This is a genomic window from Curtobacterium sp. PhB25 (genome assembly GCF_004365375.1).
Classification (GTDB): domain Bacteria; phylum Actinomycetota; class Actinomycetes; order Actinomycetales; family Microbacteriaceae; genus Curtobacterium.
Map to the genome: position 1 here is coordinate 1 of NZ_SODR01000002.1, position 115059 is coordinate 115059.

Annotated in this window: 108 protein-coding genes, 1 tRNA gene and 1 riboswitch (1 of these 110 only partly in view); of the genes, 68 read left to right on the plus strand and 41 right to left on the minus strand. The window is 69.9% G+C overall.

Annotated features, from left to right (window positions below; genetic code table 11):
* The 5 genes from EDF51_RS04590 to EDF51_RS04610 all read left to right on the plus strand — a co-directional run.
* On the plus strand, nt 1-1317 hold a 1317-nt coding region (locus tag EDF51_RS04590; protein ID WP_208321818.1), incomplete at its 5' end, for a GH-E family nuclease.
* Between the two features lie 9 nt (nt 1318-1326).
* Nucleotides 1327-2097, plus strand: coding sequence for an ankyrin repeat domain-containing protein (locus tag EDF51_RS04595; RefSeq protein WP_123939001.1), 771 nt, complete (start codon nt 1327-1329; stop codon nt 2095-2097).
* The gene (locus EDF51_RS04600) at nt 2094-2642 is read left to right on the plus strand and encodes a suppressor of fused domain protein (protein WP_123939000.1); all 549 of its coding nucleotides are present in this window, start codon (nt 2094-2096) and stop codon (nt 2640-2642) included. Before EDF51_RS04595 ends, EDF51_RS04600 begins: the two co-directional genes overlap by 4 nt.
* A gap of 160 nt (nt 2643-2802) precedes the next feature.
* On the plus strand, nt 2803-3168 hold the full coding sequence (locus EDF51_RS04605) for an SMI1/KNR4 family protein (RefSeq protein ID WP_123938999.1): 366 nt from the start codon (nt 2803-2805) through the stop codon (nt 3166-3168).
* Between the two features lie 3 nt (nt 3169-3171).
* On the plus strand, nt 3172-3720 hold the full coding sequence (locus EDF51_RS04610) for an RNA 2'-phosphotransferase (protein ID WP_134194045.1): 549 nt from the start codon (nt 3172-3174) through the stop codon (nt 3718-3720).
* 15 nt (nt 3721-3735) lie between these two features.
* On the opposite strand, the gene rmuC is transcribed toward EDF51_RS04610, so the two are convergent.
* Nucleotides 3736-4998, minus strand: coding sequence for a DNA recombination protein RmuC (rmuC, locus tag EDF51_RS04615; RefSeq protein WP_132099566.1), 1263 nt, complete (start codon nt 4996-4998; stop codon nt 3736-3738).
* Between the two features lie 189 nt (nt 4999-5187).
* On the opposite strand from rmuC, the gene iolC reads away from it, so the two are divergent.
* From iolC to EDF51_RS04670, 11 genes are all read left to right on the plus strand, one after another.
* Nucleotides 5188-6219: a 5-dehydro-2-deoxygluconokinase gene (iolC, locus tag EDF51_RS04620; protein WP_134194047.1), complete on the plus strand. Its 1032-nt coding sequence runs from the start codon at nt 5188-5190 to the stop codon at nt 6217-6219.
* A complete protein-coding gene (locus tag EDF51_RS04625; RefSeq protein WP_200849152.1) occupies nt 6212-7168 on the plus strand; it encodes a deoxyribose-phosphate aldolase in 957 nt (318 codons plus the stop codon). The genes iolC and EDF51_RS04625 overlap by 8 nt, the downstream gene beginning before the upstream one ends.
* Complete coding sequence (locus EDF51_RS04630) at nt 7165-8676, plus strand: CoA-acylating methylmalonate-semialdehyde dehydrogenase (protein ID WP_200849151.1); 1512 nt, start codon at nt 7165-7167, stop codon at nt 8674-8676. Before EDF51_RS04625 ends, EDF51_RS04630 begins: the two co-directional genes overlap by 4 nt.
* 8 nt (nt 8677-8684) lie before the next feature.
* Nucleotides 8685-9617, plus strand: a complete 933-nt coding sequence (gene iolB / locus EDF51_RS04635; RefSeq protein ID WP_131878256.1) for a 5-deoxy-glucuronate isomerase — start codon at nt 8685-8687, stop codon at nt 9615-9617.
* A gap of 17 nt (nt 9618-9634) precedes the next feature.
* On the plus strand, nt 9635-11542 hold the full coding sequence (gene iolD, locus EDF51_RS04640; protein ID WP_208321824.1) for a 3D-(3,5/4)-trihydroxycyclohexane-1,2-dione acylhydrolase (decyclizing): 1908 nt from the start codon (nt 9635-9637) through the stop codon (nt 11540-11542).
* 50 nt (nt 11543-11592) lie between these two features.
* Nucleotides 11593-12519 (plus strand): sugar phosphate isomerase/epimerase, encoded by a 927-nt coding sequence (locus EDF51_RS04645; protein WP_131878260.1) that lies wholly within the window; start codon nt 11593-11595, stop codon nt 12517-12519.
* Between the two features lie 50 nt (nt 12520-12569).
* A complete protein-coding gene (locus EDF51_RS04650) occupies nt 12570-13601 on the plus strand; it encodes a Gfo/Idh/MocA family oxidoreductase (RefSeq protein WP_131878262.1) in 1032 nt (343 codons plus the stop codon).
* 3 nt (nt 13602-13604) lie between these two features.
* Nucleotides 13605-14474 carry a sugar phosphate isomerase/epimerase family protein gene (locus tag EDF51_RS04655; protein ID WP_134194051.1) on the plus strand — a complete coding sequence of 290 codons (870 nt, stop codon included), beginning with the start codon at nt 13605-13607 and terminating at the stop codon, nt 14472-14474.
* A complete protein-coding gene (locus EDF51_RS04660) occupies nt 14471-15583 on the plus strand; it encodes a transaldolase family protein (RefSeq protein ID WP_123340670.1) in 1113 nt (370 codons plus the stop codon). The genes EDF51_RS04655 and EDF51_RS04660 overlap by 4 nt, the downstream gene beginning before the upstream one ends.
* A 146-nt stretch (nt 15584-15729) precedes the next feature.
* Nucleotides 15730-16923, plus strand: coding sequence for a Gfo/Idh/MocA family oxidoreductase (locus tag EDF51_RS04665; RefSeq protein ID WP_131878264.1), 1194 nt, complete (start codon nt 15730-15732; stop codon nt 16921-16923).
* 123 nt (nt 16924-17046) lie between these two features.
* The gene (locus EDF51_RS04670) at nt 17047-17454 is read left to right on the plus strand and encodes a tautomerase family protein (RefSeq protein WP_131878266.1); all 408 of its coding nucleotides are present in this window, start codon (nt 17047-17049) and stop codon (nt 17452-17454) included.
* Between the two features lie 167 nt (nt 17455-17621).
* Here EDF51_RS04670 and EDF51_RS04675 read toward each other — a convergent pair whose 3' ends face one another.
* The 4 genes from EDF51_RS04675 to EDF51_RS04690 all read right to left on the minus strand — a co-directional run bounded on the left by EDF51_RS04675 (nt 17622) and on the right by EDF51_RS04690 (nt 20185).
* Nucleotides 17622-18380 (minus strand): GntR family transcriptional regulator, encoded by a 759-nt coding sequence (locus tag EDF51_RS04675; protein WP_123294141.1) that lies wholly within the window; start codon nt 18378-18380, stop codon nt 17622-17624.
* A 95-nt stretch (nt 18381-18475) separates the two neighbouring features.
* Entirely contained in the window at nt 18476-18934 is a 459-nt protein-coding gene (locus tag EDF51_RS04680; protein ID WP_131878268.1) for an SRPBCC family protein, read from the minus strand.
* A gap of 83 nt (nt 18935-19017) precedes the next feature.
* Nucleotides 19018-19656, minus strand: coding sequence for an exonuclease domain-containing protein (locus EDF51_RS04685; RefSeq protein WP_123294211.1), 639 nt, complete (start codon nt 19654-19656; stop codon nt 19018-19020).
* A gap of 64 nt (nt 19657-19720) precedes the next feature.
* Nucleotides 19721-20185: a hypothetical protein gene (locus tag EDF51_RS04690; protein ID WP_132099571.1), complete on the minus strand. Its 465-nt coding sequence runs from the start codon at nt 20183-20185 to the stop codon at nt 19721-19723.
* Between the two features lie 91 nt (nt 20186-20276).
* Between EDF51_RS04690 and EDF51_RS04695 the strand changes: the two genes are divergently transcribed.
* The 4 genes from EDF51_RS04695 to EDF51_RS04710 all read left to right on the plus strand — a co-directional run bounded on the left by EDF51_RS04695 (nt 20277) and on the right by EDF51_RS04710 (nt 24706).
* Nucleotides 20277-20834, plus strand: coding sequence for a hypothetical protein (locus EDF51_RS04695; protein ID WP_132099572.1), 558 nt, complete (start codon nt 20277-20279; stop codon nt 20832-20834).
* A gap of 74 nt (nt 20835-20908) precedes the next feature.
* Nucleotides 20909-21982 (plus strand): redox-regulated ATPase YchF, encoded by a 1074-nt coding sequence (ychF, locus tag EDF51_RS04700; protein WP_132099573.1) that lies wholly within the window; start codon nt 20909-20911, stop codon nt 21980-21982.
* Between the two features lie 63 nt (nt 21983-22045).
* Nucleotides 22046-23452, plus strand: a complete 1407-nt coding sequence (locus EDF51_RS04705; protein ID WP_165918730.1) for a hypothetical protein — start codon at nt 22046-22048, stop codon at nt 23450-23452.
* 3 nt (nt 23453-23455) lie between these two features.
* Nucleotides 23456-24706 carry a hypothetical protein gene (locus EDF51_RS04710; protein WP_207906637.1) on the plus strand — a complete coding sequence of 417 codons (1251 nt, stop codon included), beginning with the start codon at nt 23456-23458 and terminating at the stop codon, nt 24704-24706.
* Between the two features lie 229 nt (nt 24707-24935).
* Here EDF51_RS04710 and EDF51_RS04715 read toward each other — a convergent pair whose 3' ends face one another.
* Both EDF51_RS04715 and EDF51_RS04720 read right to left on the minus strand, forming a co-directional pair.
* Nucleotides 24936-25319, minus strand: coding sequence for a HepT-like ribonuclease domain-containing protein (locus EDF51_RS04715; RefSeq protein WP_132099575.1), 384 nt, complete (start codon nt 25317-25319; stop codon nt 24936-24938).
* Complete coding sequence (locus EDF51_RS04720; RefSeq protein WP_123938985.1) at nt 25316-25780, minus strand: XRE family transcriptional regulator; 465 nt, start codon at nt 25778-25780, stop codon at nt 25316-25318. The genes EDF51_RS04715 and EDF51_RS04720 overlap by 4 nt, the downstream gene beginning before the upstream one ends.
* 103 nt (nt 25781-25883) lie before the next feature.
* Here EDF51_RS04720 and EDF51_RS04725 point away from each other — a divergent pair, with 103 nt between their 5' ends.
* On the plus strand, nt 25884-26348 hold the full coding sequence (locus EDF51_RS04725) for a phage tail protein (RefSeq protein WP_132099576.1): 465 nt from the start codon (nt 25884-25886) through the stop codon (nt 26346-26348).
* A gap of 170 nt (nt 26349-26518) precedes the next feature.
* Here EDF51_RS04725 and EDF51_RS04730 read toward each other — a convergent pair whose 3' ends face one another.
* Together EDF51_RS04730 and EDF51_RS04735 are read right to left on the minus strand one after the other, a co-directional pair.
* On the minus strand, nt 26519-26806 hold the full coding sequence (locus tag EDF51_RS04730) for a hypothetical protein (RefSeq protein WP_111084949.1): 288 nt from the start codon (nt 26804-26806) through the stop codon (nt 26519-26521).
* A 271-nt stretch (nt 26807-27077) separates the two neighbouring features.
* On the minus strand, nt 27078-27689 hold the full coding sequence (locus tag EDF51_RS04735; protein ID WP_132099577.1) for an HD domain-containing protein: 612 nt from the start codon (nt 27687-27689) through the stop codon (nt 27078-27080).
* Nucleotides 27690-27826: 137 nt separating this feature from the next.
* Between EDF51_RS04735 and EDF51_RS04740 the strand changes: the two genes are divergently transcribed.
* Nucleotides 27827-28654 (plus strand): hypothetical protein, encoded by an 828-nt coding sequence (locus EDF51_RS04740; RefSeq protein ID WP_132099578.1) that lies wholly within the window; start codon nt 27827-27829, stop codon nt 28652-28654.
* Entirely contained in the window at nt 28651-30495 is a 1845-nt protein-coding gene (locus tag EDF51_RS04745) for an amidase family protein (RefSeq protein WP_134194053.1), read from the plus strand. The genes EDF51_RS04740 and EDF51_RS04745 overlap by 4 nt, the downstream gene beginning before the upstream one ends.
* 78 nt (nt 30496-30573) lie before the next feature.
* Here EDF51_RS04745 and EDF51_RS04750 read toward each other — a convergent pair whose 3' ends face one another.
* A complete protein-coding gene (locus EDF51_RS04750) occupies nt 30574-31350 on the minus strand; it encodes an isocitrate lyase/phosphoenolpyruvate mutase family protein (RefSeq protein WP_132099580.1) in 777 nt (258 codons plus the stop codon).
* A gap of 161 nt (nt 31351-31511) precedes the next feature.
* Between EDF51_RS04750 and EDF51_RS04755 the strand changes: the two genes are divergently transcribed.
* The 3 genes from EDF51_RS04755 (at nt 31512) to EDF51_RS04765 (ending at nt 35464) form a co-directional block, all read left to right on the plus strand.
* Complete coding sequence (locus EDF51_RS04755) at nt 31512-32780, plus strand: hypothetical protein (RefSeq protein WP_243698027.1); 1269 nt, start codon at nt 31512-31514, stop codon at nt 32778-32780.
* A 116-nt stretch (nt 32781-32896) separates the two neighbouring features.
* Complete coding sequence (locus tag EDF51_RS04760) at nt 32897-34147, plus strand: DUF4041 domain-containing protein (protein ID WP_243692371.1); 1251 nt, start codon at nt 32897-32899, stop codon at nt 34145-34147.
* Nucleotides 34148-34276: 129 nt separating this feature from the next.
* Nucleotides 34277-35464 carry an aminotransferase class I/II-fold pyridoxal phosphate-dependent enzyme gene (locus tag EDF51_RS04765; protein ID WP_243648879.1) on the plus strand — a complete coding sequence of 396 codons (1188 nt, stop codon included), beginning with the start codon at nt 34277-34279 and terminating at the stop codon, nt 35462-35464.
* 38 nt (nt 35465-35502) lie between these two features.
* Here EDF51_RS04765 and EDF51_RS04770 read toward each other — a convergent pair whose 3' ends face one another.
* The gene (locus tag EDF51_RS04770; RefSeq protein ID WP_131878304.1) at nt 35503-36276 is read right to left on the minus strand and encodes a methyltransferase domain-containing protein; all 774 of its coding nucleotides are present in this window, start codon (nt 36274-36276) and stop codon (nt 35503-35505) included.
* A 405-nt stretch (nt 36277-36681) separates the two neighbouring features.
* Here EDF51_RS04770 and EDF51_RS04780 point away from each other — a divergent pair, with 405 nt between their 5' ends.
* Nucleotides 36682-37062: a hypothetical protein gene (locus EDF51_RS04780; RefSeq protein WP_134194055.1), complete on the plus strand. Its 381-nt coding sequence runs from the start codon at nt 36682-36684 to the stop codon at nt 37060-37062.
* Nucleotides 37063-37067: 5 nt separating this feature from the next.
* Here EDF51_RS04780 and EDF51_RS04785 read toward each other — a convergent pair whose 3' ends face one another.
* Together EDF51_RS04785 and EDF51_RS04790 are read right to left on the minus strand one after the other, a co-directional pair.
* A complete protein-coding gene (locus EDF51_RS04785; RefSeq protein WP_131878308.1) occupies nt 37068-37253 on the minus strand; it encodes a hypothetical protein in 186 nt (61 codons plus the stop codon).
* An 83-nt stretch (nt 37254-37336) separates the two neighbouring features.
* Nucleotides 37337-37825, minus strand: coding sequence for a GNAT family N-acetyltransferase (locus tag EDF51_RS04790; RefSeq protein ID WP_131878310.1), 489 nt, complete (start codon nt 37823-37825; stop codon nt 37337-37339).
* Between the two features lie 68 nt (nt 37826-37893).
* On the opposite strand from EDF51_RS04790, the gene EDF51_RS04795 reads away from it, so the two are divergent.
* Nucleotides 37894-38778 carry a LysR substrate-binding domain-containing protein gene (locus EDF51_RS04795; RefSeq protein WP_131878312.1) on the plus strand — a complete coding sequence of 295 codons (885 nt, stop codon included), beginning with the start codon at nt 37894-37896 and terminating at the stop codon, nt 38776-38778.
* Nucleotides 38779-38818: 40 nt separating this feature from the next.
* Here the strand turns inward: EDF51_RS04795 and EDF51_RS04800 are convergent, their stop codons facing one another.
* Genes EDF51_RS04800 through EDF51_RS04815 form a run of 4 tightly spaced genes read right to left on the minus strand, consistent with a single transcriptional unit; the run spans nt 38819 to nt 40718 of the window.
* A complete protein-coding gene (locus tag EDF51_RS04800; RefSeq protein WP_111084959.1) occupies nt 38819-39073 on the minus strand; it encodes a hypothetical protein in 255 nt (84 codons plus the stop codon).
* The gene (locus EDF51_RS04805; protein WP_166673494.1) at nt 39070-39552 is read right to left on the minus strand and encodes an FBP domain-containing protein; all 483 of its coding nucleotides are present in this window, start codon (nt 39550-39552) and stop codon (nt 39070-39072) included. Before EDF51_RS04805 ends, EDF51_RS04800 begins: the two co-directional genes overlap by 4 nt.
* A 40-nt stretch (nt 39553-39592) precedes the next feature.
* The gene (locus EDF51_RS04810; RefSeq protein ID WP_111084961.1) at nt 39593-40330 is read right to left on the minus strand and encodes a M48 family metalloprotease; all 738 of its coding nucleotides are present in this window, start codon (nt 40328-40330) and stop codon (nt 39593-39595) included.
* Between the two features lie 13 nt (nt 40331-40343).
* Nucleotides 40344-40718 carry a BlaI/MecI/CopY family transcriptional regulator gene (locus EDF51_RS04815; RefSeq protein ID WP_111084962.1) on the minus strand — a complete coding sequence of 125 codons (375 nt, stop codon included), beginning with the start codon at nt 40716-40718 and terminating at the stop codon, nt 40344-40346.
* A gap of 196 nt (nt 40719-40914) precedes the next feature.
* Nucleotides 40915-41020: riboswitch (glycine riboswitch) on the plus strand.
* Between the two features lie 49 nt (nt 41021-41069).
* Here EDF51_RS04815 and gcvT point away from each other — a divergent pair.
* From gcvT to gcvP, 3 genes are read left to right on the plus strand one after another with little or no spacing between them, the layout of a single operon-like run.
* Entirely contained in the window at nt 41070-42188 is a 1119-nt protein-coding gene (gene gcvT / locus EDF51_RS04820; RefSeq protein WP_131878316.1) for a glycine cleavage system aminomethyltransferase GcvT, read from the plus strand.
* A 4-nt stretch (nt 42189-42192) separates the two neighbouring features.
* The gene (gene gcvH / locus EDF51_RS04825; protein ID WP_123294121.1) at nt 42193-42570 is read left to right on the plus strand and encodes a glycine cleavage system protein GcvH; all 378 of its coding nucleotides are present in this window, start codon (nt 42193-42195) and stop codon (nt 42568-42570) included.
* On the plus strand, nt 42567-45506 hold the full coding sequence (gene gcvP, locus EDF51_RS04830; RefSeq protein WP_131878318.1) for an aminomethyl-transferring glycine dehydrogenase: 2940 nt from the start codon (nt 42567-42569) through the stop codon (nt 45504-45506). The genes gcvH and gcvP overlap by 4 nt, the downstream gene beginning before the upstream one ends.
* On the opposite strand, the gene EDF51_RS04835 is transcribed toward gcvP, so the two are convergent.
* Entirely contained in the window at nt 45503-47500 is a 1998-nt protein-coding gene (locus EDF51_RS04835; protein ID WP_131878320.1) for a S9 family peptidase, read from the minus strand. The two genes, gcvP and EDF51_RS04835, sit on opposite strands and share 4 nt — an antisense overlap.
* A 306-nt stretch (nt 47501-47806) precedes the next feature.
* Between EDF51_RS04835 and EDF51_RS04840 the strand changes: the two genes are divergently transcribed.
* From EDF51_RS04840 to EDF51_RS04860, 5 genes are all read left to right on the plus strand, one after another.
* On the plus strand, nt 47807-49432 hold the full coding sequence (locus tag EDF51_RS04840) for an ABC transporter substrate-binding protein (RefSeq protein WP_123938971.1): 1626 nt from the start codon (nt 47807-47809) through the stop codon (nt 49430-49432).
* A 228-nt stretch (nt 49433-49660) separates the two neighbouring features.
* A complete protein-coding gene (locus tag EDF51_RS04845) occupies nt 49661-50590 on the plus strand; it encodes an ABC transporter permease (RefSeq protein ID WP_123938970.1) in 930 nt (309 codons plus the stop codon).
* The gene (locus EDF51_RS04850) at nt 50580-51530 is read left to right on the plus strand and encodes an ABC transporter permease (RefSeq protein ID WP_123938969.1); all 951 of its coding nucleotides are present in this window, start codon (nt 50580-50582) and stop codon (nt 51528-51530) included. Before EDF51_RS04845 ends, EDF51_RS04850 begins: the two co-directional genes overlap by 11 nt.
* Entirely contained in the window at nt 51527-53269 is a 1743-nt protein-coding gene (locus tag EDF51_RS04855; protein ID WP_131878322.1) for an ABC transporter ATP-binding protein, read from the plus strand. Before EDF51_RS04850 ends, EDF51_RS04855 begins: the two co-directional genes overlap by 4 nt.
* 62 nt (nt 53270-53331) lie before the next feature.
* Nucleotides 53332-53838, plus strand: a complete 507-nt coding sequence (locus EDF51_RS04860) for a PH domain-containing protein (protein WP_133936894.1) — start codon at nt 53332-53334, stop codon at nt 53836-53838.
* A 105-nt stretch (nt 53839-53943) separates the two neighbouring features.
* Here EDF51_RS04860 and EDF51_RS04865 read toward each other — a convergent pair whose 3' ends face one another.
* From EDF51_RS04865 to EDF51_RS04875, 3 genes are read right to left on the minus strand one after another with little or no spacing between them, the layout of a single operon-like run.
* Nucleotides 53944-56088 (minus strand): dipeptide ABC transporter ATP-binding protein, encoded by a 2145-nt coding sequence (locus EDF51_RS04865; protein WP_123294114.1) that lies wholly within the window; start codon nt 56086-56088, stop codon nt 53944-53946.
* Nucleotides 56081-57019 (minus strand): ABC transporter permease, encoded by a 939-nt coding sequence (locus tag EDF51_RS04870; RefSeq protein ID WP_123340697.1) that lies wholly within the window; start codon nt 57017-57019, stop codon nt 56081-56083. The genes EDF51_RS04865 and EDF51_RS04870 overlap by 8 nt, the downstream gene beginning before the upstream one ends.
* 3 nt (nt 57020-57022) lie before the next feature.
* The gene (locus EDF51_RS04875) at nt 57023-58003 is read right to left on the minus strand and encodes an ABC transporter permease (protein ID WP_123938965.1); all 981 of its coding nucleotides are present in this window, start codon (nt 58001-58003) and stop codon (nt 57023-57025) included.
* A 256-nt stretch (nt 58004-58259) separates the two neighbouring features.
* Here EDF51_RS04875 and EDF51_RS04880 point away from each other — a divergent pair, with 256 nt between their 5' ends.
* The 6 genes from EDF51_RS04880 to EDF51_RS20400 all read left to right on the plus strand — a co-directional run bounded on the left by EDF51_RS04880 (nt 58260) and on the right by EDF51_RS20400 (nt 64210).
* Nucleotides 58260-59978 carry an ABC transporter family substrate-binding protein gene (locus tag EDF51_RS04880; RefSeq protein ID WP_131878326.1) on the plus strand — a complete coding sequence of 573 codons (1719 nt, stop codon included), beginning with the start codon at nt 58260-58262 and terminating at the stop codon, nt 59976-59978.
* 595 nt (nt 59979-60573) lie between these two features.
* Nucleotides 60574-61119, plus strand: coding sequence for a MauE/DoxX family redox-associated membrane protein (locus EDF51_RS04885; protein WP_131878328.1), 546 nt, complete (start codon nt 60574-60576; stop codon nt 61117-61119).
* Nucleotides 61120-61295: 176 nt separating this feature from the next.
* Nucleotides 61296-61664: a hypothetical protein gene (locus tag EDF51_RS04890; RefSeq protein WP_134194059.1), complete on the plus strand. Its 369-nt coding sequence runs from the start codon at nt 61296-61298 to the stop codon at nt 61662-61664.
* Complete coding sequence (locus EDF51_RS04895; RefSeq protein WP_133936890.1) at nt 61657-63507, plus strand: ABC transporter ATP-binding protein; 1851 nt, start codon at nt 61657-61659, stop codon at nt 63505-63507. Before EDF51_RS04890 ends, EDF51_RS04895 begins: the two co-directional genes overlap by 8 nt.
* Nucleotides 63504-63938, plus strand: a complete 435-nt coding sequence (locus tag EDF51_RS04900) for a S26 family signal peptidase (protein ID WP_131878332.1) — start codon at nt 63504-63506, stop codon at nt 63936-63938. Before EDF51_RS04895 ends, EDF51_RS04900 begins: the two co-directional genes overlap by 4 nt.
* Nucleotides 63939-64075: 137 nt before the next feature.
* On the plus strand, nt 64076-64210 hold the full coding sequence (locus tag EDF51_RS20400; RefSeq protein WP_279387357.1) for a hypothetical protein: 135 nt from the start codon (nt 64076-64078) through the stop codon (nt 64208-64210).
* Nucleotides 64211-64282: 72 nt separating this feature from the next.
* Here the strand turns inward: EDF51_RS20400 and EDF51_RS04905 are convergent, their stop codons facing one another.
* The 3 genes from EDF51_RS04905 to EDF51_RS04915 all read right to left on the minus strand — a co-directional run bounded on the left by EDF51_RS04905 (nt 64283) and on the right by EDF51_RS04915 (nt 66289).
* Nucleotides 64283-64834, minus strand: coding sequence for a PH domain-containing protein (locus EDF51_RS04905; protein WP_131878334.1), 552 nt, complete (start codon nt 64832-64834; stop codon nt 64283-64285).
* A 216-nt stretch (nt 64835-65050) separates the two neighbouring features.
* Entirely contained in the window at nt 65051-65530 is a 480-nt protein-coding gene (locus EDF51_RS04910) for a peroxiredoxin (protein ID WP_131878336.1), read from the minus strand.
* A 9-nt stretch (nt 65531-65539) separates the two neighbouring features.
* Nucleotides 65540-66289: a CPBP family intramembrane glutamic endopeptidase gene (locus EDF51_RS04915; RefSeq protein WP_131878338.1), complete on the minus strand. Its 750-nt coding sequence runs from the start codon at nt 66287-66289 to the stop codon at nt 65540-65542.
* Nucleotides 66290-66410: 121 nt separating this feature from the next.
* On the opposite strand from EDF51_RS04915, the gene typA reads away from it, so the two are divergent.
* The 7 genes from typA (at nt 66411) to EDF51_RS04950 (ending at nt 74426) form a co-directional block, all read left to right on the plus strand.
* Nucleotides 66411-68333 carry a translational GTPase TypA gene (gene typA, locus EDF51_RS04920; RefSeq protein ID WP_111084979.1) on the plus strand — a complete coding sequence of 641 codons (1923 nt, stop codon included), beginning with the start codon at nt 66411-66413 and terminating at the stop codon, nt 68331-68333.
* Between the two features lie 66 nt (nt 68334-68399).
* Nucleotides 68400-69593, plus strand: coding sequence for an amidohydrolase (locus EDF51_RS04925; protein ID WP_165918732.1), 1194 nt, complete (start codon nt 68400-68402; stop codon nt 69591-69593).
* 112 nt (nt 69594-69705) lie between these two features.
* Complete coding sequence (locus tag EDF51_RS04930; protein ID WP_131878342.1) at nt 69706-70248, plus strand: hypothetical protein; 543 nt, start codon at nt 69706-69708, stop codon at nt 70246-70248.
* Between the two features lie 19 nt (nt 70249-70267).
* On the plus strand, nt 70268-71458 hold the full coding sequence (locus EDF51_RS04935; RefSeq protein ID WP_131878344.1) for a PIG-L family deacetylase: 1191 nt from the start codon (nt 70268-70270) through the stop codon (nt 71456-71458).
* Nucleotides 71459-71493: 35 nt separating this feature from the next.
* A complete protein-coding gene (fdxA, locus tag EDF51_RS04940) occupies nt 71494-71811 on the plus strand; it encodes a ferredoxin (protein ID WP_069711637.1) in 318 nt (105 codons plus the stop codon).
* A gap of 13 nt (nt 71812-71824) precedes the next feature.
* The gene (dapC, locus tag EDF51_RS04945; RefSeq protein ID WP_132099585.1) at nt 71825-72943 is read left to right on the plus strand and encodes a succinyldiaminopimelate transaminase; all 1119 of its coding nucleotides are present in this window, start codon (nt 71825-71827) and stop codon (nt 72941-72943) included.
* Between the two features lie 184 nt (nt 72944-73127).
* Nucleotides 73128-74426 carry a citrate synthase gene (locus EDF51_RS04950; protein ID WP_123340789.1) on the plus strand — a complete coding sequence of 433 codons (1299 nt, stop codon included), beginning with the start codon at nt 73128-73130 and terminating at the stop codon, nt 74424-74426.
* 76 nt (nt 74427-74502) lie between these two features.
* Here EDF51_RS04950 and dapD read toward each other — a convergent pair whose 3' ends face one another.
* Nucleotides 74503-75489: a 2,3,4,5-tetrahydropyridine-2,6-dicarboxylate N-succinyltransferase gene (dapD, locus tag EDF51_RS04955; RefSeq protein ID WP_131878347.1), complete on the minus strand. Its 987-nt coding sequence runs from the start codon at nt 75487-75489 to the stop codon at nt 74503-74505.
* A 131-nt stretch (nt 75490-75620) separates the two neighbouring features.
* Here dapD and dapE point away from each other — a divergent pair, with 131 nt between their 5' ends.
* The gene (dapE, locus tag EDF51_RS04960) at nt 75621-76703 is read left to right on the plus strand and encodes a succinyl-diaminopimelate desuccinylase (protein ID WP_123294103.1); all 1083 of its coding nucleotides are present in this window, start codon (nt 75621-75623) and stop codon (nt 76701-76703) included.
* Nucleotides 76688-77932, plus strand: a complete 1245-nt coding sequence (locus EDF51_RS04965) for a hypothetical protein (RefSeq protein ID WP_132099586.1) — start codon at nt 76688-76690, stop codon at nt 77930-77932. Before dapE ends, EDF51_RS04965 begins: the two co-directional genes overlap by 16 nt.
* Here EDF51_RS04965 and EDF51_RS04970 read toward each other — a convergent pair.
* Nucleotides 77911-79146: an AI-2E family transporter gene (locus EDF51_RS04970; protein ID WP_243692372.1), complete on the minus strand. Its 1236-nt coding sequence runs from the start codon at nt 79144-79146 to the stop codon at nt 77911-77913. The genes EDF51_RS04965 and EDF51_RS04970 overlap by 22 nt on opposite strands.
* Nucleotides 79147-79273: 127 nt before the next feature.
* Here EDF51_RS04970 and EDF51_RS04975 point away from each other — a divergent pair, with 127 nt between their 5' ends.
* The 4 genes from EDF51_RS04975 to EDF51_RS04990 all read left to right on the plus strand — a co-directional run bounded on the left by EDF51_RS04975 (nt 79274) and on the right by EDF51_RS04990 (nt 81394).
* Nucleotides 79274-79447 carry a DUF3117 domain-containing protein gene (locus EDF51_RS04975; RefSeq protein ID WP_123673120.1) on the plus strand — a complete coding sequence of 58 codons (174 nt, stop codon included), beginning with the start codon at nt 79274-79276 and terminating at the stop codon, nt 79445-79447.
* Nucleotides 79448-79571: 124 nt separating this feature from the next.
* Nucleotides 79572-80300: an AAA family ATPase gene (locus EDF51_RS04980; protein ID WP_131878351.1), complete on the plus strand. Its 729-nt coding sequence runs from the start codon at nt 79572-79574 to the stop codon at nt 80298-80300.
* Between the two features lie 42 nt (nt 80301-80342).
* Entirely contained in the window at nt 80343-80843 is a 501-nt protein-coding gene (locus EDF51_RS04985; RefSeq protein ID WP_123340709.1) for a helix-turn-helix domain-containing protein, read from the plus strand.
* Nucleotides 80844-80845: 2 nt separating this feature from the next.
* Nucleotides 80846-81394, plus strand: coding sequence for a PIN domain-containing protein (locus EDF51_RS04990; protein ID WP_131878353.1), 549 nt, complete (start codon nt 80846-80848; stop codon nt 81392-81394).
* A 2-nt stretch (nt 81395-81396) separates the two neighbouring features.
* On the opposite strand, the gene EDF51_RS04995 is transcribed toward EDF51_RS04990, so the two are convergent.
* Nucleotides 81397-82029 (minus strand): class I SAM-dependent methyltransferase, encoded by a 633-nt coding sequence (locus tag EDF51_RS04995; protein ID WP_123294100.1) that lies wholly within the window; start codon nt 82027-82029, stop codon nt 81397-81399.
* A gap of 64 nt (nt 82030-82093) precedes the next feature.
* Between EDF51_RS04995 and EDF51_RS05000 the strand changes: the two genes are divergently transcribed.
* On the plus strand, nt 82094-82468 hold the full coding sequence (locus EDF51_RS05000; RefSeq protein ID WP_123340711.1) for a twin-arginine translocase TatA/TatE family subunit: 375 nt from the start codon (nt 82094-82096) through the stop codon (nt 82466-82468).
* Between the two features lie 94 nt (nt 82469-82562).
* Here EDF51_RS05000 and EDF51_RS05005 read toward each other — a convergent pair whose 3' ends face one another.
* The 5 genes from EDF51_RS05005 to EDF51_RS05025 all read right to left on the minus strand — a co-directional run bounded on the left by EDF51_RS05005 (nt 82563) and on the right by EDF51_RS05025 (nt 87901).
* Complete coding sequence (locus tag EDF51_RS05005; RefSeq protein ID WP_165932310.1) at nt 82563-83849, minus strand: carbohydrate-binding protein; 1287 nt, start codon at nt 83847-83849, stop codon at nt 82563-82565.
* Between the two features lie 167 nt (nt 83850-84016).
* Nucleotides 84017-84865 carry a methyltransferase gene (locus EDF51_RS05010; RefSeq protein WP_132099589.1) on the minus strand — a complete coding sequence of 283 codons (849 nt, stop codon included), beginning with the start codon at nt 84863-84865 and terminating at the stop codon, nt 84017-84019.
* A 10-nt stretch (nt 84866-84875) separates the two neighbouring features.
* Nucleotides 84876-86036 (minus strand): Mrp/NBP35 family ATP-binding protein, encoded by a 1161-nt coding sequence (locus tag EDF51_RS05015; RefSeq protein WP_123294097.1) that lies wholly within the window; start codon nt 86034-86036, stop codon nt 84876-84878.
* Nucleotides 86029-86529 carry a DUF1003 domain-containing protein gene (locus EDF51_RS05020; RefSeq protein WP_111085044.1) on the minus strand — a complete coding sequence of 167 codons (501 nt, stop codon included), beginning with the start codon at nt 86527-86529 and terminating at the stop codon, nt 86029-86031. The genes EDF51_RS05015 and EDF51_RS05020 overlap by 8 nt, the downstream gene beginning before the upstream one ends.
* A gap of 52 nt (nt 86530-86581) precedes the next feature.
* On the minus strand, nt 86582-87901 hold the full coding sequence (locus EDF51_RS05025; RefSeq protein WP_111084991.1) for a CBS domain-containing protein: 1320 nt from the start codon (nt 87899-87901) through the stop codon (nt 86582-86584).
* Between the two features lie 83 nt (nt 87902-87984).
* Here EDF51_RS05025 and EDF51_RS05030 point away from each other — a divergent pair, with 83 nt between their 5' ends.
* On the plus strand, nt 87985-88902 hold the full coding sequence (locus tag EDF51_RS05030; protein WP_123938950.1) for a general stress protein: 918 nt from the start codon (nt 87985-87987) through the stop codon (nt 88900-88902).
* Between the two features lie 31 nt (nt 88903-88933).
* Here EDF51_RS05030 and EDF51_RS05035 read toward each other — a convergent pair whose 3' ends face one another.
* Together EDF51_RS05035 and EDF51_RS05040 are read right to left on the minus strand one after the other, a co-directional pair.
* Nucleotides 88934-89422: a GNAT family N-acetyltransferase gene (locus tag EDF51_RS05035; RefSeq protein WP_123294095.1), complete on the minus strand. Its 489-nt coding sequence runs from the start codon at nt 89420-89422 to the stop codon at nt 88934-88936.
* A gap of 9 nt (nt 89423-89431) precedes the next feature.
* The gene (locus EDF51_RS05040) at nt 89432-90916 is read right to left on the minus strand and encodes an aminopeptidase P family protein (RefSeq protein WP_131878359.1); all 1485 of its coding nucleotides are present in this window, start codon (nt 90914-90916) and stop codon (nt 89432-89434) included.
* A 69-nt stretch (nt 90917-90985) separates the two neighbouring features.
* Between EDF51_RS05040 and EDF51_RS05045 the strand changes: the two genes are divergently transcribed.
* Nucleotides 90986-91858 (plus strand): PHP domain-containing protein, encoded by an 873-nt coding sequence (locus EDF51_RS05045; protein WP_133936886.1) that lies wholly within the window; start codon nt 90986-90988, stop codon nt 91856-91858.
* A 189-nt stretch (nt 91859-92047) separates the two neighbouring features.
* On the opposite strand, the gene EDF51_RS05050 is transcribed toward EDF51_RS05045, so the two are convergent.
* Nucleotides 92048-93550 carry a DEAD/DEAH box helicase gene (locus EDF51_RS05050; RefSeq protein WP_131878363.1) on the minus strand — a complete coding sequence of 501 codons (1503 nt, stop codon included), beginning with the start codon at nt 93548-93550 and terminating at the stop codon, nt 92048-92050.
* Nucleotides 93551-93640: 90 nt separating this feature from the next.
* Here EDF51_RS05050 and EDF51_RS05055 point away from each other — a divergent pair, with 90 nt between their 5' ends.
* Entirely contained in the window at nt 93641-94357 is a 717-nt protein-coding gene (locus EDF51_RS05055) for a ferritin-like fold-containing protein (protein ID WP_235035842.1), read from the plus strand.
* On the opposite strand, the gene EDF51_RS05060 is transcribed toward EDF51_RS05055, so the two are convergent.
* Nucleotides 94354-94650 (minus strand): hypothetical protein, encoded by a 297-nt coding sequence (locus EDF51_RS05060; protein ID WP_131878365.1) that lies wholly within the window; start codon nt 94648-94650, stop codon nt 94354-94356. The two genes, EDF51_RS05055 and EDF51_RS05060, sit on opposite strands and share 4 nt — an antisense overlap.
* A gap of 4 nt (nt 94651-94654) precedes the next feature.
* The gene (locus tag EDF51_RS05065) at nt 94655-94879 is read right to left on the minus strand and encodes a DUF3107 domain-containing protein (RefSeq protein WP_111084998.1); all 225 of its coding nucleotides are present in this window, start codon (nt 94877-94879) and stop codon (nt 94655-94657) included.
* Nucleotides 94880-95006: 127 nt separating this feature from the next.
* On the opposite strand from EDF51_RS05065, the gene EDF51_RS05070 reads away from it, so the two are divergent.
* Nucleotides 95007-98162: a UrvD/REP family ATP-dependent DNA helicase gene (locus EDF51_RS05070; protein WP_165932311.1), complete on the plus strand. Its 3156-nt coding sequence runs from the start codon at nt 95007-95009 to the stop codon at nt 98160-98162.
* On the plus strand, nt 98159-101398 hold the full coding sequence (locus EDF51_RS05075; RefSeq protein ID WP_131878369.1) for an ATP-dependent DNA helicase: 3240 nt from the start codon (nt 98159-98161) through the stop codon (nt 101396-101398). Before EDF51_RS05070 ends, EDF51_RS05075 begins: the two co-directional genes overlap by 4 nt.
* Nucleotides 101399-101775: 377 nt before the next feature.
* Here the strand turns inward: EDF51_RS05075 and EDF51_RS05080 are convergent, their stop codons facing one another.
* Complete coding sequence (locus tag EDF51_RS05080) at nt 101776-102774, minus strand: phosphotransferase (RefSeq protein ID WP_123938945.1); 999 nt, start codon at nt 102772-102774, stop codon at nt 101776-101778.
* A gap of 129 nt (nt 102775-102903) precedes the next feature.
* On the opposite strand from EDF51_RS05080, the gene nudC reads away from it, so the two are divergent.
* Entirely contained in the window at nt 102904-103839 is a 936-nt protein-coding gene (gene nudC / locus EDF51_RS05085; protein ID WP_131878371.1) for an NAD(+) diphosphatase, read from the plus strand.
* Nucleotides 103836-105650: an ATP-dependent helicase gene (locus EDF51_RS05090; RefSeq protein WP_243834025.1), complete on the plus strand. Its 1815-nt coding sequence runs from the start codon at nt 103836-103838 to the stop codon at nt 105648-105650. Before nudC ends, EDF51_RS05090 begins: the two co-directional genes overlap by 4 nt.
* Here the strand turns inward: EDF51_RS05090 and EDF51_RS05095 are convergent.
* Nucleotides 105541-106398 (minus strand): hypothetical protein, encoded by an 858-nt coding sequence (locus EDF51_RS05095; RefSeq protein ID WP_131878373.1) that lies wholly within the window; start codon nt 106396-106398, stop codon nt 105541-105543. The genes EDF51_RS05090 and EDF51_RS05095 overlap by 110 nt on opposite strands.
* A gap of 75 nt (nt 106399-106473) precedes the next feature.
* Nucleotides 106474-107940 (minus strand): zinc-dependent metalloprotease, encoded by a 1467-nt coding sequence (locus tag EDF51_RS05100; RefSeq protein ID WP_243649851.1) that lies wholly within the window; start codon nt 107938-107940, stop codon nt 106474-106476.
* A 152-nt stretch (nt 107941-108092) separates the two neighbouring features.
* Between EDF51_RS05100 and EDF51_RS05105 the strand changes: the two genes are divergently transcribed.
* The 4 genes from EDF51_RS05105 (at nt 108093) to EDF51_RS05120 (ending at nt 113447) form a co-directional block, all read left to right on the plus strand.
* Nucleotides 108093-109202: a S16 family serine protease gene (locus EDF51_RS05105; protein WP_243649853.1), complete on the plus strand. Its 1110-nt coding sequence runs from the start codon at nt 108093-108095 to the stop codon at nt 109200-109202.
* Between the two features lie 165 nt (nt 109203-109367).
* A complete protein-coding gene (locus EDF51_RS05110; protein WP_207913217.1) occupies nt 109368-112337 on the plus strand; it encodes a UPF0182 family protein in 2970 nt (989 codons plus the stop codon).
* Nucleotides 112338-112400: 63 nt separating this feature from the next.
* Nucleotides 112401-112477, plus strand: a tRNA-Met gene (locus tag EDF51_RS05115).
* Between the two features lie 100 nt (nt 112478-112577).
* On the plus strand, nt 112578-113447 hold the full coding sequence (locus EDF51_RS05120) for a carbon-nitrogen hydrolase family protein (RefSeq protein ID WP_131878375.1): 870 nt from the start codon (nt 112578-112580) through the stop codon (nt 113445-113447).
* Nucleotides 113448-113501: 54 nt separating this feature from the next.
* Here the strand turns inward: EDF51_RS05120 and EDF51_RS05125 are convergent, their stop codons facing one another.
* On the minus strand, nt 113502-114704 hold the full coding sequence (locus EDF51_RS05125) for an aminotransferase class I/II-fold pyridoxal phosphate-dependent enzyme (protein WP_131878376.1): 1203 nt from the start codon (nt 114702-114704) through the stop codon (nt 113502-113504).
* Between the two features lie 191 nt (nt 114705-114895).
* Here EDF51_RS05125 and EDF51_RS05130 point away from each other — a divergent pair, with 191 nt between their 5' ends.
* Nucleotides 114896-115059, plus strand: partial view of a trypsin-like peptidase domain-containing protein gene (locus tag EDF51_RS05130; RefSeq protein WP_243698029.1) — the start only. It continues 1888 nt past the right edge of the window; the window shows 164 of its 2052 coding nt (coding positions 1-164); its start codon is at nt 114896-114898; the stop codon falls past the right edge of the window.

Genomic DNA, 115059 nt, shown 5'->3' on the forward strand with positions numbered 1-115059 from the left:
ACCGACTGGGAGGGTGAAGCGGCCGATGTGTTCATCGACGCGATCGAGGACACCCCGTCGGACCTGACCAAGCTCGTCGACTCGTACGAACTCGCTGCGACGGCGTTGTCGGGGTGGGCGGACACGGTCGATGACACCCAGTACCGGGCTGATGGTGCGCTCGCGGACGCGAAGGACGCGTCCGGGGACCTCGCCGCGGCGCAGGACCGGCTCTCCGATGCGCAGTCGAACCTGTCGCACTACCAGTCGGCGTCGAAGGACCTGTCGAAGGTCGCGGACGAGTACCCGGCCGGGTCCGACGTGCCCGACGGGGTGGACGTGCCGTCGCCGGCGCAGTTGCGGGCGGCGTCCGACAACGCTTCCGTCGCGCAGGGGTCCGTGTCGTCCGCGCAGGGCGACATCGCGGCGGCGCAGTCCCGGATCGACGCAGCGAAGCGGCTCGTGGCGGATGCGAAGGGTGACTGGCAGGACGCGGAGCAGCGGACCGCGACGAAGATCGGTGAAGCGGCTGACGCGGGGCTGGGGAAGCAGTCCACGTGGGACAAGATCTTCGGGTCCGAGGCATGGGAGACCATCGTCTCCATCGCGAAGGTCGTCGTCGCGGTCGGCGGGATCATCGCGATGATCATCCCGGGGCCGTGGACGTTGATCATCGCGGCGATCGCGCTCGTGGTGTTGGCGGACACGTTGTACAAGATGAGCAAGGGCGAAGCCGACGGGTGGGACCTCGCGTTCTCCCTGCTCGACTGCGTCCCGTTGGCCAGCGGTCTGGGACGAACCGCGGCGATCGCGCGGGTAGCTGGCAAGCTCGCAAGCGCTCCGAAGGTGGTCGCCGCCTCGACGAAGGCTGTCGAGACAGGCACGAAGATCAGGAGAACGCTGCGGGACGTCTCCCCAGAACTAGCCGCGCGTGTGCGCGCCAACCCAGCCGTCCGGAGCAGAGTTCAGCTGCGGAAAGACACCAAGTTGGCGATCATCCGGGACGCAGAGCGGACCCCCGACGGTGACATCCTTTCCGGTACCGGTACCGGTACCGTCATCCCGATCAAACGGACGCCGGAGGGGCACCCTGTGCTGCATCATCCGAAGACGGGTCGTCCGTCTGACACCGGCATGACTGTGCCGGAGGCCGGAGCGGTGCATTACGGGCACCGCCCTGGCCACGAGTGGAGCGAGACCCGCATTCACGCCACGGAGAATGGATGGAGTCGACGGCGCGTCATCGAACACGAGAACGATCCGAAGAAGTTCCGACTCGAGGATCCTGACGAGAACATGTCACATGCGCACGAGGCCGGACGCGGAAGCGCTGGATAGAATCAACCGATGAGCACTGCAACCGACAGTTCTGCTTTCTGGGACGCGATCACGGCCGACGATCCGAGGGCGATCGCGAGGACAGCAGCTGAAGGTTTCGAAGCGTCGGCAGCGTCACGAGTGAACCCGGATGCCATCACGCCGCTCCACTTCGCCGCTCAGAACGGTGCGGTGCAAGCGATGCGAGCGCTCTTGGACCTCGGGGTGGAGGTAGACGCGCGGGATCGATGGGGGTCGACGGCTCTCCAGCTCGCAGTAGCCAACTCGGGTGACGGCGGAATCGATCCGGTGACCCTCTTGCTCGCTGCCGGAGCCGATCCCTGCTCCGTCAACGACCTTGGCGCGACCCCGCTGAGCTACGCTCGAATCTTTGCGGACGCGCCCGCCGGGATCATCACCGCGCTGCACGGAGACCGGGCGGTCGATGACGACGAGGGGGATGGATCAGTCGTGTTTGAGGCCGCTGCGCGCGGGTCACTCGCCGATATTCAAGCGGCAGTTCGAGGCGATCCGGCCGTGCTCAACTCGACGGTAGATGGGGAGACCCCGCTTCGTCTCCTCGTCCGACGTGCTCTTCCTGTGCGACCAAATCGACCAAACCCGCACCCGCTCGCTGTGGGCGACGCGGTGTCGGGTGCAAATGCGATGTTGAGAGCCGGAGCCAAAGCCCGCAAAGTTGGTGCAGACGGCTTCACCGCTCAAGGGTTCGCGCGAGCATTCCTGGCGCCGAAGCCCCTGATCAAGACCCTTGACGCAGCGGCCAAGAAGGAGCGTGCATGACCCTGCCACGTGTTGTGCAAGACGTAGGATGGATTGCCTCATTCCTCGGAGCCGACGTCGGTACTGCGCAGCAGGTAGGCGAGGTCGATGGAATCGACCTTCTGGCGATCTCCGGCCCCAAGGAACCGTTCGTCGTGGTGATGTCCGCGGGACTGGCTGAGCGTCCGATCGCAAGCATGTTTCCCCAAGAACTCCTCGTGACAGTGCAAGCTGACCACTGGGAGGGCGCGCTCATTCTGCTGCAGACAGCATTGGAAGTCGCCCTTGAACGCGGGCGCGGGTTCACCTACGGGGATCTGGTCGGGAACAGCGAACCGCTTCTCATCGGAACGCGCATCTCGGGCTTGATCGCCGATGTGAACCCGTGGCTCCCGGCCGAGTCAGCGACCCGTCGTGATGGCCGTGAAGTGCAGACCACGTTCGTCTCGATGCTCCCGCTGACGGACGAAGAGCTCGAGACGCTCACGCGCACACCAGAGGCTGAGCGCGATTCGGCGCTCGGGAAACTCGATGATCAAGATCTCTTGAACCTCAAGCGGCGATGAACCTCGGAAGCCGAAGCGGCTGAGGTTCGGATAAGTCGCAAGGCACGAATTGGTCGAAAGCGAATCCAGCTGGGTCTCACGACCTCCCGAAGCTCACCGGAGCACCACAGTGAGGGAACGTCGACTAACAACCGTCGAGGAACGGCAAGTCGAGGCGCGCTTGATCGCACCCGAGGGATTCCAGTACCCCGAGCGCTTCCAACGTGCCCTTGCACAAGACCCGCTTCCCGCCATCGATCCCTTCATGTGGACGTCTGAGTACGAGAGCCAGACAAAGAACTGGGCTGACATCGTTGCGGAGCAGTATCCGACCCGTTCCCTCGTGCCCTTCGCGAAGCACCAGGACACGGACGACGTGTTCTGTTTCGACGGTGGCGACCGTTCGGGCAACCCTCCTGTCCTGATCATCCACACGTTCGCTTCGCCCCGGACGGAGTACCGGGGTCAGTGGACGTCGTTCGACGTCTGGTGGGAGGAAATGGAGGAGCACCGAGCAGTGTGGCTCGCGGAGCAGGAAGAGGACTGAGGCATGCCCCGAAAGGACACGTCGATCAGCGAGGCGATGTCGCACGCGTTGCGGCACGAACCGGGTGCGTACGGGCTGGAGCTCGGCGCCGACGGGAGCGTCCCGCTCGCAGATCTCGCCGGAGCCTTGGCGCGGTCGGGCGTGGACGCAACGGTGGAGGACTTGCGCCGCATCGTCGCCGAGTCTGACAAGCAGCGCTTCGCGGTGGAGGGCGACCGGATCCGCGCACAGTACGGCCACTCGACCGACGAGCGCATCGTGAAGCCAATGATCGTGCCGCGACCGGTGCTCTGGCACGCGACTTCTGCCGCGGCGGCTGAGTCGATCCTGCGCGATGGTCTCTTGCCCATGGGGCGCCAGTACGCGCATCTGACGACTGATCGAGAGCTGGCGATGCAAGCGGGTCGACGCAAGTCTCCCGCTCCCGTCCTGCTGCGGGTCGATGCGGATCGCGCGCACCGGGAAGGCGTCGAGTTCTCGGAAGGCCACGACCGCGTCACGCTGGCGTTGGTCATCCCGCCGCGCTACATCACCGCAGCTGACGAGGCCTGATCCACGGGGTGACGGTCAGTCCTCGTCGACCGCCCCCACCAGCTCCGGCGCCGTGAGCAACCGCGGCTCGTCCTCGATCGACGCCGGGTCGGCGATCACCTTCGACTCGTCGAGCAGCGACAACCGCCGTGCACTCGGCAGCACCTGCCGCTCGAGCGACCCCACGAACCGGTTGTAGTCGACGACGGAGCCCCGAATGGAACGCCCGAGCTTGTCGACGTGCCCCGCCATCGTGGACAGTCGGCCGTAGAGTTCGCGCGAGACCCGGAAGAGCTCGTGCGCCTCTTGCGAGACGACGTCCTGCTGCCACGAGAACGCCACGGTCTTCAGCACGGACCACAGGGTCACGGGCGAGGCGAGCGCGATGCGCTTGCGGAAGGCGTGGTCGAGCAGCCCGGGGTCGGCGGCGAGGGCGCTCGAGATGAGTGACTCGGACGGGATGAAGGCGACAGTGAGCTCGGGGGAGGCGTCGTACCCGGTCCAGTACTCGCGCGCGGCAAGGGCGTCGACGTGCGCGCGGAGCGCCTTGACGTGCTGCCCGATGAGCGCGTCGCGCCGAGCCCCCTCGGCACCGGTGGCGGTCGCCGGGATCTCGACGGCCTGCAGGTACGCACTGAACGGCACCTTGGCGTCGACTGCGATGGTCTTGCCCCCGGGCAGGTGCACGACCATGTCGGGGCGGGCGGTGCCGGCCGAGGTGGTGACCGAGGACTGCACGTCGAAGTCGACCCGTTCGAGCAACCCGGCCGCCTCGACCACGTTGCGCAGCTGCGTCTCGCCCCACACGCCGCGGGTGCTGTTCGACGACAGGGCGCTGGCCAGGGTGTCGGCCGTGGCGCGCAGGCGTTCCTCGGACTCGGCGGCCGACCGGAGCTGGGCGGACAGGGCGCCGTACTGCTCGCTGCGGGACTGCTCGAGCTCGGCGATCTTCGTGCGCATGACGTCGAGGGTCTGAGCGACGGGGCTGAGGGCGGAGAGCACCTTCGACTCGTTCTGGTTCCGGGCCGAGTCCGCGCCGTGCATGCGCTGCACGAGGTGCTCGAGCTCGGCCGAGCGCCGTTCGAGAGAGTCGACCTGTCGGCGGTACTGGGCGTCCTGCGCGTCGAGGCGTTCCTCGGCGTCGCGGCGGACCTCGTCGAGCCGTGTGCGGAGTGCCTCGGCGCTCGCGCGCGACGCGGCGGCGTCGACGCCGGCGCGCGACCGCGCGAGCGACCAGGCGACGACCGCACCGACGGCGATGCCGATCACGAGACCGATGACCAGGGCGAGGATCTGCATGTCGTGACCTTGGCAGGACCCACCGACACCGGGCCTCCCGGCACACCGACGCCGGGCGTCCCGGCACACCGACGCGGCCACGCGCCCGGCGGGACCAGCCCCGAAAACCATGTCATGACATTAGGGCAAACACGGTGTACAGTCGTGAACGTCCGCCGATGAAGCCGCACGGAAGGTCCACCACGTCGCATGACGAACCCCGCTCCCCACGCCTACGACGTGATCACGATGGGACGCGTCAGCGTCGACATCTACCCGCAGCAGACCGGCCCAATCGAAGACGTCACGACGTTCTCGAAGTCCGTCGGCGGCAGCGCGACCAACGTCGCCATCGCCGCAGCGCGCCACGGTGCCGACGCCGCGGTCATCACCCGCACCGGCAACGACCCCTTCGGCCGGTACATCGCCCGCACCCTGCCGGAGTTCGGCGTCGCGAACGCCTTCGTCGAGACGGTCGAGGGGCTGAACACCCCCGTCGCGTTCTGCGAGATCTTCCCGCCGGACGACTTCCCGCTGTACTTCTACCGTGCCCCGAAGGCGCCGGACCTGATGATCACGGCGAAGTCGCTGCCGCTGCACGAGATCGAGCGGGCGAAGATCTTCTGGACCACGGTGACCGGCCTGAGCGAAGAGCCGAGTCGGCAGGCACACCACGTCGCGTACGAAGCGCGCACAGCCGCGCAGAACAGCACGAAGAACCACACCGTCTTGGACCTGGACTACCGCTCGATGTTCTGGTCGAGCCCCGAGGCCGCGACGCGCGAGGTCGCCGTCGCCCTCGAACACGCCACGGTCGCCGTCGGCAACCGCGAGGAGTGCGAGGTCGCCGTCGGTGAGACCGATCCGGTCCGTGCCGCCGACGCCCTGCTCGAGCGCGGCGTCGAGATCGCCATCGTCAAGCAGGGCCCCAAGGGCGTGCTGGCGAAGACCCGCGACGAGTTCGTCGAGTTCCGCCCGCACCACATCGAGGTCGTCAACGGGCTCGGTTCGGGCGACGGCTTCGGCGGCGCGCTGACCCACGGCCTGCTGCAGGGCTGGGGTCTCGAGCGGATCCTCGCCTTCTGCAACGCCGCCGGCGCCATCGTCGCGACCCGGTTCGAGTGCTCGACGGCGATGCCCACGAGCGACGAGATCGAGTCGTTCATCGCCAGCAACCCCGCCGACGGCACCAACCACACGAGCACGGGTGCGACCAACACCGAGGAGAAGACCCATGCCTGAGATCAGCCCCGCTGACTTCCAGCGCCTCCGGGACATCCGCGCCGGACAGCCCGAACTGGTGCGGTCCGTGCTCGACGCTCGGCACAAGCGCTCCCTGCTCGCCGACGACGGAAAGCTCTTCATCGTCGCCGCCGACCACCCGGCACGCGGCGCCCTGGCGGTCCGGAACGACGAGTCCGCCATGGCCGACCGCTACGACCTGCTCGAGCGGCTCGTCACGGCGCTCGGTCGCCCCGGGGTCGACGGGGTGCTCGGGACGCCCGACATCCTCGAGGACCTGGCACTGCTCGGCGCCCTCGACGGCAAGGTCGTCGTCGGGTCGATGAACCGCGGCGGGCTGCGCGGCGCGACGTTCGAGATGGACGATCGCTACACCGCGTACTCGGCGCAGGCCATCAAGGACTCCGGGCTCGACTTCGCCAAGCTCCTGGTGCGCATCGCGCTCGAGGACGCGGGCACGGCCCCGACGCTCGAGGCCACGGCGCGCGCCGTCAGCGAGGCCGCCGCACTCCAGCTGCCGATCATGCTCGAGCCGTTCATGTCCGCGTGGCAGGACGGCCGGGTCGTGAACGACCTGACCGCCGACGCCGTCATCACCTCGATGGCGATCGCCGCGGGCCTGGGGGAGTCCAGCGCCTACAGCTGGCTCAAGATCCCGGTCGTCGACGACATGGAGCGGGTGATGGCGGCGACGACGCTGCCGACGCTCCTGCTCGGTGGCGACCCGTCGAGCAAGCCGCTCGAGACGTACGCCAAGTGGGCCGATGCCCTGGCCCTGCCCGGCGTGCGCGGCCTGGTCGTCGGCCGGACCCTGCTCTACCCGCCGGACGGCGACGTCGCCACCGCGGTCGACGTGGCCGCCGGCCTCGTCCACACCGGGAGCGCCGGCACCGCGAACGCCGGCACCACGCACGAACAAGCCACCACACTCGAAGGAAGCAACGCATGACCACCACGGAGACCGCCACCACCACCGTCGGCCACTGGATCGGCGGCAAGCACGTCGAGTCCGCGTCGGGCAACAGCGCCCCCGTGTACGACCCGGCCCTGGGCGTCGCGACGAAGCAGGTCGCCCTGGCGAACGAGGACGAGATCCAGACCGCCATCGCGAGCGCCAAGGCGGCGTTCCCGGCGTGGAGCAACCTGTCGCTCACCAAGCGCCAGCAGATCCTGTTCTCGTTCCGCGAGATCCTGAACCGCGACAAGGGCGAGCTCGCCGAGATCATCACGAGCGAGCACGGCAAGGTCATCGACGACGCGCTGGGTGAGATCGCTCGTGGGCAGGAGGTCGTGGAGCTCGCGACGAACATCCCGAGCCTGCTCAAGGGCGAGTTCTCCGACCAGGTCTCGACCGGCATCGACGTGTACTCGATCCGGCAGCCGCTCGGCGTCGTGGGCATCATCAGCCCCTTCAACTTCCCGGCGATGGTGCCGCTGTGGTTCCTGCCGATCGCGATCGCCGCGGGCAACACCGTCGTGCTGAAGCCGTCCGAGAAGGACCCGAGCGCCGCCATCTGGCTCGCTGAGAAGTTCTCCGAGGCCGGTCTCCCCGACGGTGTCTTCAACGTCCTCAACGGCGACAAGCTGAGCGTCGACGGCCTGCTCACGAGCCCCGACGTCGAGTCGATCTCGTTCGTCGGTTCGACGCCGATCGCGCAGTACGTCTACGAGACCGGCACGAAGCACGGCAAGCGCGTGCAGGCCCTGGGCGGCGCGAAGAACCACATGCTGGTGCTGCCGGACGCCGACCTCGACCTGGTCGCGGACAACGCCATCAACGCGGGCTTCGGCTCCGCCGGTGAGCGCTGCATGGCGATCTCGGTCGTCGTCGCCGTCGAGCCGGTGGCCGACGAGCTCATCCAGAAGATCAAGGACCGCGCGGCCACCCTGCGCATCGGCGACGGTCGTCGCGGATGCGACATGGGCCCGCTCGTCACGAAGCAGCACCGTGACAAGGTCGCCTCGTACATCGAGGTCGCAGAGCAGGACGGTGCGGTGGTTGTGGTGGACGGCCGCACCGTCCGACCCGACGGCGACGAGAACGGCTTCTGGCTGGGCCCGACGCTGATCGACCAGGTCCCCACCACGAGCCGCGTCTACACCGAGGAGATCTTCGGCCCGGTGCTGAGCGTCGTCCGCGTCGCCACGTACGAAGAGGGCCTCGAGCTCATCAACAGCGGTGCGTACGGCAACGGGACCGCCATCTTCACCAACGACGGCGGCGCTGCCCGTCGATTCCAGCGCGACGTGCAGGTCGGCATGATCGGCATCAACGTCCCGATCCCCGTGCCGGTCGCGTACTTCTCGTTCGGCGGCTGGAAGAACTCGCTGTTCGGTGACCACAAGGCGTACGGCGCCGACGGCGTGAGCTTCTTCACCCGCCAGAAGGCGATCACGAGCCGCTGGCTCGACCCGTCGCACGGCGGCATCAACCTCGGCTTCCCGTCGAACAACTGAGCCGCAGCATGGCGAACGAACAGCACGAGCACGACCAGTGGTTCATCCCGAAGGGGAGCCGGCCGGAGGCCGGCTGGACCGACGTCGTCGACGGCCGCATCGCAGGATGGGCGCACACCGGGCTCCGGACCGGCACCCTGACGGACGGTGACCCGACCGGCGCGCGCGAGTTGCGCCTCCCGGCCGACGCCGTGGAGCGCATCGTCGTGCCGCTCGCCGGGTCGTTCCACGTGACCTACGCGGGCGCCGCCGGGGACGGCGAGCAGACCCTGCAGGGGCGCGCGAACGTCTTCGAGGGCCCCACCGACGTCCTGTACCTCGGGTCCGGCACCGCAGCGACGATCACCGGCGCGGGCCGGTTCGCGGTCGCCGAGGCGCCCACCGACACCGTCAAGGCGACCACGTACGTGGCCCGGCAGGACGTGCCGGTGGAGCTCCGCGGTGCCGGGCAGTCCAGCCGCCAGGTGCACAACTTCGGCACCCCGGCGGCCCTCGACGCGGACAAGTTCATCGTGTGCGAGGTGATCACGCCGGCCGGCAACTGGTCGTCGTACCCGCCGCACAAGCACGACACGAACGTGCCGGGCGAGGAGTCGAACCTCGAGGAGATCTACTACTACGAGTCCGCGGTCGCACGCGGCCTCTCCGCTCCGGCCACCGCCGACCCGTTCGCACTGCACCGCACGTACGCATCGGACGACCGTCCGATCGACGAGTTCCGCGAAGTGCGCACCGGCGACGTCGCGCTGGTGCCGCACGGTTGGCACGGTCCCGCCGTCGCCGCCCCCGGCTACGACATGTACTACCTCAACGTGATGGCCGGGCCCGACCCGGAGCGCGTCTGGAACATCACCGACGACCCGGCCCACGGCTGGGTCCGCCAGGCCTGGGCGAGCGAGCAGCTCGACCCGCGCCTGCCCTACGAAAGGAAGCACGCGTGACCACCAACACGCGCCGGATGACCGTCGGCCAGGCACTCGTCGAGTTCCTGGCCAACCAGTGGACCGTCGACGGCGACGTCCGCGAACGCACCATCCCGGGGATCTTCGGCATCTTCGGGCACGGCAACGTCGCCGGCGTCGGACAGGCCATCAAGCAGCTCCACGTCGAACAGCCCGGCCTGCTGCCGTACCACCAGGCGCGCAACGAGCAGGCGATGGTGCACGAGGCCGTCGGCTTCGCCCGCATGCACCGCCGCCGTGCGACCTTCGCCGCGACGGCGTCGGTCGGCCCGGGCGCCGCGAACATGCTCACCGCCGCTGCGCTCGCGACGACGAACCGCCTGCCCGCTCTGCTGCTGCCGTCGGACACGTTCGCGACGCGGACCACCGACCCGGTGCTCCAGCAGATCGAGCTGCAGCACGACACCTCGATCCAGGTGACGGACGCGTTCCGTCCGCTGTCGCGCTACTTCGACCGCGTCGAGCGCCCCGAGCAGCTGTTCTCGATCGCCCTCGCCGCGATGCGCGTGCTCACCGACCCGGCCGAGACCGGTGCCGTGACCATCGCCCTGCCCGAGGACGTGCAGGCCGAGGAGTTCGACGTCCCCGTCGCGTTCCTGCAGCCGCGCGAGTGGCACATCCGTCGTCCGCTGCCCGAGCACGGGCCGCTGGCGCGTGCGGTCGCCGCGATCCGGGGCGCGCAGCGCCCGGTGATCGTCGCGGGCGGCGGCGTGCTGTACTCCGGCGCGGAGCACGAGCTCGCGGCCTTCGTCGAGGCCACCGGCATCCCGGTCGGTACCTCGCAGGCCGGCGGCGGCTCGCTCGTCTGGGACCACCCGCAGTACCTCGGTGGCATCGGCGCGACCGGCACGGCCGCCGCGAACGCGGTCGCCGCGCAGGCGGACGTCGTGATCGGGATCGGCACGCGCTACAGCGACTTCACGACCGCCTCGCGGACCGCGTTCCAGAACCCGGACGTCACGTTCGTGAACGTCAACGTGGCCGCGTTCGACGCGTACAAGCACGGTTCGCAGCTGCCGCTGATCGCGGATGCCCGGGAGGCCCTGGTCGCGTTGACCGCGGCGCTCGCGTCGTCCGGGTCGTCACCCGCAGAGCCCGCGTTCGTCGTCGACGCCGCCTACGCTGCGGAGATCGCGTCGCTGAAGGCGGCGTGGGACGCAGCCGTCGACGGCGCGTTCGCGCCGTCCGGCGCCGACCTGCCCGGTCAGCCGGAGATCATCGGCGCCGTGCAGTCGGTGTCCGACCCGCGCGACGTCGTCATCCAGGCGGCCGGATCGCTGCCCGGCGACCTGCACAAGCTCTGGCGCGTGCAGGACGCCCTCGGTTACCACGTCGAGTACGCGTTCTCGTGCATGGGCTACGAGATCGCCGGCGGCATCGGCGTCCGTCGTGGCGCCCCGGACCGCGACGCGATCGTCATGGTCGGCGACGGCAGCTACCTCATGCTGCACACCGAGCTCGTCACCGCCGTGGCCGAGGGCATCAAGATCATCGTCGTGCTCATCCAGAACCACGGGTACGCGTCGATCGGGCACCTGTCCGAGACCGTCGGGTCCGAGCGCTACGGCACGAAGTACCGCTACCTGGACGAGACGCAGTCGTTCGACAACGGCGACCCGCTGCCGGTCGACCTCGCGGCGAACGCGCGGTCGTACGGCGTCGACGTGATCGAGGTCCAGCCCGGCCCGGACAGCATCGAGGACCTCAAGGCCGCGGTGCGCCAGGCGAAGGCGAACGACCACACCACCCTCGTGCACATCAACTCGGACCCGCTGGTCTACGCCCCCGAGGGCGACGGCTGGTGGGACGTGCCGGTGGCGCAGACCTCGACGCTGTCGAGCACGCAGACCGCCCGCGCCGAGTACGAGCAGCAGGTCGCCGCACAGCGCCCGCTGCTCGGCTGAGCACCACCGTCCACCACAGGCACCACACCCAGAAAGCAGACGACGACGTCATGACCGACACCGCCACCGCCACCGACGCCATCCGGATCGGCACCGCTCCCGACTCGTGGGGCGTCTGGTTCCCCGACGACCCCAACCAGGTGCCGTGGAAGCGCTTCCTCGACGAAGCGGCCGCCGCCGGGTACGAGTGGATCGAGCTCGGACCGTACGGCTACCTGCCGACCGACCCGTCGCAGCTGTCGGACGAGCTCGAGTCGCGCGGGCTGAAGCTGTCCGCCGGAACGGTGTTCACCGGGTTCCACAAGGGTGAGGACCAGTTCCAGCGTGCCTGGGACCAGGCCGTGGCGGTCGCGGGTCTGGCAGCGAAGCTCGGCGCCCAGCACCTCGTGACGATCCCGGACCTGTGGCGCTCGGACGCCACCGAGGAGGTCCTCGAGTCGCGCACCCTGACCGACGAGCAGTGGGACCGCCTCGGCAAGGGCCACGACCAGCTCGGCAAGGCGCTGCTCGAGGAGTACGGCGTCCACCAGCAGTTCCACACCCACGCGGACAGCCACGTCGGCACCTACAAGGAGACCGTGCGGTTCCTGTCGGAGACTGATCCGGCGTACACGAACCTCTGCCTCGACACCGGCCACTTCGCGTACTACGGCGGCGACAACCTCAAGCTCATCGCCGCGCACCCGGAGCGCATCGGGTACCTGCACCTCAAGCAGGTGGACACCGACCTGCTCTTCGACGTGCTGAAGAACGACGTCCCGTTCGCCACCGCCGTGTCGCAGGGGATCATGACCGAGCCGCCGCACGGCACCCCGGAGCTCGCCCCGATCATCGAGGCCGTCGCGAAGATCAACCCGGACGTCTTCGGCATCGTCGAGCAGGACATGTACGGCTGCTCGGTCGATGCCCCCGGCCCGATCGCCGAGCGCACCTTCCAGCACATCTTCGGTTCCACGTCCGCCGCCCGCGTGTCCTGACCGGCCCCGGCAGCCGTCCACGCAGCGTCATCTACCCCAGGAGCACCGCCATGAGCACCACTGACAACCTCCGCGTCGCCGTCGTCGGCGCGGGCGCCATGGGCAGCGACCACATCCGTCGCATCACCTCGACCATCGCCGGCGCCGACGTCGTCGCCATCGTCGACCCCGACTCCGGCCGTGCGACCGCCGCCGCGGCGAAGGCGCCCGGAGCGATCACCGCGGCATCGTTCGAGGAGGCGCTCGACGCCACCCCGATCGACGCCGTCATCGTCGCGACGCCCGGCTTCCTGCACGAGCCGGTCCTGGTGCCGGCGATCGAGCGCGGTCTCGCCGTCCTGTGCGAGAAGCCACTCACGACCTCGGCCGAGGACTCGTTGCGGATCGTCGAGCTCGAGCAGGCGACGTCCGACCGTCCGAAGATCCAGGTCGGCTTCATGCGCCGCTTCGACAAGGGCTACCAGGAGCTGCGCGCGCTGCGCGAGTCCGGGGCCAACGGCGCCCTGCTCGCGCTGCACCACGCGCACCGCAACCCGACCACGCCGCCGAACTTCAGCGAGTCGATGCTCATCCACGACTCGGTGATCCACGAGATCGACATCATCCCGTTCATCACGGGCGAGGCGATCACGAGCGTCGAGGTCAAGAAGCCCCGGAAGAACTCGCTCGCCCCGGCCGACCTGCCCGAGCCGCAGTTCGTGCTGTTCACCACCGAGTCCGGCACCATGGCGATCGTCGAGATCAACGTGAACGCCCAGTTCGGCTACCAGGTCACGACCGACGCGGTGTTCGAGTCCGGTGTCGCGTACATCGGTCGCGAGACCTCGCTCAACCTCGTGTCGCAGGGCGTCTCCGGCCAGGGCGTCACCCCGTCGTTCGTCGAGCGCTTCGGTGCTGCCTACGACGAAGAGGTGCAGCGTTGGGTCGACGCCGCGCGCACCGGTGGCATCGACGGTCCGAGCGCCTGGGACGGCTACACGGCGTCGGTCGTCGCCGAGGTCGCCGTGCGTGCGCAGCAGTCCGGTGCGCACGAGCCGATCACGTACGCCACCGCGAAGCCCGCGTTCTACGAGACGGCCTGATCGATGCCGAAGATCGCACTCGACCCCACGCCGTACCACCACGACCTGTCGCTGCTGGAGTTCCCGCAGAAGGTGGCCGACCTCGGCTACGAGTACCTGCAGCTCACCCCGCACAAGGACTTCATCCCGTTCTACCGGCACCCCACGGCCGACGACGACCTCGTCGACGCGTTCGCCGCGGCGTGCACGACGGCCGGGGTCCAGGTCGCGTCGGTCCTGCCCGTCCTGCGCTGGGCCGGCCCGGACAAGGAGGCCCGCGAGGCCGCCGTCAAGAAGTGGAAGCGGGTCATCGAGATCACGAAGCGCCTGGGCGTGGACACGATCAACACGGAGTTCTCCGGCCGACCCGAACGCGCTGAGGAGTCCGAGGACCAGTTCCACTGGGCGATGGAGGAGCTCCTGCCGGTCATCGAGGACTCCGGCATCCGGGTCCTCATCGACCCGCACCCCGACGACTTCGTCGAGGACGGGCTCGAGGCACTCCGGGTGATCCGCGGGCTGAACTCGAAGAGCATCGGCTTCGTCTACGTCGCCTGCCACACGTTCCACTACGGCGGCAACATGGACGAGATCATCGACGCCGCGGGCGACTCGCTGCAGCTCGTGCACGTCGCCGACGCCTACGGCCACCACCGGTCGCACGGCCTGCGCTACATCACCAACCCGCCCGGCAACCCGGTCCGCGTGCACCAGCACCTGCCGGTCGGCCAGGCGGACGTCGACTTCGACGCCTTCTGGGCCGCCCTCGACCGGGTCGGCTTCACGGCGCGCGAGGACACCGTCGCGGTGTCGAGCGTCTTCGCCGAGGACGAGAACGCCGACGAGGTCTCGCGCTTCCAGCTCGACACGATCAAGAAGGGACTCACACGATGACCGACACCCTCTCGTCACCGGCGACCACCGACGCCGACGTCCGACCCGTCACGCTGCAGGCCGCGTCGCAGACCGTGACCGCCCTGTGGAACGACTCCGCCGACCCGCGCGAACTGTCCACCGCGATCCACGAGTACGGCGCCGTCGGGGCGACCTGCAACCCGGTGATCGCGTACACCTGCATCAAGCAGGACCCGGAGACCTGGGTGCCGCGCATCCGCGAGATCGCCGCGGAGCACCCGACCGCGGGGGAGTCCTGGATCGGTTGGAAGGCCGTCGAGGAGCTCTCCATCGCGGCGGCCGAGCAGCTGCTGCCCGCGTTCGAGGCGTCCGGCGGCCGCAACGGTCGCCTGTCGATGCAGACCGACCCGCGGTTCCACCGCGACGCCGACGCCCTGGTCGAGCAGGCCGTGCGGTTCTCGCAGCTCGCCCCGAACATCATCGTGAAGATCCCCGCCACCAAGGTCGGCATCGCCGCGATCGAGGAGGCCGCCTACCGCGGGGTCTCGATCAACGCGACGGTGTCGTTCACGGTGCCGCAGGTCGTCGCCGTCGGTGAGGCCATCGAGCGTGCGCTCGACCGTCGTGCCGCCGACGGGCTGCCCGACCAGGAGTTCGGCCACGTCGTCACGCTGATGGCCGGCCGGTTCGACGACTGGCTGAAGACCGTCGTCAAGCGGGACCACGTCATGGTCGACCCCGGCATCCTCGAGTGGGCCGGCGTCGCCGCGGTGAAGAACGCCTACCGGGTGTTCCAGGAGCGTGGCTTTCGGTCGCGCGTGCTCGTCGCCGCCTTCCGGAACGCCTTGCAGTGGTCGGAGTTCCAGGGCGGGGACCTCGTCGTCTCGCCGCCGTTCCAGTGGACGAAGGACATCAACGCGAACGCGTTCCCGTTCCGTCCGGACGCCATCCACGACGAGGTGCCGGCCGACGTCATCGCGGCTCTGCGCGCTGCGACGCCCGAGTTCGCGCGCGGGTACGACGTCGACGGCATGACGATCGACGAGTTCGACCGGTTCGGCGCCACGGTGACGACGCTGCGCCAGTTCCTCGACGCCGACGCGCAGCTCGACGCCCTGGTGCGGGACATCATCTTCCCGCCGAACTGAGCCGAGCCACTTCGTGAGCAGAAGACGTCGGGTCGCCCCAGGTGACCCGACGTCTTCTGCTCACGGTCTTTGTACTGACAAACCACGAGCGATCCCGTACGATGGTTGGCGCGCTCCAATCGGCGCCCACGAACGAAGGAGTTCCCATGGACAGCATCGGTGTCGGCCTCATCTCGGTCGGCTGGATGGGGCGGCTGCACTCCCGCGCCTACCGCGCCCTGCCGGACCACTTCCCGGAGCTCGGCGTGCAGCCCCGGCTCGTCGTCGCCGCGGACCCGATCGAGGCCGCACGTGACCAGGCCGTCACCCGCCTGGGCTACGAGCGGGCGGTCGCCGACTACCACGAGGTCCTCGCCGACCCGGCCGTCGACGTCGTGTCGATCTGCTCGCCGAACTTCCTGCACCGCGAGATGGCGGTCGCCGCTGCCGAGGCCGGCAAGCCGTTCTGGATCGAGAAGCCGATGGGCCGCTACGCCAGCGACTCGCGGCAGATCCACGAGGCCGTCCAGCGCGCGGGCGTCATCACGAGCGTCGGGTTCAACTACCGGCACGCCCCCGCGATCGAGCGGTCGCGCGAACTCGTCCGCAGCGGCCGCCTCGGTCGGATCACGAACGTGCGCGGGTCGCTGCTCGCCGACTACTCGTCCGACCCCGCGGCGCCGCTGACCTGGCGCTTCGAGCGTGAGCGTGCCGGTTCGGGTGTGCTCGGTGACCTGCTGTCGCACGGCCTCGACCTGGCGCAGTACGTCGTCGGTCGGATCGCCAGTGTGAGCGCGCTCGCCGAGACCTTCATCCAGGAGCGCCCGAAGCCAGCCGCGGGCATCGTCGACCGGAGCGCCGCCGCCACCGGCGACCTCGGCCGCGTCGAGAACGAGGACTACGCAGCCCTGCTCTTCCGCTTCGAGGACGGCGCCGTCGGCACCATGGACTCGAGCCGTGTCATGCGGGGGCCGCACGCCGAGTACACGCTCGAGATCTACGGCACCAGGGGTTCGGTGCGGTGGGACTTCCAGCGTCTCAACGAGCTCGAGGTGTACCTCGACGGGCAGGAGGTGGACGGCTACGCCACGCACTACGTCGCCTCGGGAGACGGCGAGTTCGCGCGCTTCCAGCCCGGCGCCGGCACGGCCATGGGCTACGACGACCTGAAGACGATCGAGGCCGCTCAGTTCATCGCGAGTGTCCGTCGCGGGGAGCAGCTCGCCCCGTCGGTCGCTGACGGGCTGGCTGCTGCGTCCATCGTCGAGGCGGCGGAGGCGTCCCTCGCCGACGGCGCGTGGCACGACGTCGCGCGCGTCGACGGACCGCTCACCTACGCGGCGGCGACCCCCGTGCTCTAGACGGTCGCGGACGACGGACGGGAGGCGCGGTGCCCAGCTGGCACCGCGCCTCCCGTCTCTCTGTTCTTGACTGTCAATCCATGTTAGTTTGTCAGGACATAGTCCCGAACTGCAGGAGGCAACATGCCGCTCGTCCGTATCGACCTCGCCACCGGCCGCACGCCGCAGGCGGTGCGCGCCATCGCCGACGCGATCCACCAGGCGATCGTCGACGTGTACGCGATCCCCGTGCGCGACCGGTTCCAGGTGATCACCGAGCACCCGGCGCAGCAGATCATCGCCGAGGACGCCGGCCTGGGGTTCGAGCGCACCGATGGCGTCGTCGTGATCCAGGTCTTCACGCAGCGCGGGCGCACCGACGAGGCGAAGACGACGCTGTACGCGGCCATCCACGACGTCCTGGCCGCGATCGGTGTCGCGTCCGAGGACGTCTTCATCGGCTACGTCGAGAACGGCCCGCAGGACTGGTCGTTCGGCTTCGGCCGTGCCCAGTACGTGACCGGCGAGCTCGGCGTGCCCGCGCTCGCCTGAGCGGGGGTCCGTCCGTCTGCCGGTCCTGCGCCCGCTTGCTCCGTCTGCCGGTCCCGAGGTTCCGAAATCTCGGCATCTCGAGGCGTCCAGCGGCCATCCGTGGAACCTCGGCGTCAAGCGTGCGGCAGTTCGTGGAACCTGGACGTCACGCGGTCAGCGCGAACTGCCTACTTGTCGACGAGGGTGACCTCGAACGAGTAGCGGTCGGGGCGGTAGCAGTGCACGCCGTACTCGACCGCGCGGCCCGAGGCGTCGTACGCGGTGCGGCTCATGGTGAGCACGGGGTCGCCGTCCTCGATCTCGAGCAGACCGGCCTCTTCGTCGGTCACTGCGCGGGCACCGATCCGCTGCTTCGCCACCCGCATCGTCACACCGCGACCGCGGAGCAGCTGGTAGAGCCCGTGGTCCTGCAGGTCCTGGTCGGTGATCTCGAGGAACTCCGGCGGCAGGTAGTTCTCGAGGATCGCCATCGGGACGTCCTCGGCGAACCGCACGCGGCGGATGTGCGCCACGATCGTGCCGGGCTCGATGCTGAGGGCTGCGGCGACCTCGTCCGAGGCAGGGACGTCGTTGCGCTCGAGGAGCTTCGTCGCCGGTGCCTGTGACCCCTGGGCCAGGTCGTCGTACAGGCTCGTGAGCTCGACCTTGCGGGTCACCGGGCCGTGCACGACCTGTGTGCCGATGCCGCGGCGGCGGACGAGCAGGCCCTTGTCGACGAGGTCCTGGATCGCCCGGCGGATCGTCGGGCGGGACAGCCCGAGGCGCTCGCCGAGCGCGATCTCGTTCTCGAGACGGGCGCCGGGAGGCATCACACCGGAGCGGATCGACTCCTCGATGCGCGAGGCCACCTGGAAGTAGAGGGGCATGGGACCCGACCGGTCCAGGTCCATGAACAGGTCGGACGGCAGCTGGCCTTCGTTGGTCATCGCGGTCCTTCGGGGAATTGCGGGTTCGGCAGCGATGCCGAGGGATTGTCGTGACAATACCACCGGGTACCCTGCTCCCCGGTGTGCCACTCCCGTCAGTGCTCGACCGCGGCCTTCAGCTTGGCGAGGCCCTTCTCGAAGTCGCCGCCGAGGAACTTGTCCATGTTGACGAACACCCCCATCACGCGCGACATCAGGTTCTGCGGGCTCGTCATCGACCAGACGACCCGCGTGCCGTCGGTCGCTTCGTGCAACCGGAACGCCACCGCGCTCGACGACTTGAACGGTGCGGTGAACTGCAGGTCGACGTCGACCTCGGTGGCATCGACCCGTGTGATCGCCATGGACCCGGCGCCGGCCTTGCGGTTGCCCTTCCAGGCGTACGTCGAGCCGACCGTCCCCGGTTGGCCGATGTACGTCCGCTGCAGCGCGGGATCCTGCCCCTCCCACGGCGACCACTCGACCCAGCGGTGCAGGTCTGCCAGGTACGGGGTGATGTCCGCGGCGCGAGCCGTGATGACGGTCTCGCGTTCGATCGTGGTGGGCGCAGCCATGCGCTGAGCGTAGTGCTGCTGTCGAGGCCGCGACAGGGACCTTCGGCTCGGCCGGCTCGGCCGGCTCGGCCAGCTCGGTCAGCTCAGTCGGCGAAGACCATCGGGCGGTTCGACAGCCGGGGCTGCGGCGTCGAGGCCTTGGGCTTCTCGGCTCGGGCCCGGACCGGGGCGATCGTCACACGGGTCGCTGCCCCCAGGGCCTCGACCGTGTCGGTGCCGTGGTGGCCGGCAGCGTGGATGACGATCGCGGCGCACGCCTCTGCATCGGCGGCGGCATCGTGGTGCTGGAAGCCCTCGAACCCGGCAGCCATCGCGGCGACCGGCAGTCGGTAGGAGTCGAGCGTGTAGGTCTTGCGGGCCACCGCGAGCGAGCACATCGAGTGGTGCTCGGCGAGGTCGATGCCCGTTGCCGAGCACCCACCGGCGATGACGCCCATGTCGAACCGGGCGTTGTGTGCGACCAGGACGTCACCCTCGGCGAAAGCCACGAGGTCGGGGTACTGCTGCTCCCACGTCTTCGCGCGGACGACGTCCTCGGCGACGATCCCGTGGATCCGGGTGTTCCACTCGAGGAACGCGTCGTGTCCGAACGGCGGGCGGATGAACCACGACGCCCGGTCGACGACCCGGCCCGCGCGGACCTTGACCAGTCCGACGGAGCACGCACTGGCGGGCGAGCTGTTCGCGGTCTCGAAGTCGATCGCGGTGAAGTTCAACGGCACGGTTCCGATCGTCGCACGGGGCGCCGACATCGCCGGAAGCCGCCTCGGCGTTGCGGCCGGACGCTCAGCGGCGGCGTGCCGACCGGGAACCGCTGCGCCGACGTCGCGCCGTTGCGCGCCAGGTCGCCGTCCGACGGGCTCGTTCGCGCTTCCAGTACGGCGCGAGCAGGGTCCCCACCATCTCGAACGCCACCGCGACGCCGTCCAGTCGCCAGCGCAGCGGCAGGCTCTCGACGTGTTCGGTGAGTCCGGCGGTCAGGTCGCCGGTGATGACCGGGAAGCCGGAGTCCCGGGGGAGGGGGATCCCGCGGAAGCGGTCCTCCTCGGCGTAGTCGATCGTGTCGTCCTCGGGGTCGTAGACGACCAGGACGTCCGCCTCGAGCTCGGCCATCGCGTCGTGCAGCTGCTCGAGCTCAGCGCGGGAGGCCTGCTCGAGGGCGGCGAGGGTCTCCGGTGCGAAGCGCTGCCGCAGCCCCGGTGCTCCCATGCCCACCGAGTGCACACCGCGCTCGTCGCGTTCGAACCACATCGACGTCCTCCTGTTCCGTCGCCCGGTCCGGACGACGGGGACCACGCTGCCAGAAGCCGTCGCGGTGCGTTCCGGGCGGTAGCGTGCCCGGATGGGGAACGACGGAGACGGTCGGCCGCTCGTGCTGGTGCTCGCCGGGGCGGGCTACGGACAACAGGCGCCGCTGCTGTGGTGGTCACAGGCCATCGCGTCGGCGGCCGGGTGCGAGGTCGTGGCTCCAGCCTGGACCATCGACGACGACGCCGGAGCCGACCCGGTGGCGTTCGTCGAGGCCGCGATCGGGGCTGCGCTGGGCGATCGCCTACCCGACCTGGTCATCGCGAAGTCGTTCGGGTGCTTCGCCCTGCCGTGGGCGATCCGGAACGACGTGCCCGGGGTCTGGCTCACGCCGGTCCTCACACACGACGACGTGGCCACGGCGCTCGCCGCCGCCACCGACGCGCACGACGCGATCGGGGGTGGAGACGACACCATGTGGCGGCCCGAGCGGGTCTCGGGGACTACTGCGCGCCTCCAGACCGTCGACCGTGCCGACCACTCGCTGCAGGTCGCCGGCGACTGGCGGCGCTCGCAGCGGCTGCAGGCCGACGTCTTCGACGTCGTCGAGCGCCGCGTCGCGGCCCTGGCCGCACACCAGACGGGCGGATAGCCTCCGCCGTTCTCAAGGACGGACTGGAGGCCCGGGTCGGCTCCGGCGGGCCGCCGCCGGTAGGCTCTTCTTCCGTGGCTCTCACCATCGGAATCGTCGGTCTCCCGAACGTCGGCAAGTCGACCCTGTTCAACGCCCTGACCAAGAACCAGGTCCTCGCCGCGAACTACCCGTTCGCGACGATCGAGCCGAACGTCGGGGTGGTGAACCTGCCCGACTCGCGGCTCGACCAGCTCGCCGAACTCTTCCACTCGGAGAAGACCGTGCCCGCGCCGGTGTCCTTCGTCGACATCGCCGGCATCGTCAAGGGTGCAAGCGAGGGTGAAGGGCTCGGCAACAAGTTCCTCGCCAACATCCGCGAGGCCGACGCCATCGCGCAGGTCGTCCGCGGCTTCACCGACGACGACGTCGTGCACGTCGCCAACAAGGTCTCCCCGAAGGACGACCTCGAGGTCATCAACACCGAGCTGATCCTCGCCGACATGGAGACGATCGACAGGGCGCTCCCGCGGTACGAGAAGACCGTGAAGCTGAAGCAGGCCGAGCCGATCGTGCTCGAGACCGCTCGCGAGGCCCGTGCCGCGCTCGAGCAGGGCACCCTGCTTTCGGCCACCAAGATCGACCTCGCACCGATCGCCGAGCTCGGACTGCTGTCGGCCAAGCCCTTCATCTTCGTGTTCAACGTCGACGAGGCGATCCTGACCGACGACGCCCGCAAGGCCGAGCTGGCCGCGCTCGTCGCCCCGGCCCAGGCCGTGTTCCTCGACGCCCAGGTCGAGTCAGAGCTCATCGACCTCGACCCGGCCGACGCTGCCGAACTGCTCGAGTCGACCGGCCAGACCGAATCCGGACTCGACCAGCTCGCACGGATCGGCTTCGACACACTCGGGCTGCAGACCTACCTGACGGCCGGTCCGAAGGAAGCCCGAGCGTGGACGATCGGCAAGGGGTGGAAGGCACCCCAGGCTGCCGGCGTCATCCACACCGACTTCGAGAAGGGCTTCATCAAGGCCGAGGTCATCTCGTTCGGTGACCTGGTCGAGACCGGCTCCATCGCCGAGGCCCGCGCTGCCGGCAAGGCCCGGATCGAGGGCAAGGACTACGTCATGCAGGACGGCGACGTGGTGGAGTTCCGCTTCAACAACTGACCTCAAGCTTGACTAGCGGTCGGTATGCTAAATTTCGATCAACGTTCCTTGGGGGGAAGATACGTGACCGCGAGCGTAGAGATCGATTACACGAACTGGGATTGGCTTCCCCGTGCGGCTTCGGAGTTCCAGGCGTACCTCGTTCGCCTGCTTGCTGAGCAGACGATAAAACCGCACGATGTGTCGGCACGGGCAAAGTCGATCGCCTCGTTCCAGCGGAAAGCTGCGAAGCCGTACGAGGATCCTGTCGGCGAGATCACGGACACCGTCGCAGTACGGGTCATCACGTTCTCGATCACCGATCGAGATCGGATTGCGGAGATCATCAAAGACCGCTTCGTCGTGAAGCCGGGCGAAGACCGCAACCCGGGTCTCGAGAAGAGCGAGCGTCGTCGCGGCTACGACTGCTGGCACATCGTCATCACGGGGGAGAAGCAGCCAGAGTCTGGCTGGCTGATCGAGCGGGGCGATCTGAGTCGGTACTTCAACACGTTCGGCGGTCTGGAAGTGCAGCTGCGAACGGTGGCTGCCCACGCCTGGGCGGAGTTCGAGCACGCTCGCCGCTACAAGGGACGTTCCTACGATGCCGTGACGGAACAGGATCGAGAGACCATCGATCAACTGTTCGGCGCGGCCTCCGATGCTCGGCGCGCCCTCGACGAAACCTTTGTTGCCATCGACAGGATTCTGGCGCATCCAACGTCCTCGGCTCCCCAACCGGAGCTCGACGAAGAGGTGAACCTCGACGAGGGCCGTGCAGAATCCGAGAACGCGCCACCTGGACCGGATGGTGTCTCCGACGCCGAGGTTGCTGATCTTCTTCATCGCCAATTCCCGGGCGACAAGGAGGCTTCCGAGAGCGGCATGCGTTTCGCCTGCGAGTTGCTATCCGCGGTGGGGTACACGAGCGTCCAAGCTCTCGAGGATGATCTGCTCTCGATCGACAGTGATCAGGTGCGCTCCCTGATGGACTACGAGGTGCCGGTCACCAGGGTGCGTCGGCTCGACGACGACCTCCTGTCGCTGCACGGAGAGAAGTACATCCGGCTCACCGCAGACCTTGGCAACGTCCGCTCTCGGGCGAAACAGCTCGAATGGCGCTTCGATCGGCTGCGCGGGAAGACGGGCTACTCCCGGTACTCGCTCGAGGGCTCGGATTGCCCTCCCGAGCTGCTCTCGAAACTCCTCCCTGGGGCAGCAGCGGTCCGGGCCGTGGTCGTAGCCGTGAGCCGGGTCGCGGGTCCCGGGGCGGCGGTCATGCCTGACATCGTCAGCCTTCGAGACGACCTGCCCAAGTGGACCCGTGCCAAGGCGGTCGATCTTGAGGACGGCGAGGTGCTCTACGTCGCCACGAACCTCAACAGGCAAGCGTCAGAGCGGATCATCTCGGACCTGTTGTCGTCCAACTCCGAGGTGGACCTGCGAGTCATCAAGGACGGACGCGCCCTGCTCAGTCCTTCGATTGCCTGACCGATGTCGTTCGGCCGCAGCGTCTTCGCTCCGAGCGCGAGTACCGAGCTGTCGAGCTGGTGGGCGCATCTCGCTGCGAAGTGGTCCTGGGATGATCCGACCCTGCTCCTGGGCCTCGTCACGATTGCTGTCACCGCACTCATTCCGATTTTCTTGTGGCGGCTCGGGTCGCGGCAAGCGGAGCGCGACGCTCTCCTGAACAAGTCCCAGGCTGCCACTCTCGAACGACAAGAGGGCATCCTTCGGCGACAGCGACGAGACTCGCTCCTCGAGATCGTCGGCCGCTCGTCGGACGCAGCGCACATCTCGCTCCTGTGGCGAGAGGTCGGTGAGTACGACGATGGAGACCGCGAACTCCTCCTCTCGGTATTCCGAACCAATCCTTGGCTCGCTCTTCCCGGTACGTCGTTCGGCGTTCGGGTGGAGGCCCGCCTCGACGACGTGATCGTGGAGCAGTACGTCAACGGGCTCGAACGTCGCTACTCGGAGGACGCCAGCGGGTATCGATCCTTTCCGGGACTCCTCGACTTTCTCGTGGCGGCGAGGGAACAAGGAACCCGAGTTGATGCATCTAGGATCACATCGCTCGTGACTGGTCAGGCTTCTGAGCATCAGCGTCCTGGGCACAGTTTCTTCCGCGCGTTGGTCGGAGTGTTCCCTGAGAGTGCGAGTGGATTGCTCAGGGCAGTGGAGGGCATCGACTCTCGCAGCGCGGGTGGCCTGCGACTGAACGTCCTCACGGGGACGCTGTTAGCGGTGAAGGACGCGGACCTAGGGCGACTTGGGCCTCGATCCGTCCCCCGCGACCGTGCCGTGGCGGAGCTACGTAGTTCACTGCCTGTTGCACTCGCTACCATGATTCATCGAGATAATTTGCGGTCCTTTGATCGCTGGTCGCTCAGCGGGTCGACAGAACCCGTCACAGCCACCGTCGCCTGGCTGATCAGGGCTGTTGGTTGGCTGAGTGACACTGACGATCACCTCGCCATGCGCATGACGCAGAACCTCGCCGATGCGATCCGCTCCGCGTCACGCGCCGCAGACACCCGCGGGTGGGGAATCGACGACGAAGACGTTCGAGTCGGCTTTGATCGGATCAAGCGCATCCAGCCGTACCTGTGGGCCGAATACGGTCCCGAACTTGAAGCCGCTGCCAGTTCCGTCGGCGCGTGGCGAGAACGTCCAACGAGTCGAGGGCTCCCTACCCAGCCGCCCCATTACCTGTCAGACGCTGCTGACCTCGGCGAAAAGTGAGCTAGCGGGTCCGTCCTCTCGAGCCTGGAATGGACTCAGCTTAGATGGACGGCCATTTGCACTGCAGGGATACTTTTCCGGAGCGGACGTCCCGTGATCCGACGATGCTCGTCAATCCCGGAGATCCGGCCGTTGTCGGCCTGAGTCTGCTGCTGGGCGTCGCAAGGATCAGCGAGAGCCTCGCCGAGGGCGAGCGCGACCGATGGGACGGCAACCGCCTTCGGCGCACTCAGTCCACCAGCGCGAGGATCACCGCTGGGACGCGGTGCTCGATCGCCTCCCAGATGATCTCCTTCCGCGCCTGCCGGTAGTCGTGCGAGAGGATGTTTCGCGTCTTCCTGACAGAGACGAGTGACAGGTCGGACGGAAGCCGGGCCTCCCTGTCGGCGGGAAGACGTCCAAGCAGGTCGTCGAAGTGGATGATGACGGCCTCAGCCGCTCGATACGTCAGGCTCCGAGTTGCGTCGAACTCGACGCGGCCGTGTTCGACGATCTGCGAACATTCGGCGAGCAAGTCGAGGAAGCTCGCCTGCAGCGACGGCCAGCGGTCTGCTGAGTCGGCTGAATCGCGATCGACGCGTTGCCGTGGGGTGAACCGGGGCGGTGGGGTCACAGCGGCACTGCTTCGTCGAGCACGTGCGCGAAGTGCTCGTCGTCCTCGAGGTCGTCGGTGAGGACGTCGACGTCGAAGCCGGTGATGGTCTCGACCTCGTGGGCGAAGCCGCCGAGGTCGAACAGTGATGCGGCTGGGGTCAGGTGTACGAGCAGGTCGATGTCGCTGTGCTCGGTGTCCTGCCCGCGGAGCGTTGAACCGAAGACGCGAACGTTCTCGAGGTGGAACCGCTTCGCCTCGTCGAGGATCGCGTCGGCGTAGACGGCAAGAGGGATGCTCGGGCGCGTGTGCGCAGCAGTGAGGATCCGCTGGAGCGACTCGAGCCGCGGCTGCTTGCGTCCGCTCTCGTACGCGGAGATGGTCGGCTGCTGCATCCCGGCGGCGGCGGCGAGGCTGGTCTGTGAGAGGCCCAGGTCTTCGCGGGCAGCGCGGATGAGTTCTGCTGCACGTTCGACTCGCATGGGCACCTCCATCTATAGCTCTCGACTATATATGTGTCGAGCTCGCTCGGGAAGGTGTGCGGTGGACTAGATTCGGCTCGTCCGAGCGCCTGAGGAGGCCCCCATGTCGTACGTCGTCGACTTCGTGAACGTGTCCACGGTGGGTCTGGAGTCCTCGCCGGTTGCCGATGCACTCGCCGGGCTCCGGGCCAACGAGGCGCGGTACTTCGCGAACAAGTACGACCACGTGTTCACCACGCACGCCGCAGCTGACGTGCCGGACCTCGTCGAGTACGTGCGGCGGGTGCTCGAGGAGGAGCGCGGGCTGGTCATCGCGTCACCACCGCTCGAAGCCACGGAAGCGCTCGTCGACGGTGTGCGATGGACGTACGTGTTCTACGAATCCGGTCTCGCGATCAACGTGCTCTACACGCTCGAGCCGGGTGGCAAGCGTGCAGTTGGCTTCAAGCTCTCCGACGGCATGGAGGTGCCCGAGGAGCTCGCCGACAAGTTCAAGTTCGCGCGGCAGAAGTCGAAGCTCGCCGGCACGATCCGCGGCTCGTTCTTCGTCGTGAAGGGCGAGTACTGACGTCGGTCCGCGCGAACGGTGCGAGGTTCCGTGCATGGTGCGACGGTCACGGCCCCGCACCATGCACGGAACCTCGCACCGAAGCGCGGCACGCGGCACGCGGCACGCGGCACGTACGACGAAGCGCCGCCGGGGAGCCCGGCGGCGCTTCGTGTTCGTCCTGGTGGAGCCTAGGCCGCGAGGGCCATGTCGCCTGCGTGCACGGACTGTGCCTGCAGCAGGGTCCGGCTGGCCTCGCCGGCCCAGGAGCGGCCCGGGACGGTCCAGCCGGCCTCGCCGACGGCATCCAGACGGGTGCCGCGGGTGACGAAGGTCTGCAGGTCGTCGGCCGCGATGCGGACGAGGTACTCGCGCTGCGAGCGGTCGTCACGCACGGGGAACTCGGCGATGCGGTCGGGGGTGATCGTCGGGGCCGCGAGTGCGGTCCCGAACACGGTGATTCGTTCGTTGCTGGTCATGGTGCTGTACTTCCTGGTCATTCGGCGCCAGGGCGACTCGGTGTCGGCGGACGTCTCAGTCCGGCGCGACGCATCGAGTGCGGGGCGCGCACGTCGAGTTTCAACGTGCTGCTGATCCGTTCGGATCAAGCGGTGGTCTCGGTTGGAATGCGACTCGGGTGAGTCGGTGTCGAGACGTTGGTGTGCGCGAGTCAGATGGGTTCGCTGCAGTGCACCAAAGAAACACTATACGGGCCCGATGCCGAGAAGTCCAGCGGACCGGCAGATCGACTCAGGAGGCCAGGAACGCGTCCCATCGCGAGCCACCTGCAGCCACGTTGCCGGAGCCGTCGAGCCGAGCAGCGGCCGAGGTCGGCTTGCGCGAAGCCTGCGCGTGGATGAGCTCGTCGAACGAGCCGGAGAATCCGAGGCGGGGCAGTGCGGTGGCGACCGCGTGCAGGTCCTCCGTGGACCACCTGGAGAACCCGGCACCGGAGACGTCGAGCGAGGTGGCGACCTCGAGCAGGTGCCCCTCCACGTCGACCGCGGGGTCGACGGAGGTCCACATGTGCCGCTCGATGACCTCGCCGACGCGTCGAGCGCGCGCTGCGTCCCACCCGGCGCCGAGGGCGAAGACGGAGCCCACGGCACCACCAGCGTCTTCGAACGGCACGTCGTGGGCATCGAACGACGGTGTGACGCCGAGGTCGTGCAGCATCGTCGCGACGAACAGCAGCTCGGGGTCGGGCTCGAGGTCGACGGTCGGGGCGAGCAGGACCGCCCACGCCCACGAGCGCAGGCAGTGGTTCACCAGCGCGGGGGAGGACCAGGTGCGGACGACGTCCAACGCCCGTGCGGCGACGGGGGAGGGCGGGGTGAGCAGAGCTTCGACGTCGAGCGACATGGCACGACAGTAGCGGTGCGACGGAGCCGTAACGGCGCGGAAACGTGCCGGGCCCGAGCCGGAAACAGCGCACCGTTAGCTTTCGGATCACTGAGTACCCGCTCAGCACCCGACCTCCTCCCGAAGGACCTGCACCCATGCAGCACCGCCTCCGGCTGCGCCCCCGCGCGACGATCGTGTCCTCGACACTCGTCGCCGCCGGGGCGATCGGCCTCGCCGCCCTGACCGCCTCGCCGGCCCAGGCAGCACCGACCGCGACGACCGCCACCATCGACGCCCCCACCACCGCGACCGTCGGCACCGCCTTCGACGTCGACCTGACGATCCCGGCGACGACCGACGTCTACGCCTACGAGATCACCCTCGACGCCGACGCGGACTCCGTGTCGTACGTGGAGGACAGCGTCACCGGTCCCGACGGCGGCTTCGACAGCGTCGAGCAGGACGGCGACGCCCTGACGATCGTGCACACCCGGCTCGGGACGTCCCCGGCGCTCGACGGCGACCTCGCTGCCTCGATCGGCCTGACGCCGACCGCACCGGGCAGCGTCGACCTGGCGGTCACGAGCATCACGCTCGTCGGCTCCGACGGCACCTCGACGACGCTCACCGACCCGGCGAGCATCTCGATCTCGATCGCTGCAGCAGCGACGGCCACCCCGACGCCCACCCCGACGGCCACGCCCACCCCGGGCGCCACCGCCACGGCCGACCCGGGCACCGGCGCGGGCGACCCCGAACCGACGACCACCGCCGGCCCGAGCGACCCCTCCGGCCCGACCAGCGGCGCCACCGCCGTGGCCGCAGCGGGTGGCGACCGTCCGACCGGCGGCGAACTCGCCTGGACCGGCGCCGACGTCGCCCCGTGGATCGCCGCGTCGCTGGCCCTCCTCGCCGCTGGCGGGACCCTGATCACCCTGCGTGCGCGCCGCGCCCGCCGCGAGCGCACCGGAGCAGCAGAATGACCGCCACCAGCCGGAAGCGCACGGCCGTCGCCGGCGCCTCGCTCATCGCCCTCGTCGGCACCGTCCTCGCCGCGACCCCCGCGATCACGGCCGCAGCAGCACCGGCAGCTGTGGACGCCAGCCCCGCCGCGATGCTCGCGCCGTACTACACGGACCTCGACCTGACCGGCGACGACCAGGTCACGAAGGCCGACCTCGCGGTGCTCACCGAGCACCTCGGGGCCACGAGTGCCAGCGGTGACTGGGCGACGGTCAGCGCCGCGGACACCGACGCCGACGGCACGATCACCGTCGCGGACCTCGCGGCGCTGTCCCAGCGGATGATCTACGACGACGGCCCGTTCACGCTCGTCGAGGCGTCCACCATCGACATGCAGGCTGCGATGAACGCCGGGGTCACCACCTCGGTCGCCATCACGCAGGACTACCTCGACCGCATCGCCGCGTACGACCGCACCAAGGTCGACTCCGCGTCGACCGGCCGCGCGCTCAACTCGATCGTCACGACGAACGCCGAGGCCCTCGCCGCCGCGAAGACGGCGGACACCGAGCGTGCCGAGCACGGCATGACGAGCATGCTGCTGGGCGTGCCGATCGCGGTGAAGGACAACTACGACACCAAGGACATGCCGACCACGGGCGGCTGCGGCTGCTGGGACGACAACCAGACCGACACCGACGCCACCATGGTCGCCGGACTGCGCGGTGCCGGTGCGGTGATCCTCGCCAAGGCCAGCCTCGACGAGTTCGCCTACGGCTTCGTCTCGGAGTTCTCGTCGAACCAGCCCGCCGGCTCGTCCCTGCTGGTCGCCAGCCCGTACAACACGGCGCAGACCGCCGGTGGCTCCAGCGGTGGGACCGGTGCGGCGATCGCGGCGAACCTCGCCGGCATCGGGTTCGGCACCGACACTGGGGGCTCGATCCGCATCCCGTCGACGTACAACCAGCTCGTCGGCATCCGCCCGACGGTCGGCCTGGCCAGCCGCGACGGCATCATCCCGCTCGCACTGTCGCAGGACACCGGCGGGCCCATCGCCCGCTCGGTGACCGACGCGGCCGTCGCGCTCGACGCCGTCACCGGCGTGGACGCGGCCGACCCCGTCACGAGCGCGCAGTCCGGCAAGGTGCCGACCTCGTACACGTCCTCGCTCGACGCGGACTCGCTCGACGGCGCCCGCATCGGCTACGTCACGAGCATGGTCGGCACGAACGCCACGGCCAAGCGACTGTTCGACGCGTCCGTCGCGAAGCTCGAGGCCGCTGGCGCGACCGTCGTCCCGATCACCGCGACGACGGCCTTCAACCGGGTCCTGTCCGAGGGCAGCGGCAGCACGAACGAGTTCAAGCACGACCTGGACGAGTACGTCGCGAAGCACCTCGACCCCGACGTGACCGCCCGGTCCCTGCAGGGCATCCTGGCCTCGGGCGAGTACGTGCCGAGCCGCAAGTCGACCTACGAGTCCCGCGACCTGATCACCGACGCGCAGTACCAGGCGTGGGCCGGGCCGACGGGGTCGCACACGACGCAGCTCGCCACCGGCAAGCAGCTCGTCACGCAGATGCTCGACGACCAGGACCTCGACTCGCTCATCTACCCGTCGGGCACGCCCTACGGCACGCAGTCGACGAACATGCGTCTGAGCCCGAACACCGGCATGCCGGCGATCACCGTCCCGATGGGGCAGGCGACCGCGGCCGACGGCACGATCACCGGCGCCGGCGTGAACCTCGAGTTCCTCGGCCGCTCGTTCGACGAGAGCACGCTGATCGGCCTCGGCTACGCCTTCGAGCAGGAGACGAAGGCGCGCACCACGCCCGCGCTGTACCCGGCGCTCGGCTGAGCTGAGCGGGTCGCGATCGCGACCACATGCAGACGGGAGGCCCGGTGCCAGCTGACACCGGGCCTCCCGTCCGCTCCGTCAGTTCAGGGTCGGGGTGTCCTCCGGCACGACGCCGTCGGCGTACAGGTCGGTCGCCAGGTCGCGGAGCGCGCGCAGCGCGACGCGCTGCGTGAGCGGACCGTAGGAGATGCGGGCGACGCCGAGCGCCTCGTACTCGGCGGCGGGCAGGGCACCCGGCAGGCCGATGACCGACAGCTTGCCGCGGCCGAGGCCTGCGACGAGCTGCTCCACGACGTCGCGCTGGATCGCGCCGGGCACGAAGACGAGCGCGGCGCCGTTGTCGAGGAACGCCTTGCCACGTGCGATGGCGTCCGCGATGCTCTCGTCGATCGAGCGGTCGCCGCCGCGGGCGATCGCGTCGGTGCGGGCGTTCAACTGGAAGTCGACGCCCTCGGCCTGGGCAGCGGCCGTGATCGCGGCGACCCGGGCGACGGCCTCGTCGAAGGGGCGCAGACGGTCCTCGACGTTGGCGCCGACGATGCCCGAGCCGATCGCGCGGCGGATGGTGTCGGCGGGGTCCTCGTAGCCGTCGTCGAGGTCCGCGGTGACCGGCAGGTCGGTCGCGGCGGCCACGACCGCGGCGCCCGACAGCGCGAGGTCGAGGGGCATCCCGCCGTCCTCGTACCCGTACGACGCAGCGATCGAGTGCCCGGCGGTGGCGATCGCCTTCGTGCCCGGCAGGTCCGTGACGACCTTCGCGGTGATCGCGTCCCACACGTTCACGACGCGGAGGATCTCCGGGGCTTCGTGCAGCTGTTTGAGGGTGGTGGCCTTGTCGGCGGTGCTCGTGCTCATGGGACCGACAGTAGGCCGACGGGGCGGGCAGCGCCGAGCGGTCAGCGAAGCTGGACCGATCAGCCGGACAACGCGGAGACCGAGAGGAGCTCGCGTCATGCCGTAGATGAAGTTTCAGTCATGGATAGGCTTCCGTTGTCAGCACCTTGGGAGGTCCACCAGTGGCACGGAAGCGCGGATTCTTCGCGGAGATCCAACACCAACAGCGGGTCGCGGAAGCAAACGCTGCTCGAGCGCAGCGACAGCAAGCGGCGGTAGTGCGCCAGCAAGCGGCGGCCGTCGCTGCGGTGGAGCGCGCTCGTGCGCAGGCGGAGCGTGCGAATGCTGCTGCCGCTCGCGCCACTGACGCGGAAAGAAAGCGCCTCGAACGCGAGGCGCAGGCTGCCTACGGTGAGGCGCGCAAGGCAGAGGCCGATGAGCTGAACGCAGAGGTCCAAGCGATCAACGAAGCCATTGCGAGCCTCCTCGCTGCAACGCTCGACGTTGACGACCACGTCGATCTCGAAGAGCTCAAGCGCACGGCAAACCACCCGCCGTTCCCGCACCCAGATCTCGAGATTCCGCGCCCCCGTCCGCTTCCCCTTGTTCTGCCGCCGCAGCCGGTGTGGCAGGAACCGCCGGCCCCGAAGGGGATGTTCGGAAAGAAGAAGAAGCACGATCAGCTGAAGCAAGAGTGGTGGGCCGGTTTCCAGGCCGCGTCTGCTGAGTGGGAGGCACTCCGTGCCTCCTTGCCTGAACGGCAGGCTCAAGCGGACCGGCAGCACAACGAGATCGAACAGCGTCGGGTGGAACTCCTCGGCGCTGAGCGAGAGCGCTACAACGCTGAATGCCGACTTGGCGAGGCTGAGGTTGCGGAGCACAACGGTGAGATCGACGCGCTGATCGCCGGACTCGGCTACGGCGTTACCGAGGCTGTCGAAGAGTACGTCGACATCGTGCTGGCCAACTCCGTGTACCCGGACGCCTTCGAAGTGACGCACCAGGCTGAGTTCGATGGAAGTACGTCCGAGGCGCTCATCCGGGCGGTGACTCCGGCGCCGGACGCGGTCCCGGCCGTCAAGAGTTATCGCTGGGTGAAGGCCAACGACGAGATCGTCGGCAGCCCCGCAACGAAGAAAGACATCAACGAGCGGTACGGCGACGCGTTGGCGCAGGTCGCACTGCGGACGCTGCACGAGGTGTTCGAAGCAGATCGCCGCGGCATCATCCAGACGGTGGCACTGCAGGTCGGACCGGCGACGAAAGACCCTGCGACCGGCCTGGATCGCTTCTTTCCGCTCGTCGCCGTGAGCGCCTCACGGGACCAGTTCACGGCGTTTGACCTCACGGGGGTTGTGCCGTCGGCGACACTGGAACTCCTCGGAGCAGCTACCTCGAAGAATCCTGCTGGACTCGTCGTCGTTGACCCCGGCGGGGTGCGCCGCTCGTGAACGTTGGACGTCGGTTCAACCCGCCTCCGGGCTGGCCTGCGGTGCCGGTGGGATGGACGCCGCCCCCGTCTTGGACCCCTCCCGCCGACTGGCCCACCCCTCCTGAGGGGTGGGAATTGTGGCTCGGAGAAGGTGATCCGGCTCCGTCGCCAGATGCTCATGCACCGTCCGGTCAACCCTCGCTTCCGAGTCCTGCAGAACCTGCGAGCACGGCTGTTGTCCGCGAGCGCCGCTCGGCACGCCTGAAAGCCGACGGGGACTCCCGCGACGAGAAGATCCATTCGCTCGAAGCCACGATTCGGGACCTCCGTGCTGCCCTCAACTCGGGCCCCGACGAACAAGTTGTGCCGCTTGATGATGAGCGGGTCCTCCAAGAGGTCGGTATCTACCGTTACCATCATCCCCTCGAAGATGCGGCCGCCTACAAAGAACGGTTGAAGGACATCGAGGCACGGATCGCCGGTCTCGTCCGCTCCGGTCGGGCGATCGAACGCTCGAACATGTTCACCTTCGACAACTCCCTCGCGAAGGGACGGAAGATGACCGATGATCTGTCAAAGCTGATGCTCCGCGCGTACAACGCCGAAGCTGACAACTCAATCCGATCACTTCGTGCGGGAAATGCGGAGACAGCGAAGCGTCGACTCGAGAAGTCACGCGATGCCATTGCGAAGCTCGGTTCGATGATGGAGATGCGGATCGCTCCCGCGTTCCACTTACTTCGCGAAGAAGAAATCGAACTCACGGCTGACTGGCTGATGAAGAAGCAGGAAGAGCGTGAACGGGAGCGCGACGAGCGAGCGCAGCTCCGTGAGGAGCGGCGCGTTCAGCAGGAGCTCGACGCCGAGCGTGAGCGACTCGACAAAGAACGCGCGCTCATTCAACAGACTCTCGCGCAGCTACACCGCAGTGGGCAGAGTGACGCGGACCTCGAACATCGCCTGCTCGCCATCGATGACGCCATCGCTCAGAACGACTTCCGTGCTGCCAACATCCGGGCGGGTTACGTCTACGTGATCTCGAACAGGGGCGCATTCGGTCCGGACGTCGTCAAGATCGGTTTGACTCGACGACTTGAGCCTCTGGATCGTGTGAGCGAACTGAGCGGAGCCTCAGTGCCGTTCCGATTCGACGTGCACACGATCTACTTCTCCGAGGACGCCGTCACCCTGGAGACACAGCTCCACCGGCACTTCGCGGCCCGGGCACTGAATCAGGCCAATTCCCGCAAGGAGTTCTTCTTCGCTACTCCAGCAGAGGTGCGCGAGGTCCTCTTGCAGAAGGTCGGGGCGCTCTTGGAATTCCGGGAGGATGCCGATGCCACGGAGTACTTGCAGTCAGTAGGCGCTTGGCCGTCTCGCCCCTGAACCCAGCCGGCTCGCATTAGGCGCTGGGGCCCGAGGCGGGGCGGCTCCCGGCCGCGAGCCCACCCGAAGACGACGTGGGATGACGTCGGGAGTCGCGCCGGGCCTCCCGGTCGGTGCATGCTGGGACGCATGGCGAGCGACGAGCAGGACCCGGTCGGCACGCTCCGCGGGGTCCGTACGAGCATCAAGTGGACGCGGTACGCGCCCGACGTGCTGCCCCTGTTCGTCGCCGAGATGGACCACGACGTCGCGCCGGAGATCCGGCAGGCCCTGATCGAGCGCGTGTCGCAGTCCGACCTCGGCTACCTCGACGGACCCGGGCCACTCGCGCCCGCGTTCGCGCAGTTCGCGCTCGACCGCTGGGGCTGGGAGATCGACCCGTCCCGCATCCACCTGGCCACCGACGTCAGCGTCGGCATCGTCGAGTCGCTGCGGCTCGCGCTGCCCGACGGCGGTCGCGTCGCGATCACGCCGCCGGTGTACCCGCCGTTCTTCGAGCTCGTCGACGAGGCCCGATGTCAGGTGGAAGAGGTCCCGCTGCTCGAGCAGTGGGGGCAGTACCGACTCGACCTCGAGGGACTCGAGCGGGCGTTCGCGAGCGGGGTCGGCGTCTTCCTGCTCTGCAACCCGCACAACCCCGTCGGGCTCGTGCACGACCGCGCCGACCTGCTCGCGATCGCCGAACTCGCGGCGAAGTACGACGTCCTCGTCATCAGCGACGAGATCCACGCACCCCTGACCCACCCCGGCGTGCAGTTCACCCCGTTCGCGGCCGTCGCCGAGCCCGTCGGAGCCCGCAGCGTCTGCGTGACCTCGGCGAGCAAGGGCTGGAACCTCGCGGGCGTGAAGTGCTCGATCATCGTCGCCGGTGACGACCGGACCGCCGCACTCCTCGACACCCTGTGGGAAGAGGTCGCCTGCCGCACGAGCATCCTCGGGCTGCACGCGAACCTCGCCGCGTTCACCGTCGGGACCACCTGGCTCGACGACGTGGTGTCCCGGATCGTGGCCAACGACCGGCTGCTCGCGAAGCTCCTCGCCGAGCACCTGCCCGGTGTCGTCTACACGCGGCCCCGAGCCGGGTACCTGGCCTGGCTCGACTTCCGCGGGATCGGGCTCGGCGACGACCCGGCCGTGCCGCTGCGTGAGAACGCCTACGTCGCGCTGAACTCCGGGCTCGGGTTCGGGAGCGAGGGGCGTGGGTTCGTCCGCCTCAACCTGGCGTGCTCACCGGAGACGCTGCGCGAAGCCGTGTTCCGCATCGCCTCGGCGTACCCGTCGAGTGCGCAGGAGGGGCTGGTCTGGCACGTCGCGTGAGCGCGTGACGGTGATGCGGCCAGGAGGCCCGGTTCGGCTCAGGCAGGTCGGCGCGCCTCGATGAGGTGGCGCGTCGAGTGCGCCACGAACGGTCCGTCCCGCTGGATCAGCTCGTGCAGGTCCAGCAGGCGGTCGCGGTACCGCTCGACGGTGAAGTCGGGCACCCACCAGATCACCTTCCGGAGCAGGTAGACGACCGCGGCGACGTCGTGGATCTCGATCCGGGTCCGCGCGGTCCGCAGCTCGACGACCTCGAGTCCGGCGGCACGTGCCGCGTCGGCTTCGTCGTCGTGGTGCCGGCCGCGCCGCTCGACGGGCTTCGGGCCGAGGAAGAACTCGATCAGCTCGAAGACGCTCGCCGGGCCGACGTGCTGGGCGAAGTACGTGCCACCGGGAGCAAGGACCCGGGCGATCTCGTCCCAGTGGATCGCAGCGGGGTGCCGGCTCGTCACGAGGTCGAAGGCGCCGTTGGCGAAGGGCAACGGCGGCTCGTCCGGATCGGCGACGACGACCACGCCGCGTGGGTGCAGGAGTCGCGTGGCGGTGGCGACGTTCGGCGCCCAGGACTCCGTCGCGACCGCGGCGGCCGGGAACGCCGGCGCCTCGGCGAGGACCTCACCACCGCCGGTCTGTACGTCGAGACTCGCGGTGCCGGAGACCCCGGCGAGGTGACCGAGTCGCTCGCCGAGCATCTTCGCGTAGCCCCACGGCGGGCGTTCCTCGATGGCGCGGCCGTCGAGCCACGAGAAGTCCCAGCCGGTGACGTCGGCGGCTTCGCCGATCGCGATCAGGTCGTCGAACGTGGTGCGCATGCCGTCCATGGTGGCGTCTCGCCGGTGCGAGTGCCAACCGCTGTTCCTCCACAGCATGCCCCGGCTGCAGCCCGTCCACAGATCACCACGGCGCTCCCGGATCGCACTCCGCGGGCCGCCACGGTCGGTGGATGCAGACATACGAGCCGTCCTTGTCCAGCCGCGATAGGCAGACTTGCCTAGTCCTGGTTGGCGAACTACGGTGAAGCGCACGGAGTTGCTTCGCCGGCTCGCGCGGAAGGCTGACGAGAACGATGTCGCGTTCGTGTTCCACCGTCACGGCGGGAGTCACGACCTGTTCCGCTTCGGTCGGAACACGATCGTCGTCCCGAGGCACCGAGAGGTGGAGGAGATGACGGCGCGCGGCATCCTCCGTGACTGCGACCGAGAAGGAGATGGGCGACGATGAGCCGACACACGGTGCGAGCTGAGCGCGGCAAGAAGTACTGGGTGATCTGGATCGACGGGGTCATCCGGACCCAGGCGAAGCGCGAGCGTGAGATCGAGTTCATGGCCCGCGACTGGCTCTCGTTGATGAACGACGACCGCGATCCGGAGTCCTTCGAGCTCGTCGTCGAGGTGGCGATGCCCGAAGCGGCACAGGCGCACCTGGACCGCGCGGTGGCGCTCCGCGAAGAATCCGAGCGAGCGCGCATCGAGGCAGCGAAGGAGACGGCCGCGGCGGCGCTGATCCTGCACGAGTCCGGACTCACGGTGCGTGAGATCGGACCGCTGCTCCACGTGTCGCACCAGCGAGCACAGCAGTTGGTCGCCGCCGCTCGCTGACAGGGTCAGTCGATGTACTGATCGCGCCCGACGACGCGGATCTGCAGGTCGTCGGTGCGGTCCATCGCCAGGATCTCGCGGGCGACGAAGCCGACGGCTGGCCAGCGGTCGACCTCGGTGACCATGAAGCCGTCGATGAACACCTGCCACACGCCGCGCTCACGGACCGCCTGCACTTCGTACGTCGCCATGCCGCGAGCGTACCGAAGCCTCCGGTCCGCCGTCAGTGCCGCTCGAACGTCAGTGCCGATCGAACGTCAGCGCAGCTCGAACGTCAGCGCAGCTCGAGCGTCATGTGCACGTCGGCGCGGACGTAGGGGCTCGGGACGAGCTCGTCCTCGCGCAGGTGCCGGAAGCCGAACGCCTCGTACAGGTGCACGGCGCTGGCCAGCTGTGCGTTGCTCTCGAGGTCGATCCGCTGCGCGCCGAGCTCCCGGGCGCGGTCGAGTGCAGCGGCGATGAGCTTCCGACCGGTGCCGTGCCCCTGATGACCGGGCGCGACGGCCATCTTCACGAGCTCGAACACCCCAGGGGTCGTCGGCGCGATGCCGATGCACCCGATCACCTGGTCGTCGAGTCGCGCGACGAAGACGGCGCCGCCGGGCTCGACGACGTGACCGACGGGGTCGCCGAGGAACTTGCGGTCCTCGTCCTCGAGCGCGAAGAACTGCGTGATCCAGGCCTCGTTGAGGACACGGAACGCCTCGGCGTCAGCGGGGGTGGCGAGGTCGGCGATGGTGACGGTGGAGGTCGCTTCGGGCATGTGTCCATCCTCCGACCCGGATGAGGTCACGTCCAATACTCGTTCGCTTCGATCGATAGGCTGCGTGCATGGATCGGGATCCGGACGTCGACCTCCGTCAGCTCCGCGCGTTCCTCGCCGTGGCCGACGAACTGCACTTCGGACGCGCTGCCGAGCGCCTCCGCATCGCGCAGCCCGCGCTGTCCCAGCAGATCCGCCGCACCGAGCGCGAACTCAGCGTCGACCTGTTCGTCCGGACGAGCCGCAGCGTCGCCCTCACCGCCGCCGGCCAGGTGCTGCAGGGGCGCGCGCGGTCGTTGCTCGGGCAGGTGCGCCGCGATCTCGACGAGACGGTGCGGGTCGGGCGGGGCGAGGCCGGCCGGCTCGACGTCGGGTTCGTCGTCTCCGCGCTGCCCCTCGGGCCGATCGAGCGCGTGCAGGCGTTCCGTGCGCGGTACCCGCTGGTCCGTGTGGACCTGACCGAGGGTTACTCGTCGACGCTCCTCGCCCGGATCGTGCGGGGCGAGCTGGACCTGGCCGTCGTGCGCGACCCGGACCCGGACCCCGCCGTGCGGCTGCTGCCGTTCCGGACCGAGGCGTTCGTCGCGGCGGTCCCACGCGGACACCGGCTCGCCGACCGGACGGCGATCCGAGGCACCGAACTCGTGGACGAGCCGTTCGTGTTCTTCCCCGCCGTGGCCGGTTCGCTCGCGACCGAGCGGAACCTCGCCCCGGTCACCGCCGGTGGCAGACGGCCCGTGGTCGTGCAGGAGGCCACGACCTGGGCCACCGTCCTGCACCTGGTGGGCGCGGGACTCGGCGTGACCGTCGCTCCGGAGAGTGCCGCACTCGCCGCACCGGACACCGTCGTGCTGCTGCCGCTCACCGACAGCGATCACCGCAGCGAGCTGTCGTGGGCGATGCGCGCCGACGACGACCGCGAGATCCTGCGGAACTTCGTCGAAGCCGACTGAGCGACGCCGACTGAGCGACGCCCGGCTGGAAGCGCTTCGCTCAGCCGAGCGCGAGCACGGGCGCCCGGTGGTCGCCGAGCTCGTCGACGTGCCACGGCCGTGCACCCCGCAGGGTCAGCCCGAGCTGCACGAGCACGAACCCGACGTGGGGTTCGACGTCCGGGTCCCACGGCCCTTCGACCCCGAGGCCGAACGCACCGAGTTCGTCATCGGCCTCGTCGCGGAGGGTGAGGCGCCAGCGGCCGTCGCCGAGTTCCTCGACCACGGCCCAGCGGGCGGTGCCGAAGCGGCTCACGTCGACTTCATGATGTCCGCGGTGAAGTTCTGCACGCGCTGCAGCAGCGAGGCACCGCGCATCGCGATCGTCGCCGGCGGGTTGAGGTGCGGAGGAGCGGTGCGGATGAGCATGGAGCACCCGAGGTCCTCGCAGATGTAGGTGCCGATCGTGTTGCCGTTGCGCCCGGCCTCGCCCGCACGGGGTGCCGAGAACAGCCGCACCTGCGTCGCCGGCTGGGGGGAGTGGCAGAACGAGCACATCGCGGCGATGCCGGCGCGCAGGGACCCGCCCGCGGACCGGACGATGATGCCCACGGGGCGGTCGTCGATCCAGGACACGATGTACCCGCGGCGGGCGGCCTGCGGGTCGCGCCAGCCCAGGAACTCGCGCTCGTCCCAGAGCATCTCGTGCAGGCCGGGGATCGGCAGCTGCTCGAGCTCGTCGGGGGTGGCGTTGACGAACGAGGATCGGATGTCGGCTTCGGTCAGTGGCTTCACGGTCCGATCACCATATGCCTCGCCTCCGACACGTGCTCGCTCAGGACAGACGGGAGGCCCGGATTGCCCCGAGCGCGCTGCTCTCGTCCGCCACCAGGACGGCCCGGCGCAGGGCGTCGCGTCCGACACGTCGGGCTGCGGCGTCGTCGGCGGCGAACTCCACGAGGACGCGCGTCGAGCGCGCCATAGCGCGCGCACCGGGCACCCACGGGACCGCACGTTCGATCGATTCGGCGACCGCGACCGCAGCCGCGTGGTGCTGGGTCAGGTGGGCGCGCTCGTGGGCGACCACCGCCTCCAGTTCGTCCGTCCGCAACCGGTCTGCCAAGCCGGTGCTGACCAGCACACCGCCGCTCCGCCCGGGCACGGCGCAGGCCAGGGCGTGGTCCGCGTCGACGACGGCCACCGGGGTGCCGTCGATCTCGCGGTGCGGCGCGACGCCGGAGCGCATGGCCTGGCGGACGGCCTCGTGCTCGGGCCCGGGCCGGACGCGGACGGCGACGACGAACGCGATGACCGCGAGCAGTGCAACGCCGACGTTGAAGCCGTGCGTGGGGGAGCCGTCACCGCCGAGGAGCTCGGTGAGCGGGCGGTCGGCGAGCACGACGAGGGCGATGCCGGCGACGAACCCGACGACGCCGAGCAGCACCGCGAGCGACCAGCAGACCAGGGCGGTGCGCGGGCGGTCGATGGTCCACGCGGATCGGGTCAGCACCCTCGGTGCGAACACGACCACCAGCAGGGCGAGGACGATGAGCGCGATGCCGGCGACGACCACGGAGCGACCCCGGTCAGGAACGTGCGCGGGCGTCGAGGGCGCGGCGCAGGGCCTCGAGGTCGTCGGAGGCGAGCGAGCCGGTGAACTGCAGCAACGCTGCTTCGCGGTCGGCCGAGGCGGCGAGCGCACTCGACATGAGGGACGCGGTCTGTTCGTCGCGACTGTGCACGGCACGGAAGCTCAGCGGGGCGTCGTCGTGCTCCTGCCGCTCCACCTGGCCCTTGCGGCCGAGCCGGTCGAGGACGGTGAGCACGGTGGTCAGCGCCGGCCGGGGCTCCGGGAAGGCATCGAGCACCTGTCGTGCGGTGAGGCCGTCGGTCACGGAGCGGAGCGCGTCGAGCACCGCTTGCTCGAGCTGCCCCCTGGGGCGTGATCGCTGTCCGGCCATCCCCGCATTCTACGAGATGTCGAAGGCCGGTACGCGACACACGTTCGTAACGCGGTCTCGGTATGCTCGGCGCGGACAACTGAACACACCGGCCGCTCATCCGTCGCGGGAGACGCCCTGCACGTGCCCTCGGGCGCACGCACGGCACCGAAGGAGCAATCCCCCCGTCAATCTCTCAGGTCCCACACCGCAGCGGACAGGCCACTCTGAAAAGCAGACGCTCAGTCGTCTCGCCCACGGTGAAAGCCGCCGGACCTCACGGGCCGCGGTGAAACTCTCAGGCCCATGACAGAGGGGGAGTTCCACCCGGCGATCGTCGCCGGGCCCTGCTGATGCCAGGAGAACTCCGCCATGAGTCCGACGCCACTGCGTTCGTCCCCGCTCGAACCCGCGCACGAAGCCGCCGGTGCGACCTTCACCGACTTCGCCGGGTACCGCATGCCCGTGCGCTACTCGTCCGACCTCGCCGAGCACCACGCCGTGCGTCAGTCGGCCGGGGTCTTCGACCTGTCGCACATGGCCGAGATCGGCGTCACCGGTCCGGACGCCGTCGTGTTCCTCGACCACGCGCTCGCCGGCTCCTTCGGCGCGATGCCGCTCGGCCGCGCGAAGTACTCGCTGCTGCTCGCCGAGGACGGCGGGATCCTCGACGACCTCGTCGTGTACCGCACCGACGACGACGTGTTCCTCGTCGTCGCGAATGCCTCGAACCGCGAGGTCGCCGTCGCCGCACTGTCCGCGCGCACCGACGGCTTCGACGTCGCGGTGTCGGACGACTCGGACAGCACCGCACTCGTCGCGATCCAGGGCCCCGCGGCCGCCGGCACGCTCGACGCCCTCGTCGTCGCCGACCGCCTGCAGCCGGAGAGCCCCCTCGACGACCTCGGCTACTACCGCGCCCTGCACGCCGTGTTCGACGGCTCCGAGGTGCTCGTCGCCCGCACCGGGTACACCGGCGAGGACGGCTTCGAGCTCTACAGCGCACCCGAGGTCGCCCCGGCGATCTGGGACGCGCTGCTCGAGGCCGGCGCCGACCGCGGTGTCGTCCCCGCAGGGCTCGCGGCACGCGACACCCTGCGGCTCGAGGCCGGCATGCCCCTGTACGGGCACGAGCTCGGCACCGACGTGCGCCCCGCCCAGGCAGGCCTCGGCCGCGTGGTCGCGAAGAGCGGTGACTTCGTCGGCGCTGCCGGTGTCGCGCCGTCGGACGACGCCCGCGTGCTCGTCGGGCTCGTCACCGAGGGGCGCCGCGCCCCGCGTGCCGGCTACGACGTGGTGCACGACGGCACGGTCGTCGGCACCGTCACCTCGGGTGCCCTCTCGCCGACGCTCGGCCACCCGGTCGCGATGGCCTTCGTGGACCCGGCGCTCGCCACCGAGGGACAAGTCCTGCACATCGACGTCCGCGGAACGGCCATCCCCAGCACCGTCACCGCGTTCCCCTTCTACCGCCGTCCTCAGAAAGGCTGATCCCGTGAGCGACCAGACCGCACTCCAGTACACCGCCGACCACGAGTGGCTCCTCGTCGAGGGCGACACCGTCACCGTCGGCATCACCGACCACGCCGCCGAGCAGCTCGGTGACGTCGTCTACGTCGAGCTCCCCGCCGTCGGCACCGCCACCACCGCGGGCGAGCAGATCGGCGAGATCGAGTCCACCAAGAGCGTCGGTGAACTCTTCGCGCCGATCGAGGGCGAGGTCGTTGCGGTCAACGACGCCGTGGTCGACGCCCCCGACACCGTCAACCAGGACCCGTTCGGCACCGGCTGGCTCGTCAAGATCAAGGTCGACGGCACCTCGTTCCCCGAGGACCTGATGGACCACGACGCGTACCGGGCGTCCATCGCATGACCGGCCCCGACGACCAGCGGGGGTTCCAGAACCTGCAGACCTCGTTCGCCGACCGCCACATCGGCACCACTCCGGCCGACCAGCAGACGATGCTCGACACCGTCGGCCGGCCGTCGCTCGACGCCCTGGTCCGCGCGGCGATCCCGGAGTCGATCCACGCAGCACCCGTCACCGAATCGGTGATCCCCGCCGCCGTCGGCGAGACCGAGGCGCTCGCCGAACTCCGCACCAAGGCCGGACGCAACACCGTCCGCCGGGCCATGATCGGCCTCGGCTACCACGGCACCCACACCCCCGCCGTGATCCAGCGGAACGTGCTCGAGAACCCGAGCTGGTACACGGCCTACACGCCGTACCAGCCGGAGATCTCGCAGGGCCGGCTCGAAGCGCTCATCAACTTCCAGACCATGGTCTCCGACCTGACGGGCATGGCCACCGCCGGCGCCTCGATGCTCGACGAGGGCACCGCCGTGGTCGAGGGCATGCTCCTCGCTCGCCGCGCGTCCAAGGTCAAGGGCGACGCGTTCCTGGTCGACGACGACCTGCTGCCGCAGACCCGCGCGCTGCTCGACCACCGCGCCGACGCCGTCGGCATCACGCTGCGTGCGTTCGACCCTGTCACCGGGCCGACCGACGAGCAGCTCGACGGCGCCTTCGGCGTGATCGTGCAGTACCCCGGTGCCTCCGGCCGGATCGTCGACCCGTCGTCGATCATCGAGCGCGTCCACGCCGGCGGCGGAATCGCCGTCGTCGCGGCCGACCTGCTCGCCATGACCCTGCTCGCCAGCCCCGGTGACCTGGGGGCCGACGTCGCCGTGGGGACGAGCCAGCGCTTCGGCGTCCCGCTCGGCTTCGGCGGCCCGCACGCCGGCTACCTCGCCGTGCGTGCAGGGCTCGAACGCCAGCTGCCCGGTCGCCTGGTCGGGGTGTCCTTCGACGCCGACGGTGCGATGGCCTACCGCCTCAGCCTGCAGACCCGCGAGCAGCACATCCGGCGCGAGAAGGCGACGAGCAACATCTGCACCGCGCAGGTCCTGCTCGCCGTCATGGCCTCGATGTACGCCGTCTACCACGGGCCCGAGGGGCTGCGCTTCATCGCGAACCGGGTCGCCCGGACGACGTCGGCGCTCGCCGAGGTCGCCCGCGACGCCGGGCTCGAGGTCGTGCACGACGCGTTCTTCGACACGCTCACCCTGCGGGCCACCGGTCGCGCCGGGGCGGTCGTCGCCGCAGCGCAGGACGCCGACTTCCTGCTGCACCAGGTGGACGAGGACGTGTTCCAGCTCTCCGTCGACGAGACGACCACGCCCGACGACGTCACCCGACTAGCGGGCGTGTTCGGGGCGGTGGACGTGACCGTCCCGGCGACCGAGGCGGCCGTGCGGGACGCGGCCACGGGCCTCCCGGCCGGTCTGCTGCGCGAGGGCGAGTACCTGACGCACCCGGTCTTCAGCGCACACCGCAGCGAGACCCGCATGATGCGGTACCTGAAGCACCTGGCGGACAAGGACTACGCGCTCGACCGGGGCATGATCCCGCTCGGCAGCTGCACGATGAAGCTCAACGCGGCGACCGAGATGGCCGCGGTGACGTGGCCGGAGTTCGCGAACATCCACCCGTTCGCGCCGCGCGGCGACGTCGAGGGCTACCTCGACATGATCGGTGACCTGGAGTCCTGGCTGGCCGAGGTCACCGGGTACGACACCGTGTCCCTGCAGCCGAACGCCGGCAGCCAGGGTGAGCTCGCCGGACTCCTCGCGATCCGCGGGTACCACCTGGCGAACGGCGACACCGAGCGCACCGTCTGCCTCATCCCGTCGAGCGCGCACGGTACGAACGCCGCGTCCGCGGTGCTCGCCGGCATGAAGGTCGTCGTGGTCGCCTGCGACGAGAACGGCAACGTCGACCTCGCTGACCTCCGCGCGAAGACGGAACAGCACGCCGACACCCTCGCGGCGCTGATGATCACGTACCCATCGACCCACGGCGTGTACGAGCACGACATCCGCGAGATCTGCGACGCCGTGCACGACGCCGGCGGGCAGGTCTACGTCGACGGCGCGAACCTCAACGCCCTGCTCGGCCACGCCCGCTTCGGCGACTTCGGCGGCGACGTCTCGCACCTCAACCTGCACAAGACCTTCTGCATCCCGCACGGCGGTGGCGGACCCGGTGTCGGTCCGGTCGCGGCGAAGGCGCACCTGGCGCCGTACCTGCCGGGGCACCCGTTCGCGCAGCAGGCCGACCGACGGCCCGGTTCGACCGCGGCCGAGGCCGACGACCGCCTGGCGCACGCCGGCGGCCCGGTCAGCGCGGCACCGTACGGCAGCCCGAGCATCCTGCCCATCACGTGGACCTACGTCCGGATGATGGGGCTCGAGGGCCTCACCCGTGCGACCGAAGCAGCCGTGCTCGGGGCGAACTACATCGCGGCCCGCCTGCGCGACGCGTTCCCGGTGCTCTACACGGGCGAGGACGGCCTCGTGGCGCACGAGTGCATCCTCGACCTGCGGCCGTTGCGCGACACCACCGGCATCACCGTCGACGACGTCGCGAAGCGCCTGGTCGACTACGGCTTCCACGCCCCGACCATGTCGTTCCCGGTCGCCGGCACCCTGATGGTGGAGCCGACCGAGAGCGAGGACCTGGCCGAGCTCGACCGGTTCGTCGACGCGATGCTCGCCATCCGTGCCGAGGCCTCGGCGGTGGAGCGCGGGGAGTGGCCGGCGGACGACAACCCGCTCGTGCACGCCCCGCACACGGCATCGTCGGTGATCTCGGGGGAGTGGGCGCACGCCTACACCCGCGAGCAGGCCGTCTACCCGCTGCCCGGCATCAGCGGCCGCAAGTACTGGCCGCCGGTGCGCCGGATCGACCAGGCGTACGGCGACCGCAACCTGGTGTGCGCGTGCCCGCCGGTGGAGGCGTTCGCCTAGCGACCCGCGTCCACCGGCGTGACGGGCAGGTGCTGCGCCCACCACGCGAGGACGTGCTCGAACCGCTGCACGCGGTGCCACGGCGTGCCGGAGCGGGAGAGTTCGTGGCCCTCGCCGGGGAACGCGAGGAACGACGCGTCGACTCCCGCGCGCCGGAGGGCCACGAACTGGCGCTGCCCCTGCTCGATCGGGCAGCGCCAGTCGGCTTCCGAGTGCGCGACCATGAACGGGATGGTGACCTGCGCGGCGTACGTCAGTGGGCTGCGGCGACGCTGCTCTCCCGGGTCGGCACCGACGTACGCGTCGGCGAAGTACCAACCGATGTCGGAACTGCCCGCGAACGAGTCCCACGCGTTCACGGCGCGCTCGCTCCACGCGGCGACGAACCGCTCGCCGTGGTGCGCGGCGACCCAGCTCGTCATGAACCCGCCGTACGAGCCGCCCATGATGCCGACGCGTGCCGCGTCGAGGTCGGGGCGCTCGAGCGCTGCGTCGAGCAGGGCGAGCACGTCGTCGACGTCGACGGTGCCCATCGCCCCGATGACCGCGCGGCCGTGGTCGAGGCCGTACCCGCCGGAACCGCGCGGGTTGCCGATGACGACGGCGTACCCGGCACTGGCGTAGACCTGCGCCTCGTCGAAGAACGCCCAGGTGTCCTGGCCGAACGGTCCGCCGTGCACCACCCGGAGGACGGGGTGCGGCCCCTCGCCCTCGGGCAGGACGACCCAGCCGTGCACCGGGGTGCCGTCGGGAGCGTTCCCGGTGAGCTCCTCGATGCGGCGGACACCGGGGGCCGACGCCTCGGACCGGAGCGGGGCCGCGTAGTCGGTGAGCACCGTCGGGAGGGCATCGTCGGTCACGGTCAGGTCGACCACGTGGACCTCGCCGGGCGAGTCCGTCGTGGCAGCCGTGGCGACCAGGACGTCCCCGTCGACGTCGAAGCCCGAGACGACCAGACGGCCGCCGAGGACGACCCCCAGTTGGTCCAGCCGGAGCGGAGCCGTCGTGCCGGCCGGGACACGACGGACGGTGACGGTGCCGCGGTCGAGCACCTGCACGAGGACGTCGTCGCGGTGGAACACCGGCGTCCCGGAGACGTCGACCGTCTCGCGCGCGGTCAGTCGGACCGGTTCGGAGTCGTGGGCCGCGACCCACAGTCCTTCGGGTTCGCCGACCAGTCGCCCGTCGCGGTGCGACGCCCCGACGTAGTGGACGGTACGGTCCGGGGCGATCGCGATCGAGCTGACGGAGCCCTCGGTCCGGATCGCCAGCGCGATCGTGCCGTCGGACGCGTCGACGCGGTACAGGTCGTCGTCGTGGGTCTCACGCACACCGAGGTCTCGCGGGGCGACGACGAGGAGCGCGCCGCCGTCCGGGTACCAGGCCGGTGCGGAGACCGAGCAGGGCGCGCTCGTGAGCGGGGAGTCCACCGGTGCCGCTGCCGGGTCGGTGACGTCGACGACCACGATCTGCTGCGGCTTGTCGAGCAGGTACCCCGTGCCGTCGACGTGGAAGTCGAGCCGCGACACGAGCCGCGGCGCCTCGGCGGCCGCTGCCGGGCGACGGTCGCCGCCGGGGACTGCGGAGCCGTAGCGCCCGGGTTCGGGGAACCGTGCGGTCACCGCGACACGTGTCGAGTCGGGCGACCAGACGGGGTCGCCGGCACCGAGGGGGAGCGCGGTGACGACGCGGGCCTCGCCGCCGTGCACCGGTGCGACGGCGAGCTGTGGGTGGGCGACGCCGTGGTCGTCGTCGACGGACCGGAGGAAGGCGAGCCAGCGACCGTCCGGTGACAGTGTCGGCGACGAATCGCGGTCGCCCGACGTCCAGCGGACCGCGCCCTCGCCGGTCACGCGTTCGATGGTGCTGCGGTACGCGTCCTGTTCGAGGTCCGGACGCGAGACCGCGACGAAGGCTGCTCCGCCGTCCCCGGGATCACCGCTGACGGTGGGGGAGGAGGGGACGTGGAGATGGGGGATGTCGTTCGCGAGCACGTGTTCACGGTACGGCTGGTGCGGCGCGGATGCCCGGGTCCTGAGGGGGACTCGGGACAGGTCTTCCTTGCACAGAACTGTGTCGCAGTGCAACGAATTTCATGCAGATGCAACAAAAGCGCGAGGGCGTCCAGCAAGCGCGCGAATCTTGCATCTTCTCGCAAGGATCGTGCAAGTTGGTTACCGGCTTGTAACCGTTCGCTCCAGGGTTTGGAGGCTGCTGTCCACCTTGCCTACAGTGCAGATGTCAAACGCGCCCGGGTGACACCGCTGTGCCCTTGCGCGTCCCATGCACCAGGAGGAACCTTGATCAAGAAGCGCGCCGGGCTCACAGCCCTCGCCGTGCTCGGGGCCACAGCACTCGCCCTGACCGCCTGCTCCAGCAACAGCAACAGTGGGGGTGGCTCGGGCTCGTCCAACGCCTCCGGCATCGTCACGACCAACGGCAGCGAGCCGCAGAACCCGCTGATCCCGTCGAACACCACCGAGACCGGTGGCGGCAAGATCATCGACTCGCTCTTCGAGGGCCTCGTGTCCTACGACGCCGACGGCAAGTCCGTCAACGAGGTCGCGAAGAGCATCGACACCGATGACTCGAAGACCTTCGACATCAAGCTGAACACGAACTACACGTTCACGAACGGCGAGAAGGTCACCGCGGAGTCCTTCACCAAGGCCTGGAACTGGGCCGCGCAGAAGTCGAACGCCCAGGGCGCCAGCTACTTCTTCGAGAACATCGAGGGCTACAACGCCGACAAGGACTCGGAGCTCACGGGCCTCAAGGTCGTCGACGACGACGAGTTCACCGTCACGCTGAAGTCGGCCCAGTCGGACTTCCCGCTGTCGCTCGGCTACTCGGCGTTCGTGCCGCTGCCGTCCTCGTTCTACGACGACACCAAGGCGTTCGGTGAGAGCCCGATCGGCAACGGTCCGTACAAGCTCGACGGCAAGAAGGCCTGGACGCACAACCAGTCCATCAAGCTCGTCACCAACAAGGACTACGAGGGCAAGCGCAAGCCGAAGAACGGTGGTCTGACGATCACGTTCTACGCCTCGCAGGACACCGCGTACTCCGACGCGCAGGGCGGCAACCTCGACGTCCTCGACGCCGTGCCGGACGCAGCCTTCGCGACGTACAAGTCGGACTTCCCGGACTCGAACGTCAACCAGCCGGCCGCCATCTTCCAGGCGATCTACCTGCCGTACTACCTCGACCACTGGAAGGGCGAGGAAGGCACGCTGCGTCGTGAGGCCGTCTCGATGGCCATCAACCGCAAGCAGATCACCGACAAGATCTTCGACGGCACGCGCACCCCGGCGAAGGACTTCACGTCGCCGGTCATCGCGGGCTGGAACGACGACCTCGACGGCTCCGACGTCCTGGACTACAACGAGTCCGAGGCCAAGAAGCTGTGGGCCGAGGCCGACAAGATCTCGAAGTACGACGACACCCTCACCATCACGTACAACGCCGACGGTGGGCACGAGGCGTGGGTGACCGCGGTCACGAACTCGATCTCGAACACGCTCGGCATCAAGGCCGAGGGCAACGCGATCCCGACGTTCCAGGAGGCCCTTGACCTCCAGACGAACGACAAGCTCACGGGCGGCAGCCGCACCGGTTGGCAGGCCGACTACCCGTCGCTGTACAACTTCCTCGGCCCGACCATGGGTGAGGGCTCGTCGAACAACTACTCGCGGTACGACTCCAAGGAGTACAACGACCTGCTCGCCGAGGGCCGTTCGGCCGCCACGGTCGAAGAGGGCAACAAGTCCTTCGACCAGGCCCAGGAGCTCCTGTTCAAGGACCTCCCGGAGATCCCGCTCTGGTACTCGAACGTCACCGGTGTCTGGAACGCCGACAACGTGTCCAACGTGAAGTTCGGTTGGAACTCGGTGCCGCTGTACTACGACATCGAGGTCACGAAGTAACACCGCTCTCCTCGAGAGCACCGCGTGGGCAGGTATCCTGCCTCGCGACCACCGGACGGGGGTTCGGGGACCGCACAGGTCCCCGAACCCCCGTACCTCGGCGGCAACACCTTCCCCCACCACATCGGGCGCCGCCGCCCGAACCGGACATCCGTGCCGACCCTCGGAACGTCCACCCCTCACCACAATGAACCTGATCGACATCGCTCCGGACCGGGCAGGGATCTGATGCTCTGGTACCTCGGCAAGCGCCTCCTGCAACTCATCCCCGTGTTCTTCGGGGCCACGTTCCTCATCTACTTCATGGTGTTCTCGCTGCCCGGCGACCCGATCGCAGCACTGTTCGGCGACCGCCAGCCGTCGCCGCAGGTCATCGAGACGCTGCGCCAGCAGTACAACCTGGACAAGCCGTTCATCGTCCAGTACCTGCTCTGGATCGGCGGCGTGTTCCGCGGCGACCTCGGCGTGACCTACTCCGGACTGCCGGTCAGCCAGCAGCTCGCCTCGGCGTTCCCGATCACCGCTCGCCTGGCGATCCTCGCGCTCGTGTTCGAGGCCGTCGCCGGCATCGTCGTCGGTGTCATCGCGGGTCTGCGCAAGGGCAAGCTGTTCGACGCCACCGCCCTGGTCGTGTCGCTCCTGCTCATCTCGGTGCCGACCTTCGTCGTCGGGTTCCTGCTGCAGTACGTGTTCGGCATCAAGCTCGGGTTGTTCCGGGTCACGGTGTCCGGCGAGGCCCCCTGGTCCGAGCTCGTCCTGCCCGCCATCGTGCTCGCGACGGTGTCGTTCGCCTACATCGTGCGCCTCACCCGCGCGAGCGTCGCCGAGAACACCACGGCGGACTTCGTGCGCACCGCGACCGCGAAGGGCCTGCCCCGTCGTCGTGTGGTCGGCGTGCACATCTTCCGGAACTCGCTCATCCCCGTGGTGACCTACCTGGGTGTGGACATCGGCAACCTGATGGTCGGCGCGATCGTCACCGAGGGCATCTTCAACATCAACGGGGTCGGCGGCACGGTGTTCCGCGCCGTCAAGCTCGGCGAGGGCCCGACGGTGGTCTCCTTCGTCGCCGTGATGGTCATCATCTTCATGCTCGCCAACCTCCTGGTGGACCTGCTCTACGCCGTCCTGGACCCGAGGATCCGCTATGCCAAGTAACGCCGCACCCCGTTCGGCGACGCACTTCGTCGCCCCGCTGGAGGAAACGCCCCTGCAGGCGATCGACCAGGTCAACGAGGACGAGAAGACCCGTTCCCTGTGGACCGACGCCTGGGAGTCCATGCGGACCCGCCCGACGTTCTGGATCTCCTCGATCCTGATCCTGCTGATCATCGTCGTCGCGGTCTTCCCCGGGCTCTTCGCCCACGTCGACCCGCGGGCGTCGAACCTCGACAACAGTGACGGCGGACCCGAGGCCGGGCACATCCTGGGCTTCACGCGTCAGGGCTCCGACGTCTACGCCCGCGTGATCTGGGGCGCCCAGAACTCGCTCATCGTCGGCATCGTCGCGACGGTCCTGGTGTCGCTGGTCGGCATCGTGATCGGCGCACTGGCCGGTTTCTACGGCGGCTGGCTCGACACGATCGTGTCCCGCATCGGCGACATCTTCTTCTCGATCCCCACCGTCCTCGGTGCGATCGTGATCATGTCCGTCATCCCCGCGCGGAACGCGATCACCGTCGCGCTCGTGCTCGCCGCGTTCGCGTGGCCGCAGATCGCCCGCATCATGCGTGGTGCCGTCCTGAGCGCCAAGCAGGCCGACTACGTCATGGCGTCGGCCGCCCTCGGCGTCAGCCGGTTCAAGACGCTGCTGCGCCACGTCATCCCGAACTCGCTGGCTCCGGTCATCGTGGTCGCGACCGTCTCGCTCGGCTCCTTCATCGTGGCCGAGGCGACCCTGTCGTTCCTCGGCATCGGACTGCCGCCGTCGGCCCTCAGCTGGGGTCTCGACATCGGAACGGCGCAGACGTCGATCCGCACCAACCCGTCGACGATCTTCTGGCCGTCGGCCGCGCTGTCCATCACCGTGCTCGCGTTCCTGCTCCTCGGTGACGTGGTGCGCGACGCGCTCGACCCGAAGGCGAGGGCCCGCCGATGAGCGAGACGCTGACCAACCCCACCGGCCGACGCACCAACGCCGACGGCGCCCCGCTGCTCGAGATCCGCGACCTGCAGGTCGGCTTCAAGACGCAGTCCGGTCTCGTGCAGGCCGTGCGCAGTGTCGACCTCACCCTCGAGCAGGGCGAGCGTCTGGCCATCGTCGGCGAGTCCGGTTCCGGCAAGTCGACGAGCGCCCAGGCGATCATCAAGCTGCTGCCCGGCACCGGCCAGGTCACCGGCGGGTCGATCAAGTTCAACGGGCGCGAGCTCGTCGGGCTGAGCGACAAGGAGATGTCCGAGATCCGCGGGAAGGAGATCGGCTACGTCCCGCAGGACCCGATGTCGAACCTCAACCCGCTGTGGTCGATCGGTTTCCAGGTCGAGGAGGCAATCCGTGCGAACGGCATGGCCACCGGCAAGAAGGCCGTCCGCGACCGCGCGATCGAGGTCCTGAAGGAAGCGGGCCTCGGCGACGCCTCGACCCGCCTCAAGCAGTACCCGCACGAGTTCTCCGGCGGTATGCGACAGCGCGTGCTCATCGGCATCGGTCTGTCGAGCCGCCCGCAGCTGCTCATCGCCGACGAGCCGACGAGCGCGCTCGACGTCACGGTCCAGCGCGTCATCCTCGACCACCTCGAGAGCCTGACCCGCGACTTCGGCACCTCGGTGCTGTTCATCACGCACGACCTCGGCCTCGCCGCCGAGCGGGCCGAGAAGCTCGTCGTGATGTACAAGGGCCAGGTCGTCGAGGCCGGTCCCTCGAAGGAGATCCTGGCCAACCCGCAGCACCCGTACACGCAGCGCCTGGTCGCCGCGGCGCCCTCGCTCGCGAGCCGCCGCATCCAGTCGAAGGTGCAGCACGAGCGCATCGAGATCGCCGACGCCGGCAACGACGACGCCGAGCTCATCGCCCGGGCGCAGGAGCGCGAGCACCGTCCCGCCGAGGACCTCATCGTGGTGAAGAACCTCGAGAAGATCTACAAGCTGCGCGGCAAGAGCCTCGCCACCCGCGAGCTCAAGGCCGTCGACGACGTGTCGTTCGCGATCCCGAAGGGCACCACCACGGCGCTCGTCGGCGAGTCCGGTTCGGGCAAGTCGACCGTCGCCAAGCTGGTGCTGCAGCTCGAGAGCATCTCGAGCGGCACCGTGCAGTTCGACGGCATCGACATCGGCGCGCTGAAGGGCAAGGACCTCTTCGACTTCCGCCGCCGCGTGCAGCCGGTGTTCCAGGACCCGTACGGCTCGCTGGACCCGATGTACAACGTCGGGAACACGATCGCCGAGCCGCTCGCCACGCACAAGGTGGGCGACAAGGCGTCGCGTCGAGCCCGCGTGCTCGAGCTGCTCGACCAGGTCGCGCTGCCGAAGTCGATGGTCAACCGCTACCCGAACGAGCTCTCGGGCGGGCAGCGGCAGCGTATCGCCGTCGCGCGCGCGCTCGCACTCAAGCCGGAGGTCATCGTCCTCGACGAGGCCGTCTCCGCGCTCGACGTGCTCGTGCAGGGGCAGATCCTCGACCTGCTGACGGAGTTGCAGACCGAACTCGGCCTGACCTACCTGTTCATCACGCACGACCTGGCGGTCGTCCGCCTGGTCGCGGACAACGTGTGCGTCATGCGCCAGGGCAAGATCGTCGAGAAGGCGACGACCGACGAGGTCTTCGCCGCCCCGAAGGAGCAGTACACGAAGGACCTCCTGGCTGCCATCCCCGGCGCCGGGTTCGAGTTCGGACGCTGATCCTGCTGGACACGAACGAGGCCGGACGTCCCGTCGTCCTCCGCGCTGGTCGCGGAGGCGCCGTGGCGGCCGGCCTCGTCGCCGTCCTGGGCCTCTTCCTGCTGGTCGACGCGGCGGTGCGCGGCAGCTGGATCGTGGTGCTCGACGCCGTCGGACCGATCGCCGTGCTGGTCTGGGTCCTGTGGGTGCTCACCTACCGCCCGTGCATCCGCATCGACGACACGGCCGTCACCGTCGTCAACCCGCTCCGCCGCACCGTGGTGCCGTGGCACGCGGTCGCCGACGTCAAGCTCCGCTGGCAGATCGTCATCGAGACGGTCGCCGGCCGTCGCGTGCAGTGCTGGGGCGGTCCGTCGCTGCCCCGGCCGAAGCCGGCCCGGCGCGGCGAGCGTGCCGTGCTGCGCCAGCCGGACGAGATGACCGTGCTGCTCGACCGGTGGGCTGAGCAGCGTGCCGTCGCCGGTGACGGCGATGCCGTGCGCGGCTGGGACGTGCCGGCCCTGGCGGTCGGCGCAGCGGCGCTGGCGCTGCTCGCCGCCTCGCTGCTCAGCCTGTGGCTGGGAGCCTGACGCGGCTCGCGATCGCGACCACGAGACGGACGGGAGGCCCGGCGCACGACGTGTGCCGGGCCTCCCGTCCGTCCTCTGGTCACGTCCACCACGTGACCCGCGTCGTCAGACGACCGCGCCGACCCGCTCGGTGAGCAGGTGCTCCTGGTCGGTCTGGATGCACGCGACGCCGCGGCCGTGCACGTCCTGCAGGCGCGGATCGACGGTGCGGCACTGTTCCTGCCGACCCTCGTCGAGGAGCTGGTAGAGCGGGCAGCGGGTGCGGAACCGGCAGCCGTCGATGCGCTCGGTGGGGGAGGGCAGGTCCCCGTCGAGCAGGATCCGACCACGGGCGGCCTCGGCGGACGGGTCCGGCACCGGCACGGCCGACAGCAGGGCCCGCGTGTACGGGTGCTGCGGGTCGGAGAACACCTTGTCGCCGTCGCCGTACTCGACGATCCGGCCGAGGTACATGACCGCGACGTCGTCGGCGATGTGCCGGACGACGGACAGGTCGTGCGCGACGAACAGGTACGACAGGCCGAGGCGGTGCTTCAGGTCCTCGAGCAGGTTGATCACGCCGGCCTGCACCGAGACGTCGAGCGCCGAGACGGGCTCGTCGAGCACGAGGATCTTCGGTTCGACGATGAGCGCCCGGGCGATGCCGATGCGCTGCCGCTGGCCACCGGAGAACTCGTGCGGGTACCGGTCGATGTAGCTCGGCTCGAGCCCGACGAGCTCGAGGACCTCGCGGACCCGGCGGCGGATCTCGTCCTTCGCGACCCCGTGCACCGTCAGCGGTTCACCGATCACCGAACCGATGTCGAGCCGGGGGTCGATCGACGCCATCGGGTCCTGGAACACGACCTGGATGTCGCGGCGGATCGCCAGGCGGTCCTTCTTCGACAGCGACGCGGTGTCGACGCCGTTCACCCGGATGGTGCCCTGCTGGGCGCCGGCGAGCTCGAGGATCTCCATGATCGTGGTGGTCTTACCGCAGCCGGACTCACCGACCAACCCGAGCACCTGCCCGCGCTTCAGCGTCAGGGAGATGCCGTCGACCGCGTGCACCTCGCCGATCTGCCGCCGGAAGAGCGCGCCCTTGGTGAGCGGGAACGTCTTGACGACGTCGGTGAGCTCGAGCACGACGTCGTCGCCGTGGTCGACCGCCGCCTCGGGGATGTCCTCGGGGCGGGGGAAGATCTCCGACCGCTCGAGGGTGCCCGCCGCGATCTCGTCGCGACGGATGCACGCGGCGGTGTGGTCGTCGAGCAGCGTGCCGTTACCGATCGTCGGGACGGTCCCGGTCAGGACCGGGTTGTCGCCGCTCTGCGGGACGGTCGGCTCGACCAGCGCGGGCTCGCCGTCGCGGCAGGCGTCGATGACCGCCGGGCAGCGGTCGGCGAACGGGCAGCCGGTCGGCTTCTGCGTGAGCAGGGGCGGGCGGCCCTCGAGCGGGACGAGTCGTTCGGTGCGGGCCGCGGTCATGTTCGGCATCGAGCGGAGGAGCCCGATCGTGTACGGCATGACGGGCTCGCGGAAGAGCGGCTCGACCGGAGCCGTCTCGACGATGCGGCCCGCGTACATCACGGCGACGCGGTCCGCGTTGCCGGCGACGACACCGAGGTCGTGCGTGATCAGGACCACGGCGGCGCCGGTCATGTCCTTCGCCGTCTGCAGCACGTCGAGGATCTGCGCCTGGATCGTGACGTCGAGCGCGGTGGTCGGCTCGTCGGCGATGATCAGCTTCGGGTCGTTCGCGATGGCGATGGCGATCATCGCCCGCTGCCGCATGCCGCCGGAGAACTCGTGCGGGAACGCGTCGAGGCGCCGAGCGGGGTTCGGGATGCCGACGACGCGCAGCAGCTCCTCGGCGCGGGTGCGGGCGGCGTGCTGGGTGAGGGAGCGGTCGTGCAGTCGCAGCCCCTCGATGATCTGCTGGCCGATCGTGTACACGGGCGTCAGGGCGGACAGCGGGTCCTGGAACACCATCGCGATGTCGCCGCCGCGCAGGCGGGACATCTCGCGGTCGTTCTTGCCCAAGAGCTCTTGGCCGTCGAAGCGGATGCTGCCCTCGACGTGGGCGGACGACGGGAGCAGACCCATCACGGCCATCGAGGACACCGACTTGCCGGAGCCGGACTCGCCGACGATCCCGAGGAACTCGCCGGGGGCCACCGTGTAGTCGACCCCGCGGACGGCGTAGACGGGCTTGGTCTTCGGGTTGAACGTGACCGACAGGTCGGACACGGTCAGCAGCGGCTCAGTCACGGTTGGCTCCGGAGGTGGGGTCGATGGCGTCGCGCAGGGCGTCGCCGAGCAGGCTGGTCGAGAGCACGGTCGCGACGAGGGTCGCGGCGGGCAGGACGAACAGCCACGGGCGGGTGACGGCGGACTGGCTGCCGGCGGCGAGCAGGGTGCCGAGCGAGACGTCGGGGATCTGGATGCCGAAGCCGAAGAAGCTCAGCGAGCTCTCCGCCAGGATCGCGGCCCCGACGCCGAGCGTCGCGTCGATGATGAGCAGGGACGCCACGTTCGGCAGGATGTGCCGTCGGATGATCGTGAACGCCGGCACCCCCATGAAGCGGGCGGCCTTCACGTAGTCGCGTTCGCGCAGGGACATCGTCTGGCCGCGGATGACGCGGGCCATCACCATCCAGCTGAACACCGCGAGGCCGACGATGAGCGCCACCCACGTCAGGTTCTTGAACACCGGGCTGAGGAGCACGAGCGCGTAGAACGAGGGGATCACGAGCAGCAGGTCGATGACCCACACGAGCACGCGGTCCACGGTGCCGCCGAAGTAGCCGGCGATCGCACCGACGATGCCGGCGATCAGCGTGGCGGCCGGACCGGCGATGAGGCCGATGAGCAGCGACTTCTGCAGGCCGACGAGCGTCTGCGCGTAGATGTCCTGGCCGATGTCGTTCGTGCCGAACCAGTGCGCGGCGCTCGGCGGCATGCCGAACGCCAGACCGTCGGAGTCGACGGCGTTCCAGTGGTACAGGTGCGGGCCGACGAAGGCCCACAGCAGGATGAGCAGCAGGGCGCCGCCACCGATGCGGGCACGCCAGGTGCCGAACACCTTGCGCCAGAGCGGCGTGCGGCCGCCCTTGACCTCGATGACGTGCGCCGGGGTGCCGGCGTTGCCGTCACCGGGGTCACCGGCAGTGGTCGTGGTCGTGGGGTCGAGAACAGACACGGGTCACACCCTCACTCGCGGGTCGAGCGCGGCGTAGAGCAGGTCCGCGAGGGTTCCTGCGATGAGCACGAGGATCGCCGTGAAGAGGATCGTGCCCGAGGCCGCGTTGATGTCGTTGTTGGTGATGCCCTGGACGAAGTACTCGCCCATGCCGTGCCAGCTGAAGACCAGCTCGGTGATGCTCGCGCCGGTCAGGATCAGCCCGAACGAGTACGCGAAGAACGTCGACATCGGGATGAGGGCGACGCGGACGCCGTGGCGCATGATGGCCGATCCACGCGTCCGGCCCTTCGACCGCGCGGTGCGGATGAAGTCGTTCGACAGCACGTCGAGCATCGCGGAGCGCTGGTACCGCGAGTACGTGGCGACGGCGCCGACGGTCAGCGAGATCGTGGGTAACAGCAGGTGTATCAGCCGGTCGCCGAGCACCGGGAAGAACCCGTTCACCCCCGGCGTGTACTCACCCGTGAACCGGATCACCTGGGTGCCGAGCCCCTGGTTCATCGCGGTCGCGAGGATCATCAGGACGACCGCGATGACGAAGGTCGGGGTGGCGAGCACGGCGAACGACAGGTACGTCGAGACCTGGTCCGACGTGCGGTACTGGCGGACGGCGTTCCACACGCCGAGCAGCACCCCGAGGATCGCGCCGAGCAGGGTGCCGATGACCAGCAAGCGCAGGCTCGTACCGGAGCGGGCGACGATGTCGGCCGTGACCTCGGTGCCGCGGGTGCTCATGCCGAGCGAACCGTGCGTCACGAGGTTCGACCACCAGGTCCACGTCCGGACGATGAGCGGGGTGTCCGGATCGGCACCGAGCTTCCGCAGGGACGCGTCGATCGTGCCCTGCGGCACGGCCGGGTTGCGGCCCAGGAACCGGGCAGCCGGGTTGAGCGTGCTGCTGGCGAGGATGTAACCGAGGGTCGTCGCGACGATCGTCAGGACGATGTAGTTGACGATCCGCTTTGCGATGAAGGCAAGCATGTACTGGGACCTCGTGGGGTGCGGCCGTCCGTCCGGACGGCGTTGTCGGTGGCGACAGGTTAGCCGCTCGCGACGGAGGGGTGGGACTTCCGTTGTGACGCTATGCAACATTCGTTACGAGCATGTTTCGATTCCCCACATCAACCCTTGTGGAGCCTTCGGATGTGACTAGGGTTCTCAACCAACAGGCGTGGCGGCGGGGGTCGCCGCGTTCCAGCGCGAACTGCGCGAACCACAACGAAAGGGAATCCTCGCCATGCGAAAGAGGATCAAGGGCATCGCCGTGCTGGCCACCGCTGCGGCTGCGGCCGTCGTGCTGGCGGGCTGCTCCGGCGGTGGACAGGCGGGCAACAGCAGCTCCGCGGTCGCCGAGTCGTCGCTGAAGTCGACCGGCTGGACCGTCGCGGACCGCGCGGACGTCAAGGACGGCGGGTCGATCACCCTGCCGATCGACACCGCTCCGGCGAACTTCCAGATCAACAACCTCGACTCCGGAACCGTCGACGACCAGACGATCTCCGGTGCGTACCTGCCGGGCTTCATCCAGTTCAAGGAGAACGGCGAGTGGGAGGTGAACAAGGACTTCGCGACCTCGGTCGAGCTGACCAAGGACTCACCCCAGACCGTCGAGATCAAGATCAACCCGAAGGCCGTGTGGTCTGACGGCACCCCGATCAGCGCGAAGGACGTCATCGCGAACTGGAAGGCGCTGAACGGCACGAACAAGGCCTTCGCGCCCCTCGCCACCAACGTGTGGGAGGACGTCGACTCGGTCAAGCAGGGCTCGGACGAGCGCGACGTCATCATGACGTTCTCGAAGACGAACGCCGACTGGGCGAGCGTCCTGGGCTCCATCTACCCGTACTGGGCCGTCGACACCCCCGAGCACTTCAACACCGCCTGGGCCAAGGGTCCGTACGCCGCTGACGGCAAGACCTACGTCTCCGGTGGCCCGTACATCGTGAAGTCCTTCGACGCCAACGGCGGCGTCCTCACGTTCGAGAAGAACCCGAAGTGGTGGGGCGACGAGGGCAAGCTCGACACCATCGTCTTCAAGACGGTCTCGCGTGACGGTGTCGCGCAGGCGTACGGGAACAAGGAACTCGACGCGTTCAACCTGAACGGCAGCGCCGACAACCTCAAGACGGCGAACTCCCGCTCCGACTCGAAGATCGAGCGCTCGCTCGGCACCACGCAGCGGCAGATCACGCTGAACGGCACCTCGGACGTCTTCAAGGACCAGGACGTGCGCCAGGCGTTCGCCCAGGCCATCAACCGCAAGGTCCTCGCCCAGGCGATCCTGTCGCCGGTGAAGAGCCCGGGTGACGTGCTCAACAACCTGACGTACCTGCCCGGTCAGGAGGGCTACCAGGACGACGTCTCGTCGGTCTACGGCTACAGCACCGACAAGGCGAAGTCGAAGCTCGAGGACGCCGGCTGGAAGGTCGGTTCGGACGGCTACGCGACCAAGGGCGGCAAGGAACTCGACGTCCGCTTCGTGATCCCGTCGGACAACCCGAACTCGGCGAACGTCGCGCAGCTCGTGCAGCAGCAGACGAAGCTCGCCGGCTTCAAGGTCACGATCGACACCGTGCCCTCGGACGACTTCTTCACGAAGTACATCACCACCGACGGCCGTGACTTCGACGCCACGTACTTCGCGTGGCAGGGCACGCCGTTCCCGATCTCGTCGCTCAAGTCGATCTACTACCCCGCCGACGCCGGCCAGAACTACACCGGCGTGACGGACGACTCGCTCGGCGCGGCATGGGACAAGGCGAACGCCGAGCTCGACCCCGATGCCCGCATCAAGGACGCGCAGGCGATCGACAAGAAGATCGTCGCCGTCGCCGGCACCATCCCGCTGTTCGCCGAGCCGTACGCCTGGGGTGTGCGCAAGGACCTCGTGAACTACGGCCCCGCGCAGTTCCAGCAGTACTCGGTCAAGTGGCAGGACGTGGGCTACACCAAGTAGTCCCGCCACCGAAGGGCTCCACCTCGACCCGAGGTGGAGCCCTTCGTGCACCGCGTTCCGGCGTTGCTCATGTGATCCCGACCGTCGAGAGCGGTGCGTATTGCATTCGAACCGTCTCGCCGCTGTCAGCATTCACAGATGGGTGTCCCATCCCAGATGGGAAAGAGAATGCGGCTGTGACGCCCCTTCGGAGGAGTCACAGCCGCATTCGGGTCGATCAGTCGCTTGCCCTCATCCCACCGGGCCGACCACGCACGCGCCACAGGTGAAGCCGCACGAGCCACATCCTGCTTGTGCGTACAGGTAATGACAGTCCTGATGTGCACCCAGCGGGCAGACCCGCGCGAAGGCTGAGCACTTCGAGCAGCCCGCGGCTTTCACCGGGGGTGGCGCGAAGATGCTGAGGAAACGGTCCCCGGCCGTGGCCACACGTTCGAGAGTAGTCCGCACTTCGACCTCCTGATTTCGATTGAACAGGAGAACTCGACGCTCCCCCTGAGCGCATTCCACTCCGACGGACACCGTCTTGTCAATGTCTTGCGAACGACTTGGTGCATGTGGTTGGGTGATGTTGGGGCACATGATGGGGGCGGACATGATCTACGTTGAGGTAGTTGGACGGGCGGTCATCTTCCTGGTCTTTGCTGCGTCGGTCAGCACGAAAATCCGCAGCAAAGATCGGCGACATCTCCTGGAATCTGCGCGAGCAATGTTGGGAGCGCTGCGCCCCGGGCTCTCGGACTTCACGATGGACCACCTGGGACGCGCTGCTCTCGTGGCGCAATGGCTTGTGCTGGTACTCGTCGTGACGCCGTGGTGGGTCGTTGGCGTCGTCCTGGCCGCACTGTTGCTCATCTCGTTCACCGCCGGATTGATCGCGGAGATCCTGGCTCCGGAGGACGCGCAATGCGCGTGCTTCGGCGCAGACGGTCCTGACGTGAGCGTCTGGGATGTCGTCCGCAACGGTGTGCTGATCGCGATCGCCGCTGCCCTGGTGGTGTTGGCCGGCGTCGAGACGCGGCCGCCGGAGGTCGGTGCCGTCGTCGTGCTGCTGTGTGGCGCTGTCGTACCGGCCTTCCTGCTGGTCGAGATGACCTCCATCCGAGAACTGTTCGTCGCAGGAAACCACAGGGGGAAATGATGCTCGCAGTCTGGTTGATGTTCTTCGTCGTCTTCGCGATCGGCCTCGTGAACTTCGTCCTCCTGGTGGCGGTGATCCGGCGATTGCGTGCGCACGGGCACGAAGGATCGGTCGAATCGACTCCACTGAGTCTGGTCATGTCGAGCGGGGAACCACACGAGTTCGTGGCGACGTCGATGGACGGGAAGCGCGTCGACCAAGACACGATCAGTGGAGACGCCGTGGTGGGGTTCTTCCTGAAGGGTTGTGCTCCGTGCAGAGAACTCATTCCGGACTTCGCCGCCGAGGCGCGACGGCGACGGGCCGTTGGTGAGACGGTCGTGGCGGTCGTCGTCGGAAACGGCGCGGCTGAGACGTACGGCCCCCTGCTCGCGGGATCGGCGGACGTCGTCGCGGAGGATTCTGTCGTCCCCGGGCAGCCGGGGTACCACACGATGGCCGCCGCCTTCGACGTTCAGGGTTTCCCTGCCGTGGTGCAGCTCAAGGACGGCGTCGTGGTCGACAACGTGCGTGATCGGATCGTCCCGAGCGCTGCGCGTGTCTGATCACGGAACACGCGCGGGCCGGCTCTCGTTGATAGCGACGGCCGGTGCGCTCGCACTCCGCGCCGGTCCGTTCCTCTTCACGAGCACGTTGCTGATCGCTCTTGTCGAGGGCATTGCTCCCGTCTGGGTAGCGCGTTCGTTCCAGAGCGTCATCGACGCCCTGGTCTCGTCGGCGTCGTTCGCCGCCCCGGCCATCGGGTTCGGGATCGGGACCGTCCTGATCGCCGTGCTGATTCCTGTGTCGGCGGCGTGCGATTCGGCTCTTTCACGAGCGGTGCGCATCGAGGCGCAGACCCGACTCTTCTCGGCGCTGCACGAGCGACTCAAGGGACTCACATTGCTCGAGTCGCCGGCGTTCCAGGACCGGGTCCGGCTCGCCCAGCAGGCCGTGTACACCGGCCCGAACCAACTGGTCCGCGACATGGTCAGCACGGTCCGGGCTGCGATCCTGCTGACCGGCTTCGGGATCGCGTTGGCCGGCGTGGCACCGATGATCCTGGTCTTCGCACTGCTCGCCGCAGTGCCCGTCGTCGTGACCGAGCTGGGGTTGACCCGCCGGTGGGGTCCAGCCATGCACCGCGTCAACAGTGCGGAGCGTCGCCTCACCTTCTACTCGATGCTCCTGCTTTCGCCCGAGGCGGGAAAGGAGATCAGACTCCTCGGACTCGGCGCCCTCCTGCGGCGGCGAATGGACGCGGAGTTGCGCGACTCGGCCCGAGCGGAAGCGAAGGTGGACGGTACGACGCTCCGGATGCGGCTGGCCACCACGTGCCTCACGGTACTGCTGTCGTTGTGCGCACTTGCGTGGGCGGCCGTCGAGGTCGCGAGTAGCCGTATGTCCGTCGGAGGGCTCACGCTCGTACTCGCCGGCGTCGGGGGTGTGCAATCGACGATCACTGCTCAGTCCTCGGTTTGGACTTCGCTCGCGAAGACCCTGCACGCCGTCAGCGAGTACGTCGCGGTCGTCACGGTGCAGCCGGACCTGCCGACGCCCGAACGCGGGGCGAGGGTCCCCGTACTCCGTGACCGGATCGAGTTCCGCGACGTCTGGTTCCGGTACGCGGCCGACCTGCCGTGGGTCCTCCGAGGTGTCTCGTTCTCGGTGCCGCACGGGAAGGCGGTCGCGCTGGTCGGTCAGAACGGTGCCGGGAAGTCGACGATCGTGCGATTGCTCTGTCGACTGTACGAACCAGACCACGGCGAGATCCTGTGGGACGGGGTCGACATCAGGTCCCTGCCCGTCGATGAGCTCCGGCAGCGGATCGGTGCGGTCTTCCAGGACTACTCGGAGTACGAGGCGAGCGTTCGTGACAACGTCGCGTTCGGCGATGTCGATGCTGCAGACCCAGAAGCCAGCGTTCGTCTCGCGGTCGATCGTGCCGGGGCGACGAAGATCGTCGAGACGCTGCCGTACGGACTCGACACCTTCCTCACGCGGATGTTCACGGACTCGGCAGACAGGGACGACCCGGAGACGGGGGTGATCCTCTCCGGAGGTCAAGGTCAGCGGCTCGCCTTCGCCCGCGCCATGATGCGCGCAGATCGTGACGTCATGATCCTCGATGAGCCGAGCTCGGGTCTCGATGCGTTCGGCGAGACGGAACTGCACTCGACACAGCGCCGAGTCCGTCGTGGACGGGCATCTTTGCTGATCTCGCACCGGCTGAACACCGTCCGGGATGCCGATGAGATCATCGTCCTCGACGAAGGTGCAGTCATCTCTTCCGGTACCCATGCCGAACAGCTTCGGGAACGCGGACTCTACTGGGAGTTGTTCGAAGCACAATCCCGCGGCTACCGACAGGATGCGGCAGTCGGCACGACGTCGCAGGCGAACGCGTGACGCTGCTCATCGGGGTCGGCTGCTTCGGCGCAGCCGCTGTCGCGTTCGCGGTCCTTGCTCTTGCGCGGTACCGGGTGTACCGCGTCTACGGAATCAGCATGCTGCCCGCCCTCGGCAATGGTCAGACTGTTCTGGTCCGGAAGACGACGAGGGGAATCGCCGTCGGCCAGCTGGTCGTCTTCGACGGTGATAAATTGCCTTACGTGGATTGCGAAAGCAGCTCTCAGTGTTTTCCGAAGGAGTTCAGCGGCACAGCTGTCAAACGAGTTGTGGACATCAGGGTGCAAAACGGTGGAATCGTCTTCGAAGTCTTGGGTGACAATCGTGCGGCGAGCATTGATTCACGCAACTTCGGCGTGATTTCGTTCGAACGAGTGATCGGCGTCGTCGTCGGCCGGACCGGTCTTCACGGCGCCTCTTCACAAAAATGACGTCAATTGCTACCGTTGACATCGAGCCCGGGGTGGCGCACGACGCTCTTGTGGTGAATGCGTGGGTCGATGATGAACGCCGTCACGCTCCGGACGGTGCTCGAGAACCAGGGGAAGTCACAATGCAGGCAAACACCATGAAGAAGTCATTCGCGCTCGCGGCGACGCTGCTCGTCGCGGCGACGCTCGGGCTCGGCGCCGCAGCAGCGGTGCACGCCGACGGTGCGCCGACGCATGCGTCAGCCGGCGCACCGTTCAAATGGAAGAACTGAACGACCTCGACCCGGGGCGGGGTGTCGCCAGTGGCGGCGCGCCGCCCTCCGTCGTCTGTGCTGCGTCGGACGCTACATCCGGGCCGCCGCGAGCGACGCCGCGATCCCGAGCACGACGAACGCCAGGACCGTCCAGCCGTGCACCCGGTGGGTGATCGGCGCCGCCGTCACGGTCGCGGGCGGCGGGCCGTCCTGCGGAGCCGGGGCGGGTACGAGGGCCAGCATCCGCGCGGCCGCAGCGTCGACGTCGAGGTGATCCGGGCCTCCCGGTCGGCCCGGGACCTGGGCGGTGAGCCGCGCGGTCGGGCGGGTCGCGATCCAGACGCGGCGGACGCCCTCGCTCGTGACGACCTCGATGCCGTACTTCGTGCGCACCTCGGTGACACGCGACCACGTGTAGGTGCTGGTGCGGCGGACGTCCACGATCCGCAGGTGCTCGGGCGTCAGCTCGATGCGCGGACGCCAGAGCGCGGCCCACGCCACGAACGCGATGCAGATGCTCGGGACCGGGACGAGCCACGGGTTGCTGCCACCGAGCAGTGCCAGGGGGACGAGCGCCACCGCGACGACCCAGAGGGCGATGGCGAGACGGCGGAGGCCCGGGGCGACGATGGTGGTGTGCACCGGACGAGGTTACGAGATGCCTCCCCGGAGACGCCCGGGGAGCGGGTGTGACACACCAGCGCGTATCTCCGGACGACCCGATTCCCCGGGGAGGCAGATCCTGCGTGGACCTCTCGTGCCGACAATGGTCGTCGCCCCCAGTTCGGGTGTCAATACCCCATGGCGACGGATTCGGGAAACCCCCACGCCGGGAACGGCGTCAGTCGCGGGATCCGGTCACGAGACGAGCAGTTCGATCTGTTCTCGGATGGTCTCGGCCGTCGGGAACCGCAGACCGACCAGGCCGACGTGCCGCCACCGCACGACCCCGTCGGGACCGATCACGAACACCGACCGACGGAGTCCGATCCCCGGCGCGCGCACGCCGTAGTCGCGGATCACCGAGCCGGCGGTGTCGCTCAGCAGGGGGAACGTCAGCGAGGAGCCGCGCGCGAACGTCTCGTGCGAGTCGAGGGCCTGCGGGCTGATGCCCCACACCACGGCACCCAGGTCGTCGAACTCGTCGAGTTCCGCCTGGTAGCTGCAGAGCTGCGCGGTGCAGACGGCCGTCGCGTCGCCGGGGTAGAAGGCGAGCACCACGGTCCGGCCGATCTCCGACGACAGGTCGTACTCGTCGTCGGTGCGGACCCCGTCGCGGACGATCATGCCCGGCAGGGTGAACGTCGGCGCGGACTCGCCGACCTCGGGGATGCTCATGTGCTCACGCTACGAGAACAACCGGGGGAACGCGCTCGCGACCCAGGGGTACCCGACGAACACCGCGGCGTCGAGCAGGCAGTGCGTGATGATCAAGGGCATCAGGCGGCCCCACTTCGTGTAGATCCAGCCGAACACGATGCCCATCACGGCGTTGCCCACGAACGCGCCGAAGCCCTGGTACAGGTGGTAGCTCCCGCGCAGCAGTGCCGTCGACAGGATCACCTGCCACCGCCCCCAGCCCAGGTCGCCGAGCCGGGCGTAGAGGTACCCGATCACGATGACCTCCTCCTGCAGGCCGGAGCGGATCGCGGACAGCAGCAGGACCGGCACCGTCCACCAGTACGAGTTCAGGGCAGCGGGGTCCACGCTCACCGTGATGCCGAGCGCACGCCCGGCGAAGTACAGGGCGAGCCCCGGGATCCCGATGCACAGAGCGATGAGCGCCGGACCGCCCAGGTCGGGCTTCACCCGGAACCGGTCGATGCCGAGCCGGGACAGGTGCGGGCGGGACGTGCTCCACAGCAGGAAACAGACGAGCGCGACCGGTGCCAGGTCCACCGCGATGCCGAGCAGCTGCCGGGCCAGGTCGACGTACTGCACCGTCGTCGACGAGGTGTTGAGCGCCGTGGACTGCTCGCCGAGCGGGGTCGTCTGCGACAGGTCGTCGATGATCTGGAGGATCGAGTACAGCGCGCTGGCACCCAGTGAGAGCAGCAGCACGATGGTGATCTCGACCCACGTTCGCCGTCGGCTCATCTGCTGTACTCCTGACGGTTGCGAACTACCGGTAGACTGGCGTGTCGGGCGTTCTGCCCGCGGGTGCGGTGCCGACAAATCACTGGCCCGACACTCTCCCAGAAATTGAAGGATGTCCTGTATGGCGCTCGCCACCCGGTCCGACCTGCGCAACGTCGCCATCGTGGCACACGTCGACCACGGCAAGACCACCCTCGTCGACGCGATGCTCACGCAGACCAACTCGTTCGACGCCCACTTCGAGGGCGAAGACCGCATGATGGACTCGAACGACCTCGAGCGCGAGAAGGGCATCACGATCCTCGCGAAGAACACGTCGGTGCTCTACAACGGCAAGCACGCGACCGAGTTCGGCGCGGACGGCCCCATCACCATCAACGTGATCGACACCCCGGGTCACGCCGACTTCGGTGGTGAGGTCGAGCGAGGCCTCTCCATGGTCGACGGTGTCGTCCTGCTCGTCGACGCGTCCGAGGGCCCGCTGCCCCAGACGCGCTTCGTGCTCCGCAAGGCGCTCGCCGCCAAGCTCCCGGTGATCCTGCTCGTCAACAAGACGGACCGCCCCGACTCCCGCATCGACGAGGTCGTCTCCGAGTCGCAGGACCTGCTCCTCGGCCTGGCGTCCGACCTGTCGGACGAGGTCGACGACCTCGACCTCGACGCGATCCTCGACGTTCCCGTGGTCTACGCCTCGGGTCGTGCCGGTGCCGCGTCGCGCAACAAGCCGGCCGACGGCTCGCTGCCCGACAACGACGACCTCGAGCCGCTGTTCGAAGCGATCCTGCAGCACGTCCCCGCGCCGAAGTACGACGACCAGCACCCGCTGCAGGCCCACGTCACCAACCTCGACGCGTCGCCGTTCCTCGGTCGCCTCGCGCTGCTGCGCATCTTCCACGGCACGATGAAGAAGGGCCAGACGGTCGCGTGGGTCAAGCACGACGGCACCGTCGTGAACGCCCGCATCACCGAGCTCCTCATCACCAAGGCCCTCGAGCGCTACCCGGCCGAGTCGGCTGGCCCCGGTGACATCGTCGCCGTCGCCGGCTTCGACACGATCACCATCGGTGAGACGCTGACCGACCCCGAGGACGTCCGCCCGCTGCCGACCATCACGGTCGACGACCCGGCGATCTCGATGACGATCGGCACGAACACCAGCCCGCTCGTGGGCAAGGTCAAGGGTCACAAGCTGACCGCCCGCATGGTCAAGGAGCGCCTCGACCGCGAGCTCATCGGCAACGTCTCGCTCAAGGTCCTCGACATCGGTCGCCCCGATGCGTGGGAGGTCCAGGGCCGTGGTGAGCTCGCGCTCGCCATCCTGGTCGAGCAGATGCGTCGTGAGGGCTTCGAGCTCACCGTCGGCAAGCCGCAGGTCGTCACGAAGCGTGACGAGAACGGCAAGCTGCAGGAGCCGTACGAGCACATGACGATCGACACGCCGGAGGAGTACCTCGGCGCGATCACCCAGCTCATGGCCGCTCGCAAGGGCCGCATGGAGAACATGACGAACCACGGCACCGGCTGGGTGCGCATGGAGTTCATCGTCCCGTCGCGCGGCCTGATCGGCTTCCGCACGTCGTTCCTGACCGAGACCCGCGGCACCGGCATCGCCAACGCGATCTCGCACGGCTACGACGAATGGGCCGGCCCGATCCAGACCCGCATCAACGGCTCGATCGTGTCCGACCGCTCGGGTGTCGTCACGCCGTTCGCCATCACGAACCTGCAGGAGCGGATGACGTTCTTCGTCAACCCCACCGAAGAGGTCTACGAGGGCATGGTCATCGGCGAGAACTCGCGCGCCGACGACATGGACGTCAACATCACGAAGGAGAAGAAGCTCACGAACATGCGTTCGGCGAACGCCGACTCCTTCGAGTCGATGACGCCGTCGCGCCAGCTCTCCCTCGAGGAGTGCCTGGAGTTCGCGCGCGAGGACGAGTGCGTCGAGGTCACCCCGGCCGTCGTCCGCATCCGCAAGGTCGAGCTCGACGCGCAGGCCCGCCAGCGCTCGTACGCCCGCCTGAAGCGTCAGGACGCGTAAGCACCAAGCGACGCGTCGCGTCAGCAAGAGCACGACCTGAGGAGGTCGGGGGTTACGGTGGATGCCGTGACCCTCGACCTCCTCTCGCTGTACCAGGACCTGCACGCCCACCCCGAGCTCGGTTTCCAGGAGCACCGCACTGCGGGCATCGTGGCCGACCGGCTCGCCGAACTCGGTGGCATCGAGGTGACCACCGGCGTCGGCGGCACCGGTGTCGTCGGCGTCCTGTCGAACGGCGAGGGCCCGGTCGTGTGGCTCCGCGCCGACATGGACGGCCTGCCGGTCCAGGAGCGCACGGGGCTGTCCTACGCCAGCCAGCACCGCGGCACCGACGAGGACGGCAACGACGTCCCGACGATGCACGCATGCGGCCACGACATCCACGTCACCTGGCTGCTCGGCACGCTCGAGCGCCTCGTCGCCACCCGGGACCAGTGGAGCGGCACGGTCGTCGGCGTCTTCCAGCCGGCGGAGGAGGTCATCTCCGGCGCCCGCGCCATGGTCGAGGACGGCCTGGTCGACCGGTTCCCGAAGCCCGACGTCGTGCTCGGCCAGCACTCGGCTCCGGCCCCGGTCGGCATCGTCGCGATCGGCTCCGGCCCGGTGATGGCGTCGAGCGACCGGCTCACCGTGACCTTCAACGGTCGCGGGGCACACGGGTCCGCGCCGCAGGCATCCCTCGACCCGGTCGTCACCGCCGCGTCCGCCGTCGTGCGGCTGCAGACCGTCGTCTCGCGCGAGGTCTCGCCGAGCGACGCCGGTGTGGTCACCGTCGGCAGCTTCCACGCCGGCACCCGCGCGAACATCATCCCCGACCAGGCCGTCATCGAGATCTCGACGCGTGCCCGCAACGAGGACACCCGTGCGCGCATCATCGCGTCGATCGAGCGGATCGTCCGTGCCGAGAGCGACGCCGGTGGCCTGCCCGAGCCGACGATCGTGCGGTCGCCCGGTGCCGAGGTGACCGTGAACGACGCGGAGTCCGCTGCCCGGGTGCTCGCGGCCGTCAGCGCCGCCGTACCGGGTGCGCGCGAGCTGGAGATCGGGCTGGCGATGGCGTCGGAGGACGTCGGGCAGCTCGCGACGGCGGCGGGCGTCCCGCTCGTGTACTGGTTCACGGGGATCACCGACCCGGAGCTGTTCCGCCGCGGCGAGGACATCCCGAGCAACCACTCGCCGTTCTACGCGCCGCAGGCCGAGACCGCGATCCCGGTCGGCGTGGACGCCTTGGTCGCCGCGACGCGCGCCTACGTCGCCTGACGGACGGACGGGAGGCGCGGGGCGGCCCCGCCGCGCGGGTGACCGTCCCGGGGACAGGACGTTCACAGCCAACTCGCGCCGTGCCTCCCGGCTCACCCGTTACCGTCGGCGCATGCGTTCCCTCCGTACCCCGCTGATCGCCGCCGTCGCCGCCGGCATCGCCCTGGCCGGACTCACCGGCTGCTCGTCCGACTCCGTGAAGCAGGCGACGGACCTCGGGTCCTCGGTGGCCTCGACGGTCGCGCACGGCGTCGCGGGCATCGACGGCAAGGCGATCCAGGACGGCATGTCCTCGGTCGCGGGCGGCATCGACGGGGCGCTCGACACGGCGCTCAAGGGTGCGAACGTCACCTCTGACGGCAAGGTGCCCGACGGGTTCCCGTCGTCCGACGTGCCGCTCGTCGACGGCACGGTGCTCGGCGGGGGAGCGGGACCGAACGGCTCCGGGTGGGTCGTGCAGGTGCGCGCCGGGTCGGTCGACGACTTCGCCTCCGCCGCGCAGCAGCTCGCCGACGCCGGTTACACCGAGTCGGCGAAGCGCGCCGACTCGTCGAGTGCGTTCGGGATGTTCCGCAGCGACGGGTACCGCGTCGTGCTCACGTTCTCGGACGGCGACGACGGCGTCACCGCGACCTACATCGTCACGGCCCGCTAGTCCCGTACCCTTGGGGGCGATGTCGAAGGCCTCCGTCACGCGCCCCGAGCGCGTCCTGTTCGTGCACGCCCACCCCGACGACGAGACCCTGTCGTCCGGTGGGACGATCGCGACCCTGCTCGAGCTCGGCGCCGAGGTCACCGTGTTGACGGCGACCCGCGGTGAGCGCGGCGAGATGCTCACCGAGCGGCTCGCACCCCTGGCCGGCGACGCACAACGCGTCGCCGCGCACCGTGAGACCGAGATCGACGCGGCACTCGCAGCCCTCGGCGGCCCGGCGCGCCTGTGGCTCGGCGGGCGCGGTGCCCGGCCCACCGACCTGCCGGAACGCCGGTACGTCGACTCCGGCATGCAGTGGGGGCCGGACGGGCGGGCGACCGCCGCCGACGACGCCCCCGTCGACTCGCTGACCGCCGCCGACCTGGGCGAGGTCGTCGACGACGTCCGTGCCGCGATCCGCTCCACCGGTGCGGACGCGGTCGTGAGCTACGCCGACGACGGCGGGTACGGCCACCCCGACCACGTGCGTGTGCACCACGCTGCTCGGTACGCGGCCCGGGCAGAGGAAGTGGCGTTCTCGATGATCGTCGCCCCGGACACCGGGGACGCCGACGTCACCGTCGACGTCCTGCCGGTGCGGGCGAAGGTGCGTGCCGCCGTCGAGCAGTACCGCTCGCAGGTCACCGTCGACCCGGTCGACCCCGCGGACCCGACCGCGCTGTCGTGGGTGATGCCGCACGGCGTCCGCGAGCACGCCCCCGCCGTCGAGGCCTTCCGGCACGACGCCGACCCGCAGCCCCCGGCACCGCAGACCTACGCCGAGATGTCCGGCCAGGGCAAGGTCGCCGCGGTCGCCGTCGCGCTCGTGCTCGGGCTCGTCACCGGCGGACTGGGCACCGTGACGCACCAGCAGACCGTCGGCGCCGCCGCGTTCCCGATCGGCATGGTGATCACCACGCTGCTCGTGATCGGGCTGACCGTGGGCATCCGGCTGCTGTACCGGTCGCGGGCGATGGTCGCCGCGATCGGCATCGGCATCCTCGTCGCGACCCAGGTGCTCGTCTCCGTCGGCGGCCAGGGCTCGCCGCTCGTGCTGGCGAACGCGGCCGGGTACGTGTGGACGTTCGCGCCCGCCGTCATCGCCGCCCTGGTGCTCGCGTGGCCGGACCTGTCGGGGCTGCGGTCCCGGACGGCCCCGGGCCGCGAGTAGACTCGAACCCGCTCGTCGAAGGGAGCACCCGAACCGTGACCTACGTGATCGCCCAGCCCTGTGTCGACGTCAAGGACCGTGCCTGCATCGACGAATGCCCCGTCGACTGCATCTACGAGGGCGACCGTTCGCTGTACATCCACCCCGACGAGTGCGTCGACTGCGGTGCGTGCGAGCCGGTGTGCCCGGTCGAGGCCATCTACTACGAGGATGACCTGCCCGACGAGTGGGCCGACTACTACAAGGCCAACGTCGAGTTCTTCCAGGAAGTCGGCTCGCCCGGTGGCGCCGCGAAGGTCGGTGTGATCCACAAGGACCATCCGGTCGTCATGGCCGAACCGCCCCGCGGCTGAGCCGGACACGCACGTGGCGCTCGACCTGCCCGACTTCCCCTGGGACCAGCTCGTCCCGTTCAAGCAGCGCGCGGCCGGGTACGAGGGCGGCATCGTCGACCTGAGCGTCGGTTCGCCCGTCGACCCGACCCCCGAGGTCGTCCGACGCGCCCTCGCTGACGCCACGGACGCGCACGCCTACCCGCAGGTCGCCGGCACCCCGGCGCTGCGGCAGGCCATCGCCGACTGGTACGGCCGACGCCACGGGGTGCGGCTGACCGAGGCGCACACGCTGCCGACGATCGGGTCGAAGGAGTTCATCGCCGGCCTGGCGCTCTGGCTCGGCATCGGCGCCGGCGACACCGTGGTGTTCCCCGCCGCTGCGTACCCCACCTACGAGCTCGGCGCGGCCCTGGTCGGTGCGGACGCCCTCGCATCGGACGACCCGGCGGCGTGGCCGGCGACGACGAAGCTGGTGTGGCTGAACTCGCCCGGCAACCCCGACGGCCGCGTGCTCTCGATCGACGACCTGCGTGCAGCGGTCGACCGCGCCCGCGAACTCGGTGCCGTCATCGTCGGTGACGAGTGCTACGCCGAGCTCGGCTGGGACCCGCAGTACGCGACCACCCCGACCCCCACGATCCTCGACCCCCGGGTCGTCGGCGACTCGGTCGACGGCGTGCTCAGCGTGTACTCGCTGTCGAAGCAGTCGAACCTGGCCGGGTACCGCGCGGCGTTCGTCGCCGGTGACGCCCGGATCCTCGCCGACGTGCTCGCGGTCCGGAAGCACGCGGGGCTGATGCCGCCGCTGCCGGTGCAGGAAGCGATGATCGTCGCACTCGCCGACCAGACCCACGTGCAGCAGCAGAAGGCCCGCTACCGGGCGCGCCGGAACATGCTCCGACGGGCACTCGAGGACGCCGGCTTCCGCATCGACCACAGCGAGGCCGGCCTGTACCTCTGGGCGACCCGCGGTGAGCCGGCGCTCGACACGGTGTCGTGGTTGGCCGACCGCGGGATCCTCGTCGCACCGGGCACGTTCTACGGCACAGCGGGCGGGGAGCACGTCCGGGTGGCCCTCACCGCGACCGACGAGCGCATCGCCGCGGCGGCCCAGCGGCTGGCCAGCAGCCGTCGGCTCGGCGCCGCGTAGCGCGGGGACGGACCCCGCCGCCGGGCGGATCGTGCATTCCGCCCGGAGCGCAACCGGGGGTTCCCACCAAGTCGTGACCATCGATGTGTGCACGAGCGACAGACGCCGCGATTAGGCTGTCAACGTGACTGACACTGCCAACGACGCTCAGAAGACGGCCACACCGCCCACGACGCCCGTGCCCGTGAGTCCCGCCGCCGAACAGACGGGCGAGACCGCGACGCTGACGTACCCGGGCGGCAGCGCGGAGTTCCCGATCCTGCCGAGCGTCGACGGCGCGTCCACGATGGACATCTCGACGTTCAAGAAACAGACCGGGATGAACACGCTCGACTACGGGTTCGTGAACACCGGGTCGACCAAGAGCGCGATCACCTACATCGACGGCGACGAGGGCATCCTGCGGTACCGCGGGTACCCGATCGACCAGGTCGCGTCGAACTGCACCTTCCTCGAGGTCGCGTGGCTCCTGATCTACGGCGAGCTGCCCGACGAGTCCGAACTCGCCGACTTCGACGCCCGCATCCGTCGGCACACCCTGCTGCACGAGGACCTCCGGCGCCTGTTCGACGCGCTCCCGCACTCCGCGCACCCGATGTCCGTGCTGTCCAGCGCCGTCAGTGCCCTGTCGACGTACTACGAGGACGACATGGACGTCGACGACCCGGAGAAGGTCGAGCTGCAGACCGTGCGGCTGCTCGCCAAGCTGCCGGTGATCGCCGCCTACGCGCACAAGAAGTCCATCGGGCAGGCGTTCCTGTACCCGGACAACGGGCTGTCGTTCGTCGACAACTTCCTGCGCCTGAACTTCGGCACCATGGCCGAGACCTACCAGCCGAACCCGGTGCTGTCGAAGGCCCTCGACCGGCTCCTCATCCTGCACGAGGACCACGAGCAGAACGCCTCCACCGCGACGGTCCGCCTGGTCGGCTCGACGAAGGCGAACATGTTCGCGTCGATCTCGGCCGGCATCAACGCCCTGTACGGGCCGCTGCACGGCGGCGCGAACGAGGCCGTGCTCGAGATGCTGCAGCAGATCAAGGACTCCGGCGAGCCGGTGCAGCGCTTCGTCGAGCGGGTGAAGAACAAGGAGCGCGGCGTGAAGCTCATGGGCTTCGGACACCGCGTCTACAAGAACTACGACCCCCGCGCGAAGCTCGTCAAGGAGTCGGCCGACGAGGTCCTCGAGTCCCTCGGCGTGCAGGACGACCTGCTCGACATCGCGAAGGAGCTCGAGCAGATCGCGCTGAGCGACCAGTACTTCATCGACCGCAAGCTCTACCCGAACGTCGACTTCTACACCGGCATCATCTACAAGGCGATGGGCTTCCCGCCGCGCATGTTCACGGTGCTGTTCGCGATCGGCCGCCTGCCCGGCTGGATCGCGCAGTGGCGCGAGCTGAACAACGACCCGCTCAACAAGATCGGTCGCCCGCAGCAGCTCTACGTGGGTGCGCCGAAGCGGGACCTCCCCGCGCGCTGACGCGCGTTCTCACCCGCGAAAGCGACAGAGTCCCGCGAACAGTTCGCAGGACTCTGTCGCTTTCGCGGGGCCAGGCCTACGCGTGGAGCGCGGTGTTGAGCTGGATGCCCTCGCCCTTGCGCTGCAGCGCCTCGACGGCGCCGGACAGGCTGTTGCGGCGGAACAGGACGTTCGGGGTGCCGGACAGCTCGGCGGCCTTGACGGTCTTCGGCGTGCCGTCCGGGTTCGGTGCGGCGCCGACCAGGACGACCTTCGTTCCCGCCGTGACGTACAGGCCGGCCTCGATGACGGAGTCGTCGCCGAGGGAGATGCCGAGACCCGCGTTCGCACCGAGCAGCGCGCGCTCGCCCAGGGAGACCCGGTGCGTGCCGCCGCCGGAGAGCGTGCCCATGATGGACGCCCCGCCGCCGATGTCGGTGCCGTTGCCGACGACGACGCCCTGCGAGACACGGCCCTCGATCATGGCGTCGCCGAGGGTGCCGGCGTTGAAGTTCACGAAGCCCTCGTGCATGACGGTCGTGCCCGGTGCCAGGTGCGCCCCGAGACGGACGCGGTTGGCGTCACCGATGCGGACGCGGTCCGGCACGACGTAGTCGACGAGACGGGGGAACTTGTCGATGGCGTGCACGGCGATGCCCGCGCGCTGCAGCGACGGGCGCAGGCGGGTCAGGGACTCCGGGTGGACCGGCCCCGCGTTCGTCCACGCGACGATCGGGAGGTACCCGAAGACACCGTCGAGGTTGATGGTGTTCGGACGCACGTGCAGGTGGCTCAGCAGGTGCAGACGCAGGTACGCGTCCTCGGTGCTGGTCGGGGCGGCGTCGATGGTGACCTCGGTGGTGACGGCCTCGATCCGGACCTCGCGGCGGGGGTCGTCGCCGACGTGCGCCTGCAGTGCTGCCGGGAACACCGCGTCGGTCGGCAGCGGGCCGAGGTGGGTCTCCGGGTACCAGGTGTCGAGCGTCGTGCCGTCGGCGGCGATCGCCGCGAGGCCGTGGCCCCAGGCGTGCGTCGGGCGGTCGGCGGTGGCGGTCGGGTCGGTGGCAGCGGTCGTGTCGGTCACCGCACCAGGGTACCGACGCACTGGACGGGAGCACCGGACCGACCGGACGGACGCTGCGGAACCGCACCGTGCCTCCCGGCCGCCGTGCCGTGGGCCAGCGCGACGGGAGCGACGGCAGATAAGGTGACCGCATGCCGGAGCAGCTCGACCTCACCGCCTCGTCCATCGACATCACCCGTGCCATCTGCGACATCGAATCGGTGTCGGGGAACGAGCAGGCCCTCGCTGACGCGATCGAGGCGGTGCTCGCACCGCTGCCGCACCTCGAGGTGATCCGGGACGGCGACGCGATCGTCGCCCGCACGAACCTCGGCCGCGACCGCCGCGTCGTGATCGCCGGGCACATCGACACCGTGCCGCTCAACGACAACCTGCCGACCGAGTTCCGCACCGCCGAGGACGGCACCGAGATCCTGTGGGGTCGCGGCACCGTCGACATGAAGGCGGGCTGTGCAGTGCAGCTCAAGCTCGCGTACGACCTGGTCGAGCCCTCGGTCGACGTCACGTGGGTCTGGTACGACCACGAAGAGGTCAGCGACCTGCTCAACGGCCTCGGTCGTCTCGCCCGGACCCGTCCGGAACTGCTGGCCGCCGACTTCGCCATCCTGGGGGAGCCGTCCGGCGCGCAGATCGAGGGTGGCTGCAACGGCAACCTCCGCGCCGAGATCCGCACGTTCGGCAAGCGTTCGCACAGCGCCCGCAGCTGGATCGGCGACAACGCGATCCACAAGACGGCACCGATCCTCGCCACGCTGGCCGCCTACGAGCCCCGCACCGTCACGGTCGACGGGCTCGAGTACCGCGAGGGCCTCAACGCCGTCGGGATCAGCGGCGGCATCGCGGGCAACATCATCCCGGACGAGGCGATGGTGCACGTGAACTACCGCTTCGCGCCGTCGCGTTCGGCCGACGAGGCCGTGGCGCACATCCGCGAACTCTTCGACGGCTACGACGTGACCATCGTCGACCTCGCCGCCGGTGCCCGCCCCGGCCTCGACGCCCCGCTCGCGCAGGACTTCGTGTCGGCGGTCGGTGGCCCGGAGCCCCGCCCGAAGTACGGCTGGACCGACGTCGCCCGCTTCTCGGCGCTCGGGGTGCCCGCGGTCAACTACGGACCCGGCGAACCCGTCTTCGCCCACCACGACGACGAGCAGGTCCCGGTCGCGCAGATCACCGCGGTCGAGGCCGGCCTCCGTCGGTGGCTGACGGCCTGACGACGGCCGGGGCCACCCGGCCGACCCCTGCACGCACCCGTTGGCGCGCCCGCTACCGGGTGGTGCCGTGGTGGGTCCGCATCACGGTCGTCTACGTGCTCGCCCGGTTCGTCACCGGACTGATGATGCAGGCCTTCGCGAGCGTGCAGGCGGCGAACTCGTTCACCGTCCAGCACCCGGCGTACCTGTCGTTCGCGTCGATCTGGGACGGTGCCTGGTACCGCGTGATCGCGACCGGCGGCTACCCGTCGACCCTGCCCGTGGACGCGGCAGGGCACGTGACCGAGAACGCGTGGGCGTTCATGCCCGCGTACCCGTTCCTGGTGCGTGGCCTGATGCTGCTCACCGGAGCGTCGTTCGAGTTCGTCGCGGTGGCGGTCTCGCTGCTCGCCGGACTCGGCGCTGCACTCGTGTTCCGTCGCCTGATGGGGCGCTTCCTCGACCCGGCGCGGGCGACCTTCGCCACGGTGCTGTTCTGCGTCGCGCCCGTGTCGGCGATGTTCCAGGTGGCGTACGCCGAGTCGATGGGGCTGTTCCTGCTGCTCGTCGCGCTGCTGCTCATGGTCGACCGGCGGTGGTGGACGATGCTGCCCGTCGTGCTGCTGCTCGGTATGACCCGGCCGACCGGGCTCGCGTTCGCGCTGCTCGTCGTGCTGTTCGTCGGCGCCTGGGCGATCCGGCCAGCGTGGGTGCGGTCGTCGGAGCCGCTCACCCTGCGCCGCCTCGTGCCGCCCGCCGTGGTCGCGGTCGTGTCCGGACTGGTCGGCCTGGCGTGGCCGGCGATCGCCTGGGCCGTCACCGGGGTGCCCAAGGCGTACACCGACACCGAGCTCGCCTGGCGGTCGTCCTACGTCGGGTGGCAGGAGCTCGTGCCGTTCGCGCCGTGGATCCAGGGCTTCGGGTGGTGGTTCCACCAGCCCGCCGGCGGGGTCCTGCTGGCCGTCGTGGTCGTCGGCTTCGTGGCGTTCGTCTGCATGCCCGCAGCCCGGGTGATCGGGATCGAGCTGCGCCTCTGGGGCATCGCCTACGTCGTGTACCTGCTCGCCGTGTTCTTCCCGCAGTCGAGCACCTGGCGGATCCTGGTGCCGATCGCGCCGCTGCTCGGCATCGTGGCGCTGCCGCGGTCCCGCGTGTACCGGGTGGCCGTCGTGGTGGCGTTCGTCGGGCTGCAGTGGGTCTGGCTGTACTACTGCTGGTGGATCGACGGCTACGACTGGACCCCGCCGTGATCGGCACGGCGCTCACGGGCCTGGGCGCGGGCCAGGAGCCGTGCGGCGGGACCGCTCCGCTCGCGCTTCGGCACCGTCGCTGACATCGGCTCCGGGTCACCCGGCCGCCAGTTCGCCGCCGCCACGACCATCGCGTTGACGGTGGCGATGAACGGCACCGCGAAGAACGCGCCGACGACACCCGCGATCGTCGTGCCCGCGGTCACCCCGAGGACGACTCCGAGCGGGTGGACCTTGACGGCCGTGCCGGTCAGGAACGGGTGCAGGACGTGGCTCTCGAGCTGCTGCACGACCACCACGATGCCGAGCATCACGAGCGCCGGCACCCAGCCGTTGAAGACCAGGGCGATGAGCACCGCGACCGCACCGGCGACGATCGCCCCGACGACGGGGACGAACGCGCCGAAGAAGACGATCACGCCGATCGGGATCGCCAGCGGGATCTGCAGGGCGAGCGCGCCGATGGTCACGCCGAGGGCATCGGTGACGGCGACGACCAGCTGGACGCGGATGAAGCTCGTCAGCGTCTTCCAGCCGGCGTGCCCCGCGACGTCGATGCGAGCACGTGCCCGGCGCGGGAAGAGCCGGACGACCCACCCCCAGATGCGCGGGCCGTCGATGAGCACGAACAGCGTCGTGAACACGATGATGAACAGCCCCTCGAGCACGTGCACGGCGCCGGTGCCGGCGGCCTGGAACCCGGACAGGATCGTCGCGGCGTGCGCCTGCAGGTAGTCGAAGCCGTTCGACACCCACGAGTCGACGTCCTTCGCCGTGATCCCGAACGGCTCGCTGTCGAGCAGGGTCCGCAGGGACTGCACGCTGTGGTGGAGCCGGCGTTCGAGCGACGGCAGGTCGGACCGCACCTGCTCGGTGACGAGCAGCGCCAGCCCGCCGAGCGCCAGCACCAGCGCGACGAGGCTCGACAGCACCGCCGTCCACTTCGGCCACCGGTGCCGCTGCAGGAACGACGACATCGGCATGAGCAGTGCGCACACGAGCAGCGCGATGAGGAACGGCACCACGATGTCCTGCAGCAGCACGACCAGCGCCACCAGGACGGCGAGGCCGGCACCGACGACGAGGATGCGCCAGGTGAACGCCGCGCCGATCCGAAGGCCAGCGGGCACTGCGTCGTCGGACCTGCCGGTCGGCTCGGACCGGTCGGGTCGTCCGCTGGGGGACTGACGGCGCATGGAGCGGATGTTCGGCATCCGCCAAGGTTACGAACGGAACCCGCGAAGAACCGCCGATCCGACACCCCCAACCTGGGCGGTTTCGCAGTTGCCCCATCAATACGAGATAATGAGCGGGCATGTACTGCACGAAAGGGGACATCTGATGGCAGCCATGAAGCCGAGGACCGGTGACGGGCCGATGGAGGCTGTTAAGGAGGGTCGACTCATCATCGTGCGGGTTCCGCTCGAAGGAGGAGGCCGCCTGGTCGTCTCGGTCAACGATGCCGAGGCCAAGGAACTCCATGACGCACTCGCTGAGGTCGTCTCGGCCTCGTAGTCGAAAGCACCAGAACGACGGGTCCGGAGCGTGTACGCGCCGGGCCCGTCGTCTGCGTCCGGGGCGCCGCGCCGTCGGCGTGCGCGCCCGTCGCGCTGTCGGTCGCGTCCGACAGGATGGCCTCGTGCCGAGGACCTACATGCCGATCCGCCGCGTCGAGGAGTACCGCGACCCGGACCCGATGCCGCGCGACGTCTGGCCGGCGACGCTGCCCCCGGTGCGGCAGCTGCTCGACGAGGGACTCGACCTCGACCCGGTAACGGTGTTCGTCGGCGACAACGGTGCGGGCAAGTCCACCCTGATCGAGGCCATCGCGCTCCGGTTCGGCATGTCACCCGAGGGCGGCTCCACCCTGGCGAACCACTCGACGCGTCCGTCCGAGTCGTCGCTGTGGCAGCACATCGTCCTCCGCCGTGACTTCGGTGCGCCCCGCGGTGGGTTCTTCCTGCGTGCCGAGACCATGCACGGCTTCTTCACTTACCTCGAGGACAATCCCAACCACTCCCGCCCCGAGCCGGTGTTCCACGAGCGGAGCCATGGCGAGTCGTTCCTCGACTTCGTCATCGACCGCGCGCAGTGGCCGGGGCTCTGGATCCTCGACGAACCGGAGTCGGCGCTGTCCTTCTCCGGCTGTCTGACGCTCATCGCGCTGCTGCGGTCGATCGTCGACAGCGGGGTCGGGCAGGTCGTGCTCTCGACGCACTCACCGGTCCTGGCGGCGTTCCCGGGCGCGACGATCCACGAGGTCGGCGACTGGGGGTTCCGGCGCACCGAGTGGGAGGACCTCGACCTGGTGCGCAACCAGCGGTCGTTCCTCGAGTCCCCGGAGCGGTACCTGCGGCACCTCGAGTAACCGGCTACGCGTTCTTTCGGTTCTTTCGTTTAGGCTGGTCGCATGACCGTCACGACCGAGCCCGCTGACCGCCGCGCGGCATCCCGCACGTACTTCCCGGGCGATGACCGCGACGACCTCGTCGGGCTGGCGAAACTCCTGCACGAGATCGAGCGCGAGGCCCTCGCCGGTGGCGTGGCCGAGCTCCGAGCGCCGGACGGACGGGTCCGGACGATCCCTGCCGAGGTCTTCGAGGTCCTCGAGCAGGTCGCCGATGCGCTCGCGAGTGGGAGCGGGGTCACGGTCGCTCGGAACGACACGCAGATGACCACGCAGCAGGCGGCTGAATTCCTCGGGGTGTCGCGTCCGACGCTCGTGAAGTACCTCGAGGACGGCGCGATCTCCTTCGAGCGGCGCGGGCGGCACCGGCGCGTCCTGCTCCGGGACCTGGTGTCGTTCCAGGACCACTTCCGCAATCGACGCCGCAGCGCGCTGCGCGAGGCCGCGCGGGAAGGCCAAGCGCTCGAACGTCAGCAGCGCGGTGACGGGCCGGCGGAGCGCTGACCGTGGCGTTCCCCGCGTTCTTCGACGCGTGCGCGATCTACGGGATCACCCTCTCGGACCTCCTGCTCCGACTGGCCGATGACGGGGTCTTCCGGCCGCTGTGGTCTGAGCCGGTCCTTGACGAGGTCCGGCGGAACGCCGTCGAGGCGGGTGTCTCGCCGAGCGGGATCGACCGACGGTTGTCGATGATGCGGAAGTACTTCCCGGATGCGCTCGTCACTGGCCACGAGGATCTGGCTGAGGGGCTGACGTGTGACCCGAAGGACCGCCACGTGCTCGCAGCCGCGGTGCGTGCCGGCGCGGACGTGCTCGTGACCTTCAACCTGCGGGACTTCCCGCCGGCATCACTCGCTGTACTCGACGTCGAGACGGTCCACCCGGACGACTTCCTGCTCGACCAACTCGACCTGTTCCCCGGCGTCGTGACCCGGGTCCTCCGCGAGCTCGCCGAGGACTACGTGGACCCGCCGCAGTCGGTCGAGGACATCCTGGACACCCTCCGTCGCGCGGGCGTCCCACGCTTCGCCGACGACGTCCGACGGTACCTCTGACGCTACGCGGTGACCTTCGTCAGCTGCAGCAGCCCGTCACCAGCCGGCGAGAGCGCACTGCGCACCGCACCCGACGTCGACACCTCGGTGAGCAGCAGCCGGAAGTCGGTCGTCGCCCGGTCGCGCTTGACCGGGTCGGCGACGCGTCCGCGCCACAGGGCGTGCGGCACCAGGACGGTCCCGCCGAGGCGTGCGAGCCGCAGCCCGTGCTCGACGTACTCGATGACGTGCTCGGGGTCGGCATCGACCAGGACGACGTCGTACGACGCCTCGTTCATCCGGGGGAGCACCTGGTTCGCGCGGCCCGGGATGAGCCGGATCCGAGCGGGGGCGGTGCCGGCGCTGATGTAGGCGTCGCGGGCGAACTGCTGGTGGTCGACCTCGACGTCGATCGTGGTCAGGGTCGCGTCCGGCGCGCCGCCGAGCAGGTACAGCCCGGAGACTCCCAGGCCCGTCCCGATCTCGATGATGCTCGTTGCTCGGGAGGCTGCGGCGATGACGCCGATCTGCGCGCCGATCGCGGGCGAGATCGCCTCGACACCGAGCTCCAGGGAGTGCTCACGAGCGCGGGCGATCGCCTCGGACTCCGAGACGATGTCCTCGGCGAACTTCCAGTTCGACTCTTTCTCTGACACGCACACTCCGTTCGGTTGACAACTCTAGGGGTGCATCGGAGCCGTACGGGTTAGGCTCGCTCACGTGAACATCCCGCTCGACAAGATCCTGATCATCGGGATCATTGCCGTGCTCCTGCTCGGGCCGCAGCGCCTGCCGATGTACGCCCAGAAGTTGGCCGAGTTCGTGAAGGCCGTCCGCCGGTTCGCCGACACCGCGAAGGAGCGGATGCGCGACGAGATGGGCCCCGAGTTCGACGACATCGAGTGGCAGAAGCTCGACCCGCGACAGTACGACCCCCGCCGGATCATCCGCGATGCGCTCCTCGACTCCGGCGGCGCCAGCAGCGCCGCCGCGGTCCAGACCGCGCAGGTGACCGCCTCCAAGGTGCGCGCGACGGCTCCCGTCGTGCCGCTGGCCGCGGGAGAAGCGCCACCGTTCGACGCGGAAGCGACCTGACGCCCGTCACGTGACCACCTGACGGACGGGAGGCCCGGTGCCAGCTGGCACCGGGCCTCCCGTCGTCGGTATGGTGACGACTACTTCAGGTCGACTACTTCAGGTCGGCGAGGAAACGATCTGTCCAGGCGAGTGCCGCTGCGCTCGGGACGGAGCTGCAGGTGGACGACGCCGTCGTCGAGGCGCAGGGCGTGTCGCGGTCGAGCGACCAGTAGTGGATCCCGGCGAGGCCGTTCGCCTTCGCGTAGGCGGACAGGGTGTCGACGTCGGCGAGGGTGAAGACCTCGTCGGTGGTGTCGTTGACGCCGATCATCGGGGTGACCTCGATCTTCGACGACGCGATGCCGTACGTGTGCTGCAGGTTCGTGACGGCCTGGATCGAGGACTTGCCCATCTGGCAGGTGGAGCCGGAGAGCACGCAGTTCGCGGTGGTCGCGCGGCCGAAGTCCATCGTCATGAGGTTGATCGTGTAGTTCGTCAGGGTCGACGCCTTGATCGCCTTCACGGTGGCGTCGCCGGTGCTGTTCAGCCCGCCGTACGAGCCGTCGCTGGCGGCCAGGGTCGCGAGCGTGAACGAGAAGCGCATGCCCGGGTACTTCGCCTGGGCGAGGGCTGCGGCGCTCACGAGGTTCTGCACGTCGGCGGCCGACTGACCGCTCTCGATGTCGAAGTCGACGCCGATCATGTGCGGGGTCGCGTACCGGGCGATGAACGACTGCAGTGCGGCGCCCGAGCACTTGAACGAACCGGCGGCTCCACCGGTGCTGATGATGTAGTTCACCCCGGCGGCGTCGAGCTTCGGGATGTTGGCGTTCGCGAAGGCATCCGCCGCGACGCCACCCCAGTTCTCGCTGCCGCACGTGCCGGTCGCGAAGGCGAGGGTGATCGCCTTGAGGCCGGGCTCCCGGGTCGACACCAGGCTGTTGCTCGAGCCGACCACCGGGATCCGCGTCCCGGTGACCGCGGTGTTCATGACGTTCGTGTTCCAGTCGAGGTTCACGGTGATGTCCTTGTACGGGCTGAACACCAGTCCGCTGGCCGTGCCGCCGCTCCCGCCCGTGCCGGGGGTCGTCGTCCCCCCACCGGGAGGAGTGGTGCCGCCGCCCGTGCCGGAGCAGGCGCCGGTCGACGTCCACGGCTGGCCGCTGCCCGTTGCCCCGGCGTGCGTCGCGGGGTCATCGCCCTGCGTCCACCAGTTCGCGGTGTAGTTCGATCCGTTCTCGCTGACGGTGGCACCGCCGGAGTACGCGGTGCCGGCGGTCCACGCGGTCGCGCACGACGGTGTCGCGGCGATGGCCGGTGCTGCGGCGAGGGATCCGCCGGCGATCACTGCGGCGACGGTGGCCACGAGGCCGATCCGTACTCGGGTGTTCTGGTTCACACGGTTCTCCTGTCCTCGGCCGGACGTCGTCGTCCGGCGGGTGGAGCCCAGGCGGTCACATTCCGCAAGGGCATTGTGCAATGCCCTTGCATAATGCTCCGGGGTGGAACGACCTGTCCATGAACGAACGTACAGGCGTGCGCCGAGCGGATGGCAGGCGCCCGTCGTCAATCGCGGGTGGCGACGATCGTGTACGTCAGGGGAACACGGTCGCGGTCAGCGTCGGGCCACGCCCACGAGCCGTCGCCGGTGTCCTCCATGCGGGGAGTGAAGCGCCAGGGCAGGGTGCGCCCCTCGTCCAGGCGGCGGAGTCGGAGTCCGGCGCCGAGCAGCGCGTTCACGATCTCGGACAGCGGGTGCGGCCATTCGAACGTGCGGGTGTTCGCCACGGTGCCGTCGCCGGCGTAGGTGCCGGCGTCGTCCCACTGCTGCGCGGTGCCGTCCGGGAAGTACCGGTACCGGGTGACGAGCTCGTCGGCGGTCTCGTCGAGGCCGTAGAGCGCGGGGTGGCCGTCGCGGATGAAGAACACCCCGCCCGGGCGCAGCAAGCCGGCGACCTGTGCGGCCCAGCGGTCGAGGTCGGGGAGCCAGCAGATCGTGCCGATGCTCGTGTAGACGACGTCGAAGTCGCCGGAGACGGCAGCGCGGGCGTCGAGCACGTCGGTCTCCACCCAGGTGACGTCGAGGCCGAGCCGCGTCGCGAGGCCGGCGGCGGAGGCGAGCGCCGCGGGGGAGAAGTCGACGCCGGTGAGCCGGGCTCCCTCGCGGGCGAGCGAAACGGTGTCGGTGCCGATGTGGCACTGCAGGTGGCAGACGTCGAGGCCGGCGAGCGAGCCGTTCGGCAGCCACGGCGTCAGGGCCGGCAGGTCGTCGCGCACGACGTCCGAGCGGTGCGCCGGGTCGGACAGCTCGTCGACGGCGTAGGCGCCCTCGTGGATCGGCACCCGGTCGTCCCAGTTCGCCCGGTTCGTGTCGCGGGCGCGGTCCCAGTCGACGCTGACGTGATCCATGCTCATGCTGACGAGCCTAGGACAGCGACAGCCCCAACTTCCGCCCGGCCAGTCCGCGCCCCATCGTCGTGATGCCGTCGGCGATCGCGGCGAGGGCGACTGCCGCGGGGTCCTCCGGCGCGCCGAGCACGACCGGCAGGCCGGTGTCCCCGCCCTCGCGGAGCGGCACGGACAGCGGCACGCTGCCGAGCACCGGCACGGGGGCGTCCTGGCCGCGGGAGAGCCGTGCGGCGGTCTCGGCGCCACCGCCCTCGCCGAACAGGTGCAGGACCGAGCCGTCGGGCTGCACGAGCCCGGCCATGTTCTCGATGACCCCGATCACCCGCTGGCCCGTCTGGCGTGCGACGATCCCGCTGCGCTCGGCGACGTCGGCCGCAGCGGCCTGGGGTGTGGTGACGACCAGGACCTCGGCGTGGGGGAGGAGCTGGCCGACCGAGATCGCGACGTCGCCGGTACCGGGCGGCAGGTCGAGCAGGAGCACGTCCAGGTCGCCGAAGAACACGTCGGTCAGGAACTGGTTCACGGTGCGGTGCAGCATCGGGCCACGCCAGGAGACCGCGGTGGAGGCGTCGTCGACGAACATCCCGATCGACACGACCTTCACGTCGTGGGCGACGGGCGGCAGGATCATGCTGTCCACCCGGGTCGGCCGCGGCGCGACGCCGTGCTCGTCGGTCAGTCCCATCAGCCCGGGGATGCTGAAGCCGTGCACGTCGACGTCGACGATCCCGACCCGCAGGCCCCGGCGGGCGAGCGCGACGGCGAGGTTGGCGGTGACCGTCGACTTGCCGACACCACCCTTGCCGCTCGTGACGGCGATCACCCGGGTGAGCGAGTCCGCCGTGAACTGGATGCCGTTCGGCCGGCCGGCCCGCAGGCGTTCGGTCAGCGCGGCACGCGTCGCGGGGGCCATCACCGACACGTCGACGTCGACCGACGACACCCCGTCCACGGAACCGGCGGCGACGCGCACGTCGCGCTCGATGGTGTCGGCGGCGGGGCACCCCACGATCGTGAGCTGCAGGTCGACGCGCACAGCGCCTCCTGGCTGCACGTCGACCCCACGGATCATGTCGAGCTCCGTGACGGGCCGACGGATCTCGGGGTCGATCACGCGGCCGAGCGCAGCGAGGACCGCCGTGCCCAGCTGCTCGTCGGCGGGAGCCGCGTCAGCCACGGGTGGAGCTGCCGGGCTCGTTCGCGTAGCCGGCGTCGTCGGCGTCGCGCCGGTCGAGTTCCTCGAGCAGCGACCGCAACTCGGCACGGATGAAGTCCTTCGACGCCATGTCGCGCATCGCCAGCCGGAGCGCGACGACCTCGCGCGCCAGGTACTCGGTGTCCGCCAGGTTGCGCTCCGCACGCTGCCGGTCCTGCTCGAACTGCACGCGGTCGCGGTCGTCCTGCCGGTTCTGCGCGAGCAGGATGAGCGGGGCGGCGTACGAGGCCTGCAGCGACAGCACCAGGGTCAGTGCGGTGAAGCCGATCGCGGCGGAGTCGAACTGCCACGGCTTCGGCGCGAGGGTGTTGTACCCCATCCAGACCACACAGAACAGGGTGAGGCCGATGAGGAACCACGGCGTTCCCATGCCCCGTGCGATGCCCTCGGTCGCGCGACCGAACGTGTCACCGCGTCCGCCACGACGGCGGGTCGGGAGCACGCGCGTGCGCATGCCCTTGGGGGAGTCGAGGCGGACGTCCGAGCGCTCGCGATCACGACGGTTCTCATCCGTTCGGGCCACGGGTGGTCCTCCTTCCCGTCGTCACGGGTGTCTTGCGCGGGCGTTGGCGTGGAAGCGGTGAGGGTTCCCCCTCGCCCTGACTTCGCCAGTCGTCCGGCAGGACGTGGTCGAGGACATCGTCGATCGTCACCACCCCGACGAGGCGGTGGGCGTCGTCGACCACGGGGACGGACAGCAGGTTGTAGGTCGCCATCACGCGGGTGACCTCGGCGGCGCTCGCGTCGACCCGGACCGGCTCGGTCTGCTGGTCGATGAGCGTGCCGAGCCGTTCGTTCGGCGGGTAGCGGAGCATGCGCTGGAAGTGCACCAGCCCGAGGAACCGACCGGTCGGCGGCTCGTACGGCGGCAGCGTGACGCACACCGCGGCGCCGAGCACCGGGGCGAGGTCGTGTCGGCGGACGAGTGCGAGCCCCTCGGCGACGGTCGCGTCGGCGGAGACGATGACGGGCTCGGTGGTCATCAGACCACCGGCGGTGTCCGGCTCGTACTCCAGGAGCATGCGGACGTCCTGCGCCTCCTCCGGCTCCATGAGCTGCAGGAGCGCTTCGCTCCGTTCGTCGGAGAACTGCGCGAGCACGTCGGCGGCGTCGTCCGGTTGCATCTGGTCGAGGACGTCGGCCGCGCGTGAGTCCTCGAGCCGCGACAAGATCTCGACGCGCTCCTGGTCGGGCATCTCCTCGAGCACGTCGGCCAGCCGGTCGTCGGGGAGTTCCTCGGCGACCTCGAACCGGCGTTCCTCCGGCAGGTCGAGCAGCGTGCTCGCCAGGTCCGCGGGGACGAGGTCGGAGTACGCCGCGATGACGTGCTCGGCGGACTGGGCCTCGCCGGGGAGCTCGTCCTCGGTGACCTCGTTCCACGTCGCAAACGTCGTCGGGCCCTTGCCGAACGGCGACGGCGTGGTCTTCGGCTTGCGGAGGAAGAGCTGCGCGACCTCCCAGTCGCCCTGCCCGCGGTCCTCGATCGCGACGTCCTCGATGGTGGCGCGGATGCGCTGGTTCTTGATGAGCACCTTGCGACCGAGCATCTCGGCGATCACCCGGACCTCGCCGCCGCGCTGCTCGAAGCGGCGCATGTTGACGAGCCCGGTGGTGATGACCTGGCCGGCGCCGATCGAGGTGATGCGGCCGACGCTGACGAAGATGCGGCGCTTGCCCGGCACCTCGACGATCAACCCCACGACGTGCGGGGGATCGGCCCGGCGGTAGACCACCAGGACGTCCCGGACCTTGCCCACGCGGTCGCCCGCGGGGTCGAAGACGGAGCACCCGGCGAGGCGGGCGACGAAGACCTTCGTGGCGCTCACCCGACCCAGCGTAGTCGGTTGCGTGCTGGCGCTTCCCCGGCGGTGCACGTGCGATTGCAAGGTGCGCGGTGAATGATGGCTGTGTGAGCAATCAGAGTCCCTTCGCCGGCAGGACCGCCCAGGCCTTCCCGACGCTGCCCAAGGGCGACGTCCTCGGCACGTACGACAGCTACCCCGATGCGCAGCGCGTCGTGGCGAAGCTCGCCGACGCCGACTTCCCGGTCAACCAGCTCTCGATCGTGGGCAACGACCTGAAGACCGTCGAGCGCGTCACCGGCAAGATGACCTACGGCCGTGCGGCGATCGCCGGAGCACTGTCCGGTCTCTGGCTCGGCATCTTCTTCGGCATCGTGCTCACCCTGTTCTCGCCGAGCTCCGGCGGCCTGATCCTCGCCGCCGCGATCATCGGCGCCGCGTTCGGCATGCTCTACGGCATCGTCTCGTTCGCGATCACCAAGCGACAGCGCGACTTCACGAGCGTCCACCAGGTGCTCGCCACGAACTACCAGATCGTCGTCAACCCGCAGCTGACCGGTCAGGCGCAGCGGATCCTGGGTGAGCACGGTGCGACGCCGTCCACGCACTGGAACGAGCAGCCCCAGCAGGGCGCTCCCGGCGCACCGGTGCAGGGACAGCAGCCGTGGCGTCCCGCCCCGCCGCAGCAGCAGTCGCCGTACGGCGGACACGCCACACCCCACCAGCAGCCAGGAGGCCCGCAGCAGCCCGGCACGTCGGCTCCCGGCGCGCAGACGGATGCGCCCACGGCGCCGGGTGCGTCGAGCGCGCCGCGGTACGGCACGAACGACGGGCCCCGGTACGGCGAGAACGCGGACCCGTCCGCTGCCGCCCCCGCCGACCGACCCACCTCGGGTGGGCCGGCGATCCCCGAGCGTCGTCCGCAGGACCCGCCGCAGTACGGCGAGCGGGTGCCCGGTGCGACGCCGCCGGCACCGTCGTCTTCGTCGACCCCGTCGTCCCCGAAGGGCGACGAGCGCGCCTGACGCCTGCGTGCTCGGGGCCGGTGTGCTCGGGCTACAGCACCTTCGAGTAGCAGATCGACAGCGGGGCGCCGACGTACGGGCCGAAGTTGGCGATGCGCGTGAAGCCCTCGCGCTCGTAGAACCCGACGGCGCGCTTCTGCTCGTTCCCCGTCTCGAGCACGAGCGCCGGTGACCCGAGGTCCAGCGCGGCCTCTTCGAGCCGACGCAGCAGCGCGGCCGCCACACCCGAGCCGCGGGACTCCGGCCGGACGTACATGCGCTTGATCTCGGTGATGCCGTCGTCGACGACCCGCAGTCCGCCGCAGGCCAGCGGAGTGCCGGCCTCGTCGCGCGCCAGGAAGAACACCGCGATGGAGTCTGCCGTCGGCTTCTCGCCGGGTTCGGTGTCGCCGCCGTAGGCACGGTCGATCTCCAGGCGCTGCGCGGCTCGGAGTCGCTGCGCGTCGGGGGAGTCGAAGTGCTCGACCTCGATCGAGAACTGCGGCGTGCGGGAGTCGGTGGAGGCGTCGGGCGTCGTCACCCGCTCAGGCTAGCGGCCGGAGCGGGCGATCCACCCCTCCACTTCCGAGGGGGTCCGGGGGATGCCGATCGACAGGTTCTCGGCCCCGTCCTCGGTGACCAGGATGTCGTCCTCGATCCGGACACCGATGCCGCGGAACTCCTCGGGCACCGTCAGGTCGTCCTGCTGGAAGTACAGACCGGGCTCGATCGTGAACACCATGCCGGGCTGCACGACGCCGTCGATGTACATCTCGCGACGGGCCTTCGCGCAGTCGTGCACGTCGAGGCCGAGGTGGTGGCTCGTGCCGTGCACCATGTAGCGGCGGTGGAACTGGTTGTCCGGCTCGAGCGACTCTTCCGCCGAGACGGGCAGGAAGCCCCACTCGGCGGTCTTGCGGGCGATGACCTCCATCGCGGTGGCGTGCACCTGGCGGAACGTGATGCCCGGCTTGACGATGGCGAACGCGGCGTCGGCCGCCTCGAGCACGGCGTCGTAGACCATGCGCTGCACGGGGGAGAACGTGCCGCTGACCGGCAGCGTGCGGGTGATGTCGGCCGTGTAGAACGAGTCGACCTCGACCCCGGCGTCGATGAGGATCAGGTCACCCGGCTGCACGGCGCCGTCGTTCCGGGTCCAGTGCAGGATGCAGGCGTGGTGGCCCGAGGCGGCGATCGTGTCGTAGCCGACCGTGTTGCCGTCTGCACGAGCCCGGCGGTTGAAGGTGCCCTCGACGATGCGCTCGCCCCGCTGGTGTGCCAGGACGGCGTCGAAGTCGGCGATCACGTCGTCGAAGCCGTGCTTCGTCGCGTCGACGGCCTTGCGGAGCTCGCCCACCTCGTACGCGTCCTTCACCAGGCGCTGCTCGGACAGGTCGCGGGCGAGGACGTCGTCGGTCGCCGGTGCGTCGTCGGTCTCCGGCGCGCCGCCGACGGCGCTGCCGAGTCGTGCGTCGAGGGTGCGGGTCAGGTCGTCGTCGGCCTCGCGCACGAGCAGCGCCGAGGCGTCGAGCCCGTCGGCGACGTCCGAGAAGGAGCCGAGGTCGGCCGTGGCCAGCCCGAGGTCGGCGGCGACGGCGTCGAGCGAGGGACGCGGGCCGACCCAGAACTCGCCGATCTCGGGGTTCGCGTAGAACTCTTCCGACTCACGACCGGCCGTGGCGCGGAAGTAGAGCGTGGCGTCGTGCCCGGAGCCGTTCGGCGTCATCACGAGGACGGAGCCGACGACCGTGTCGGTGCCCCACCCGGTCAGGTGCGCGAACGTGGAGTGCGGGCGGAAGGGGTAGTCGCAGTCGTTCGAGCGGACCTTGGCCTGCCCGGCGGGGACGACGATCGTGCGGCCCGGGTGCAGCTCGGAGATGCGGGCCCGACGCTCGGCGGCGAAGGCGGCCTGCTCGCGGGGCTCGGGGATCGTCTGCTCGCGGTCGGCCCACTGCGACCCGATGAAGTCCTTGAAGGTCGAGGACCCGGGGGTCGTGGATCGGTTGCTCGTCGCGCGGGGAGTCGTGTCGGCCATGCCCCCATCATCGCACCGCGCTGCACCGGCGTCCTGTGCGGCCCCTCACCTGTGGATAGCATTGTCGACGTGCCCGACCCGTTCATCGACCTGCACGCGCACTCGAGTGTCTCCGACGGCACCGAGCGACCCGCGGAGCTCGTCCGAGCGGCCGCGGCCGCCGGCCTGGACGCCGTCGCGCTGACCGACCACGACACGACCGCCGGCTGGGCCGACGCGTCCAGGTCCGCGCACGAGCTGCCGTTGACGCTCCTGCCGGGTCTCGAGCTCAGCACGCGCATCGGCTTCCGCAGCGTGCACGTCCTCGGCTACCTGGTCGATCCACACGACCCGGGCCTCGTCGAGGAGACCGACCGCATCCGCTCCGGCCGCCTCTCCCGCGCGCACCGCATGGTCGACCGCATCGGCGAGGACCACCCGATCACCTGGGCCGACGTCCTGGCGCAGGCGAGCCCCGGGGCCACCATCGGCCGCCCGCACATCGCCGACGCGCTCGTCGCGCGGGGCCTCGAGTCCGACCGGAGCGCGGCGTTCCGCGGCATCCTGCACCCGGCGTCCGGCTACTACGAACCGCACGAGGCGCCGTCGCCCCTGCGCGGCGTCGAACTCATCCGACAGGCGGGTGGTGTGCCGGTCATCGCGCACCCGGCAGCCTCGTCGCGGGGGATCGTCATCGACGAGCCGATGCTCCGCGACCTCGTCGACGCCGGGCTCGGCGGGCTCGAGGTCGACCACCGCGAGAACATCGCGCACGGCAAGCGCACCCTGCTCGACTGGGCGTCGCGCTACGGCCTGTTCGTCACCGGTTCGAGCGACTACCACGGCACGGGCAAGCCGAACCGGCTCGGCGAGCACCGGACGGCTCGGGTCGCGTTCGACGCCATCCTGTCCGAGGCCACCGGCAGCGCCCCCGTGGTCGGCCCCGGCTCGCGCCTGTCCTGACGCAGTCCTGACCCGTCGCGCTGTCTCACCGAAGCGACAGATCTCGCTCGGCGCGGCCTGACCCCTTCGCGAAAGCGACAGATTCCCGCCGACGGTTCGCGGCAATCTGTCGCTTTCGCGGGGGCAGTCGGCAGGTGAGGACGACGAAGGGCCCGTCGCGTCAGCGACGGACCCTTCGGTCTGGAGGCGCTACTCGCCGTCCGACGAACCCTGCGGTGCCGAGGCGGTCGCCGAGGCATCGCCGGTGCCGGCTCCGCGACGGCGGCGACGGCGGCGACGCTTCGCGGCGCCGTCGGTGGTCCCGCCCTCGGTGGCCGACGAGTCGTCGGTGGGCGCGGAGGTCGGAGCCGCGGACTCGGTGGCGGGAGCCTGCGAGGCGGGCTGCTCCGAGCCTCCTGACCGGGTGCGGCTGCGCGACCGCGAACGCGACGCGTCACGCGGACCGGAGGCCGGACGGTCGCTGCTGCGCTTCTCGGCGGGGGCACCGGCCGACGCGGCGTGCGACGAGGCACCGGGCAGACGGCCCTTGGTGCCCTTCGGGATGTCGAGTTCCTCGAACAGGTGCGGCGACGACGAGTAGGTCTCGACGGGCTCGGGGATACCGAACTCGAGGGCCTTGTCGATCAGCGTCCACTTGTGCAGGTCGTCCCAGTCGACGAACGTGACCGCGATGCCGGTCTTGCCGGCACGGCCGGTACGACCGGCGCGGTGCAGGTAGGTGTCCGGGTCGTCCGGGATCGTGTGGTTGATGACGTGCGTGACGTCGTCCACGTCGATGCCGCGGGCGGCGACGTCGGTGGCGATGAGCACATCACGCTTGCCGGCCTTGAAGGCGGCCATCGCGCGCTCGCGCTGCTCCTGGTTGAGGTCACCGTGCACCGCTGCGGCGTTGAACCCGCGGTCCTTGAGCTCCTCGACGAGCTTCGCCGCCGCACGCTTGGTGCGGGTGAAGATCACGGTCTTGCCGCGGCCCTCGGCCTGGAGGATGCGGGCGATGACCTCGTCCTTGTCCAGGGAGTGCGCGCGGTAGATGAGGTGCTTGATGTTGGCCTGCATGAGGCCCTCGTCCGGGTCGGTCGCCCGGATGTGCACCGGACGGCTCATGAACCGGCGGGCGAGGGCGACGATCGGCGCGGGCATCGTGGCCGAGAACAGCATCGTGTGCCGCACCTCGGGGATGGCCTGGAAGATGCGCTCGATGTCCGACAGGAAGCCCAGGTCGAGCATGCGGTCGGCCTCGTCGAGGACGACTTCCTGCACGTGGGACAGGTCGAGGAGTCGCTGGCGCTGCAGGTCGATGAGGCGCCCGGGCGTGCCGACGACGATCTGGGCGCCGGCCTTGAGCTGCTCGATCTGGCCCTCGTACGCCTTGCCGCCGTAGATCGCCGCGACGGTGGTCGGGCGGTTCGAGGTGGCGACCTCGAGGTCCTCGGTCACCTGGACCGCGAGTTCGCGGGTCGGGACGACGACGAGGGCCTTGACGCCGGGCGCCGGGTCGGCACCGAGGCGCTGGATGAGGGGGAGGCCGAACCCGAAGGTCTTGCCGGTACCGGTCTTGGCCTGGCCGATGATGTCCTGGCCGGTGAGGGCGAGCGGGATCGTCTGCTGCTGGATCGGGAAGGGCTCGAGGATGCCCTTGCCCGCGAGCGCGTCGACGATGTCCTGCTCGATGGAGAGGTCTGCGAAAGTCAAAGAATCACCTTAGTTCTGGTGGAAGTCCGGGCCAGTCTACCGATGGGCGGGTGGAGCGGGGCGCGAGGCGGTTCCCGCTATGCTCTCCGGGTGGTGTCGTGGTGGAACCGGAAGCGCGCGGCGCAGCTCGCAGCAGCGTGGCTCGCGTCGCGGAACCCGCGCAACGCAAGCCAGGTCAAGCGTCTGGCGCTCGACGACGTCACCCCCGAGCTCGACGTCTACCTGGGCCAGGCCGCGTACCTGCAGCTCTCCGTCTACGAGACGATGGGTCGTGCCGGTGCCTCGGCGCCGACGCTGTCCGGTCGCCTGGTGACGGGTGTGCTCGCGACGACGGCGCTCGACCGGCACCGCACGATCGTCGCCGAGATCGAACGCAACGGGTCGGACCCGGCGGAACTGATGGCGCCGCACCGCGAGGCGATCGACCGGTTCCTCGAGCGCACGAGCGGCGCCGACTGGTACGAGTCGATGCTGACCGGCTACGTCACGGCCGGCATCCTGAACGACCTGTTCGGCAACCTGCTGCGGTCGCTGCCGAACGACGTGCGGCAGCGGTTGCGCTCCGTGTTCGACGCGCGTGAGGAACCCGCGGTCGTCGAGGAACTGACCGCCCGCATCGAGGACGACCCCGAGGTCGGTTCGCGCTTGGCGATGTGGGGCCGGCGTCTGGTCGGCGACACCCTGCTCGTGGCGCGGTCGGCACTGGCGTCGCACGCGCGCGAGGACCAGGAGCGGCTCGAGCCGGTCTGGACCGAACTGATCGCGGCGCACACCCGTCGGATGGACGCGCTCGGCCTGACGGCTTAGGCCCCGCGGGCCTTGAGTCGTTCGTAGTACTCGAGGTCGCTCTTGTCGCGGCGCGTCCCGAGCAGCCACTCGACGACCAGGGCGACGACGCCCGCACCGACCAGGGCCACGACCCAGATCCAGGTGGCGTCGTACCGCCACCCGGCCCAGGTCAGCGCCTCCCACAGCACGGCAGCGGCGATGCCGCCCACGGCGGGCCCGATCAGGACGCCACGACTGGCGCGCCAGGGCAGGACCACGTGCGCGATCCCGCCGATGATCAGGCCGCCGAGGACGGCGAAGAGCAGTTCCACGTCGTCAGGCGACGAAGCCGATGCGGCGTGCCTCTTCCGCGCCGACCTCGACGTACGCCAGGGCGGCGACCGGAACGATGAAGCGACGGCCCTTCTCGTCCTGGAGCGACAGGTGCGTCGCCTTCGACGCGAGGGCCTCAGACACGGCCTTCTCGATCTCGTCGGCGGTCTGGGCGGTCTCGAACGCGATCTCGCGCGGGCTGTTGATGATGCCGATCTTGATGTCCACGAGCACAGCGTATCCGAGCGGTCGCGGAGGACATCGGACGTTCGCCGCGGGCGCACTCTGCGGCCCGGGTGCGCGCCGCGCCCGCGTCAGGCCGGGTGGTGTCGGCGGTCGTGGGTACCGTACGAGCGTGCCGCAGACCACGCTGACGCCAGCCCCCGCAGACGTCGGCGTCGCACGCGCCCTGGTCGACGACCCGTCCCAGACCGCCGTGCTCGCGCTGCCCGACGGCCGGCACGCGGCGGTCATCGGCGCTCCCGGCACGGGCAAGACGACCACGCTCGCCCGGCTCGTCGCCGACCGGTTGCGCCGACCGGACGCGATCAGCCCCGACGGGCACGCCACCGTGCTCGCGCTGACCTCGTCGCGGACCGCTGCCACCGCCCTGCGTGACCGCCTCGCCGCCGCCGTCGACCGCGTGGTGCCCGGAGCCCTCGCCCGGACCGTGAACTCGTTGGCCTTCCAGATCGTCGCGCACGCCGCCGCGGTCCAGGGGCAGGAAGCGCCCACGCTGCTGACCGGTGGCGAGCAGGACCGCATCATCGCCGACCTGCTCGCCGGTCACGAGCTCGACGGCACCGGTCCGGCCTGGCCCGAACCCATCACCGCGGTGGTGCGCGAGCGCGCCGGGTTCCGGACCGCGCTGCGCGACGTCATGATGCGTGCGGTCGCGGCGGGCGTCGAGCCCGAGGACATGCGCGAGCTCGGCGACGAGGGCGGTCGACCCGAGTGGCGGGCCGTCGGTGACTTCGTCGACGAGTACCGGGCCTCGGTCACCGCGTTCCGCGCGACCAGCCTCGACTCCGGCGAGCTCGTCGCGTTCGCCACCGCCGCCGTGCTGCGCGGGGAACTCCCGGCGAGCATCGCCGCCCTCGGACTCATCGTGGTCGACGACACCCAGGAACTCGTCGAGGGCGAGGTGGCACTGCTCGGTGCGCTCGCCCGGTCCGGCGTGCAGGTCGTCGCGTTCGGCGACCCGGACATCGCCGCCTCGGCGTTCCGCGGGGCCGAACCGGACGTGCTCGGGCGCCTGGCCGTGCGGCTCGGCGTGGACCGCGTCGACGAACTCTTCCTCGGCACCGTGCACCGGTACCCCGCGCCGATCCGGTCGTTGGTCTCCGGGATCACGGGGCGCATCGGCACGGCAGCGGCCGGTCGGCAGCGCGCGGCGGCGGCGAGTGACGAGGACGCCCGAGCCGACGCCGTCGTGCACCTCGAGGCGGCGAGCCGGTCGGCGCTGCTGGTGGCCGTCGCCCGACGGCTCCGGGAGCACCGCCTGCTCGACGGTGTGCCGTGGCACCGGATGGCCGTCGTCACCCGCAGCGGCGCCGCGATCCCCGAGCTCGTGCGTGCGCTCTCGGTGGCCGAGGTCCCTGCGACCGCCGGTGCCGCGCCCGTCCGCCCCCGTGACGACTCCGCGGCACGGGCGCTGCTCGACGCCGCGGCGGTCGCCCTCGGGGTCCTGCCCCTCGACGCCGCCCTGGCCACGGCGTTCGCCACCGGGCCGCTCGGCGGACTCGACACCCTGGCGATGCGCCGCCTGCGGCTCGCCCTGCGGCGCGAAGAGCTCGCCGGCGACGGCACCCGCACGGCCGACGAACTCCTGATCGACGCGCTCGGTGCCCCGGAGCGTCTGGCCACGGTCGACGCCGGCTTCGCCAGACGGGCGACCCGTCTCGCACGCAGTCTGGTGCAGGCACACGCCGACGCCGAGGGCGGATCGAGCATCGAGGAGATCCTCTGGGGCCTGTGGGAGCGCAGCGGCCTCGCGAAGTCGTGGGGTGGGCAGTCCGCAGCCGGCGGGGTCGGAGCCGGCGAAGCGGACCGGCACCTCGACGCCGTCGTCGGCCTGTTCACCGCCGCCAAGCGGTTCGTCGAACGCACCCCGGACGCCCCGGCCCGGGTGTTCGTCGACGACCTGCTCGGCGCCGACCTGCCCGAGGACTCCATCGGCCCCGACCGCACCGCCGGCCGGGTCCGGGTGCTCACCCCCTCGGCGACGATCGGACTCGAGTGCGACGTCGTCGTGGTGCTCGGACTGCAGGACGGCGTGTGGCCCAACACCCGGGTGCGCGGCAGTCTGCTCGACCCGGACGGCCTGGTCCGTGCGGCGTCGGGGGCCGAGCGTTCGCCGATCGACGACCGCGCCGCGGTGGTCGCCGACGAGCTCCGCCTGTTCGCCCGCGCCGTCTCCCGCGCGACCACGCAGGTCGTGATCGGCACCGTCGCCAACGACGACGAGTCCCCGTCGCCGTTCGTCCGCCTGGTGCCGGTGCCGCCGGACCGGCAGCCGACCGTGCACCCGCTGTCCCTGCGCGGACTGGCCGGGTCCCTGCGACGTCGGGTCGTCCTGTCCGGCGACCACGATGCCGCCTCGGCGCTCGCCCGACTGGCCGAGGCCGAGGTCCCCGGGGCCGCACCGGACGACTGGTACGGCCTCGCCGAGCCCACCACCGACGAGCCGCTGGTCGACCTCGACGCCGAGCCGGTGCCCGAGGTCGAGGGCGGCGAACCCGTCGCCCCGACCGTGTCCGTCTCGCCGTCGCGCATCGGCACGTTCGAGGATTGCCCGGTGCACTGGTTCGTGCAGACCTTCGGCGGCGGTGCGCCGAGTCCGGCGATGGGGATCGGCACGATCGTGCACGAGGCGATGGAGCACGCGACCGAGATCGACGTCGAGTCGCTGTGGGAACGGGTCGAGGCCCGGTGGGACGAACTGACCTTCGAGTCGCCGTGGGTGGCCGATCGGGAACGCGCGCGCACCCGCCGCATGATCGAGGGGCTCAGCGACTACCTGCGGACCTTCGCGGGCGCTGGCCGCCGGTTGCTCGGCGCCGAGACCTCGTTCGCCCTGGTCACCGGCCCCGCCCGGATGCGCGGCAGCATCGACCGCATCGAGGTCGACCCCGAGGGCCGTGTCAGCGTCGTGGACCTCAAGACCGGACGCTCGATGCCGAGCGAGAAGAACGACATGCCGGAGCACCCGCAGCTCGGTGCGTACCAGCTGGCGATCGAGGACGGCGCGGTCGAGGGCGTTCCAGCCGGCTCGGCCATGACGGACGCCCGACTCGTGTTCGTGCAGAACCCCCGCGGCGGGCAGGCCTACTCGGAGCGCACCCAGCACGCGTTCGACGCCGAGGCGCGCGACGCCTACCGGGAGCGCCTGCACGGGGTCGCGCGCGGCATGGCCGGACGGACCTTCCTGGCGAACGTGGACGACCACTGCGAGAAGGCCCGGACCGGCGTCGAGTGCCGCATCCACGTGGTCTCGGAGGTGACCTGGTGACCGACACGACCGACACGACTGACGTCCTCGTTGCGCCTGTGGTCCGGCACGACGCCGACGCCATCGCCGACGCCCTCGGCCGCCCGCGCCCGACCGCACAGCAGCGCGCCGTCATCGAGTCCCCGCTCACCCCCGCCCTGGTCGTCGCCGGAGCCGGCAGCGGCAAGACCGAGACGATGGCGTCGCGGGTGGTCTGGCTGCTCGCGAACGGCATGGTCCGCCCCGACGAGGTCCTCGGCCTGACCTTCACCCGCAAGGCCGCCGGCGAGCTCTCGGTGCGCATCAACGACCGCATCCGTGCACTCGAGGACGTCGGTCTGATCACCCCGGGCGACGCCTTCGAAGCGCCCACCGTGTCGACCTACAACGCGTTCGCGAACGCCGTCTTCCGCGAGAACGCCCTGCTCGTCGGCCGCGACGGGGAGTCCCAGGTCCTGACCGAACCGTCCGCCTGGCAGCTGGCCCGCCGCGTCGTGGTGGCCGCGCGTGACGACCGACTGGCCGGACTCGACCGCGACGTCGACACGCTCACGGCGGCCGTCGTGGCGCTCGCCGGGGCCACGTCCGAGCACCTCGTCGAACCCGAGGACCTCCGCCGGTTCGCCGTCGAGTTCTCCGACCTGCTCGAACTGCCCGGCAACCGTGGCAAGCCGTACAAGGCGATCACCGACGCCGTCGCTGCGATCGGTGCGCTGGAGCCCCTGGCCGACCTGGTCGCGGAGTTCCGGCGGCAGAAGGTCGACCGCGGCTTCGTCGAGTTCTCCGACCAGATCGCCCTGGCGCTCGCCGCGGCCGAGTCCGCGCCGCGGGTGGTCACGGACCTGCGGCAGCGGTTCGGCGTCGTGCTGCTCGACGAGTACCAGGACACCTCGGTGGTGCAGACCCGGTTCCTCGCCCGGCTGTTCCGCGGGCACTCGGTGATGGCCGTGGGCGACCCGCACCAGTCGATCTACGGGTTCCGCGGTGCGAGCGCCGCGAACCTCGCACGCTTCCCGCACGACTTCGGCGGCACCGAGCCGGATGCGGTCCGGCCCGTGACGTTCGTGCTGTCGACGAGCTGGCGGAACCCGGTCGACGTCCTCGCGGGGGCGAACGCGATCGTGGCGCCGCTGTCCGAGGCATCCGAGGTCGACGTCGAGCGCCTGTCACCGCGACCCGGTGCGGACGCCGGGTCGGTCCGAGCGGTGTTCCCGGAGACCCTGCCGGAAGAGGCCGACGAGGTCGCCGCGTGGTTCCAGGGCCACCGGAAGCGGAACCCGACCGGGTCGATGGCCCTGCTGCTCCGTGCCCGCAAGGACCTGGCGTCGTTCACCGCGGCGCTCGGGGCGCGTGCTGTGCCCTTCCACGTGCTCGGCACCGGCGGCCTGCTGCAGCGCCCCGAGATCGTGGACCTGGTCGCGTGCCTCCGGGTGCTGCACGACCCGGCTGCCGGCAACGACCTCATCCGGTTGCTCGCGGGTGCCCGGTGGCGGGTGGGCGCGGCGGACGTCGTCGCCCTCCACCACCTCGCGCGGTGGCTGTTCCAGCGCGACCACACCCAGCAGCGGCTCGACGACGAACTGACGGCGGCGTTCCGCGCCTCGGTGGCCGCGGGGGAGCACGGTTCGATCGTCGACGCCCTGGACTTCGTGGCGACCGCACCGGACGAGCACGGCGCGCTCGAGGGCATCACGCCCGCCGGCCGGAGCCGGATGCGGGCGCTCGGCACGCAGCTCGCGATGCTGCGGTCGCGGGCCGGCAGCGACCTGGTCGACTTCGTGACGCTCGTGGTGCAGGAGATGCGGCTCGACATCGAGGTCGCGGCGCACGAGCAGGGCAGCGGGGCGTACCTCGACGCCTTCATCGACGAGCTCGCCGGGTTCGTGTCCACCGACGACCGTGCCGACCTCGGGTCGTTCCTGGGGTGGATCGACGCAGCCGCCCGTCGTGACGACATGGGCCCGCGCTCCGAGGAACCCGAAGCCGGCACGGTCCAGATCCTGACGATCCACGGGTCGAAGGGCCTCGAGTGGGACGCCGTCGCGGTGCCGCGCATGGTCGAGGGCGGCCTGCCCGCGCGGCCGCAGGAGGGCTCGTCCGGGTGGCTCGGCTTCGGCCGTCTGCCGTACGAGTTCCGGGGGGACGGCGCCGAGCTGCCGAGCCTGGCGTGGCGCGGGCAGGAGACTCAGAAGGACGTCACGACCGCGATCGACGCCTTCAAGGAGCAGGTGAAGGCCCGCAACGAGGACGAGGAACGCCGACTCACGTACGTCGCGCTGACCCGTGCCCGCCACGACCTGCTCGTGTCCGGTTCGTTCTGGGCCGGCGGCGTGCGCCCCACCGAGCCGAGCCGGTACCTGCACGACCTGGTCGAGGCCGGGGTCGTCGACGGCACCGCGATCCCGGAGACCACCGTGCACGACGAGAACCCCCTCGGCGAGGACGGCGCCCAGCAGCTCTGGCCGCACGTGCCGTTCGGGCAGCGGGCGCCCCGGGTGCTGGCGGCGGCCGAGCGGGTCCGGAACGCCAACCCCGGTGCCTCCGGCCGGTACGCGGCCGACATCGACCTGCTGCTCGCCGAACGACGCGCGACCCGGAACGCGAAGCACGCGGTCGTGGTCCCGCACCGCGTGCCGGCCTCCGGCTTCAAGGACTACCTCACCGAGCCGGACAAGGTGGCCGAACGCCTGCGGCGGCCGATGCCGGAGCGTCCGTACCGAGCGACCCGGCTCGGCACGCTCTTCCACCAGTGGGTGGAGCAGCGTGCCCGGACGGGCGGGTCGCTCGAGACGCTCGACGTGTGGGGCGACGAGCTCGACCTCGACGCCGACGACCTGGTCGACGCCTCGCCGGACGCTGTGGTCACGGACGACGACGCCCGACGGCTGGCGGACTTCCAGGCCACCTTCGCCCGCTCACGGTGGGCCGGCCGCACGCCGGTCGAGGTCGAGCGGGAGATCCACATCCCGTTCCTCGGGCACAGCGTCGTCTGCAAGCTCGACGCCGTCTACGAGATCGACGGGCGTGCCGAGGTCGTCGACTGGAAGACGGGCAAGGCACCGTCCGGTGCCGACGACCTGGCCCGACGGACGCTGCAGCTCGCCCTGTACCGGGTGGCGTACGCCGAGTTCACCGGTCGACCGCTCGACCAGGTCGACGCCGTGTTCTACTTCGTCGCGGACGACCTCGAGGTCCGTCCGACCGAGCTGCTGGACCGTGCTGGACTCGAGCGCGCCTGGACGGCCGCGATCGGCTGACGGACGAGGGGTCGCGACACCCCGCGGCGTGCACGGCGCACCGGTCACAGGCCGTCAGTGCGCGGCTCGACGGCCGACGGCTCGCGGCCGGTCGGTGCTCGGAGGGCGGGGAGTCGTGACGGCTCGGGGCCGGACGCGGGCGGGGAGCGCGCCGCGCCCCAGCCGGCCACCCGGGAGGCCCGGTGCCGGTCTCGCGGACCGGCACCGGGCCTCCAGGCAGTCGCGCCCACCGCCCAGCGCGACCGCCACTGGTCACGACAGCCCGTCGGCGGCTGCGGACCGGTCGTGGACGGTCGCTCGAACGCGGGGCGGACGACGTTGCGTGACCGCTCGGCAGAGGTCAGCGCGGCGCACGAGCCGGAACGTCGGAGCGGAGATCAGCCGTGTCGGCGTTCGGTCGACGACAGCAACTGCTCGACCTCGCCGATCTCCATCGTCTCGGGGGACACCGACTGCAGCGGCTCCGCGCTCGGCGCGTGCACCGCGTCGACCAGCCGGTGCATCATCGCGACCGCGTCGTCGACGACCTCGGTGCTCTTCGCCTGGACGCCGTGCAGCAGCCAGTGCGCCGTCTCGAGTTCGTGGTGCACCCGGGCGCGCTGTGCGAGCTGACGGTCGCGTCCGCCGCCGTTCGCCTCGTAGGCGCTCAGGACGGTGTCGAAGGCGTCGCGTCGGCCGGCGAGCACCCAGGCGAGGTCCTTCGCCGGGTCTCCGAGTCGGAGCTCGCCCCAGTCGAGGATCCCGCTGACGGAGTCGCCGTCGACGAGCAGCACGCCGGTGCCGATCGATCCGTGCACGACGGTGGGGGTGAACTGCCACAGCTGCTGGTCGCGCGCGGCACCCTCCCACCGTTCGACCAGGGCGGCGGGCACGAGCTTGGTGGCGACGGCGCGGTCCATCACGGACACGGCGGAGCGCAGCACCTCGAACGGGGTGAGCGACGGCAGGCCGGCGTCCGAGACGAAGCTCGTCGGCAGCTGGTGGATCGCGGCGAGGGCGCGGCCGACGCTCGTGGCGAGCTCGGGGCGCTCGGCGAACGACGCGAGCGTCGGGTGCGCGCCCGGCAGCCGGGTGGTGACGATGGCGCGGGTCGATCCGATCGGCGCCTGACCGCGGTACTCGGCCACACCGAACGGGAGGCGCGTGCGGATCCCGGCGCTCAGCGCACGGATCGCGACGAGGTCGGCCGACTGCCGGGCTTCCGCCCGCTGGTTCCGGGGACGTCGGATGACCGTCAGGGCGCCGTCGGCGTCGCGGAGGAGAGCCGACTCGTAGTCGCCGGCCGCGGCCGAGCCGAGCGTGCGCGTGCCCGTGACGACGAGACCGGGCACGGCCGTCGTCGCCAACGCGGCTAGAGTGAACTGGGATCCCGCCATGCCCCTCAGGGTAGGTGCGTGACGCCTGCACCGGTGCACGCCACGCTGTTCCCGAAGCCTTCCCAGTACGCCTTGCCGCACGCCCCGCCCGCAGGCCTCGCCTGCACCTGAACCGAGGAGCCCTCTGCCGTGACCGTCGAGTTCGCCTCCCGGCTCCCGCTGTCCCGCAACGAACTCGACCGCGACGCCGAGTTCCGCACGACGCCGGACCTCGACCGGGTCCTGCGCGAGGACTCCGCGACCCGGTACCTGCCGGTGCACGGCTCGGAGATGCTCCGGAACGCCGACGGCACCCTGCGGTTCGTGACCGCGGCCGACGTGCCGGACGGCACCGTGACGCTGTACCTCGGCCGCGCCGTGTCCGACGGTGCAGACGCCCCCGCCGGCACCCGCTTCGTCGCGGCCCTCGTCGACGACGCCACCGCGTCGGCCATCGAACCGTCCGACGACGCGTGGGAGAGCCTGCGCATGTTCGGCACCGAGCTGTCCCCGCGCGACCAGGGCCTGGCGGTCGAGGCCGTGGCGATGGCGAACTGGCACGCCGTCCACGGCTTCTCGCCCCGCACCGGGTCCGCGACCGACGTCGTCACCGGCGGGTGGGTGCGCCGCGACCCTGAAGGACACGAGCACTTCCCGCGTACCGACGCCGCGATCATCGTCGGTGTCGTCGACGCCGACGACCGCATCCTGCTCGGCTCGAACGCCGCGTGGGACGCCAACCGCTACTCGCTGCTCGCCGGGTTCGTCGAACCGGGGGAGTCGCTCGAGGACGCCGTCCGCCGCGAGGTCTTCGAGGAGTCCGGCGTGCACGTCGAGGAGCCCGAGTACCTCGGCTCGCAGCCGTGGCCGTTCCCCGCGTCGCTGATGGTCGGCTTCCGTGCCCGCGCAGTGGACGGCGACCCGTCCACTGCCCGGCCCGACGGCGTCGAGATCCTCGACGTGCGCTGGTTCTCGCGCGAGGACATCCGGGAGCGCGCGGGGGACACCCTGCTGCTGCCCGGTCGGACCTCGATCGCCCGCGCCATCATCGAGGAGTGGTACGGCGGGCCGCTGGACCTGCCGTGAGCAGTGCTGGTGGTGGGCCGGTGCCGGCTGGCGCTGGTCCGGGCGGTTCGGCCGGTTCGGCCGGTTCTGCCGGTTCGGCCGGTTCGGCCGAGGTCCGTCCGCCGTCGCCCGATGAACTCCTCGCCGCCCTCGACACCGAGCAGCGCACCGTCGCCCGGACCCTGCTGGGCCCCGTCGCGGTCCTGGCGGGCGCCGGCACCGGTAAGACCCGTGCGATCACCCACCGCATCGCCTACGGCGTCGCGACCGGCACCTACGCACCGAACCACGTCCTCGCGCTGACGTTCACCACCCGCGCCGCCGGGGAGCTGCGGTCGCGGCTGCGCTCGCTCGGCGCCGGCACGGTGCAGGCGCGGACCTTCCACGCCGCGGCGATGGCGCAGCTCAGCTACTTCTGGCCGGACACCGTCGGCGGGCACGCGCCGAAGATCGTCGAGTCCAAGGGCCGGATGATCGCGCACGCCGCGGACACCGTCGGGATGTCGGTCGACACCCCGGTGCTGCGCGACCTGGCCGCCGAGGTCGAGTGGCGCAAGGTGCAGATGCTCTCGCTCGAGGAGTACGAGGCCGCCGCCGCCGAACGGGTGATGCCGCGCGACACCTCGCCCCGCCGGGTGATCGACCTGATGAAGGCCTACGAGCGCCTGAAGGACGACCGCCGACAGCTCGACTTCGAGGACGTCCTGCTCGCCACGCTCGGCATGGTCGAGTCGGAGCCGCGGGTGGCGTCCTACGTGCGGCAGCAGTACCGGTTCTTCGTGGTCGACGAGTACCAGGACGTCTCGCCCGTGCAGCACGACCTGCTGCGGGCCTGGCTCGGTGGCCGCGACGACCTGTGCGTCGTCGGCGACGCCAGCCAGACGATCTACTCGTTCGCCGGTGCGTCGAGCGACTACCTGCTCGGCTTCGGCTCGGAGTTCCCCCGCGGATCGGTCGTGCGACTCGAGCGGAACTACCGCTCCACCCGCGAGGTCGTGCACGCCGCCAACGCCCTGATGCGCGGGCAACCGGGTGCGCTCGACCTGGTCGCGCAGACGCAGGAGCCCGGTCCGGACCCGGTCGTCGTGCCGTGCGTGCACGACGGCGACGAGGCCCAGACCATCGCCCGGCGCATCGCGGAACTCGTCGCCGGCGGAGCGTCGTACGGCGACTGCGCGGTGCTGTTCCGCGTCGGCGCCCAGTCCGCGGCCCTCGAGTCCGCGCTCGGCCGCAACGGCATCCCCTACCGGGTGCAGGGCGGCACGCGCTTCTTCAACCGGCCCGAGGTCAAGCTCGCGGTGCACCACATGCGCGGCGAGGCGATCCGGCAGACCGACGACGAACTGACCCGCCGTGTCCGCCTCGTGCTGCAGGTCAGCGGGTGGACGTCGACCGCCCCCGAGGGCACCGGCGCCGTCCGCGAGCAGTGGGAAGCCCTGCAGGCGATCATGGGCCTGGCCGAGGACGCCCCTGCCGGCACGACCATGCAGCAGTTCACCCAGGACCTGGTGGACCGTGCCGCGACCCACCACGAGCCCGAGGTCGACGCCGTGACCCTGGCGACCCTGCACTCGTCCAAGGGGCTCGAGTGGCCGAACGTGGTCATCGCCGGTGCCGCCGAGGGACTCCTGCCGATCTCACACGCCACCACCGACACCGAGGTGGACGAGGAACGTCGCCTGTTCTACGTCGGCCTGACCCGCGCCCGGCGGACCGTGACGATCACGTGGTCGAGACAGGGTTCCACGCGTGGGGGAGCCCGCGCTCCGAGTCGGTTCCTGGCAGCGCTCGGCACGCGCACCGCGGATGGAGCGGCACCGACCACCGGCTGACGGCCAGGTCGTCGCGGTCGAACACCACCTGGTCCGGGTCGGCGCGTTGCGACCGGAGCGGCAGGCGCCGCACGAGCAGCCGGGTGGTGGCCGCGGCCACCGCGGCGGACCGCCACGGTGACAGCGGCGACGGTGGTCGTCCCCACAGCTGCGACGCGATCGCCGGCCACGCCGGGTCGTCGTCCACGCGTGCGAACTCGGCGCACTGGAGGCACGGGCCGGCCCCCGGGACCACGAACGGCCCGAGGCGGATGCGGCCGTCGCCCACCACGACCGCCAGGTGCGGCACGCCCCTGCGGGTCCAGGCGGCGCGGAGCGCCGGGTCGACGACGTGGTCGGCGACCACCACGGCGAGCCGGGGTTCGTGCTCCGGCAGGTCGACGGGGCCGCCCGGCGGGGACGAGGTCCGGGCGACGGTCACGCCCTCGCCGGACAGGTGTGCCGCGATCGTGTCCGCCAACCCGCCGGCGCCGTGCACCTCGACCCGTTCGAGCGGTTCGGGCAGGACGTCGATCACGGCGGGGGATGCCGCACCGAGCACGCGCGCGGCGACGTCCGGTGGGCAGCCCGAGGTGACGGCGAGGCCGCTCAGCGCTTCGCGCCCCGTCTCACGCCGCAGTGCACTGAGGAACCGTTCCTCGCCCGTGGTCGGGACGTCGACGACGGCACGAGGCGGATCGACCCCGAGCTGCACCGTCGTCGGGTCGCGCCAGACGAACTCGAGTGTCGGATCGATGCGGATGCCCATGACCCCACGGTGCCCGAGTCGGGGGCACGCGTGGGGCCGGGTGGTGGATCTGTGGAGAACTCGGCGGTGCCGGACTCAGCGGGGCTGGTCGCCGGGGTGGTCCTCGTCGGTGCCTGTCTCGTCGGTGCCCGTTCCGTCGGTGGCCGTCTTGCCGGTGCCCGTTCCGTCGGTGCCCGGGGCGCCGTCGTCGATCCGGCCGGACTCGTCCTCGTGCGGACGGGCGCCGGTGGCGTCGTTGAGCAGGTCCTCGAGCGCCTTGTCGAACGCGTCGTCCTCCTCGGTCTGCGCGGGGTTCCGCAGACGGGCGACCAGAGCGTCCGGTGCGTCGACGTCGTCGGACGTGGGGACCAGGTCGAAGTGCGACCAGAGTGCGTCACGCTGCTCGGCACCGAGCTCGTCCGTCACCCGCTGCCACATCGCGGCGGCCTCGCGCAGACGGCGGGGTCGCAGTTCGAGGCCGACGAGCGTCGCGAACGCGGACTCGGCGGGTCCTCCGGCTGCACGGCGACGACGGACCATCTCGGCGATGGCACCGCTCTTCGGCAGCCGGACGGTGGCGGCGGCGGTCACCGTGTCGACCCAGCCCTCGACGAGCGCGAGCATGGTCTCGAGTCGTGCCAGCGCAGCATCCTGCTCGGGCGTGCGCGGCGGGATGAGCGCACCGGAGGCGAGCGCGTCCCGCAGCTGCTCCTGGTTGGTCGGGTCGATGTCCGCGGCGAGCTCCTCGACGCGGTCGAAGGGGATGTGGATGCCCCGTGCGTAGTCCGTGATCGACGAGATGATGTGCAGTCGCAGCCACCGCGCCGAGCGGAAGAGCCGTGCGTGGGCGAGTTCGCGGACCGCCAGGTAGATGCGGACCTCGTCCTCGGAGACGTCGAGGCCCTCGGCGAACTCGGCCACGTTCTGCGGCAGGAGTGCGGCCACCTGCTCGTCCAGCAGCGGGACACCCACGTCGCCGCCGGACACGACCTCCTTCGACAGCTGGCCGACGACCTGGCCGAGCTGGATGGCGAAGAGGGCACCGCCGACGCCGCGCATCGCCTTCGAGACGTCACCGAGCATCGCCTTGAGTTCTTCGGGAGCACGCTGGTCGATGGCCTCGGTCAGCGCATCGGCGATGCTGAACGCGACGGGCTCGGCGATCTGGGTCCACACCGGAACCGTCGCCTTCGCCCACTGCTCCCGCGTGTACAGGCTCGGGGTCGCGGTGAGCTCGGCCACGGTCGTGACCTCGTCCAACCAGAGGGCGGCGACCTGGAACGCCTGGTCGGCCGCCTGCGAGGCCACCGGGTCGACGGCGTGGCCGCCCTCGCGGGCGATCGCGGTGGCGCGCTCGGCGGTCGCGGAGAAGTCGATGCCGTCGCCGCCGGACTGCGCGGCACGCTGCAGCTGGCTCATCAGGTTCGCGACGAAGGCCGGGTCGTTCGGCAGGCCGGCTGCACCGGCGAGCTGCGACGGGTCGATCTGGCCCTCGCCCGAGAGCAGCTTGCGCAGCATCTCCTGGAAGTCGTCGTCCGGCCCCGGCTGTGGTTCATCAGGCATGCCGACTACGCTAATCGCTGCTCACGGGGCCGCACCTGGGATGCCCCCGTGGGAACGCCCGAACCGCTGCGCCGAGGGCGAACAGTCCCGCCGCACGGCGCGGACGACCGCCCCGCCGTCAGGCCCGGCGACCGCCCCTGGAAGGACCCCGCGTGACCCTCTTCACCCCCGCGCCCCGTCGTCGTTCGCGTGCCAGGACCGTCGGGTGGGCGTTCGTGATCGGTGCCGTCGTGCTGGGGATCCTGGCGAGCGTGCTGCCGAGCCCGTACCTGATCGAGGTCCCCGGACCGGTCTACAACACCATCGGGACCCAGAAGCAGGGGACGGGCAAGGACGCGAAGGACGTCAAGCTGATCCAGGTCTCCGGGCACGAGACCTACCCCACCGCCGGTGCGCTCGACATGCTGACGGTCGGCATCCAGGGCGACGCGACGAACCGTCCGTCGTGGACCAGCGTCGTCCGGGCGATCTTCACGAAGTCCGAGGCCGTGATCCCGGTCGAGGCGATCTACCCGACCGGCACCACGACCGAGCAGGTGAACCAGCAGGACTCCGCCGACATGCAGGCGTCGCAGCAGTCCGCGGTGGCCGCAGCACTGATCCAGCAGGGGAACGACCTGCCGACCGAACTCGAGGTCGGAACCGTGCAGCCCGGCTCGGCTGCCGACGGTCCGATCGAGAAGGGCGACGTCATCACGGCCTTCGACGGCACCCCGCTCACGACGAACGCCGACGCCACCTCGCTGCGCGAGCTCGTCGCGAAGCACGGCACGTCGACCCCGGCCACCGTCACCATCGAGCGCGACGGTGCGACGAAGGACGTCCGGGTGACCCCGCGCGACGAGCAGGGCACCGCGCTCCTGGGCGTCGGCGTCACGGAGAAGTACGACTTCCCGTTCGACGTCTCGATCAAGCTGCAGGACGTCGGTGGACCCTCGGCCGGCATGATGTTCGCGCTCGGGATCATCGACGAGATCACACCAGGCAAGCTCAACGGCGGCAAGCACGTCGCGGGGACGGGCACGATCACCGCCGACGGCGAGGTCGGAGCCATCGGCGGCATCCGGCAGAAGCTCTACGGCGCGCGGGAAGCGGGGGCGACGGTGTTCCTCGCCCCGGCCGACAACTGCGGCGAGGTCGTCGGGCACGTGCCGGACGGGCTCGACGTCTACAAGGTGTCGACGCTCGACCAGGCCGTCACCGACCTGCAGACCATCGCCGACGGGAAGAGCACCGCGAAGCTCGCCCGCTGCGGTTCCTGACCGAGTTCCTGAGTCCTCGCACAGTTTCACAGTCCGCCCGGTCCAATAGGATCAGTGCACTGACGGCCCGCCGCGAGCCGGGCCCGCCGGTCCGACACGTCTGGAGCACATCAAGTGACGACAACCTCGTCCACCTCGGGGCGGCGTTCGCCGCGGGTCCCGATCGTGGTCACGATCATCGTGCTGGCCGCACTGGTGATCGGCTTCTTCATCTTCGCCAGCCTGTACACCGACTACGCGTGGTTCGCGCAGCTCGGGTTCCAGCAGGTCCTCACGACGCGGTGGATCGCAGGGACCCTGATGTTCCTCGCGGGCTTCCTGGGAATGGCGATCCCGGTCTTCCTGAGCATCGGACTGGCCTTCCGGTACCGCCCGGTCTACGCGAAGCTCAACTCGCAGCTGGACCGGTACCAGCAGGTCATCGAACCGCTGCGCCGCGCCGTCATGATCGGCATCCCGGTGGTGCTCGGCATCTTCGCCGGGCTGTCGACCTCGGGGCGCTGGAGCATGGTGCTCGAGTACTTCAACCGGACCCCGTTCGGCAAGACGGACCCGCAGTTCGGCCTGGACATCGGCTTCTACGTCTTCGAGCTGCCGTTCTGGCGCTCGATCGTGGCGTACTCGTCGGCCGTGGTGCTGATCGCGGGGCTCGCCGCCCTCGCCGCCTGCTACCTGTACGGCGCGTTGCGCTTCGGGGGACGTGAAGTCCGGATCTCCCGTGCCGCGCGCATCCAGCTCGCCGTCACCGCTGCGCTCTACATCGCGCTGCAGGCCGTCAGCCTGTGGCTCGACCAGTACGCGGCGCTCACCAAGTCGAACTCGCTCATCACCGGTGCGCAGTACACCGAGGTCAACGCGGTCATCCCGGGTCGCGAGATCATGGCGGGCATCGCGGCGATCGTCGCGATCCTGTTCATCGTCACCGCGGTGATCGGCCGCTGGCGCATCTCGATCGTCGGCACCGGCCTGCTGCTCGTCGCCGCGATCGTCATCGGGGGCATCTACCCCTGGATCGTCCAGCGCCTGCAGGTCAAGCCCTCGGAGCGTACCTACGAGTCCGCGTACATCGAGCGGAACATCAAGGCCACGCGTGACGCCTACGGTGTCTCCGACGTCAAGGAACAGAACTACGACGCCACGACCGAGGCCAGCTCCGGCGCCCTCGCGCAGGACGCCCAGACGACGGCGAACATCCGCCTCATCGACCCGAAGATCGTCTCCGACACCTTCAGCCAGCTGCAGCAGTACCGGCAGTACTACCAGTTCCCGGACGAGCTCGACGTCGACCGGTACGACGTCAAGGGCGAGACCGAGGACACCGTCATCGCGGTGCGCGACATCGACCTCGACGGTCTGAGCTCGGCCGCGAACACCCAGTACAACCGGGCGTTCGTGTACACCCACGGCTACGGCGTCACCGCGGCCTTCGGCAACCAGCGCGCGAGCGACGGCAAGCCGGTGTTCCTCGAGTCGGGCATCCCCTCGAACGGTGCGCTGGGTGACTTCCAGCAGCGCGTGTACTTCGGCGAGACCTCGCCGGCGTACTCGATCGTCGGGGCGCCGAAGGGCTCGAAGGACGTCGAGCTCGACTACCCGTCCGGATCCGACGACGACAACGGCGGCAACGCCACCACGACGTACTCCGGCGACGGCGGACCGAGTGTGGGCAACTTCTTCAACCGACTCGTCTACGCGGCGAAGTTCCAGTCGGAGCAGGTCCTGCTGTCGGACGCGGTCAACAAGGACTCGCAGATCCTCTACGACCGCGACCCGATCACGCGTGTCCAGAAGGTCGCGCCGTACCTGACGGTCGACAGCGACGCCTACCCGGCGATCGTCGACCACCGCATCCAGTGGGTCGTCGACGGCTACACGACGAGCGACGCCTACCCGTACTCGCAGAGCCAGAGCCTGTCGGACAGCATCGCCGGTTCGGAGTCCTCGGCGTACCGCACCGACCAGGTCAACTACATCCGCAACTCGGTGAAGGCCACGGTCGACGCCTACACGGGCAAGGTGACCCTCTACGCGTGGGACACCAAGGACCCGGTGCTGAAGACGTGGGAGAAGATCTTCCCGACGTCGGTCAAGTCGGTGTCGAGCATGAGCGCCGAGCTGCTGGACCACGTCCGCTACCCGACGGACCTGTTCAAGGTGCAGCGGTCGATCCTCGGCACCTACCACGTGACGAACGCGAACTCGTTCTACTCGGGTGACGACGCGTGGAACACACCACAGGAGCCCACCACCACGGGGTCGACCGACACGGATGCGAGCGCCGCCGACACGTCGACGACCACCAACGCCCTGGGCGCGCAGACGACGACGACCGCGAGCAAGGCGAACCTGCAGGATCCGTACTACCTGACGATGAAGGTGCCGGGGCAGGAGACCGCGTACAACCTGTACACGACCTACATCCCCCAGCAGTCCGCCGGTGCGAACAACCGCAACGTGCTGACCGGCTACCTGGCCGCCGACTCCGACGCGGGAGGTGCGGGCAAGGGCAAGAAGGCGTCGGGCTACGGCAAGCTCACGTTGTTGACGATGCCGAAGACCGACAACATCCCGGGCCCGGCGCAGGTGCAGAACCTGTTCAACTCGGACACCACGGTGTCGCAGGAGCTGAACATCCTGAAGCGCGGCAACTCGACGGTGAAGCAGGGCAACCTGCTCACCCTTCCGGTCGGCGGCGGCTTCCTGTACGTGCAGCCCGTGTACGTGCAGTCGACGTCGAGCGGTTCGTACCCGCTGCTGCAGAAGGTGCTCGTCGCGTTCGGCGACAAGATCGCGTTCGAGGACACCCTCGACGAGGCACTCAACTCGCTGTTCGGCGGTGACTCGGGTGCTGCTGCCGGAGACTCCGATGCCAGTGGTTCGGGGAGCGACTCCGGTTCGTCTGGGTCGGGCTCGTCCGACTCCGGTTCCGACTCGGGCTCCGGGTCGACCGACGGCTCGACCGGTTCGGGCACCACGGACAACGACGCACTGCAGCAGGCGCTGTCCGACGCGAACGACGCCCTGCAGGACCGTCAGCAGGCCTACGCCGACAACGACCTGGTCGCTGCAGCCGAGGCCGACAAGCGCCTGCAAGAGGCGATCGAGGCCGCGACCGCAGCCGAAGACGGCAGCTGACACGCCGTGGCGGGGCACACGATTTGTGCCCCGCCACGACCGTGTGTAGGCTATTCAATGTGCCGCGGGGTGGAGCAGTTCGGTAGCTCGCTGGGCTCATAACCCAGAGGTCGTAGGTTCAAATCCTGCCCCCGCAACCAAGCGTCACACGAAAGCCCCGGTCCGGAAGGACCGGGGCTTTCCTCGTTCCCGGGATCCTCCACGCCGGAACGCTCCGCAGTGCGCCGGTACGCTCGGCGGATGGGCACCCTCACGATCGCCGCCGCGCAGTTCGCTCCCGTGGACGACCCGGTGGCCAACCTCGAGACCGTCCGGACCGCGGCGGTCGACGCAGCGGCGCGGGGAGCGGCGCTGCTCGTCACGCCGGAGTACTCGTCGTACTTCACCGCCGACATCGACGACCGGTTCGTCGCCGCAGCGCAGCCGCTCGACGGCCCCTTCGTGTCAGGGCTGCAGGACATCGCCCGCGACACCGGACTCGCGCTCGTCGTCGGGATCGCCGAGACGACCGACGTATCAACGTCCGACGCAGCGACCCCGGCAGGCCCCACGCGCTTCCGCAACACCCTGGTGGCAGTGCTCCCCACCGGCGAGCTCGCGGCGACCTACCGGAAGGTGCACCTCTACGACGCCTTCGGGTCGCGGGAGTCCGACCGCATCGAGTCCGGAGACCCGGAGCAGCTGCCGGTCTTCGAGTTCGAAGGCCTCCGGATCGGGCTCGAGACCTGTTACGACCTGCGTTTCCCCGAGGTCACCCGCCGGCTGGCAGCGCCCGAGCACGGTGCGGCCGACGTCGTCGTGCTGCCGGCCGAGTGGGTGCGCGGCCCCGGCAAGGAGCACCACTGGCGGACCCTGCTCACCGCGCGGGCGATCGAGAACACCGTGTGGGTCGTCGGTGTCGGCCAGACGCCGCCGATCGGCATCGGCGCCTCGGTGGTGCTCGACCCCTCCGGTGTCGCCGTGGCGTCGGCCGGCTCTGCGCCCGGCACGCTCGTCGCGACGGTCGACACCGCCGTGACCGAGGCGGTCCGGCAGGTCAACCCGTCGCTGGCACTCCGCCGGTACGACGTCGCGCTGCGCGCCCGGCCTGGAGGCGCGGCTCGCCCCTGACCGGCAGGTCCCGTCCGATCCGTGGTCGCGACTGCGCCGGTGGCGGGATCGGGCTCAGGACGGCGCGTGGAGGCGTGCCAGGCGGCCGGCGGCGTCCTCGAGGACGGAACGCCGCTTGCAGAACGCGAAGCGCACGAGGGACCGGTAGCCCGCGGCGTGCTCCGGCCGGACGAAGGCCGACACCGGCACGCCGACGACCCCGGCCAGGGTGGGCAGCTCGAGGCAGAAGGCCCGTGCGTCGTCGTACCCGAGCGGCGCGGTGTCGGCGATGACGAAGTACCCGCCGTCCGGCCGCATGACGTCGAAGCCCGCTGACCGGAGCCCCGAGGCGAGCAGTTCGTGCTTGGCGGCGAGTTCGGCGGCGATCCCGGCGAAGACGGCGTCGGGCAACCGCAGTCCGACGGCGACGGCCGGCTGGAACGGTGCGCCGTTGACGAAGGTCAGGTACTGCTTCACCGTCGTGATCGCGTCGACGAGCGTCGGGGGAGCGGTGAGCCAGCCGATCTTCCAGCCGGTGGTGCTGAAGGTCTTGCCGGCGCTCGAGATCGAGACCGTCCGCTCGGCGGCTCCGGGCATTGTCGCGATCGGCGTGTGCGGGACGGTGAACGTCAGGTGCTCGTAGACCTCGTCGGTGACGATGAGGGCGTCGTACTGCGTCGCGAGTTCCACGATCGTGCGCAGGACCTCGTCGGGCAGGACCCGGCCGGTCGGGTTGTGCGGCGTGTTGACGAGCACGACGCGGGTGCGGTCGGTGAACGCGGCGCGCAGCGTGTCCTCGTCCGGCAGGAAGTCCGGAGCGGTGAGGGGCACGGTGACGTGGGTGCCGCCGGCGAGCCGGACGAGCGCACCGTAGGCGTCGTAGAACGGTTCGAACGTGATGACCTCGTCGCCCGGTTCGACCAGGGCGAGGAGCGTCGCGGAGAGCGCTTCGGTGGCGCCGGCGGTGACCAGGACCTGCCGGTCGGGATCGACCTCGAGGCCGTACCACCGCTGCTGGTGTTCGGCCACGGCGGTGCGGAGGTCGACCGTCCCGCGTCCGGGCGGGTACTGGTTGACGCCGTCCCGGATGGCGCGGACCGCGGCTTCGAGCACCTCGGCGGGGCCGTCCTGGTCGGGGAAGCCCTGCCCGAGGTTGATCGCGCCGGTGCTCGCGGCGAGGGCGCTCATCTCGGCGAAGACGGTGGGCGCCGGGACGCCGTCGGGTCCCAGGAGCATCGCTCCCTCGGCTGCTCGCAACCAGGGTCCTGCCTGCCGCATGTGGTTCCCTCCGGTGACGGCGACGACGTGTCGCGCTGAACGGACCCCAACCTAGCTGGCCGTCCGACGGCGATCCGGGGACGGACCCACAGCCCACGCATAAGATCGGCAGAGGATGCTTCCAGCGTCGCCAGAAGCACCGCTCAGGTGGTTGCGACAGACTGCACGAGCTTGAAAGGAGCACGTCCAGCATGACCGACACCACGCCCAACGGGCAGGGCGACGACCGCCGTCCGGACGATGCGGCATCGCCTGCCGCCAGTGAGGACGCCGCCGCAGCGGCCACGAAGGGGAACACGTCGATGCCGAACGACTCCGAGCAGTTCAACGACTCCGAGCAGTCCAACGACGCCGA

Excerpts from the sequence above, each read along its gene's own strand:
- EDF51_RS04600 (WP_123939000.1), top strand. The coding sequence starts at position 2,094 with ATGACCCTGCCACGTGTTGTGCAAGACGTAGGATGGATTGCCTCATTC.
- gcvT (WP_131878316.1), top strand. The coding sequence starts at position 41,070 with ATGAGTCCGACGCCACTGCGTTCGTCCCCGCTCGAACCCGCGCACGAA.
- EDF51_RS04745 (WP_134194053.1), top strand. The coding sequence starts at position 28,651 with ATGACCGCCACCAGCCGGAAGCGCACGGCCGTCGCCGGCGCCTCGCTC.
- EDF51_RS04595 (WP_123939001.1), top strand. The coding sequence starts at position 1,327 with ATGAGCACTGCAACCGACAGTTCTGCTTTCTGGGACGCGATCACGGCC.
- EDF51_RS04780 (WP_134194055.1), top strand. The coding sequence starts at position 36,682 with ATGAGCCGACACACGGTGCGAGCTGAGCGCGGCAAGAAGTACTGGGTG.
- EDF51_RS04625 (WP_200849152.1), top strand. The coding sequence starts at position 6,212 with ATGCCTGAGATCAGCCCCGCTGACTTCCAGCGCCTCCGGGACATCCGC.
- EDF51_RS04970 (WP_243692372.1), bottom strand. The coding sequence starts at position 79,146 with ATGCCGAACATCCGCTCCATGCGCCGTCAGTCCCCCAGCGGACGACCC.
- EDF51_RS04740 (WP_132099578.1), top strand. The coding sequence starts at position 27,827 with ATGCAGCACCGCCTCCGGCTGCGCCCCCGCGCGACGATCGTGTCCTCG.
- EDF51_RS04630 (WP_200849151.1), top strand. The coding sequence starts at position 7,165 with ATGACCACCACGGAGACCGCCACCACCACCGTCGGCCACTGGATCGGC.
- EDF51_RS04915 (WP_131878338.1), bottom strand. The coding sequence starts at position 66,289 with ATGAGCCGACGGCGAACGTGGGTCGAGATCACCATCGTGCTGCTGCTC.
- EDF51_RS04695 (WP_132099572.1), top strand. The coding sequence starts at position 20,277 with ATGGGGAACGACGGAGACGGTCGGCCGCTCGTGCTGGTGCTCGCCGGG.
- EDF51_RS04670 (WP_131878266.1), top strand. The coding sequence starts at position 17,047 with ATGCCGCTCGTCCGTATCGACCTCGCCACCGGCCGCACGCCGCAGGCG.
- EDF51_RS04985 (WP_123340709.1), top strand. The coding sequence starts at position 80,343 with ATGACCGTCACGACCGAGCCCGCTGACCGCCGCGCGGCATCCCGCACG.
- EDF51_RS04650 (WP_131878262.1), top strand. The coding sequence starts at position 12,570 with ATGAGCACCACTGACAACCTCCGCGTCGCCGTCGTCGGCGCGGGCGCC.
- EDF51_RS05120 (WP_131878375.1), top strand. The coding sequence starts at position 112,578 with ATGGGCACCCTCACGATCGCCGCCGCGCAGTTCGCTCCCGTGGACGAC.
- EDF51_RS04765 (WP_243648879.1), top strand. The coding sequence starts at position 34,277 with ATGGCGAGCGACGAGCAGGACCCGGTCGGCACGCTCCGCGGGGTCCGT.
- EDF51_RS04790 (WP_131878310.1), bottom strand. The coding sequence starts at position 37,825 with ATGCCCGAAGCGACCTCCACCGTCACCATCGCCGACCTCGCCACCCCC.
- EDF51_RS04845 (WP_123938970.1), top strand. The coding sequence starts at position 49,661 with ATGCTCTGGTACCTCGGCAAGCGCCTCCTGCAACTCATCCCCGTGTTC.
- EDF51_RS04665 (WP_131878264.1), top strand. The coding sequence starts at position 15,730 with ATGGACAGCATCGGTGTCGGCCTCATCTCGGTCGGCTGGATGGGGCGG.
- EDF51_RS04935 (WP_131878344.1), top strand. The coding sequence starts at position 70,268 with ATGTCGAAGGCCTCCGTCACGCGCCCCGAGCGCGTCCTGTTCGTGCAC.
- iolD (WP_208321824.1), top strand. The coding sequence starts at position 9,635 with ATGACCGTCGGCCAGGCACTCGTCGAGTTCCTGGCCAACCAGTGGACC.
- EDF51_RS04655 (WP_134194051.1), top strand. The coding sequence starts at position 13,605 with ATGCCGAAGATCGCACTCGACCCCACGCCGTACCACCACGACCTGTCG.
- EDF51_RS04730 (WP_111084949.1), bottom strand. The coding sequence starts at position 26,806 with ATGACCAGCAACGAACGAATCACCGTGTTCGGGACCGCACTCGCGGCC.
- EDF51_RS04720 (WP_123938985.1), bottom strand. The coding sequence starts at position 25,780 with ATGCGAGTCGAACGTGCAGCAGAACTCATCCGCGCTGCCCGCGAAGAC.
- EDF51_RS04975 (WP_123673120.1), top strand. The coding sequence starts at position 79,274 with ATGGCAGCCATGAAGCCGAGGACCGGTGACGGGCCGATGGAGGCTGTT.
- gcvP (WP_131878318.1), top strand. The coding sequence starts at position 42,567 with ATGACCGGCCCCGACGACCAGCGGGGGTTCCAGAACCTGCAGACCTCG.
- EDF51_RS20400 (WP_279387357.1), top strand. The coding sequence starts at position 64,076 with ATGAAGAAGTCATTCGCGCTCGCGGCGACGCTGCTCGTCGCGGCGACG.
- EDF51_RS04815 (WP_111084962.1), bottom strand. The coding sequence starts at position 40,718 with ATGGCCGGACAGCGATCACGCCCCAGGGGGCAGCTCGAGCAAGCGGTG.
- iolB (WP_131878256.1), top strand. The coding sequence starts at position 8,685 with ATGGCGAACGAACAGCACGAGCACGACCAGTGGTTCATCCCGAAGGGG.
- EDF51_RS04770 (WP_131878304.1), bottom strand. The coding sequence starts at position 36,276 with ATGCGCACCACGTTCGACGACCTGATCGCGATCGGCGAAGCCGCCGAC.
- EDF51_RS05010 (WP_132099589.1), bottom strand. The coding sequence starts at position 84,865 with ATGAGCATGGATCACGTCAGCGTCGACTGGGACCGCGCCCGCGACACG.
- dapE (WP_123294103.1), top strand. The coding sequence starts at position 75,621 with ATGCCGGAGCAGCTCGACCTCACCGCCTCGTCCATCGACATCACCCGT.
- EDF51_RS05080 (WP_123938945.1), bottom strand. The coding sequence starts at position 102,774 with ATGGCGGGATCCCAGTTCACTCTAGCCGCGTTGGCGACGACGGCCGTG.
- EDF51_RS04735 (WP_132099577.1), bottom strand. The coding sequence starts at position 27,689 with ATGTCGCTCGACGTCGAAGCTCTGCTCACCCCGCCCTCCCCCGTCGCC.
- iolC (WP_134194047.1), top strand. The coding sequence starts at position 5,188 with ATGACGAACCCCGCTCCCCACGCCTACGACGTGATCACGATGGGACGC.
- EDF51_RS04875 (WP_123938965.1), bottom strand. The coding sequence starts at position 58,003 with ATGCTTGCCTTCATCGCAAAGCGGATCGTCAACTACATCGTCCTGACG.
- EDF51_RS04885 (WP_131878328.1), top strand. The coding sequence starts at position 60,574 with ATGATCTACGTTGAGGTAGTTGGACGGGCGGTCATCTTCCTGGTCTTT.
- EDF51_RS04850 (WP_123938969.1), top strand. The coding sequence starts at position 50,580 with ATGCCAAGTAACGCCGCACCCCGTTCGGCGACGCACTTCGTCGCCCCG.
- EDF51_RS05040 (WP_131878359.1), bottom strand. The coding sequence starts at position 90,916 with ATGGCCGACACGACTCCCCGCGCGACGAGCAACCGATCCACGACCCCC.
- EDF51_RS04680 (WP_131878268.1), bottom strand. The coding sequence starts at position 18,934 with ATGGCTGCGCCCACCACGATCGAACGCGAGACCGTCATCACGGCTCGC.
- typA (WP_111084979.1), top strand. The coding sequence starts at position 66,411 with ATGGCGCTCGCCACCCGGTCCGACCTGCGCAACGTCGCCATCGTGGCA.
- EDF51_RS04855 (WP_131878322.1), top strand. The coding sequence starts at position 51,527 with ATGAGCGAGACGCTGACCAACCCCACCGGCCGACGCACCAACGCCGAC.
- EDF51_RS05125 (WP_131878376.1), bottom strand. The coding sequence starts at position 114,704 with ATGCGGCAGGCAGGACCCTGGTTGCGAGCAGCCGAGGGAGCGATGCTC.
- EDF51_RS04675 (WP_123294141.1), bottom strand. The coding sequence starts at position 18,380 with ATGACCAACGAAGGCCAGCTGCCGTCCGACCTGTTCATGGACCTGGAC.
- EDF51_RS04610 (WP_134194045.1), top strand. The coding sequence starts at position 3,172 with ATGCCCCGAAAGGACACGTCGATCAGCGAGGCGATGTCGCACGCGTTG.
- EDF51_RS05100 (WP_243649851.1), bottom strand. The coding sequence starts at position 107,940 with ATGCCTGATGAACCACAGCCGGGGCCGGACGACGACTTCCAGGAGATG.
- EDF51_RS05095 (WP_131878373.1), bottom strand. The coding sequence starts at position 106,398 with ATGGGCATCCGCATCGATCCGACACTCGAGTTCGTCTGGCGCGACCCG.
- EDF51_RS04750 (WP_132099580.1), bottom strand. The coding sequence starts at position 31,350 with ATGAGCACGAGCACCGCCGACAAGGCCACCACCCTCAAACAGCTGCAC.
- EDF51_RS04890 (WP_134194059.1), top strand. The coding sequence starts at position 61,296 with ATGGACGGGAAGCGCGTCGACCAAGACACGATCAGTGGAGACGCCGTG.
- EDF51_RS04795 (WP_131878312.1), top strand. The coding sequence starts at position 37,894 with ATGGATCGGGATCCGGACGTCGACCTCCGTCAGCTCCGCGCGTTCCTC.
- EDF51_RS04660 (WP_123340670.1), top strand. The coding sequence starts at position 14,471 with ATGACCGACACCCTCTCGTCACCGGCGACCACCGACGCCGACGTCCGA.
- EDF51_RS04880 (WP_131878326.1), top strand. The coding sequence starts at position 58,260 with ATGCGAAAGAGGATCAAGGGCATCGCCGTGCTGGCCACCGCTGCGGCT.
- EDF51_RS04725 (WP_132099576.1), top strand. The coding sequence starts at position 25,884 with ATGTCGTACGTCGTCGACTTCGTGAACGTGTCCACGGTGGGTCTGGAG.
- EDF51_RS04910 (WP_131878336.1), bottom strand. The coding sequence starts at position 65,530 with ATGAGCATCCCCGAGGTCGGCGAGTCCGCGCCGACGTTCACCCTGCCG.
- rmuC (WP_132099566.1), bottom strand. The coding sequence starts at position 4,998 with ATGCAGATCCTCGCCCTGGTCATCGGTCTCGTGATCGGCATCGCCGTC.
- EDF51_RS04785 (WP_131878308.1), bottom strand. The coding sequence starts at position 37,253 with ATGGCGACGTACGAAGTGCAGGCGGTCCGTGAGCGCGGCGTGTGGCAG.
- EDF51_RS04710 (WP_207906637.1), top strand. The coding sequence starts at position 23,456 with ATGTCGTTCGGCCGCAGCGTCTTCGCTCCGAGCGCGAGTACCGAGCTG.
- EDF51_RS05020 (WP_111085044.1), bottom strand. The coding sequence starts at position 86,529 with ATGCGCACGCGCGTGCTCCCGACCCGCCGTCGTGGCGGACGCGGTGAC.
- EDF51_RS04690 (WP_132099571.1), bottom strand. The coding sequence starts at position 20,185 with ATGTGGTTCGAACGCGACGAGCGCGGTGTGCACTCGGTGGGCATGGGA.
- EDF51_RS04930 (WP_131878342.1), top strand. The coding sequence starts at position 69,706 with ATGCGTTCCCTCCGTACCCCGCTGATCGCCGCCGTCGCCGCCGGCATC.
- EDF51_RS04645 (WP_131878260.1), top strand. The coding sequence starts at position 11,593 with ATGACCGACACCGCCACCGCCACCGACGCCATCCGGATCGGCACCGCT.